Here is a 115,343-nt window from a genome sequence, read left to right as displayed (position 1 = left end):
CCGTTATCGATCAGGGTGGCTGCGTTGCCACTAGCCGGCAAACATCGCATTCCAACCCAGTATATTCTCAACATGAAGTGATTCATCATTGTGTCCCAAATATTCCTGCTAACGTACCCAGAACGGCAACATATGCCCTCAACAATGTATTGGTACCATATATTTTGTCCATCGGTGACGCAGGTGGTATTAAAGAGTGTCTTTGGGAAAATGTGGCCCTGAGAAACGGTACTTATTCTTACAAAAACAATATCACCAAGAAATCCTTGGCCAAAATGTTTGATATGCCCTACCGGGAAATTGAAATGCTTATTGCTTCACAAATCTAATGTAAAGTGACTTGTTGCTGTTATGTCTGAGCTGAATGAGTCCAATTATAAACGTATTGCGATCATTAACTGGATCCTGACCGTACCTATGATCGTACTTTTTGCCTGGCCATATTATCTGTGCGCAGGCTTACTTGGGATGGACATTATTTTGAGATATGCAGGTGCATTTCTCTTTTCAATCCCGTTTATGCTCACCATACTGCATGGCCATGTTACAATGGCGCTGGGTGCAGTTCATCGGCACCACTATTACAAATGGATGATAGATGATAAACCCTTAACTTTTGGGTTGCTCTTTCACCCCGTCTTTGTCAAAACACGTTTCAGGCTCATAGTTCTTCTCATAAGTTTACTGTTATTACCCATAGCCTATCTTCCGGGAATCTAGTTAAAATTGAATGTTTTTAAGGCCGTTTCAATTTAGACTTCAAAAAGAAACAAATCGTAAAGGTTGAAATCGAAAGGGCAACAAATAGTTAAAAACTGGTTCACCTCCAATGGTTGGGAAGTTTTTCCATTTCAGCAAAAGGTGTGGAACGATTTTCTTGAAGGTAAAAGTGGCTTATTGAATGCTCCAACCGGCAGTGGAAAGACTTTCGCCCTTTGGATGCCAAACCTAATCAAGTGGATCGATGAACACCCTGACGACTATCAGTCAAGATCGAATAATGGCCTTAAAGTACTCTGGATCACTCCCCTTAGAGCACTAGCCAAAGATATTCAAATAGCCCTGCAACGATCTGTGGATGAGATGGATATCCCATGGGAGGTCGGCAGAAGAACCGGGGATGTCTCTCAATCGGTAAAACAGAAGCAGAACCAAAAGATGCCGGAAGTGTTGATCACCACACCGGAAAGCATACACATACTCTTAGCTCAAAAGAAATATGAGCGTCACTTCAAACTTCTTGACGCTGTGATCGTAGATGAATGGCACGAACTTATAGGGTCAAAGCGCGGTATTCAAACCGAACTGGGACTGTCCCGTCTTCGCAGTATGCGACCGGAACTTTCAGTTTGGGGCATCTCTGCAACTATTGGTAATCTAAAGGAGGCTAGAGATGTTTTACTGGGGCCATTACAAAGTTCTGACTCAGTTATGATCAAAGCAAATGTTCAAAAGAACATTCAGGCTGAATCTATCCTGCCAGACGAAATGGAGAATTTTCCATGGCATGGACACCTTGGGCTTAAATTACTGCCCAAGATCTTACCCATCATTGACCGATCACGATCAACTCTTATTTTTACAAACACACGTGCCCAATCAGAAATATGGTTCCAGAACTTATTGGAAGCGCGTCCGGACCTAGCCGGAACCATAGCTATTCATCATGGCTCACTGGACAGAAAAGTTAGAAATTGGGTAGAAACCTCACTGCATGAAGGCATTTTGAAAGCTGTGGTCTGTACATCTAGTCTGGACCTTGGTGTAGACTTCAGTCCGGTTGAAACAGTTATTCAGATCGGCAGTCCCAAAGGTGTGGCTCGATTTATGCAGCGTGCCGGCCGGAGTGGCCACCAACCCGGCTCAACAAGCAGGATCTATTTTGTACCAACACATGCTCTTGAGCTGGTAGAGGCTGCTGCATTAAGGTCAGCTATCAATTCAGAAGAAATGGAAAGTAGAGCCCCTATCATCAAACCCTATGATGTACTTATACAATATTTGGTAACATTAGCTGTATCTGATGGCTTCTACCCTGATAAGGCCTATAATGAAATTAAAAAGACATTTGCGTATCAAACCCTTTCCTACAAGGAATGGGAAGCTATTCTTCAGTTTATTACAGTAGGTGGAAAATCACTGAGTCAATATAATGAGTACTCAAAAGTGGATATCGAAGAGGATGGTTTATATAAGGTTAATGATCGTAAAGTTGCACGCCGCCATCGAATGAGTATTGGAACCATTGCCAGTGATGCCATGCTTAGGGTTAAATATATGAGTGGAAAATCCCTGGGAGCAGTCGAAGAATGGTTCATAGCACAGCTGAATAGCGGTGATACATTTTGGTTCGCAGGGCGGAATTTAGAACTGATCAAGATCAGGGACATGACAGTATATGTAAAACGGGCAAAAGGGAAATCATCCAAAGTACCGGCCTATTTAGGTGGAAGAATGTCACTTTCCTCAAACATGACCAAAATCTTACGGAAGAAAATGCATCAGGCAGTTTCTGGTGACCACTCAGATATTGAACTCAAAACCCTTCATCCTTTATTTGATATCCAGAGTAAATGGTCAATATTACCCGATGAAGATCAGTTATTGATCGAAAAATCAACTTCACGTGAAGGTTGCCATGTATTCTTTTTTCCCTTTGAAGGACGGTATGTGCACGAGGGAATGTCAGCCCTGATAGCTCATCGAATCTCAACTACTATACCCATTACTTTTTCTATAGCTATGAATGACTACGGGTTTGAATTACTTTCGGATCAGGACATCCCTATTGAAGATGCTATTAAAAACGACCTTTTTTCCTCTGATAACCTGATTGAAGATATTATGGCTAGTATCAACAGTGCAGAATTGGCAAAGCGCAGGTTTCGTGAGATCTGTCAAATATCCGGGTTGGTATTCCAGGGGTTCCCCGGACAAACTAAAACAAATAAACACCTGCAAATGTCGAGTAGCCTATTTTTCGATGTATTTATGGAATATGAACCGGACCATATATTACTTCAACAGGCTTTTGATGAAGTGTTGACTCATCAACTTGATGAAATACGACTTCGTAAAGCCCTTAAAAAGATATCAGGCCAAAATATTGTATTAAAACAAACAGAACGGTTCACACCGTACGCCTTTCCAATAATGGTAGACAGGCTCAGGGAGAAGCTTAGTTCTGAAAAACTGATCGATAGGATCCAAAAAATGCAACAACAATTAGAAAAACACACTTGATGAAACTGAAAGGTAGCCTAGAGATTTCTGTAATGAATCAAGACCTGATACTTTTAACAGAAAAAGCATTGTATTGGAAAGACTCGGATATATTGATCGTTTCAGATATGCATTTGGGAAAGTCAGGTCATTTCAGAAAGCATGGTATTGCAGTTCCCGAGTCAATTAATACCTCTAATCTTCAAAATTTGGATAAATTGATCCAACAACTTGAACCTGTTAAGATCATTTTTCTTGGCGACCTCTTTCACAGTCAGTATAATGCTGAATTTGAAAGTTTTAAAAATTGGCGAAAGATTCATTCTGATATCGAGATGATCCTGACTATTGGTAATCATGATATCATTTCACGACACGAATTTGAAAAAATTGGGCTGGAATGTGTAAATACCTATACAATATCCCCTTTTATATTCATGCACGATAAACAAGGAAAAACTAATACTGATTTTCTCCCGGTTTCAGGGCACATTCATCCCGCAGTCAAATTAAGAACCAGAGGGCGTCAAAACATATTTACTCCATGTTATTATGTCGGGAACTCAAATATACTTCTTCCTGCTTTTGGCACATTTACCGGGACTTATCTAATAGAACCCGGGCAGAATGATCTGGTTTTTGCTATTGTTGATGGTGAAGTAGTTGATGTTTCCTCGCTCATATAACAAGAATGTATTATGCGTTACATTAGAATTTCTGCTGGTTTAATGGTTTTATGCACTATCATTTTGGTATTATTTCCTGATCTGTTACACGCACAAAACAGTACTTTTGACGCTCAAAACTACGCACAAAAATCTTTTGACCTCCAAAAAAAGGGTATGATTGTACTGGGAAGTTGGGCAACTTTGAACCTTATTTCGGGTTCAACCGGTTACTTTTTGAGCGAGAATGACAGCAAATATTTTCACCAAATGAATGCAGGTTGGAATATTATCAACCTTGGTATCGCGGGTTTTGCACTCTATAATCTGAGCCAGTCTGATGCTACTCTAATGACCTATCCGGATATCATTACTGATTTACAATCTCTCGATAAGATCTTGTTGTTTAATGCCGGTCTTGATCTTGGGTACTTGGCAGCCGGGGCCTGGCTTTGGGAAAGGGGTTTAAGAAAAAAGTCCAGCAGATTGGAAGGATATGGCAAATCACTGTTATTGCAGGGAGGGTTCCTTTTAGCCTTTGACTTGATCCTATATCTCATGCATTCTCCACTCACAAATGAGCTCATCAAGGATCCGGAACGCTTTCAGATCACCTCTAACGGTTTCAGAATTTACTTTTGATCATTGGTTTGATTTGCGCTTAAAGCAGTGATGCAAGCGACTTAATATCCGATGTTTCTTGGTTCTGACATTTGCGTTTGAAATATCAAATTCCTCGACCGCATCGTCCGTACTTGCGTCAGGGCGGTCCATAAAGTACTCAATAAACTCCCTGGACTTCTTTCTAAGCTCACCAAGACACTCTTCTAATATTCTTTGCCTTTCTTTGTCCAGGAGGTTCTGAAACTGCTCCTCAGGTTCGTAGATCTCATTAAAGGACTCTTCATCATAATCAAATTTATGCTCTCTCTTTACATAACGAATATATTCGTGCCTGCACGATTTGATGAGGTAACTGAATATGTATTTATTGTTTTTGATATTATTTCTACGGATCTGCTCAAATACATCAAGAAAAGCTTGCTGAACACATTCTTTGGCAGCATTCTCTTCGGCACTCATAACCACTTGCAGATAGTCCTCCAGCCTTGGTATAACTTCAGATAGAAGTTCACCTGCCTTAGCTTCATTTCCCTTTTGAAGCGCTTCAACCAATTCTGAATAATCGACTCTTTGTTGTGCCAAATTTACCAACTAGTAATTTTAAAATTCTTACAACGTTTTCATTCACTTAATTATAACAGGATCCTAAGATCTTCTTCTGTTAAAATCTAAGAAAATGAATTCACCTCCAATAATAACTGATTTTTTTTGAATTATTAATCCATTTTAATCTTTTAGTGGCAGCTATAAATATTAAAAATTAGATTAAGCCTGTAACAACAGGTATGGTTATCACTCATGTACTGCAGGAATCATATGTTTAAAAGCAAAAATGCAGATAATTAAAAATTTGTAACAAAGTGTATTAACCTTACTCTTGTACTTGACCAATAATTTACATGTAACTCAAATATAAAATCCTACTACCATGAAATCACTTAAATCAACCATCGCCCTGTTATCCATCGTCGCCCTTTCATTCGGATGCGCGTCCGTAACCGATGCCTCGCTGACCGAAGAACTGGCCAAGCAGCCCGAAACCATCACCAATGCCCCTGACAACAGCGTATTCTCCGGCGGCGCTGACGTGAAACCGATCGTGGAAAAACCTGACTGGTAATCATCTAACACCCTATTTACACTCTTTTAACCAACAAAATCCTACTACCATGAAATCACTTAAATCAACCATCGCCCTGTTATCCATCGTCGCCCTTTCATTTGGATGCGCGTCCGTGACCGACGCCTCGCTGACCGAAGAACTGGCCAAGCAGCCCGAAACCATCACCAATGCCACTGACAACAGCGTATTCTCCGGCGGCGCTGACGTGAAACCGATCGTGGAAAAACCTGACTGGTAGTGTATTTAGTGTTACATTTGATAAAGATTCCTAAACACTTTACACATTGATTACATTATACATTTTAATTCTCTTGACAGGTTTATATCCAGATTCTTCATCGATTCAGGATAAGACAATTAGTCAAATTGAAATATCTGTTGAAGAAATAATTAATGGAACTAATATAGATTGGAATCTGTGGGCTATTAATGAAATAGCAACTATCAGTTGCCAACATTTTAATCTCGTTAAAGAGAAAAGTCAAAACCTTCCTGAAGAATACAATTTTTTAATCAGTCATAATTGTTCCCCTTCATCAATTGACAAACTTAGTAATTTACATGTTGACTATTCGTCAAATCAAGTTAAGGACGCATTCAATAGTTTCATTAATGAAAAACAAAAAATAACTCAACAGTTACTGAGCTTTGAAGACAATTTTATCATCCATTATAAACTTCATGTAGAACCTAGTGGCGAAATAGATTACAATTTTGAAGAAAATTATGAAAAAGCCGCACTTGAACATTGGGTAAGAGTATTAAGAAATGATAATTTAGAAAATGATTTAAAACTATCCATTATAACTTCCTTGGTTATTAGGCTCAGTTTTAAGCATGATAGATATGATTTAATAGAAGAATTTGACAAATTATTTCTTTCCTTAAAGAAACTTCCTTACACAATAGATCATTTAAGACTCTTGGGTGCTTTAGATTATACTTACTACAGGTACAGTAAGTTTTCAAGTTCTCTTGATTTACTCCGAAACTATTCAATTCCACTAGCGGAGTATTTAAATGAAAATAGTATACTTAATTCCCTCAAAAACAGACAAGGTGCCTATCTCATTGCTTTGGGTAAGTATGAGCACTCTAAAAATGTTTATGAGCAAATTTATAATGATTCATTATCTATTTCTCAACAATATACTCTCTATACAAATTTAGGCATTAGTTATTTTAAATTGGGAGAATCAAATAAATACTTATCGTTACAACTAAGAGCATTAGATAACGAAATTGAAAATCCTGAAAGTAAACTTACAATATACCGAAACTTAATGAGCTACTATACATCTATAAAAGATGTAAGCTCGGTAATGTATTATTTCGAACTCGCAAAGGCATTAGTTAGAGAAATCGGTGATAAAACTGAAATGGCCTACATAGATTTCTATCTAGCGTCTTTTTATTGGAATACCTTAAAAGATCATGATCAAGCCTTAAGATTCATTACTTCTGCTGAAGATGAGCTGGATGTGAATAGCGATTATGATATGTACATCGACCTATTACTTGAAAAAGGATATATACTAAATGAAATAGATTTAATTGACGAAGCTAAAATAGTATTTGAGGAAACCAAAGAATTAGCCCTTCAGAAATCAGATACCCCAAATTACATAGATGCCTTAGTTAATCTGACAGAAATTCATCTCAAAAACAATGAGATGGAGAAGGCAAATACTAATCTTAGTGAGATCAGCCTTTACCCCAGAGATGACCTGGACTTTGAACTTTTAGTTAAATTTTTCACTGTTAAAGCTGATTATCTTTCGAGAAGCAATAATAACAGACAAGCTATAGAAGATATTCAACCTGTGATCACTCAGGTTATAGACCGTGCCAAGAACAATACCGATTCACAACAAGGTTACTGGACCATTGAAGATGAATATCTGGACGCTTTTCAACTGGCACTTAAATTATATCTGGAAGAAAATGAATTGCAAAATGCGTTAACGGTCCTGGAACAATTCAAAACCATCAATGATGCCTCCCTCTATAATAGTCCCCTGGTAAAAGCAAACAAATTGACGGAAGAAGACCTGGCTGAAGAAAAATTGTTATCAGACAGGCTGCAAAGTCTTAGAAATAAATATTTGAATGCTTCTGATGCTGAACGATTTGAGATCAAACGACAAATGGACCAGGTTTCAGCTCAAAGAGAACAAATATTGTCTAAGGTTGAACTCGACAAAGAAAACACTCTTCCATCCCTGTGGAAATTACAGCGATCAATAGGCCCTACAGAATTAGTACTTCATTTTACTGAGATCGGAAACCTGCTGTATGTTTCTCAGGTCACAATGAATGATATAAAAATTAAGAGTTTGCCATTTGAATCAGGAGATAAAGAACGATTTAATAAAATTGCTGATGATCTCGCTTCCGGTTTTACAAACCTGGAAGATCTTTATGAACTATATAATCTCCTTGATCTTGAGATTCCTGAACAAACAGAACTTATTACCGTAATACCCGACAATTATTTATACAGGATCCCATTGGAAGTACTTCCAACCCGATCACCGGATTCACCGGTCAGTTTCGGTAGTACTCATTATATGTTAGAAGATTTTCACTTCCGGTACTTCACCTCTTTGAAAGAATTTGATAGCAACAGACGAGCTTCACAAAACGATCTTGCAAATGATTTTGCAGCCTTTTCGATTTCTAATTTTGAGGATTTCACGATCAATGACCTCCCGTCTCTTCCTTATGCTACTGTAGAAAGCAATAACATTGAAAATGCTCTTACTTCACTGGATCGAAAAGAGGTTTATAATGGGAATGCTGCAACTAAAGAAGCTTTTAAACGCTCAGTAGAGAACTCGAGATTGGTCCATGTAGCAACTCACAGTGAAGTATCCGAGCAAAACCCGTTGTTTTCAACTATCTACCTTAAGAATCCTGAAGCGAGTTCGGACCTTGATTCCGAACAGGCTTTGTATGCTTATGAATTGTTCGATACTCCATTGAACAGTGAGTTCATTATGTTGAATTCATGCAGTTCCGGTTCCGGAAATTATATACAGGGAAGTGGAATTATGGGTATTAGTAGGGCTTTGAGATATGCCGGGGCCAAAAGCCTCGCCTTAAATTTGTGGTCTGTCAATGATAAGATTGCTTCGGAGTTTGCCACCGATTTGTACTCCTATTTAAATGAAGGTCACACAAAGAGTGAATCGATCCGAATGGCAAAATTAAATCAATTAAGATCTGCCAATGCGAATCCTCATTTTTGGGGCGCATATATGATGATCGGCAACCCGTCACCTATCACTCAGAAAAAGGACGGATTTTTATTAATAGTCTCTCTTCTCGCACTCTCAACGGTTCTTTTGGGATATACCGCTTATCAAAAAAGCAGCCCCTAATAATTTCAAAGGCTGCCTTTCTTCAATTAGTTAAAGGTCTAATTGCAATAATAAAGTAAACTGGATACTAAATGAGGTAATGAAAGTGCTTTACTTTATCGTCCGGCTGATGTCAAGGCATCTACGTAGGTTTTCGCTACACGGCTGTAAGCACCATTCAAGGCATAAGCATTTTTGAAGGCTTCTTCAGCTTCTTCTAATTGATCCATTTGAAAGTAGGAATTACCCAGGAACCAATAGCCCTTTTCAAGAGTGAGCACATCGATCTGTTTTTGTGTAATTACTGTTTCAAAGCTTTCAATAGACTCCTGATACTGCCCGTTATTATACTGTATCGACCCGAGACTTAAGGCAAGCTCCGCCTTTAGCTGTGAATCGTCAGTGGTCTTCATCTCATTTTGAAGTAACGCGATGGCCTCATTTACTTCCCCATCGGTAGCTAGTTTAATAGCCTCTCTGATTACTTCACTTTTAACTGTTTCTGATATCCCATCCGCATTACGAACAATATCCAGGCCAATTTGGTCAATAGGCATTACAGCCAGATTACTGGTGGTATTATAATTCATTACACCGATAACGCCTGCAATAATGATAACTGCAGCTGCAGCAGCATAACGCATTACCTTAGGCAATGAATAAATTTTTGCGGTTGGTTGGGCTTGTTTTTTCTTATCAATAACTGCTTTAAGATTAGCTACACTTTTCATGTAATCCAGATAATATTCATCCTGAATTAATTCAGCCCATAGCTCGTCTGTTTCGTCTGCATTTAGCTTTCCATTTATGTACAGATCAATTTGCCTCTCCAGCTCTTTATTTACTTTACTTTCGATCATTTGCTTAATTATGATTTAGATTACTAACTGTCGTTTTATTCTTCATACATAACGCCCCGAAACTGCTGGCGTTTTGTTACCTCATGAGTACTACCCTCCTCATATCTGAGACAAGAGTATTGAACTCTCCATTTGTTACACTTTTGTTTCATTTTTTTGAAAAAAAGTTTTTCCGTCTTCTTTTCTTATTATAAAGAGTGTTCAGGTAGTACCAATGTTACACACATTTTCATCTAAATTTGCCCAATTAATTGATTCTAATCATCCATTTGAATGCCATATTGTAAAACATTTCTGCCGCATCTGATCGTACTCCTACTTGTTTCATGTGATAACAAGACTCAAGTATCCGGAAACATTGATTATCTGGGGGATTCTCACCTCATAGTAAAGAAGATCCCGGTTCATTATAAATATGCGCCTGTAACACAGGATACTTTAAGTGTAAATGAAAATGGTTCATTTGAGTACTCAACACCTGTTGACTCTACAGATTTAAGATTATTATTGATCGGTGATACCCAATACCCTGTTTACCTAACTTCAGGAAATAGAATTGAACTGGATATCGAAAGATCGGGTTTTCCCCAGAATGTTAAAGTGAATGGGTATGAAGAGGCCTGGCACAAACGATATGATGATTACCTTGCTTCCATTTCTGACTTAGAAAAGAGAATCCCTGTTGAGGAGGAAAAGATCAAAGTAGGTACACCAAATGACCTCCTCGAACTCAGTAGAAAGAAATACAAACTTGCTGAACAGTTTTTAGGACAAACACCTCTGCATGACTATTATCTAAAAGCCATTGGTGAATATTTGGTCTTTAGCATACGAGCCGTAGAGTATAATCAACGACATTTTGAGGACTATGACGCAGATTCAGCCAGAACTAAGGTCTTTATCGAAGCAGATTCCCTAAACTTTTTCACTCTTGAATCTCTTAAAGCACAACGTGCCGGTATCCGTGATTTTGCTCATTATTATGCCCGTACATTTGGGATCTATGACAGTGTGAAAACTGCTTACGGAATGGAGCTTTCTGAGTACGATATCAAACGAGTAGCTTATAAGGAACTAAACGCAAAACGTATTCAGGTTCTGGATCATATGAAAAGCCGGGGTGCTCTGGCACACGCCAAAATGTACCTCATCGCAGAAAGAATTGGAGAACAAGGCCCCGAAATAGCACGACCAAGCTATGAAAATTACCTTAAGGAGTTCTCTGATTATCCAAAATACACGGAATTCCTGCAGTATTTTTTTAACGAAATCAGATCAGTCTCTCCCGGGCAACCGGCCGTTCCCTTTGATTTGCCTGATATGAATGGCCATATCCACACGATGGAAGATTATCGCGGTAAATTTGTATTGCTGGATTTCTGGGCAGGTTGGTGTCAACCCTGCCTCGATGAGTTTTCGGATATGAAAGATCTATATCAAGAATATTCCCGAAATGAACTGGAGATCATAGGTATATCGAATGAGGTTGACAGCCTCACTTGGGTTCAAGATGTGAATCGACTCGAACTCCCTTGGATACAACTGTACAGTGGAGATGGTTTTCAGGAAGAAACCTTCAAAGCATATAAAGGGGGTGGAATTCCATTTTATATACTGGTTGATCCGGATGGAAAAATTGCCCGTTATAACGATATTCGGCCTTCCTTTAATTTTACTAAAGTGCTTGATAGCTTGCTTAATGAACATCAAAACCAACTAAACCAATGACACGAATAACACTTTTCTTCGTTTTGCTATCCTTTTTCTGGGGATGCCAACAAACCGAGTCTAAGCCTGAAACTGAAGACATTTTTGATGCACAACGGCTTGGTCAGATGATAATGGTTGGTTTTCGTGGCACTGAATTGTCAAAAGATAGCACTATCTATAAAGATCTCTCTGAACGCAATATCTCCGGTGTGGTATTGTTTGATCGCGACGTTATCACAGGTGATAGAAGCCGAAATATTGAAGACCCAACTCAGCTGATGCACTTAAGTAATGATATCATTGCCGCTACACCTAATTCCCCATTTATCGCTGTTGACCAGGAAGGTGGTTTGGTAAGCCGGCTCAAAGAAAGCAAGGGATTTCCAAGATCAGTTTCAGCTGAGTATTTAGGGAATCTGGATAATGAAGACTCCACCCGTTACTATGCCAGCATCATGGCTCAGGAATTTATGGTTGTGCGAACAAATACCAACTTTGCACCGGTTGTGGATGTGAATACAAATCCTGAAAACCCAGTGATCGGCAAACTGGAGCGTAGTTATTCTTCCGATCCTGAGAAAGTAGCAGAACATGCCGGGTATACCATTGATGAATATTCAAAAGAAGGAATTCTAACTGTACTAAAGCATTTTCCGGGGCATGGGAGCTCGACAACCGACAGTCATCAGGGGTTTACGGATGTCACAAATACATGGGATCCGAAAGAACTAATTCCTTATAAAAAACTTTTTGCCGAAAAAGATATTCGGGCTGTCATGACCGCCCATATTTTCAATGCCAATATTGACTCAGTGTGGCCGGCTACCCTATCTGAAAAAACCATAAATGGACTGCTTCGGGACTCACTGGGATTCGAAGGCGTGGTTTTTTCTGACGATATGCAGATGGATGCTATTCGCGACGAATTCGGGTTGGAAACGGCCATTCAGCAAGCCATTAACGCTGGCGTGGATGTTCTTATCTTTGGTAATAACCTACACTATGAGCCTGACATTGCTGATAGAGCCATTGGGATCATTCAACAATTAGTACGGGAAGGAAAAATTGAAAAAGAAACCATAGAAAAGTCTCTGGCCCGTATAGATTCACTGAAAATAGAAGTGATCGACGAGTTATGTAGCTGTATGGATTTTTTAAATGAATAAGCACGAGATCCTTTCAAAAACTGAATCCTTTGTACGCCAACAACTGGAAGGTGAAGGCTCCGGCCATGATTGGTGGCACGTTCACCGGGTCAGAAATACGGCATTGAAGCTTGGAGCAGATGAAACTGCAGACCTTTTTATAGTAGAGCTCGCTGCCCTGCTCCACGATATCGCCGATCATAAATTCCATGATGGAAATGAAGACATAGGTCCGGCTACTGCACAAAATTGGCTTGAAAAATTAGAGGTGCCCAGCCCCATTATAAATCATGTCTGTGAGATCATACGGGATATCTCCTTTAAGGGAGCCGAAGTGGATACCCCCATGATAACCATCGAAGGCAAGGTAGTGCAAGATGCCGACCGGCTTGATGCTTTGGGAGCCATAGGCATAGCACGAGCTTTCGCTTATGGCGGATACAAAGAACGGGAGCTCTATAATCCCGATGTCAAACCGGATTCCCATCAATCTTTTGAAGACTACAAAAAGAGCTCCGGTCCAACTATCAATCATTTTTATGAAAAACTCTTTCTGCTAAAAGACCGAATGAATACAGAATCAGGCAAAAGGCTTGCAGAAGAACGGCACAAGTATATGGATGATTTTGTCGCTCGATTTCTCAGCGAATGGGAAGGCACTTCGAATATGACCTCATAAGCTTGTGCAGTTATCGCTCCGACGCAAAGCATGCGGAGCGAGGGTAAATTGTTTGAACTTCCTCTTTACAGCAGCAAATCCGTTTTTGAATTATTTTAGATGAATGATTCGGCGGGTTACTCTTTGAAGTATTTTATTAGAATAAAACTCGCTCAGCATGCTTTGCGTCGGAGTGAAAGAAATGATGATTTATGAATGTTGAATTTTAAATGATGGAATTGATCTAATTCAAAATTTAAAATTCAACATTTCTAATTTCCCTGATACGCTTCCCCTTCCAATATCCATTCCGGCTCACCTTTTCCTTTCAAGTAGTAATCAAAATACTCCTTCATGCGGATGGCATAATCCAGTTTGTTGGGAAATTTTTGAAGATGATGGGGTTCATCATGATACTGCAGAAATACCACATCCTTGTTATAGCGACGCATAGCGAGGTAAAGTTCAATACTTTGTTCCCAGGGAACAGCACCGTCAGCATCACCGTGCATGATCAGCATGGGGGTATTGATCCTGTCAGCGTAGAAAACGGGTGAGTTTTCTATGTATAAATGTGGAGCTTCAACAAGAGTTTTGCCTATTCGACTTTGAGTTTTTTCATATTGGAACTGTCGGGCTAACCCGGAATCCCAACGAATACCACTGTATGCACTTGTCATGTTACTAACCGGAGCTCCTGAAACAGCTGCATCAAAAATATCCGTTTGTGTAACCATATGAGCTGTTTGATAACCACTCCATGAATGCCCGTGCAAGCCAAGTTTATCCTCATCCGCAATTCCCATTTCAACCAGCTTTTGAATTCCCGGTACCAGGCTTTTGGTTGCAGATAGCCCCGGCCGTCCAATTTCGAACCTTATATCCGGCAAAAACACTACATAGTCATCACTAACATACTGTGCAAAAACAGGCCGGTGGTTAGTCTTCGGTTCATTGAAATCATGCAAGCGATCCGTGAAGAATCGATAGTAGTATGTCATGATCGGATATCGCTTGTTGGGATCATAATTATCAGGTTTTATCACCACACCTTGTGTGTAAATTCCGTCAAGACTTAGCCAGTCAATGAGTTCGGCACTTCCCCAGTTCCACTTTTCTTTTAGATCCATATGGAGCTTGGTCAACTGATCTTTCTGGGAAAACTTCCAGTTATTGGCCACCCAGATATTCGGAAATTCGTCATATGCTTCCCGTTTGAAGAGAACCGTCGAAGCATCATCAGCTTTTTTAACGAATGTGAATTTTTTATCCTCTTCCAGCAATCGGTTCACACCGGAGCGATTAGCCCTGGCTGAATAGAAACCAAAATTCTTATTCAGATCGTGGTACGACGTCAACAACAATTCTTCGCTGTTTTTAAAAGCTTCATTTCTTTCTTTATTGATACTCTCGATCCGAAAGATCCGGTTATCTTTTCTTCCCTCTCCGTCCGTAATATTTCTGACATTTTCGCTTGAGGCCTCAAATCGCCAGATATCAAATTTATCATAGATCATGACCGCCCGATCATTTTCGATCCAACCCGCAATTCCATACCCCGGAACTGCGGATGGGTAATCATGATCCTCGTTATAGAAAGGCACCTCCAGGTCTTTGGTAAGATTTGTGGTATTACCTGATACAGTGTTGATAAGGAACCAGTTCTTGTCCTCGTAATAAGCCGCATAAGTTCCCTGTGGCGAAAGGTTTACCCAACCACCAAAATGTTCAAGAAATTGAGTTCTATCTCCGGTGCCTGGATCCACAAAATAGTAATCCCGATAGCTTCCGTCCCAGGTTCTCTCGCGCATATATGGCTCATCATTGCTTCCTATCAGTACCTTCGGGTTGTGATCGATATTGACGTCAGGCATATCCTTATCTGCAAGCTGAACCCACTTATTACTACCTAAATGATAAACAGCTGTATAGAGGTGGTTTTTCCGTGATTCCCACGTTTTCTTCTCATGGGTTTTGATCTGAGGATCTTCACCATGCCAGATATCCAAGCCCCGGTCTTCCACAATGTCAGAAATATCATAAACATCCACATCTTCAGTGTCTTCGCTGTTGTTATCAGTATCCAGTTCAACCATCTTTGCATCCATCACCCCATAGTAAAGGCGTTTACCATCGTGAGTGAAGGTTAACCGGTTATTGGATCTCAATACGAATCCTTCTTTTGTCTGTTCAGAACCGAGCAGGGTTTTTAATTCATTATTATCAATATTCCAGATATGCAGTGAAGCGTCACTTTCCACATAGGAGGTATCAAAAGTAGCTTTTGTGAATGCCAGCTTTTTTAGGTCATGATCCCAGGTCAAATTCGCGTAGTACCCACTTTCTTGCGAATCGATCTGTTTTGACTGCTCGGTTTTCAGGTCAAAAGCATAGAGACCATTCCGCGATTCACTGGTATCCACAACGGTATAAGCCAAGTGTGTAGATAAACTATCGAAAGCCATTTCATCAACAAAGGAAAGCTCGAATTCTTCACCGGAGGATAAGTTTCTCAATCGTAAAGTTTTACCGAGCTTTTTGTTTTTTGATTTTAGGTCGGCTACTTCTTTGTTCTGCATATGATGAATTGCCAGCCACTTCCCGTTCTCCGAAAAGTTAAATGTGCTTACACTATCATAAGAAATGATCTCTCCGTTATCTGTTGATAGCAGTGATAATCCCTGTTGTGGTTTCTCTTTTTGATCTTTTAGCTGTTCTTTTAGCAGAACTTTTTTGAATGCAGCAACCCAATTACCTTTGGTAGTGATTTTTGGAGATGCACCTAAATCTATAGTGTAAGTATTTTTCCCGTCGGTACTTTTGACCTCTACCCGGCCATCGCCCCTGTCGGGCCAAACTTCGTAAGCCACCCATTTCCCATTACCGGAAAGTTGAATGGAGCCGATATCCTCAAATTTCATAACATCTTCGAAACTCAGAACTCCTTGAGCCGTACTCAGTGATGTAAACAGAAATGTGATAGTCAGAATTAATAAAGATCGGATTTTCAGAGATTGCATAGGGAGAAATTTTAGTTTTGTGAATGATGGTAAGAAAAAGTATTTAATTGTTATATGAAACGGTTAATAATCTGTTTAGAATCTTTTTACCCCTCAAATATTCAGATATGAAAAATTCAGGCTATACCTACGATTATTTTTTGAAGGCATTTGAAGATGCCAAGATCACATCTTCATCTCTGATCACAAGCACAGACGCTCACATATTAAAGCAAAAGCCTAATGAAGATTCATGGTCGATGGTCGAGATCCTGAATCATCTGGTACAAGCTGGTAATGAGTATCTGCCACAGATCAATAAGGTTCTTGAAAAAAATGACGATAAATTGGCCAAGGGTAGCGGCCCATTTTCACCTGGTATAGTTTTCCGTTGGTTTATTGGACAAGTTAGCCCTGAAAATCCTCGCAAACTACCTACGGTTCCTTCTTTTGAACCAAACGAAGTTTCAGATCTGAGTATCGATAAAACACTATCAGATTTTATCAAGCTTCAGGGTTCATTCATTCACATCATCAAGAGGGCTAAGCTTGAAGGGCTTGATCTGGATCGGATCAAAGCCAGAAACCCCATTCTCAAGTTCATTCCGATGTCGTTAACAGCCTGTTTTGGTGTGGCTGAAGCTCATCAACGGCGACATTTTGAACAGATGAAAAAGCTGAGGAATACTTTATCTTAAACAGTAGAATAGAATGATACCGGTATTTAAGTATCTAATCTCTGTTAAACTTACGACGATGTTCCGGATACTCATCATATGGAAATAGAAACAAGCCATAGGGTTCATTTCCTTTTTTCCCTACATCTTGATGGTGGCGCTGATGAGCTCTTCGGATCAGTTTCATAAGTTTGTTATCACTGTTAAAGGGCACAAATCGTTTGTGGGCAAAGAGGTCGTGAATGATGAAGTAAAGTATACCATATACAGCGACTCCGCCTCCAATTCCAAAATGAGGAGTAGTAAACATGGTGTTTGCTCCCTTAACCATCAACCAGATGGAGAGGGTTGCAAAAATGAAAGAGAACACATCATTCAGCTCAAACAATCCATGATCGGGTTTATGATGAGATTCATGGATCTTCCATAGTAATCCATGGAATAACCAGCGATGTACACAATATGAAACGATCTCCATACCGACGAATCCCAGCATTATAAAACCTGTCAAATACAAGAAATCCATTTAGGTTACATTTACATTAATTCCAGTTCTGAAGCAGCCTCTTTTCCGAGCTGCATTCCTAAAGCAACGCCCATACCACTTAGTCCGGCCACCACAACCACATCCTTAGAAATTGCATTAAGTATAGGACTTTTTGTTGGTGTGAACCCCATTATGCCCGACCATTCTGCATCAATTTCCCATCCGGCAGGAAGCTTCAAAACATTGTTGGCAAATTCCATAAGGTGATCTTTTATCTTTGAATTCGCACCAAACTTCATCGTTGTTTCCACATCAATGTCTAAACTTCGTGCGCCTCCCAGTAGAAATCGATCATCACCGACCCCCCTGAAATAATAATATCCGGCATCAAAATGATAGGTCCCTGTCCACTTCAGATCCTTGATTGGTTTAGTAACGAAAACAAAACCCCTTCCTGGTTTGATCTCAACATCCGGCAAAAGATTCGAAGTAAATGAATTAGTGGCAATTACCAACTTCTCAGATTGTAATTCAATTCCATTATCAAGTGTTATGTTCTTATGCTCAGATTCAAGCTTTTTGACATTTACCTGCCACCTGAATTCAACGCCAAGATCCAGGTTTTTGCGATACAGGGTGCGCATCATCTTTCCCGGATGTAAACACCCCTCGTGATTAATACTGATCGCTTTAAAACCATTGTGAGTGGTCGCCTTATAGACATCAGATACCCCAGCAGCCTCATTCAACCATTTGTTAAAAACTGGTAATTGTTGAACCGCTTTACTGTAAATACCCTCATTCGTGAATATTTCATAAGCACCCGGCTCACGATATTCGATATTCTCATCCCCTAACGTTGCCCTCAGTAACTTCAGCCCATTAAACCGTTTTCGGATGCGGTCTATGATCTTTGACTCTTCCTCGATCTTCACATCAGCCATGTGTTCCGTTGGTGATCCAAAACATGCAAAGCCCGCATTTCTTGTACTCGCCCCAATGGGAAAAAATCCACGATCAATAACCAACACCTGCGCTTCTGGATGGTCTTTTTTATAAAAGTGAGCCGCTGACTGTCCCGTCAATCCTGCGCCAATAACGATCAGATCATATTTCTGATCATACAGTTCACCTTCCCAATACGAACGTTCTGCTTGTATCATTCTTCAATTATTTTATTCAAAAACCAAACTGGCCATAAGAGGAGTTGCCGTTTCAAAGAATCGGTCATCCACATTGTATTTTGGATGATGCCATGGATATTCTGAATCAGCTTCCTTGCTGGCACTACCCACAAAAAAGAAAGCTCCCGGAAACTCCTTCTGATAAAATGCGAAATCCTCCCCTGCCATTACCGGTTTCCTTAGTTCGATCACTTTTTCATTCCCTAAAATTTTTCTCGAAGACTTTAAAACCAGTTCGGCCTCCTTCTCTGAATTTATCACTGCCGGATATCCTCTGTTGAATTCGAATCTGTAGTCACCTCCGGCTTCTTTGGTGATCCCTTTGAGTATCGCCTCAAGACGTTCGACCACAAGGTTTGCAGTATCTGGAGACAGTGTTCGGGCAGTACCCCAAAGTTTTACTTTTTCCGGAATAATGTTATGAGCAGAACCACCTTCAATCTTACCAATAGTTACAACAACCGGTTCCGTCGGATCCACATTTCTGCTTGAAATCGTTTGCACTGCGTTGATATATTGGGAGGCTAAAACGATCGGGTCAATGGCTTCATGAGCCCTTGCGGCATGCCCTCCTTTTCCGATGATCTCTACTTCAAATTCTGAAGTTGAAGCCATTAAAGCTCCGGCTTTGGTAGCAACGGTGCCAGCAGGATGCATTGGTGAAGTGTGAATGCCATAAATTGCATCCACTCCATACTCTTGTAAAAAACCGGTTTCCATAAGAAGCTTTCCCCCACCGGGAAGTTTTTCCTCACCGGGTTGAAAAATCAGTAACACAGTACCTTTGACCTCATCTCTGAGATCCGCCAGAATTCTTGAAACCGTCAGTAAATTTGCCGTGTGAGCATCATGTCCGCAACAATGTGCTACACCTGCATCCATTGAAAAGAACTCCTGTTTTGCATCGCCCTCTTCAAGAATAGGCAAAGCATCAATATCTGCTCTGAGTGCTATAACCCTATCGGATTCAATTCCCCCGCGAAGGATGCCGATACAACCTGTTTCAAGAGGTTTTTCATAAGGTATCTCAAGTTCTTCTAAACTGGACTGTATAAATTCAGTCGTTTTAAATTCCTTAAAAGAAAGTTCCGGATGTTGGTGCAAGTATCGACGCGTTTCTACCGTCTTTGGATAGTATTTCTTTGCAAGTTCTGCAATACGGGAATGCATATAAGTTTTATTGATTTATATATTCAAAGATAATAAGAATAATAAAAGAGCGAACGTAACTTTATGTGATGTTGGTCGTAGCATAATGTGTTAAACTAATAATCTATCTATGAAAACTACATCCTGGGAAATTATTTTAGCCGGCTTTTTATTTGTGGGCATTTCGATCTTTCTTATCGAACATAATTCTGACAGCTCAGCCAGCAACCAAAACAATTATGACTCTGACTCCCTTGAGATCAAGTTAAATGAGGAAAATATTCATGTTTTCAGGTTACAAAGCTTAGAAAAACTTGAAGATCTCAAAAACCTGGAGAACCTTGAAAATCTGAATAACCTCCAGAATTTAGAAAACCTTAAGAACCTGAAAAACCTTCTTCCCATGGAGATCCGTGCTGAATTTGAGAGGGAAATAGATGAAGTCATCAAAGAAATGGATCAGGAGAGCCTGGAAGTTAATATTGATGTACAGAGTAAGACCTTGACCGTAGACCCCGCATCTATCAATACCAAACAGGGCTGGACAGTTAAAAGTCCTGGAGTATATCTGTATTCACGATCGTTCGACACTGCCAAAAATAACAAGACAAGCCTGGTTCTCCCCTTTGGTTCGGTTGAAATTGAAGGTAACCAGGAAGGTAGAAAAAACCTGATCATCGAAGCGTCCGGCAATATTTCCACACTTAATGATCTTCGATCCAAGTTAGCAGCAGAATCTAGTGTAAGCGATGAAAATGCTTCTTTTAGATTGATAAACAAAGGGGATGAGGCAAAAGATCAGAATATACAGATACAGAGTAAATTGCTGGTACCTAGAGAAATGCAACTTGATATTCACACAAAGGCCGGACATATCACTTCAGGTAATATACAGGGTACTCAGAATTATCTAACAAATGGCGGACATATTACCCTGAATAACATCTCCGGTACTATTGATGCTAAAACCGGAGGAGGCCATATCCAGATCAGGGAGTCAGAAGGACAGGTTACCCTGAATTCTAAAGGTGGTAACATCAGGGTTCAGGAAATGAAGGGGAGCTTAAATTTACAATCAGGTGGTGGAAGTCTACAGGTCATTGATCATAGTGGAGGAGTTAAAGCCACAACAAATGGCGGAAACATTGAACTGCGAACATCATCTTTGAGTGGACCAATCGATGCGCAAACCGGGGCCGGTTCTATAACGATCTGGATCTCAAAAGATTCAAACATTGAATTTAGACTGAATGGCAGTAATGTGGAGATCGACACCGAATTTAATTATGACGGTACCATTCAAAACGGCAGTGCCTCCGGAACCATTGGTAACGGAGAATATAAAGTATCGGCAAAAACCAATTACGGAACGATTTCTTTAAAAGCCATCAAATAGTCTTTTTGTTATCTTTGATTTAACCGTCCAGAATAAACTATCTTAATCAGGAATCAAGAGTTTCTGATAATTAAAGATGACCAAACGCATTCATACCACTAAAGACGGTTCCTCTACTCTATACTCGGATAAATTCGATCAATATTACCATAATCCCAATGGTGCCGCATCAGAAAGCCATTATGTTTTCTTTGAGCGATCAGGTTTATTCAATTCACTGGATGGCACTGATGCTCTCACTGTATTTGAAATTGGTTTCGGGACCGGTTTGAATTTTCTTTTACTTGCTGATCATATAAAACGGAATAGGATCGATACGCAGGTTAAATTCTATTCCATTGAAGCCTTTCCCATCAACAGACAAACAGCTTCAAAGATCAATTTTGGTGCTCATATTCAAGATCCTGTAATAGCCAGTTCTCTTCCTGATATCTTCGATTCGATAACCCCGGGAATGAATAGGATCAAACCTTTTAAAGATCTCAACATTGAATTGTACCTATTTTACGGATTCTTCGATGACTTCAAAAGTAATGGTCTTGTTGTTGATTTTATTTTTCATGACGCTTTCTCCCCGGACGTAAACGAAGAGCTTTGGACTGACACTACCTTTAATAAACTGGCAGAACATTCACATGAGAAAACGGTTCTTACAACCTATTGTGCTGCATCTAAAGCCAGAGCAGCCATGTGTACGGCCGGATGGTTTGTTGCAAAAGCAAGAGGAGCTCTGGGTAAAAGAGAAATGACAATTGCTTCAAGATCAGAAGAAAGGCTAAGCGAATTTAAGAGATTGAATGAAAACAGGCTTACAGAACGATACCTGAAAGGAGACTTTGATTAGTCAATTCTCACAAACTCTTGGATCAATGATCTGATCTCATCAATGCCATCCCTGGAGCTAGATGAATAAGGAAGTATAGGTACTTCAATATTCATTTCCTTCATGATACGGCGAACCTTTGCCTTAGACTGATTGACCTTATTTTTTGACAATTTATCTGCTTTTGAAAGGACCACGGCAAAGGGTTTTTCATTCATTCCCATCCAGTAAAAAAAATCTTCATCAAGCTGGCTTGGGTCGTGACGTACATCAACAACATGCAGGATCAGCTTCAGGGATTCACGATCCATAAGGTAATCCCGAATATTCTTACCCCATCGCTCCCGTTCCTTCTTGGGAACCTTTGCGTATCCATATCCCGGCAGGTCTACAAAATAACAGACATCTCCGACCTGATAGTAATTCATCTGCTGGGTCTTGCCTGGGACGTTCGATGTTCTTGCTATGTTCTTTTTATTTAATAGAGCGTTGATCAGTGATGACTTACCCACATTAGATCTTCCCGCAAAACAAACTTCAGGCAACCCCGCCGGCGGGCATTCTTCTAATTTGGTAGCACTGGTGATGAATTTCGCCTGGTTGTTGAACATCAGATAAGTTCGTTTGCCTCTTTTTCAACTCCAAAATTAACGGGAACAGGATAATTACCGGTAAAACAAGCCGTACAATAATCATGGTCGGATGGATTCGCTTCTTTTACTGCATTTACCAATCCTTCTGCCGATAAATACCGAAGGCTGTCAACCCCGATCTCTTTAGCCATTTTCTCAATATCCCTGTCGAATTTATTCGCTATGAGCTCGTCGGGACTTGGAAAATCCATACCATAGTAACATGGACTAATAATGGGTGGAGAGCTAACAAGAAAATGCACCTCAGAAGGATTGCACTCCCTGATCATATCCACCAGATACCGTGAGGTGGTTCCCCGTACTATAGAATCATCCACTATGATGACCGGCCGGCCTTCAATAACCCCACGAACCGGGTTGAACTTAGTTCTTACCTTTTGCTCCCTGGATTTTTGGCCGGGGGAAATAAAGGTTCTTCCAACATAATGATTTCGGATCAGCCCCATGTCATAACGACAATCATAACCTAATTTCTGGCTTTCAGATGCATAACCGAGAGCCGCTGTATTACTTGAATCGGGAACCGAGAAAACGACGGGTTGTTTCCCAGACTTGTCATTTTTCACAACTTCATCCAACGGATGTTCAGAGGCTAATTTCTTTCCGAGGTTCCTTCTTATCTTATCCACCATCTCACCAAAGATCATACTATCGGGGCGGGAAAAATACACGTATTCAAATATGCACTGACTGGTACTTGTCCCTTTTGAAGGAGGAATGAAAAACGATTTGGGTTCGCCTGTTTCATGGGCTTCTTTATCGATAACCACAACCTCACCCGGTTTTACATCTCTAACATACTCAGCATTATTGATATCGAATGCGCAGGTCTCACTGGCTACGCAAAATGATCCATCTACCTTTCCAAGGGCAAGTGGGCGAAACCCATTCGGGTCACGAACAGCGATCAATTTATCATCAGTAAGAATAACAAGGCAATAGGCTCCCTCGATCTGACGCAATGCATCCATGATCTGATCCATTTGGTCCTCATACAGGCTGTGTGAGATTAGGTGGAGTATCAGCTCAGTATCAGATGTACTTTGAAATAACACCCCTTCCTTTCTGAATCGCTCCCGGATCTGTTTTGCATTAGACAGATTCCCATTATGCCCGATCGCAAGATTTCCATTACGATAGTGAACACGGAATGGTTGAATATTTGCAGGATTTTTGGATGAGCCTGAAGTAGAATAGCGATTATGCCCAATTGAATTATTTCCTTTCAGGATCTTATTAAATACCTTAGACTTGTTAAAGACATTCAAAACAAGACCAAAGTCTTTAAAGGCAGGCATAACAGATCTTTCTTTTTCTTCATCATAATAAGATGTTACAATGCCTGCTGATTCCTGCCCCCTGTGTTGAAGGGCGTGCAACCCATAATAGGTATGTACGGCTGCGTCAGGATGATTATAGATACCATAAATTCCACAATATTCGCGAGGTTTATCGCTCATATCCAATGCTCCAAAAATAATGAGGGTTAATGACTACAAAGATAACAAATGATAGGACTATTCGGGAATCGGATCAGGAACAAGTTTTCTACAGGTTATTAACACCTTACAATTTAATCAGGCTTTCGGGATCTCTACATAAAATTCAGTCCCCTTGCCAACTTCACTTTCAAACCAAATGTGGCCATTCATTCGCTCTATAAATTCTTTGCTTAGGCTTAGCCCAAAACCGGTACCTTTCTCCTTTTGAGTACCCTCTCTGGTCCAGTTCTTGTTTTCAAAGATCTTTTGGCGAGCATTTTCAGGAATACCAATTCCTGTATCCTTTACCTTAATAAGAATATGATCTTGCTTCTCATTCGCAGAAACCGTGATCTTATCACCCGGTTCAGAAAATTTAATCGCATTGGATATCAGGTTTCTGATTACAAGCGAGAGGGCATTATAATCTGCTTTCACATCGGATACATCATTCACTTCAGAGATCAGATCAACTTTCTTTTTATCAGCTATGAATTTTTGAGAGTAGATCACATCCTTTGTCAGATCAGATAATTGAATTGGTTTTAAATTAACCTCAACACCTGAAAGCTGTTCTTTAGCCCAGGCTAAAAGGTCTTCCATCACATTCGAGTTTTCCTGCAGGGAAGCCTCCAGCTCCGGTACCATCTCCTGGATCTCATCCTGAGAAAGAAAACCCTCTTTGATAAGACTCAGCATACCCTGCATAGACATTAGGGGAGACCTAAGATCATGTGATATAATTGCAAACAACTTATCCTTTGATCGGTTAAGGTCTTCCAGCTCTTCCTTTTGCTTTTTAAGCTGATCATAGATCTTCTCTTTTTCACTGGAAGATCTTTTCATTTGGTAAAGAAGAAAGGAGATCAGAATAATGATCAGTATGCCTGCAATAATTATAATTAGTTGATTACGCAGTTGTTGTTCCTGACTTGCCTGTTTCTCTTGTAAAAGAGTATTGATCTCATTTTGTCTTTCCAGCTCAAGAAAATTCTCTGCATTAACAAGTTCCCTGTCCTTTTCAACTTCACTCAAACTATCAGATAAGGCAGAATAGATCAAAAGTTGATCATATGCCTTTTCGTAACTGTCGTTTTTTGCATAAGCTTCATGCAATGCCTGGGCCACTTCCATTTTAAGGTTTGTGTTATAAGAACTTTGAGTCACAGATTCTGCTTTTTTCAGGTATTCAATTGCTTCCTCAAATCTGCCTTGCTCACCATACATTTTGCCTATCACAAAATTATTGTAATAAATACCTTCGTTGATTCCCTCCTCTTCTGATAACTGTAACGATCGGAATAACAGTTCTTCAGCCTCATTATACCGTTCCATTTTTGCTAATGTCGCGCCTCTATTATGCATAATAATAGGTGAGGGCACGCCCGGTCTTATTGCTGAAATAACTTCCTGAGCACGGTCATAGTTGGCAAGTGCAGCTTCATATTCCCCGATATTGCCAAAAGTATTCGCAAGGTTTAGGTGAGCCCTATAAATATCCATTTGTGAATTACGCTCTCTGGCAAGTTCGAGTGAGCTTTCGAGATAGTATCTCGATTTTTCATATTCTTCGTTGTTACTGTATGCCATCCCTAAATTATTATAGGCAACGGCCAATAGAGCACTATCCTGCACCGTCCGTGCATAATCGATTGATTCCAAATAGTTTTTCAGAGCTTTATCAACTTGCCCCATATCGCCGTAGATCACGGCAAGATTGTGTAGTAATCTGGCTCTGAGTCTGTCTGCTTCTGACTCAGGTAAACGATCCAGGTATTGCATTGCTGTATTAAATTGTTCAGCTGCCTTAATGGGGTTTTCCTGCTTACTATATATTGTCCCCAGGATGTTGTAGAGTTGAGCGACTTGTGACGTACTGGAAAATCTATCCAAGGCGTTACCCACGAGATCATATGCCTGTTCCAGCATTTGCTGATCGATCAAAATATCTGCCCGATAAGTCAGAGCCCTGGCAATCCCTTCGTCATCACTTTTTGACTGATATATTTGCTCAGCTTCTTCTGCCATTTGCAAGGCAAGTGGGTAATCACCTGCATTTGAAGCCTCTTTACTCATTTTCAGATACTGCTCAGCCTCAAGCGAATCAGATTGAAATGAGGCAATATCCACCCCTGCATTAAGACTAATGGGATGAATTAATAAAATAAAAGCAAAAACAAAAAACAGACTACTAACCTGTCTGAAAGTTGGATAAAACAATTCAGCTACTCTAATGAAAATGAATTCCTTTAATCTAAAAAAAGCCCTTCAATGAATGAAGGGCTTTTTAACAAAATATTATTGAATGGTTACACTAAGGTAGCATCCAACTTGATATCAACTCCGGTTAGTGCTTTAGACACCGGACATCCTTTCTTAGCGGCTTCAGCGATCTCCTGAAATTTGTCGTTCTCTATATTGGGAACGTCACCTTTAGTGATCAGTTTGATCGTAGTAATAGCTCCTTTTCCACCATCTATAGTTACTTCTGCATGAGTTTCTACGGAATTCGGGGTGAACCCGGCTTTGTCCAGTTCATTGGAGAAAGCCATGGAAAAACAGCCGGCATGTGCAGCACCTATTAATTCTTCAGGGTTTGAGCCTGATTTATCTTCAAAACGCGTGGCAAAACTAAATTTACCTTCATAGGAACCACTTTCAAGTTTCATGGTTCCACTTCCTGATTTCAAGTCTCCTTTCCAAACAGCATCTGCTTTCTTAGTTGGCATATTTTTCCAAATTAAATTTATGGTTTGCATTCAATGTAAAATAACATTGAAGAGATATTTTACATTCCTTCATTATTGTAATTAATATAACAAGGAAATATTTATTAATTGCTTTATGATTGATCGGATGGGGCTATACTGCATTGAGTTTTACCCCTCATATTCGAAACCAACACAGGCAGATCCAAAAAAGCAGAAACCCAAAATGACTCTTTAATAATATCCATTTTATACATAAATCCTGAATACTAAAAAAGCAGTCAAGTTTTACCTGATTAATTGCAGAGTAAGACTAAAAGCGAGATGGGAAAGAAAATAAACCTCAGAAATACTGAAATGCACAATATTTAGCTATGGACTTTTTCAGTGTTTCTCAGCATAATCTCAGTAGAGAGTAACAAAAAGATCAACTTTTATGGCCCTAACTGAAATTACTGAAAACAAAAAAGGCCTCTGAAGTTAATCAGAAGCCTTTAGCTTGAGCGGGAAACGAGATTCGAACTCGCGACCCCAACCTTGGCAAGGTTGTGCTCTACCACTGAGCTATTCCCGCTTAATCCTATATAATTCCTTTTTGAAGGAGCCACAAATATAAGGGCTATTTTTGATACTATTCAACTCTTTTTTCGAAATATCTTTTCATTTTTTCGATCCACATTCAGATCATATTGAGATCTCCTTCACAGAACCAAGAAGCCGACCTAAGAATTTGTTCCCATATACTTTCTGAATGTGTCCCATATCTGCAATGATCACCAGTAATTCCTTACTTCGGGAGAATGCCACGTTCAACAGACGGGGTACCGAAAGGCCATTCTTCTTTTCATCGAAGGGCCTGACCGAATAATGTCGTAACCCTCCATTTTGCCATTCACCACTCATCACTGTATCAAAGATAATAACAGGTTTCTCCCTCCCCTGAAATGTATGAATGGTCCCAACTTCAATATCCCGAAAGCCTTTTTCCCAAAGATGATTTCTAACCTTGTAAACACTGTTCCTAAAAGGAACAATGATCCCAATATTTTCAGGAGCATGATTTTTTGTAAGCCGTTTCACACTTTCCTCAATAAGTCGCATATGTACCTCATTGATCGGCTTGAATCCTTTTTCCTCAGACTCCTGCTCCAAAACCGGATTGTATTTTGCCGTATCTATCAACGCAACTGAGGCTGATTCACCATTATCAAGATCTCTTCCATCTGCAGGTTTTCCTGATTTTAATCTTCCCTCATAAAAGACCGAACTTATTACACCGGCAAGGTCATTTTTCATTCGATATTGTATATCAAAAAAGCTGGTGAAGTCCGGATTAAAATCATGCCAGTTAAATAGATCTTCTGTAGATTCTGATCTTGATACATATGTAAAGATATCCTGCTCTAAAAACTCCCTGGATTCCCTATGGTCTGTTATCGCAATAGGTGGCAGCTGCATGGGGTCACCGGCTACAATAAGATGCTCTTTACTCTTACCCGCCATCAACAACATGAATGGTATACCTGCCATCGACCCCTCATCTACTACCACCGCATCATAACTGATATTGTAGAATAATTCTGATGTGCACACTTTGGCAAGCGTTGTAGCAACCAATTTTTTCTTTTTCAGTTCATAGCGTTCATTCAAGTTTAGGAGCCGATCAATTTCGATCTCGACCGCTTCCTTTCCTCCGTACTCATCCATTTTATTAGCAGCCAACTGACATTCAAGGTCCAGTTTTTCAGGAACTTTTTCACCGTTCCTCATAAGATCATCCACGGTTTCCTGAAGTTTTTCATACTTACTCAAAAGATTTGAGAGTTGTACTGCATCAGATTTCCGACCATCAAGTTTCACTTTGACCTGATGTTCAAACAAAATGTCTTCAAGGCGGGCGTCATCCAATGCGGCTTCACCAAAGCGAGTCGTATTCTGTAGATCGTAACCCGGATCGATCTCATACAAAGCATCGATCACACTCAATAAACCCACATCTACCGCACGATTTGTATTTGACACAAATAGTACCCTCTTGTTTTGGTTCAGGAGGTTGGCCACGATATACCCAAGAGTCGCCGTTTTTCCTGTTCCCGGTGGCCCCCAAACATAGAGAATATTATTCTTTAACGACTTCTCAATAGCATCCTTTTGTGCCTCATTTCTCAGATCATCAACCTGTATCTTAACAGAATCCCTATGTGTTTTAAAATGCCCCGTTGGTTCAAGCAGAGCCTTGAGTTGTGGAACTTCTTCTGCCTTATCCTGCAGTTTAAATAAGTGCTCTTCCATTTTTTTGAGAACAAAATCATTTTCCCACTCCAGGAATACTTCATCGATCTTACTCCCTACATTTTCAGGAAATTCAAGCCTCACTTTTTTATCCTTGAATTCAACAACATGAACTTTGTATTCTTTAGAATCTACTTTGGCTCTAATTTCCTCAGCAAAACGAAGTCCGCGGTTCTGCGACTCAAACGTATAGATGAATTCACCGGATATTTTTTCCAATTCACCGGTAAAAAGCACATCCGTGGATGGCGTCTCTCTGACTGCTAATATCTCTTTTTCAATGGCATCAATTGCCTGCTGAATAACTTTCTTAATCAAGTATTGTAAATTTTTAGGTATAGAATTTAAAATTTATTGGTCCCACAATTCCGCTCTGATCATTTCTGAGCTTTTTTCTGATAAAAGGTAATCAAGTCTGAGCCGGTTTTTTTGCGGTACTTTTTGCTCGACCAATCTTGTACTATCCGAAGTATATAAGATCAGGTCTGATTCACGGACAAACAAGGGAAGTGATTTTCCATAGATAGTACCGGCAACAAATGAGCCCTCAAAATGAACCGATCTCTTTAATTCTTCGATGATTTTTGGGATCGTTTCTTCAGATCCTGTCACCAATCCGATCGTATCTATTGCCGCTCTATCAACCATAGACAACAGGATGTCCGGATCGTAATCATAAACAATAGGTATCACCAAAAGACTTTCCCGAAGGCTTCGGAAGTGACTCATCAGGTGAATGGGAACAAACAGTGCATCGTATTTTGCTGCTTTTTCATATTCACTCACACTTATTACCTCACTCTTCACACCCACCTGCTTTTTAATAGCATCCGAGAGCATCCGTGCAAGCTCATGATTTTCCCCTACACTTGCAGAGGTTTGAATACGATCGGGCCATTCCATAAATCCAAGTTGTTCCTGAAACAGCAGTTCGATCTCAGACTCATCCAAACCATAGCCCACCAATTCTTCAACTAAAGCCTGAACCTTCTCTCCTCCAACTTCCAGTCTGGCTGATTTATCCAGCAGTGGAGTTTGATTCTTAACGGTGAAACCTCGTCCCTGCTCACCCAGTATCAGGCCTTCGTCTTCAAGGATATGATACGCTTTCCGAACGGTATGAAAACTTGCTTCCAGCTGTTGCCCCAATTCCCTCGTGGATGGTAACACCTCTCCCACCTGAAACTGCTTGGTGGCGATCATAAGTCGAATTCGGTCTGCGATATGTTTAGCTGAGGTTTTCAATTATGAACCGTAATAATCATCAATGATCTGTAAATAGGCTTTAACTGTTCTTTCCAACCCCCAGTATAATGACTTACTGATCAACGCATGCCCTATACTGACCTCATTAAGAACCGGGATCGTTTCAAGCAGATCCGGAAGATTATCTAGGTTCAATCCATGGCCGGCATTCACTTTGATCCCAAGATCATTGGCCATATTGGCTGCCTTACGTAATCTTGTGAGTTCATGTTGTTTTTTGGAAGCGTCTGCATTGGCGAATGTACCCGTGTGTAATTCAATGGCATCAATTCCTAACTTGTGTGCCAACTCAATATCTCTGGGATTTGGATCCAGAAATAAACTGATCTCAATGCTGGTTTCTCTAAGTTTTGGGAACACACGTTCTTTGAAGTCATCAAAAACAACTTCCATATCCAAACCGCCCTCTGTGGTCAATTCCTCCCGGCCTTCTGGGACCAAAGTACATAAATCAGGATCAACCTCAGTGCAGATCTCGAGCATTTCATCAGTAGCAGCCATTTCAAAATCTAGTTTCCCGCGCACATGCTCTTTTAGTCTGTATACATCCTCATCACGAATATGCCTTCGATCTCCACGAAGGTGAAATACAATGCCTGCTGCTCCGGCCTCCTCACAGATCCCTGCAGCTTCGATTGGGTCAGGATAGCCTTCTCCACGTGCATTCCTCAGCGTAGCAACGTGATCAATGTTGACAAGTAACTTCATTTAAATATCGGCTTTTTTTATTTTAAACTATATCATCAAAAGTAAGCATATCCGTTTATATTTACAGATAATGAAACATGACGGCTTAAAGATCATATCCCTGTTCCTATTGTCATCGCTGTTATTTGCTATAACAGCATGTGGAACGGTTAAACGGGGTTCCTACCAAAAGAAAGAACCTGTCGACCCGCCGGCTAAGGCATCTGAACCGGTATCCCATGAAACAACGATCATTGCCAGTACCGGGGCAACCGAGTTGATACGTGAGCGACAGGATATACTTCAACTCGCCTACAATGATTGGAAGGGTATTCCCTACATTCTTGGTGGAACCGGATATAATGGCATCGATTGTTCGGCATTTATGCAGGTTGTCTATGAAGATTATTTTTCCGTGATCCTACCGAGAACTACTTTAGAGCAACTTGAATTTGGTGCGCCGGTCTCTAAACGAAGTATTACCCCCGGAGATATGGTATTTTTTAAAACCGGGAGGCGCACATATCATGTTGGTATAATGGTAAATTCCACTGAATTCCTGCACGCATCAACATCAGAGGGGGTAACAATTTCTGAGCTTACCCACCCATATTGGGATTCTTCATTTTTGGCTTTCCGAAGGGTATTGAACGAGAAAACTACCGATTCTTGAAAATTTGGTACATCATCTTTTCGTACTCACCACTCAGAGTTATATCTCTCCTCTTCATCATTGCTTTCATGGCATCAACCGCTTTACCAAAATCGTATTCCCCGAAATCTGCTGAACCAACCCAGGAAAAGGAAGGAATATATTTCGGAGGGAAACCATTCATGAAGATATTTGAACTCACACCACAGATCGTTCCGGTATTCAACATTGAATTTATCGCCGTTTTTGAATGATCTCCCATAACAGTTCCTAAAAATTGCTGTTCGGTTTCAAGCTCCTTTCCACTCTCCCAGTCTGTTAATCTAACGGTACTGTAGTTGTTCTTGAGATTCGAAGTATTCGTATCGGCTCCCAAATTCACCCATTGTCCGAATATTGAGTTACCGGTAAAGCCATCGTGAGCCTTATTGGAGTATGAATGAAAGATACAATTTGAAACCTCACCACCAACTTTACACACAGGCCCAATTGTCGTTGCCCCGTAGATACGGCTACCCATTTTAACCGTTGCTCCTGCCCCGATAACCACAGGTCCTTTTAGAATACTTCCAGATTCTATATATGCCTCTTTTAGGATCACGACCGGTCCTTCTTCAGCAAAGATATGAGAACCGGGCTCTAAAACTACATCATCTCCAATGAAAGTATTTCGGGGATGATGTATACCTGAGTAATAATTATCATCAGAAGCCTGAACAGATTGCAAACCTGTCAATGGAAGATCTTTAGAAATTTCATAAGAATTCAATGACAGCAGGTCCCAAATGTGTTCCAGGTGAATTGATTCTGAGAGGTCTTTAATGTTTAATCCTTCTGCAGAAAAGTGATTCTGATCAAACATGGTTATGGACTTTTCAGCCGAAATAGAAGCGGCTACAGTAGCTCCCTTGAAATCAATGCATTCCCCTATTTCAAGCTCGTAAATCACCTTTAGAAGTTCTTCAGAAGGAAGAAAGCGGGAATTGATCCATAATACCGGTTTATCGTTGTCGATCTCATTTCTTCTGAAAACACCTGAGAGCCTGTCTCTCAGTATTCGGTTATATCGGTTCAATCTCAGTGTAAGCAACCATTTTTGTCTGATCGTATATATTCCAAGGCGAAGATCATCGACGGGTCGTGTCAATGTAAGTGGATGAAAATTTTTACTTTTTTCATCTTCGAAGAAACAGATCTGAACATCTAACTGTGTAGACATAATTTCAAAAAATCGTAATCGTTATTCAGTTTAATAGCTCTTATATTTACGCATTATCGCAAACAAATAAAATTATTTAAGAAGTATATCATATGTGCGGAATAGTTGGGTACGTTGGCGAAAAACAAGCCAGCAAAGTTATTATTGATGGACTCAAGAGACTTGAATACAGAGGATACGATTCAGCCGGAGTTGCTATTTTAAACGGCTCCCTGAACATTACAAAGGGAAAAGGAAAAGTATCGAATCTTGAAAAATTAGTCGGAGAGAATGAAAAAGGCACTATAGGTATTGGGCATACCCGGTGGGCTACCCATGGTGAACCTAATGATATCAATTCACACCCTCATACTGTAGAGAGCGGAAAGTTGGCTTTGGTCCACAATGGGATCATTGAAAATTATAGTACACTCAAGAAAAAATTAATCAGTGAGGGCTATAGCTTTTATTCTGATACTGATACGGAAGTTTTAGCAAAGCTGATCGAGAGCTTCCTGAAGAAAGACTCAAATTCGCTAAAAAAGGCTGTGCAGTTTGCTTTGCACCAGGTTCATGGAACCTATGGTATTGCAGTGGTTCATTCCGATTTTCCTGATCAGATCATTGTGGCAAGAAAGGGTTCACCTCTCTTGCTTGGTGTTGGTGATGGTGAAATGCTTATCGCGTCCGATGCTTCAGCTGTGGCAGCCTATACCGATAAAGTGGTATACCTGGATGATGGGGAGATCGCAGTTATTACTAAAGATAATTTCACTGTTGAAACAGCCGACAACATTGAACTCACGAAAGAGATCCATGAATTGTCATTAAGTCTTGAAGAAATTGAAAAAGGCGGTTATGATCATTTTATGCTCAAAGAAATCTTTGAGCAGCCCCGCGCTCTTGCCGACTGTCTGCGTGGACGAATAGATACTGATAAAGGTACCATTACCTTGGGTGGTATTGAAGAGATCATGGATAAACTCGTGGATGCTAAACGATTGATCATCGCTGCCTGTGGAACCAGCTGGCATTCCGGACTGGTAGGTGAATATCTTTTTGAATATTTGGCCAAAGTGCCGGTGGAAGTTGAATATGCCTCTGAATTCCGGTACAAAGAACCCCTTGTGGGACCCGGGGACGTCATGATAGTTATCTCTCAAAGTGGAGAAACAGCAGATACTCTTGCTGCTCTAAGAGAAGCCAAAGAAAGAGGAGCAACTGTCATCGGAGTGGTCAATGTTGTGGGTTCAACCATAGCAAGGGAAACAGAAGCAGGAGTGTACATTCATGCCGGTCCGGAGATCGGAGTTGCCTCAACCAAAGCATTTACTGGCCAGGTCACTGTACTTACCATGATGGCGATCAAATTAGGCTTGGCAAAAGGGACTCTGAAAAAGCCTGAAGCCAAAAAGCTTATCGGTGAGTTGGCAAAGATACCGGCTAAAGTTCAGGAGATCCTTGATGACACGGATGAGATAAGAAATATATCGAACCTATTCTCATATGCTCCCAACTTCCTTTACCTTGGAAGGTCTTACAGTTTCCCGGTTGCATTGGAAGGCGCTCTTAAACTTAAGGAGATCTCATATATCCATGCTGAAGGTTATCCGGCTGCTGAAATGAAACATGGACCAATTGCCCTGATCGATGAAATGATGCCGGTTGTAGTTATCGCCGCCACGCAACATACAAATGATAAAATGATCAGCAATATCGAGGAAGTTAAAGCTCGCAAAGGCCGCATCATTGCGATCACTACCCCTGATAATGATGAAGTGGTTGATCTTGCTGAGTTCAAAACGATCGTTCCGGAAACCATGGATGTCTTGACTCCGCTTTTAACTGTAATTCCTTTACAGCTTCTCTCCTATTATGTTGCTGTGAACAGGGGAGCTAATGTGGACCAGCCAAGAAACCTTGCTAAAAGTGTAACAGTAGAATAATTCACAATTCTATGTGAATAATTATCAGACCTGAAGAGCTGTAATTGTAATTTTCCCCTAAGAGATCAGGTAACACCTAAAATTTTATTAAAATTTCTTAATAAATAGGTGTGGATAACTTGACTTTAATGTGGATAATTCGTTCTATTCGGCTCATCACAGAATAGTTACACCCACATAGTAATGAGAAACTGGAAGGCAATAATTTTTAAAGTAGTCGTTTTGGTACTGGTGAGTATCGTGATCTTTACCGGTTGAACCTGATTTACGTATAATTTTTATCTGAACAAGACGGAATTGCTACACCCGATTTTCAGATTTCTATAGTTACATCCTTTTATTCTGCTTATCTTTCTTACCTGTTTTAATCTGTAATTAATAATTCAATTTGAAATGGGGAAAATCGACTTAAGTTATCTTGAAAACATGAGTGGCGGGGACAACACCATGATCATTGAAATGATCGAGTTATTCCTGAAAGAAACCCCCATACACCTTGAGAACTTGAAAACAGCCAACGATAACCAGGAATGGAGTAAAGTGGCCACAGAAGCTCATAAGGTTAAACCAATAATGTTATATGTAGGCCTGTCTGATCTTAATTTAGTATGTAAAAAATTGGAAGATAACGCCAAGGGCGATCAGGACGTTAATGTAAGCAATGAACTTATCTTACAACTTTTTGAAGGATATGAAGAAGTGAATGGGGATCTTGAAATGAAAGTCAAAGAGTTAAGATGATACCATTTGAATATGGTCAATATCATCAACCGAATACACCTCTCCTTCTTCTTTAAACCCCAGATCGTTATAGTAATTGATGAGGGCGGCCTGAGCCTCGATCCTGATCTTTTCACCTTTGCAGAGTTCTATTCCTTTTCTGATCAACTTCTGCCCAAGCCCGGTTCCACGATAAGATGGCTCCACGACTATCCTTCCTAAACTTGCCTCATCATATTTTACACCGGGATCAAAAATTCTAAGATATGCCGCAAGGATGTCTTCATCATAGATAAGAAGATGGCCTGCTTTGTCATCATAACCATCGATATCTTCATAAAAACAGTGTTGCTCGATGATGAAGATCTGCTGGCGTAACCTGAAGAGGTCTTCCAATTCTTTGTTTAAAAGGTCATCATATGTTTTATACACTGTTCTCATGAGCTAGTGAAACTAATTTAGGTAATATCCCGTAAATAAAAGCGAATTTTAACTAATAGAAAAAATATGATCTGGGCTTGGTTATTAAATAGTATTTCGGTTTATGCAACGGCTTCTCTTCTAGAGGGTGTGGAAATTAAGAATTTCTGGAGTGCTGTATTTGTTGCTGCATTATTAGCAATAGTCAATGTGTTCATCAAACCCATATTGATCATACTCAGCCTTCCCATTACTATATTGACATTTGGACTTTTCGTTTGGGTGATAAATGCCCTTTTGATCATGCTGGTGGATCAGATGGTAACAGGTTTCAAGGTTCGAAGTTTTAGCTGGGCTCTCATATTTGGCCTGGTAATGTCTGTGATAAGTTGGTTCTTGTTCAAAATTTTCGGTTGATCGAACAAGGTCTATGAGTATTTCTAAACACAAAAAAGGCTGCCTTTAAAGCAGCCTTTTTACTTACACGATCTCATTCTGACAACCTAAATGTTGTCGCAAACAGCCTGAGTAAAGGTTGATGTCGTACCCTCACCTCCAATGTCTGGCGTACAATAGACCTTTTTCTCCACAAGTGTTTTGTAGATGGCTTTTCGGATATTCTCAGCCACAGCTTTCTGATCGATGTGTTCCAACATCATTAAAGACGAGAACAATAACGCTAATGGATTTGCAACATTCTTACCAACAATATCAGGAGCTGAACCATGGACCGCCTCAAACATCGCTGCATCGTCTCCAATGTTTGCTGCTCCTGTCACTCCAAGTCCACCAACCAGACCGGAAGCCAGATCTGATAGAATGTCCCCAAATAAATTGGTGGTCACAACCACATCAAACTGACGCGGCCGCATTACCATTTGCATAGCCATATTATCCACAATGAGATCTTCAAACTCGATCTCCGGATAATCTTTTGCCACCTTTTTGCCAACTTCCAAAAATAATCCCGTTGTCAATTTCAGAATATTCGCCTTATGAACCAGTGTAACCTTTTTTCGCTCATGTTGCTTAGCGTACTCGAATGCAGCTTTGATGATCTTATGACTTGCCTCTTCTGTTACAACAGCAATAGCTTCGGAATGTCTTTTATTCTCACCTTCTTCTATCCATTGTTCTTTACCAATATAAAGACCCTGAGTATTTTCCCTGAATAGGACCATATCAACGTCTCTGAATGGTGAGTCAATGCTTGGAAGGGTATGTGCAGGACGGATATTACTATACAAATTGAATTGCTGCCTCAATGCCACGTTTACCGACCTGAAACCTGAACCTACCGGTGTTGTAAGAGGACCTTTAAGAGCAATACGGTGTTCCTCAATTGCCTCTATAGTCTCTTCAGGAAGTGGGGTACCCAACTCCTCATAAGCTGACAAACCGGCTTTAGCATCCACCCATTTAATGTCGGCTCCTGCTTTATCAAGAATAGTGGTTACTGAGTTCGTAATTTCTGGTCCGATTCCATCTCCGGGAATCAATACAACATTTTTCATTTATTCTATTTTTTCTTCAAAATTTCAATACCAAATATATCGAAATTAATATCCAAATGTGATGGCTTTAACCATTGCGGGGCATTCTTTTTAAACTTTTAAAAGTAGTGCGATCCTATACTTAATTCATCAATTCGGAATGAATTAACAGCCAATGGAATTATAATTTAAAAAACCTATGAAGCGATCTCTAATATGGTTCAGAAACGACCTTAGAATTCATGATAACGAGGCTCTTTTGAAAGCCAGCCAGGCTGAAGAAATTCTGCCGGTTTATTGTTTTGACCCAAGACACTTTAATAAAACATCGTTTGGTTTACCCAAGACCGGTTCACACCGAGTAAAATTTTTAAGAGAGTCTGTAGTTAACCTAAAAAGTAATCTTCAAAAGCTGGGAGGCGATCTTTTTATTCAATTAGGTAAGCCTGAAGAAATCATTCCGAAACTCGTTGATAAGTATTCCATAGATCTTGTATTCACTTCTAAAGAGATCACAAAGGAGGAGATCGAAGTTGAAGAGGCCTTAAAAGATCAGTTGGGCAAAAAATTATCATTTGTATGGCAAAGCACCCTCTTTCATATAAATGATATACCATTTTCTAAAGACGAAATTCCAGGCGTATTCACACAGTATCGCAAAAAAACTGAAAAAGATTCAAAGATCAGAAATGAACTACCAAAGCCTGAAAAGATAAAACTGCCTGAAGGAGATACTAAATCCGAAATTCCATCAATAAGTGCCCTCTTTCCTGCTAATATGAAATCTGGGTCAGATAGTCGAAGTGTTCTTGATTTCAGAGGTGGCGAGGATGCTGCTATAAAAAGATTGAAGGATTACTTCTGGGAAGGAGATCATTTGAAAAGGTATAAATTCACCAGAAACGGTCTCTTGGGGTCTGATTATTCCTCAAAGTTCTCGCCCTGGCTTGCCAATGGTTCCCTCTCCCCACGCAAGATCTATTGGGAAGTAAAAGAGTATGAAGAAAAAAGGGAAAAGAACGTGTCCACTTACTGGCTGATCTTTGAATTGATCTGGAGAGATTTTTTCCGTTTTTCGGCATGGAAACATGGAGACAAGATCTTTTGGCAATCAGGTATACAGGCGAAACCCAGAGATTGGGACCTGGATGAGAATAAATTTCGCAAGTGGGCTGAAGGTAATACAGGAATTCCTTTTATTGATGCTAATATGAGGGAATTAAATAAAACAGGGTTTATGAGTAATCGTGGGCGTCAGAATGTTGCAAGTTTTCTGGCACAGAACCTCAATCTTGATTGGAGAATGGGTGCTGAGTACTTCGAATCAAAATTATTGGATTATGACCCATGCAGCAATTATGGTAACTGGGCCTATAATACGACTGTGGGTCATGACCCAAGGAACAGGTATTTCAATATTGTAAAACAATCCGAAAAGTATGATGGTGATGGTGACTTTATTCGAACCTGGGTTCCTGAATTAAAGCATGTGCCAAAAGAATTTATACATGAACCTCATAAAATGAGTAGTGAACAACAAGAATTGTTTAACGTACTAATCGGGAAAAACTACCCAAAACCTATGATCAACCTGGAAGAGAGTTATGAAGAAATCAGAGCAAGAAATTAGAAATAGGATCCTGACCTTTACCAAGAAAAGAGGGCCGGAAAAATCAGTTTGTCCATCTGAAGTGACAAGAGATCTTTTTATGGATGTCTGGAGAGATCATCTTGATGATGTCAAAGGCGTGGCAAAGAAAATGCAAAACGAAAAAATGATACGTATCACTCAAGATGGAAAAGATATATCCATAGATAAAGCTAAAGGCCCAATACGATTATCACTTTATGACAAGGATGAGTGACCTTACCTATAGAAAGCCACATCTGCCTGAAAAGATCTGCCCTGTTTGTAATCGAACTTTCACATGGAGGAAAAAATGGAAAAGGGAATGGGACCATGTCACATATTGCAGTGAGCGGTGCCGTAGAAATAAGTGATCAGATCCGATTCCATAAAAATTCAGGTACACACTTTGCTACCCATGCAAGCAGCCTCCAGCGTTTAGTCACATAGAAGACGTTCTTTTTCTTTTCTATTCCCGCGATCATTTGAGCCGCCGCTTTACCGACATCAGCCACCCAGAACATCCCTTTTGCCCGTTCCGTCATTTCCGTTAGGATGTATCCTGCCCTAATTTCTGTTAATGTAATATCAGGTTTTACTCTCCTGGCTTTCTGCCGAAATCCGGTCATGTAATTTGAAATGAAGTGCTTTGAAGCCGTATAAGCAGCAGCCCTGTGGTGAGCCAGCAACGCAGCCATTGATGACATACCAACAACCTGGCCACCCCCATTTTCTTTAAAATAATCGAATGCAAAATGGCAACCATGTGCAAACGCGAGTGCATTTACTTCGATAAGTTTTGATTCTGCTCTCCAGGGAGGCATCATCTGAATTCTGCCCATACCCGCGTTAAGGATCATAATATCCATACCACCCATTTCTTCGATGAGTTCAGTATACATTTTCTCAGCCTTATCATGCTCAGTCACATCAAGTGTTCTGACATACGCCAGTTCTCCTATCTCATCCTTAAGTTCCTTCAGTCTTTCTGTTCGCCTGCCTAACAAACCGACTTTATTACCCCGAGCGGCATACTGAAGTGCAAGTTCTCGCCCGATCCCTGAGGTTGCCCCTGTTATTATGATCTTTTTCATGATGCGTTCAAATAAAAAAGGGCTTCATTGGTGAAGCCCTGAAATCGTTTAGTTTGCCGGTTGCAATGCAGGGATCCTGGATTTTGCATATTCAAAGGCTCCAAACATTACACCTGCATACACCAGATCTCCGGCAACAGTGTAATGAAAGAATGGGATACCGGCCGTATAGCTCATTATCAACCCTTCAATTGTCTGTGGATACATCGGATTGCCCAGCCATGCACCAAAATTAGTGACAAGGAAGAAGATAACAGATGCTGCAAGACTTCCGCCAATAATTGACTTCATATTTACTTTCTTGAAAATAAAGATACCTGCCAATACGATAAGTGCAATTGAACCATACATCCAATAGAAACCCGGAGTAAATAAAGTAAAGCCTCCATAGAATGAGGAGTACAGTATGTTATTTACCAAAAGGTCACTGATAAAGAATGCCAATAAAGGCAGCAAGAAAGCCAACTTTCTGTTTGTGAAATATGCAGCTCCAAATATGGCCATAGCTCCCATAGGTGCAAAATTATATGGATGCGGGAAAACCCGTGAGAGTGCTGCTATTAAAATAAATCCGGATAAAACTAGTATGCGTTTCTTATTCATTGCTCTGATTAGGCTTGATGTGAATCCCTAAAATAAAAAAAGCATCGCCTCAAATGAAACGATGCTTTGGTAAAATTCCGAAATAACCGATTTATTTATCGGCATTCAGTTCTAAGTTCAGATCAACGGTCACTTCATCGCCGATTACAGCGTCTGAGGCCCAATCACCTGTACCTACAGTATAATCAGTTCTGTCTACAACAGTTGAAGCCTGAATACCTGCCACAAGCTTACCTTCCTGCATTGGGTTATCCATCACACCCAACAGAGTGAAAGGCAATGCTACCTCTTTAGTTACGTCTTTGATCGTCAGCTTACCATTTGCAACAAATTCATTGTCACCGGTTTTTTCAATATTATCACTCTTAAAAGTGATGTGTGGCCATTTTTCAGCGTTAAAGAAATCAGCTGTTTTCAGGTGTCCATCCCTTCTCTCATTCTCAGTATCAATACTGTTAACCATGATCTTAACATCGATCATGCTTTCTTCCAGATTCTGTGGATCAAAATTCACAGTGGCCTCATAGTCTTTGAATTCACCATTAACCGGTGTAAAGAAGTGCGTGACTTTAAAATTGATCGCACTGTGTGCTTTATCTATGGTCCAACTGGTGGCTGCAATTTTTACCATTGCAAGAGATGAAACGGCAAAAATAGTTACCGCAAGTAATGTTGTAATTTTATTAAGTGTCTTCATTTTAATATTTAGTTTGGATTTTTCTTTATCAGATGTAAGCCAAACACATTGAATCGATCTATCATTTCATTTAATATTAAATTAATTGTTTGGTCTTATGCCTTACAGAGATCTCCTGAGATCACTTTCTTACCATTTTTTTGTTTTATCATGTAAAACCCTAAAAAGATGAGAACATTTTGGGATCAGTTTAGTTTGCATTAGTATAGAGAAGCATGTTAGTTTACATAAAAGAATCATTTATTTAATAAATCACACACATGAAGAATTTTTTGAAATACGGTATTACGTTAATATTTGGAGCATTATTTATTTCGGCATCCGCTTTTGCTCAACAACAAATGACCCCTCCACAACCTGAACCTTTGAGTCCTGAAGAAGTAACGGATGAGCAACTTGTCATGCTTTCCGAAATAACTAAAGCAGGTCAGGGAATTCAGGAGGAAGCACAGAAAAAAATGCAGGCTGCGATTGAAGAAACGAGCATGGAATATTCCCGTTTTGAGGAGATCATGATGTCTCAGCAAAATCCTCAGATGGCCGGACAGCTGAATCTGTCAGAAGAAGAGCAACAAACCATTCAACAGGTCCAGCCTCAATTGATGCAGATCAATCAGCAAGCCCAACAGCAATACATGCAGGTTATTCAGGAAGCTGGTATGGATCTTCAGACCTTCCAACAGGTTGCACAAGCAGTACAAGCACATCCTGAAGTTCAACAACGTTTTGAAGCCATTAACAGTGAAGGCGAAGAAGACAACGAAAATTAATCTCCTTGAGACCTCCTTTTAGCACTAACCCGATGTTCACCATCGGGTTTTTTTATGTCTGAACTTTTTTACTGACCCATTTTGACCCTTTCAGGAGAAACCTCCAGGGTAACTTTGCATCTTCTCCTGCATAATCAACCCCCACCCTTGTATCTGATACGATCTGATTTTCCATGATCTCAATTTTTCTATCTTCGATCCAGATCTCGTCACCCTTCAGGTCATTTTGATCATGTTCCGTTTTAATTCCCAACGCCTGGGATAATTTTCCAGGACCATTACTAATCGAAGCATCAATGGTATCACGATTCCGCCTTTCCCGCATCTCTTCAAGACCACTCTTAGGTTCTATAGCCCTGATAAGTATGGCATCTGCCTTTCCCTCCTTATTTGTTACCACATTAAACAAATGATGAATGCCATAACAAAGGTAAACATAAGCCTTGCCCGGCGGACCATAGAGTGTTTCAGTTCTTGCAGTTCTGACATCCGGATAAGCATGACAAGCCCGGTCAGTTCGACCATTATAAGCCTCAGTTTCCACGATCATTCCAGCCGTTTGAACTCCGCCAATATTTGTACATAAAAACTTTCCGATCAGGTCGCGGCTGATACGCACTACATCATCCCGCTCATAAAACGTTCGTGGCAATTTATTAGACATCAGGAAATGGCGGTATATGGGTTTTCTTCTATTGATGGTTTATTGAGCATGAATACATCTTTATATGCCCTGCCTACAATAGCGCTGATAACAAACAGCAAAGCCGTGTAAAAAGTCCATATTGAAAGAATGATCAAAACAGCATATCCCTGATAAAAATAACGGTACGTGGAAAAAGCGTATTCCAGATACATACTGACCCCATACTTTGCGATCTCAAACAATAAAGTGTAGGTCAAAGCTGCGATCAAAGCTACTTTTGGCTTGATCTTACGCTCACTGACGAATCTGAAGATCACATACATCAGTAAAAATGCCAGTGCGATCGGTAAAAAAACGTTTAAAAAATCATAGATCCAGGGCAATTCTATGGTTATTTCTGTAAACGGAACGTTGATCTGACTCAAATTGAAAAGTGAGATCGTTGATACGGCCAAACTGAATACCAGAAATAATACCCCGATCAGACTAAACCCAAAGAAATTATATATCACATCCATGATAGGGTGTTTTCTCTCCTTGATATCAAATGTATCAAAGAGTACATGCTTAAGGCTGTGCAGTAAGCCCTGGGTAAAGAACAGGAGTACCACAATACCTACGATACCAAATATTTGGCGAGCACCAACAAGCGGTTCGATCAGGGTCTCGATTGTAATAGCCCCCCGAAATACATCTTCACTCTGAGTTTCGTAAGTAAAGCTTGGGAAGAATTCCCTTCCGTACCTAACTATCTCATTAAATGCCTCTTCGGCAGATAAATAATACCCGATAATAGAGATTAGGATCAGAACAAATGGTACCGCACAAATAAACAGATTAAATGTGATAGCTGAAGCATTAAAAAAAATATCTTTTTTTGTAGCCAGCTTTAATACCCGCTTGCCAAATTCCTTTTGTTTTTGCAAATCCTTCCATTAATTGGTTAACGGTTAAAATTCGCAGGATAGTCAATCAATTACAAGCAACATTTATACCTTAGTTTTTCAGTCAATTCATTGGTAAGTTCCACATTCCATAATCAGCAATCTATCAGCCTAAAAGACCTATTTCGAGTGCATGAGTGCTAAAAAAAAGCAAACTCCGCTTATGCGGCAATATTTTCAGATCAAAGACGAACATCCGGGTACCATTTTGTTATTTCGGGTGGGCGACTTCTATGAGACCTTTGCCAACGATGCTCAATTGATCAGTAAGGAGCTCGGCATCACTCTAACTAAAAGAAACAATGGTGGGGATCAGACTCCCCTTGCCGGGTTTCCGTATCACGCCCTTGATAATTACCTCCCCAAACTGGTAAAAAAAGGCTACAAAGTTGCAGTTTGTGAACAGACCGAAGATCCTGAACAGGCTAAAAAGGCGGGTCGAAAAATTGTAACGCGAGAGGTCACTGAGATCACCACACCCGGGGTTACCCTTTCTGAGAAACTGTTGGACCACAAGCGGAATAATTATATCGCCTCCCTTCACTGGGAAGGTTCAACCATTGGTGTCTCATTTTCAGACATCTCAACAGGGGAATTCGCCCTGAGCCATATCAGAGAAGAGAATCTCGATAATTTATTGGCTGCCATTCAGCCTTCAGAGATCCTGGTTCAACAGAAGAAGAAGAACAAGCTGGACGATGCGCTCAATCATCATAATATTACTTATATAGAAGATTGGGTGTATGATGGAGATTATGGGTACGACCTGTTAACAGATCATTTTGAAACCCATTCACTGAAAGGGTTTGGGGTTGAAGATCTCGAGATCGCCCATGTTGCAGCCGGTGCTCTCATGCATTATATGCAGGAAACCCAAAAGGCCTATTTACGTCACTTGCGCAGACTGTATGCTTATGAAAGCAATGAATTCATGAGCCTGGATGCAGCAACAAAACGAAATTTAGAGCTGACCGCCAGTATTCAGGAAGGTGGTACTGAAGGTACACTCATCTCCATTCTTGATGATACCTGTACAGCTATGGGAGGCCGGTTGCTCAGACGATGGATCATGCGTCCCCTTAAACGACTCAAGCCCATACAACAGCGACTCGATTCTGTTGAAACGTTGTATGAGAATAACGAGATCAGAAATACTCTGAGAGAAGAACTGGAGCAGATCGGAGACATGGAGCGGCTTATCTCACGCATTTGTGTGGGGCGCACCAATGCCCGCGATGTCGTTCAGCTGAAATTATCCCTGTCTCAGATCCCAAGACTTAAAAGTCAGATCGCCTCTATTGATGATCCGCTGCTTCAGGACATATCAGGGCGATTGAAATTACTGATCGAGGTTCAGGAAAGGATCAACACGGCTCTTAAGGATGATCCCCCCGCCAGTGTGCGTGATGGAGGCATGATCGAAGAAGGATTTAACGATGAACTGGATGAATTGCGGGATATTGCCAAGAATGGTAAGAAGTACATTGCCCAGATCAAGGATGAACTTGCCAAAGAACATAATATCTCATCCCTAAAGATCGGTTATAACAAAGTGTTCGGTTACTACATTGAAGTGACCAATACCCACAAAGATAAGGTGCCCGATACCTTTATTCGCAAGCAAACCCTTGTAAATTCTGAGCGATATATCACCCCTGAGTTGAAAGAGGTTGAAGAAAAAGTTCTTTCAGCAGAAGAGCGCAGTAAAACGCTGGAATACGAGCTTTTTGAAGAGATCCGGCTTTATGTTTCTGACTTTGCGGATGAAATTCAGCAAGTATCACATGCTGTAGCAGAATTGGATTGTTTACAGGGTTTTGCTGAGGTGGCATTCAGAAACAATTATGCCAAACCGCAAGTTGGTGACCATGAGGAAGTGGATATCAAGAAAGGACGGCATCCGGTCGTTGAGAGGTCTCTGCCGATGGGTGAACCGTTCATTCCGAATGATATCAAACTTGATACAGAGAACGAGCAGATCCTGATCATTACCGGACCGAACATGGCCGGTAAAAGTATCATCTTGCGGCAAACCGGACTGATCGTACTGCTTGCTCAGGTTGGAAGTTTTGTTCCGGCAAAATCTGCCAATATCGGCCTGGTTGATAAGATCTTTACTCGTGTGGGAGCCTCCGATAACCTGGCAGCCGGCGAAAGTACCTTTCTGGTTGAAATGAATGAGGCAGCCAATATCCTGAACAATGCCACTCCTAGATCACTGATACTGCTGGATGAGGTAGGTCGCGGAACTTCCACTTTTGACGGTTTGAGTATTGCCTGGTCACTGGCCGAATATCTACATAATCATGCTCCGGTTGCGGCAAAGACCTTGTTTGCCACACATTATCACGAACTGAATGAACTCGAACAAATGTACGACCGGATCAGGAATTATAATGTTCAGGTCAAAGAACATGACGGCAAAGTGGTATTCTTACGCAAACTCATCAAGGGTGGAGCCGATCACAGCTATGGTATTCAGGTAGCCGATATGGCCGGGCTACCACAAGTGGTCATTGAGCGTGCCAAGGAGATCCTGAAAAACCTGGAGAGTCACAGCCTGGATATCACTAATAAAAACGGATCAATAGAAAAAGAAGCTTCCTTCAAAAAAGAGGCGTCCAAAAATTTATCTGAGAAAGTTGAAAAACAGCCTGAAACTTCTCAAATGACGATGTTTCAAACACATGTGGATCCCAGAATTGAAACCGTATTGAATAAACTGGAAGCCACCGACCCGAATCGCATGACTCCAATTGAAGCTTTAATGATGATCACGGAATTGAAGAAACTCGTGGATTAGATGGTGTTGTGGTGTTACAGTGTTACGGATCTTAAAGTCATCCGTAACACTGTAACACCGTCGCCACTTTAACACTAATAACTCTGAGTTCTAAATATAAGATATGCCCGAAACCAAACCACACAAATCCGGATACGTTGCCATCATAGGGAAACCCAATGCGGGTAAATCAACCCTGATGAATTACATACTGGGTGCCAAGATCTCTATCACTACCCATAAAGCCCAAACGACCCGGCACCAGATCGTTGGCATCTATTCCGATGAGGATACACAGATTGTTTTCCTGGATACCCCCGGGGTGATCTCACCGAAATATGAGCTTCAAAAAGCCATGATGAAAACCGTGGAACGCGCACGTTCGGATGCAGATGTCATTCTTTTCATTCATGACCCAATGGATAAACATCCTACTGATGATGTGATCGAACTGATCAGGTCCATCAACAAGCCGATCTATTTAGTGGTCAATAAAATGGATGTGGCCAATGAAGAGAAAGCCCGAAAATCAGCTGAGGAGATCCAGGAAAAATTAAAGATTCGATCTACCCATTTTGTTTCGGCCACGGCGGGAACCGGCGTAAAGGAACTGATGGAAGACATTCGTGCCAGCCTGCTACCCGGACCTCCCTTCTATCCAAAAGAAGACCTCAGTGAGCACCCGGTTCGATTTTTTGTTTCAGAGTTAGTACGTGAGCAGATCTTTCTTCAGTTTCATCAGGAGATTCCCTACTCCTGTACAGTTGAAGTGGTTTCTTATGATGCAGAACCTGACATCGACCGGATACATGCTGATATCATCGTGAATCAAAAATCCCAGAAAGGCATGCTGATCGGCAAAGGTGGCTCAGCCATCAAAGAACTGGGTATTGAAGCCCGTAAATCGATCGAGGAATTTATTGGCAAGCAGGTTTATCTGGAGCTGCATGTGAAAGTCCGGGAAAAATGGAGAGAGAAGGAGGGTTGGGTTCGGAACCTGGGATATGGGAAATAGATCATGATTTTAACGCTCAATAAAACCCTCAATGCTATTTCACTCTTCTAACATTGCAGGACCCGATCTGACTTGAAAATTCAGTCAAATCAAACACATCCACCACAATAAATTTTTAATTTGCACCAACCAAAATCTTACCATAGCTTTTAAGCGTGAAATTAATAAGTCAAAATATCACCAGCTCTTGTTCTATGATGTGTTGCATGTATATGTGCATGACACAGACATAAGGGCATTGGTATAAACCGAGGATCGTTAACAAGCCCTTTTGAATGTAACACAGAAGGGCTTTTTTAGTGACTTTAATTTTCAACGTTCTTTAAACATACTGTTGCATTCTCATTACGAAAGGTGGAGGGATCAGGTCCTGTGAAGCCTTGGCAACCGTTTCCCGCTCATAAACATTTATGTGCGGGGGAAAAGGTGCCACATCCTGTTCCGCACATAACTTGTTATGTGCAGGGAAAAGATGAGTTCGATAAGACCCGGTTTTTGTAAGAAAAGCCTCTTTCGGATTCATCTCTGAAAGAGGCTTTTTTTGTTAGTTCAAATTAAGTCTCGCAGAGGAGGATCATCAGTTTTGAAGATTCAAAACAAACAACTAACACTTACTCAAACAACCAATTATCATGAGCAACGAAAAAGATACACGAGACTTCAAATTCGAAACCCTGCAGCTTCACGCCGGTCAGGAACCTGATTCAGAAACAGGTTCCCGCGCAGTACCAATTTATCAAACCACGTCCTACAATTTTGACAGTACCGAACACGCCGCCAACCTTTTTGCCTTGAGGGAATTCGGGAACATCTACACCAGGATCATGAATCCCACCACTGATGTTTTTGAAAAAAGACTGGCTGCCCTGGAAGGTGGAACGGCAGCAGTGGCAACAGCATCCGGGCAGGCTGCTCAGTTTCTGGCTATTACGAACTTAGCCAACGCCGGAGACAATATCGTTTCCACTCAATTCCTTTACGGTGGCACCTACAATCAGTTCAAGAATTCCCTTCCCCGGCTTGGGATCAATGTCCACTTTGCTGAAGAAGAAACCGTAGAGGCGTACGCCAAACACATCGATGAGAACACCAAGGCGATCTATGTGGAGTCGATCGGCAATCCTCGAGGAAACATCGCTGATTTTGAAGGGCTTTCAACTCTCGCCAAAGAACACGGAATTCCTTTAGTCGTTGATAACACCTTTGGCGCCGGCGGAGCATTGGTTCAACCCTTAAAACACGGAGCTAATATTGTTACTGCCTCAGCCACCAAATGGATCGGTGGCCACGGCACCTCCATCGGAGGGGTGATCGTGGATGGCGGTAACTTCAACTGGGGGAATGGAAAATTTCCAGGACTCAGTGAGCCCTCTCCTTCTTACCACGGATTAAACTTTTGGGAAGTATTTGGGGAAGACGGTCCGTTTGGGAATATTGCCTTCGCTATTCGGGCACGGGTTGAAGGCCTGCGTGACTTCGGCCCATCCCAATCACCGTTCAACAGTTTCCTCTTGCTACAAGGACTAGAAACACTGTCGCTAAGAGTAGAGCGCCATAATGAAAACGCCCGAAAACTTGCGAACTGGCTCAAGGATCATGAAGCTGTGGAGTGGATCAACTATACCGGACTGCCTGAACATGAGTATCACGAAAGGGCAAAAAAATATCTGAGAAACGGGCAGTTTGGGTCTGTTTTCACTTTTGGTGTAAAAGGAGGCTATGATGCTGCACGCGAGTTCATTGAGAATACAAAGTTATCAAGTCATGTGGCAAACATTGGGGATGCCAAAACGCTTGTCATCCATCCGGCCTCAACCACGCACCAGCAGCTCAATGAGGTTGAACAGAAAGCCAGTGGCGTAAAGGGTGACCTTATTCGTGTATCGGTTGGTATCGAACATATCGATGATATCATTGAAGATTTCAAAAAGGCCTTTGCCAAACTGCAGGTAACCGCATAATTCTACCATTGTACTCCATTGCGGATGTGGTGGAAATCCATGTCCGCTTTTATCAAACAAACCTCAGGAGAACCTGCGAGCGTCCAACGGTCCTCGCAGCGTTCGGCTTTAAATTTATTACCTATACACGCAACGCTCGCAGGTCCTATCGGACGCTTCGAGGTTGCTCACTTACAGAATAAATATGAACAAAGGAATAGCAGTCACAACATTACAGAAAAACTGGACTACAGAATCAGGTCATATTTTCTCTTCAGTAGATATTGCATGGAAAAGCTGGGGAACACTCAATGAAAAACGAGACAATGTGATCCTTATCTGCCATGCCTTAACCGGACATGCTTCGGCTGACGAATGGTTTGGCGGTTTATTTGATCAAGACGGTATCCTCGACCCTGAAGAGCATTTTATTCTTTGCGTCAATGTTCCGGGAAGTTGTTATGGTTCCACCGGTCCCACTTCCATCAACCCTAATACAGGTGCTCCCTGGCAGGCAGATTTCCCTCCCATCACCATCCGGGATATCGTCACATTTCATCAACTCTTGTTTGATGAATGGAATATTCAGGGTATTGAGCTGGTGTTAGGAGGATCCATGGGAGGTATGACAGCCCTTGAGTTTACCCTTATGGATGACAGGGTTAGATCAGCCGCTCTTTTTGTAATGGGGAAAGCTCATTCTCCATGGGCTATTGGTATCAGTGAGGCACAACGGATGGCCATCCGGGCTGATCGAAAATGGAAGCATGGTTATTACGATCCCAAAGATCCTCCCACCAAAGGGATCGAGGCTGCCAGAGCAATGGCTATGATCACCTATCGTACCCCTGAAAACTATGAGGAAAAATTCTCGCGCAGGGTCCATCCTGAGAAACAGATCTATCAGGTAGAATCTTATCTGCAATATCAGGGAAAGAAGCTGGCAAAACGATTTGATGCCAATACCTATGTCATTTTATCTCAGGCTATGGATTCACATGATGTTTCCAGAGATCGGGGAACCTTTAAGGAGGTTCTTGGCAACCTAAAGATACCTGTTTTAGTGGTCGGCTTTGACAGTGATCAGCTTTATCCCATTCATGAACAGAAAGAGCTGGCCGATCTATTGCCGAACAGCACCCTTGCTGAATTAAGCTCACCCTACGGGCATGATGCCTTTCTTATAGAATTCAAACAGCTAAACGCACAATTAAAACCCTTTTTTCGCTCACTCAAAAAATCTCATTCATCATGACACTTGCATTAAAACAAACACACCCTGAAACAAAACCGAACAAGAAAAAGCTTTCCATATTTCTGGCCGGAATCGGCGCAGTAGGCGGAACCCTGCTTGAACAGATCTGGAATTTAGAACATCCCAGATATGATCTCGAGATCGTAGGATTTTGCAATAGCCGATTCACTTGCTGGGAACCGGATGCAGAACAACTCAATGACCCAACAAATATCTGTTGCGGAGCAAACACGGACTGGAACTCTATCCCCAAAAAGATACTGGACAAAGCCGACCACGACCTGGTGTTTGTGGATGCCACCGGGAGTGAACATGTCGCCCGGGTTTACCATGACCTTCTGCAACATGGTATTCATATAGCCACACCCAGTAAACTGGCAAACACCTTTGAACAGGAATACTTTGATACACTCGTGAAGACCTGTAGCGATCATAATTCGCAATACCGGTACGAGACAGCTGTTGGTGCCGGCCTTCCTGTAGTAAGCACCATCAAAACCCTGCTTAACAGCGGGGATGAGATCACAAAAATAGCAGGGGTCGTTTCAGGAACCATGACCTATTTATTTAATCAACTGGAGGCGGGAGTATCTTTCAGTCAGTCGGTTCAAAATGCTAAAACTAACGGCTACTCGGAGCCTGATCCACGCGATGACCTTTCAGGAGAGGACGTTGCGCGCAAGTTTCTCATTCTTGCCCGAATAAGTGGCTATGAATTTGAAAGAGAACAGATCCGGGTTGATTCGCTGGTTCCTGAAAAACTGGTATCTCTGACAACCGATGAATTTCTTCAGAAATTGCCTGATTATGATTCCCATTGGAAAAGCAGAAATGCACAGGCCTTGGTCAACAATAAGAAGTTACGATATGTGGGAGAATTCACCCCGGATGGCATTTCTGTCGGCGTCAGTGAAGTGAAGTCGGATTCTCCCCTATCCCATTTAAAAGGCACCGACAACCTGATACAGATCTATACGCGCAGATATAGCAACTCACCTATTGTGATACAGGGACCGGGCGCCGGAAAAGAGGTTACAGCCGCAGGCGTATTGGGTGACATCATTGATATAGGAGGGTTGGTTTAGGGGGAATTCAAAATGAAAAATTCAAAATTCAAAATTCAAAATTCAGGATAGCAGGTTTTTGGATTGAGGTCCAAATTTATTCAAGGGTTTTTGTTTGCCCGTTCGTTGGGATACAATATTTTGTGATCCTACCTTATCATGGGCATCATTATCCTTGTCAATAATAATTATTCCATGGACATGATTTGGCATCACAATAAATTCACCCAATTTAACAAACGGGAAATGATCCGGTATCTCCAGCCAGCAGGTTTGCGCAATTAACCCAATTTTGGACAACTGCATATTGGCATCTGGATTTGAATCGATCTTATCCTCCGAATTTAACCGTAGTGACGCAAGATTTTGCGTCTCTACGGTGTCTAAATGATCATCAATATTCAAACCAACAACCTCACCAAAAAAACACACTCGTTGATCTGCACATATCGTTACAAAATAAACGCCATTCCATCCATAATCCCACGACCTCAAACGAACAGTTTCTGACCTATATTTTTTATATCTCTTCTTTTGCATATCTGTTTCATTGGTACGACCTTCTTTCAAAATAACAGATTTCCCAAAAACCACAATTCAATGCGATACTTGATCCTTGTTCTAACCGCTGTCCTATCGCTCCAAACTGCGCAATCTCAGGAGAGGCAACGTGCCAGAGATCTTGGTATTAAAACGGGAATATTGATGCCCGGCCCCCTGAATGCCATCACGGATGTTGAAGGGGTTAAGGTTGGGCACCGCACGATCATTGAAGGTGACAATATCCGAACCGGTGTAACCATGATCTTGCCACATGATGGAGACCTCTTCAGGTCTCGCGTACCGGCAGCAGTTTACGTGGGTAATGGGTTTGGGAAGGCTTTGGGATTCACTCAGGTTCAGGAACTGGGTGAGATCGAAACACCCATTGGGCTGACCAACACACTGAGTATTCATACGGTAGCTAATGGCATTTCCGACTACATACTGCGTCAACCCGGTAATGAAAATGTCCGTTCTGTCAATCCGGTAGTAGGAGAAACCAATGATGGTTGGTTAAATGACATCCGCGGAAGACATGTGACCATGAACCATGTTTTTAAAGCTATAGATAATGCCCAAACAGGTCCGGTTGAAGAAGGAAGCGTGGGAGCCGGGACCGGAACCTCAGCCCTGGGTTTTAAAGGAGGGATCGGCACCGCATCCCGAATAATCCCTGAAAAACTGGGAGGCTATACTGTCGGTGTTTTAGTACAATCCAACTTTGGTGGCGTGTTAACCATAGATGGAGCTCCGGTCGGGGAGGAACTTAACAATCACTACCTCTCCAGCGAAGTCCCCTATGATGTGGACGGTTCGATCATGATCGTGATCGCAACGGATGCCCCTCTCCTTTCCCGAAATCTTGAACGACTGGCCAAACGGGCTTTTATGGGAGTTGCGCGGGTAGGTGGATTTGCTTCCAACGGAAGCGGGGATTATGTGATCGCATTTTCTACCAGCGATGAGGTTCGTATCAAAACCGAACGATCCGGTTCAACCCAAAATTATACGGAGCTGAATAACTCTGATACAACCCCGCTATTCCTTGCAGCCATTGAGGCTACCGAAGAAGCTATTTTAAATTCTTTATTAATGGCCACCACTGTGACAGGTGATCGTGGACATACCCAAAAAGCTCTTCCCATTGATCAGGTTCTCGGCATTATGAAGAAGTATGATCTACTTGAAAATTAACCGGTAAAAACTCGCAGAAATTGATCAAAATTCTAGCACAGGTTTAACCTTATCAGTGATATTGTATTTGTGAATCAAATATCCTACCACTCTCTCCCACTATTCATTCTTACCTGTCAAACAACCTGACCTGAGTCTAAAAATCAGCCTTCTTTTGATAAAGAAAGCCTCTTTACACTTTTCAGTAATAAATTTTCATCCTCTGCTCAATCCATTCTGAACCTATTTAAAAGAATTAATGGAAAGGTCTTGACACATTGTGGCTCTTTAGGGTACATTGTGGGGTGAAGTGGGAGATAGTGGGGACTTATCTCTGTACAGTTATTTAGCAATCATAAACACGCGGGATATCGTGCCAAGTTTCAAAGGACAATACGAGCATAGTATAGATGCCAAAGGGCGAGTGGCCTTTCCTGCGAAATTACGCAAATCCCTCAATCCTGCTGCACAAGAACGCTTCACCGTGGTACGCGGACAAGAACCCTGCCTTTATCTATATCCCGAAGACGAATGGGAGAATGTCGAAGCTAAGCTGTCCCGCATCAATAACTTCACAAAGAAAGGCCGTTTAGCTAAGAGAAACTTTCTCCGCTATGCTGAAGATGTATCACTAGACAAACAAAATCGTGTAGCTCTTCCCTCAGATCTAATGGAATATGCTTCCATTGATGGTAAAGCCGTATTTCTGGGAATGGGTGAATATATAGAGGTATGGGATCCGGATAAACTGGAGGAAATTGATTCAGCCCTGGATGATGATGCCTTTGAAGAAATTTTTGAACAGGTAATGGGTAATGAACCGGAAAATGATGGTGCATGATATGACCTCATATATAGAACATATACCGGTACTGCTTCACGAATCAGTTGATTCCCTCATTACTGATAAGGATGGTATATATATAGACGGCACCTTAGGTGGTGGCGGCCATTCTAAAGAAATACTAAACAAGCTTGGTGAAAACGGACGGCTATACGGCATCGACCAGGATGACGAAGCTCTTGAAGCAGCATCAAAAAATATTGGCGATGACCCCCGTTTTATCCCCATAAAAGGCAATTTTGGCTATCTGACAACTATCCTACCTCCCCATACCCACAGTCAGATAGCCGGAATCCTTTTGGATCTTGGCGTATCAACCCATCAGATCAAGGAACCGGAACGCGGCTTCAGCTTTCAGGAAGACGGTCCGCTTGATATGCGCATGGGTAACCTATCCGGTGTTTCTGCTTATCAGGTAGTTAATGAATACGATTACGAAAAACTACGTGATATCATTTTTCACTATGGAGAAGAAAAACAAAGCAGAAAGATCGCAAGAGCAATTATTGAATCTCGCCCAATTGAGACAACCGGTGAGTTACAAAAGGTGGTCTCTTCAGTTGTCAACAAAAGATATGAAGTAAAGTCCCTGGCACGTGTTTTTCAGGGCATTCGAATTGAAGTTAACCGGGAACTGGAAATGCTCGAAAATGTATTGGAGCAATCTCTTGAGATATTAAAACCCGGTGGTAGAATTGTCGCTATCTCCTACCATTCATTGGAAGACCGAATTGTTAAGCGTTTTTTTAAAGCAGGCAATTTTAAAGGAAAGGTTGAAAAGGATTTCTATGGGAATCCCATCTCACCGATCAAACCTGTCACAAAGCAGGTTATTACTCCTTCCAAGGAAGAAATTGAACACAATTCAGCATCCCGAAGTGCTAAACTCAGGGTTGCAGAAAAGGTTGAGGGGTAATCATTATGATGGTACAATCGCCACTTAAGAAACATGACATAAGACCTAACCTTCGCAAGGTTGAAACTCCGGCAGGAAACGGTCAGGCCGGCTCAAAACCAAATGGTAAACAGCCCGGTTTTAAGAAGGTTAAAAGCAAGGTCAGTATTCCAAAGATCAAACCATGGAAGATCATTCTTGGAAGTATCATCATTGGGATCCTCGGATTTGCTTACCTGACACATGTATTTGCGACACAAAGGCTTCTTGAGGAAGTTCAGTTTATGGAAGCCGAATACAACAGATCCCGGGCTCAGTTTGACGACCTCAAATTACGCTACGACCGCATGGTTGGTCCGGCTGACATCTATGATAAGGCAGAATCCCAGGGATTTATCAACGGTGGTCCGGCAGATAAAGTCATTGTCATAAAGGAGTAGGCTCACATGGATGAACGCACTGCCATATTGAGCCGAATGTTTATCATTTTAGGATTTGTACTCCTCATACCCTGTGCTTTAGGCTTTCAGCTTATTCGCGTGAATTATCTGGAAGGAGAGGAACTGCGTGCCCTTTGGAGCAAACAAGCGATCGATCAGATCCCCATCCCCGCGCAGCGTGGCAATATATATGATGCTAATGGCACATTACTGGCAACCAATGCCGTGGATTACAGGCTCGCTTACGACCCAAAAGTTCCTTTCAAGGGAGGAATCGGTGTACCCAAAGATCTTGAAAACAAACTGATACAAAAACTCGCGTCTTTAACCGGTAAAAGTGCTGCACATTACAGAAATAAGATCAATAGTGCCCCACCACAATCCCGTTACATAGTTCTTGAAGACAATCTATCTGTTATCATTAAGGATGAGATAAAAGCCCTTGATATAAAGGGAGTCATCCTAGAAGAAAATTATCGAAGAAAATACACCTTTGGTCCCCTGGCATCACACGTTCTTGGCTTTGTAAACCACAAGACAAACGGTCGTATCGGCCTTGAAGCTTATTATAATGAGGAATTAAAAGGCGAAGATGGGGTCCGTCAGGTTCGCCGTGATCCCTTCAACCGTATTTTTGAGTACGTGGGCGCCCCCAAAAAATTACCCCGTGACGGGTATTCACTACACACTACTATAGATGCCTACATCCAGGCCATTCTTGAGGATGAGTTAAAAGCCGGTGTGGAAAAGCATTTGGCGAATTATGGTACAGGGATCATAATGGATCCAAGAACCGGAGCCATCAAGGCCATGGCTAATTACCCAACCTATGACCCAAACTTCCCGGCCAGCTCCGACGATGAGAATCGCCGCAATTTTGCGATCAGTGACATGATCGAGCCCGGGTCAACCTTCAAACTGGTGACAGCTGTGGCCGCTGTTGAACAAGGCGTTGTGAGTTTTGATGAGGTATTTGAAACCCCTGAAAATGGCGAAGTGGTCATTCACGACCTCATTTTGAGAGATCACGACCCACTTGGAGACTTGACCTTTGAGGAAGTCATTCAGAAATCTTCAAACGTTGCCACTGCTGAGATCGCCATGCGAATGAAACCCGAGGTATTCTATCAATATGCCAGAAATATGGGATTCGGCACTGAGACTAATGTTGACCTTATTGGTGAAGTACAAGGGAGTTTGGCTAAACCCTATGAGTGGAGTTTGGTCACCCTCCCATGGATGTCACACGGATATGAGATACAGACCACCTCACTACAAATTGCTCAGGCCTATGCTGCATTTGCAAACAATGGCATGATGATGAGACCTTACCTGGTTGAAAAAATTGAAGATAAAAACGGAAATGTGGTTATGAACCATGAACCCGTTGAAATACGTAGAATTGCAAAAAGATCTACTCTTGAAAAGTTGATGCCAATATTTGAAAGTGTAGTGGCTGATTCGGGTACAGGAGATCTTGCACAGGTTGAGGGGCTCAGAATTGCCGGCAAGACCGGGACTGCCAAAAAAGTAGTTAATGGTCGCTATACCAATAATTACAGAGGGTCATTTGTGGGTTTTTTCCCGGCTGATGATCCACAATATGTTGCTTTTATTCTATTAGATGAACCAAGAACCAGTGGATACGGTGGGTTTACTGCAGCTCCAATTTTCAAGAATATCGCACTTCGTATAGCCGGCCTGGACAATAACATTCAGCGAACAATGAAAACCAGCCAGGATGAGAGTCCAGTTGCTGTACGTACTCCTTATTTAAAAGGGTTGACAAACGAAGAGGCCGAGATCCTGCTGGAGGAACTTAATATTCAGTACGAATTAAGTGGAAAAACCGGATATGTGGCACATCAGATGCCGGAAGCAGGAACTGAACTCCGAGCCGGAGATAAAATTTCTATCACCTTGTCAGAAACATTTAATGAATCTGACGGTGAGACTGTTAAAGAGGGCTACGCTGAGATCCCTGATCTCAGAGGCATGAATATGAGAAAAGCCACAAATCTACTGACCGATTTGGGTCTAAAGACAGAGATCATTGGATCAGGTACCGTTTTCGCACAATACCCGAGAACTGGTGAATGGCTTAGAAAAGGATATACCGTCACTTTGCGCGGAAAAGCGAAGTCACTTGAAACCCTAACTGACGTAAGTAAACGATAGTTGACACTAGAAAGACTCATAGAAATTTGTAACCCATTGCACGTAACCAATGCTAATTATGGCGTTGAGTTAGAATCACTTGTACTCGATTCACGTGAAGCTGAAGACCATTCCGTCTTTATTGCTGTGAGAGGTACAAAGGTCGACGGGCATATGTTCATTGAAGATGCCATTGAACGTGGTGCTTCGGTTGTGATCTGTGAGGAGTCATTTTATTCACATGACGATGTCTGTGTGATCGAGGTTGAGAACACCAAGAAATTAGCGGGTGTCATTGCTCAGGAATTTGCTGGTAATCGTGCAGAGAAACTTCAAATAATCGGTATTACCGGAACCAACGGGAAAACCACTACTGCAACTCTTGTGTATCAGGTGCTTCGGGCATGTGATAGAAAAGCATCCCTGCTTGGTACCGTTAGTAAACGGATATTAGATGATGAATTCGACAGCAAACTAACCACCTCAGACCCTATTGAACTTGCTGAAGATTTGCAAAAAATGGTTGAGGCTGGTTCAGAGTACCTGGTCATGGAAGTTTCATCTCATGCCCTGGATCAATACAGGGTTGCCGGTATACCTTTTAAAGTAGCCGCATTTACAAATCTGAGTCATGATCATTTGGACTATCATGAAACCATTGATGAATATGCAAAAGCCAAGCGCAGGCTGTTCGATACGCTAAGTGAAGGATCATTTGCAGTTGTAAATATCGATGACAAGTTCGGGGATTTTATGCTTGAGAGTTGTAAAGCCAAAAAGATCACCCTGAGTTTTAAAAATGACACTGCTTATATCCTTGAGAATACAGCGAGTGGCATATCCATCATTATTGACGGTGAAAAAATTGAAAGTCCATTGGTAGGAAAATTTAATGCCTATAATCTTGGAGAAGCATACTATATATGCAAAGCTTTAGGAATTGATACCAAAAAGATCGTTAAAGCTCTTTCAAAAGCTAAAGGGGCACCCGGCAGAATGGAAACCGTAACAGGTTCCGGAGAACAGCACCCACTCGTTATTGTGGATTATGCACATACACCAGATGCTCTGCAGAATGTTCTGTCTACTTTGTCTGCCGTGAAAGACGCTTCCCAAAAACTTACGGTTGTTTTCGGAGCCGGTGGGGACAGAGATTCTTCCAAACGCCCTGAAATGGCCAAAGTATCTGAGCTTTTTGCTGATAAGGTTATCGTAACAAGTGATAATCCCAGATCTGAAAATCCGGATGTGATCATTGCTGATATCATCGCAGGGTTTGATAAGCTTGATAAAGTATCAAGCTTAACCAACCGCAAGGAAGCCATTGAAAGAGCTATTCTGGAAGCCGAAGTTGATGAGATCATACTTATTGCCGGAAAGGGACATGAAGATTATCAGGAAATAAACGGCCAGCGTCATCATTTTGATGATCGTGAGATCGCGGCAGAACTTCTGCAACTAAAAGTTGAGGGAGGTAAATAATGCTGCACGAACTGTTCACATGGCTTGATACTGTATATGATGTGCCCGGAACTGGTGCGATCGCATTTATCTCTACCCGCACGGCCCTGGCAGCCATCACTTCACTTCTTATCAGTTTGTTCATTGGTAAAAAGATCATAGGCTGGCTCAGTAAACTACAGCTTAAAGAAGTTATTCGTGACGATATCGGCCTTGACCACCACCTTGCAAAAGGTTCAACCCCTACCATGGGTGGTGTGATCATTATTCTGGCGATCGTCATCCCGACCATACTCTGGGCACGAATGGACAGTATATATAGCTGGCTGATCGTATTTGTGACTCTGACACTAGGGGCCGTAGGTTTTATTGATGATTACATTAAAGTAGTTAAGAAAGATAAAAGTGGCCTTGCGGGCTGGTTCAAGATCGCTGGACAGGTATTTGTGGGTATCGTTGTTGGTGCTACCCTTTATTTTTATCCTGATTTTGAATCATTCAACTCATTATCGACGGTTCCATTCCTGAAGAACGTCAATATCGATTATGCCTTCTTTGGTGATACCATTGGCTGGATCATTTACCTGACAGTGGCTGTATTTATTATTACTGCTGTAAGCAATGCCACGAATCTCACAGACGGACTCGATGGACTTGCTGCCGGAACATCTGCTATTTGTGGGATTGTGTTTGCCATTTTTGCTTATGTATCCGGTCGAGTTGATTTTTCCGGTTTCCTCGACATCATGTACTTACCGGGCGCAGGCGAACTCACTATTTTTACAGCCTCCCTGATCGGAGCCTGCATTGGGTTCCTTTGGTATAACACCAATCCTGCTTCAGTATTTATGGGAGATACCGGTTCCCTGGCACTTGGTGGCGCATTTGGGGCCCTCGGCCTGATGCTTCATAAGGAATTATTACTGCCGTTCATTTGTGGGATCTTCTTCTTTGAGACCCTTTCGGTCATTATACAGACTACCTATTTCAAGTATACAAAACGAAAATATGGTGAAGGAAAACGGGTTTTTTTGATGACTCCGATACATCACCACTATGAGAAAAAAGGATGGCCTGAGCAAAAGATCGTAGTACGTTTTTGGATCATAACCATATTACTGGGAATTCTAAGTCTGTTAACCCTCAAGATCCGATGAGAGACGTTAAAGGAAAACATATCGTCGTGATCGGTGCTGCCAAAAGCGGTATTGCTGTGGCTCTTCTGCTTAAGCGGAAGGATGCTGAGGTATTTGTATCTGATCATGGAAGGATCAATGAGGATTTTAGATCAAAACTTGAATCAGCTGATATTGCCTTTGAGGAAAACGGACACACTGAAGATGCTAAGAAGGCTGAATTTGCCATCGTTAGTCCCGGTGTGCCTACTGAATCCCCTATTGTTCAATATTATCTGAACAATGGAATGGCAGTTTATTCTGAAATTGAAATCGCGAGTTGGTTCACAGATGCCAGAATTGTGGCTGTGACCGGAAGTAATGGAAAGACAACCGTGGCAAACTGGCTGGATCATTTATGGAAGACCGCCAAACGAAACCACCAGCTATCAGGAAATATTGGAGTTGCATTTTCTGATGTTGTCGAATCAGGATCAGGAGATCATTTATTAGAGGTCAGCAGTTTTCAACTGGATCATATCTCCACATTCAAACCTAATGTGAGTTTGCTACTTAACATTACCCCTGATCATCTAAATCGCTACAATAATAATTTTGATGCCTATGCGGCAGCTAAATTCAGGATCACTGAAAATCAGGCGGAAGAGGATCATTTCATCTTTAATTATGATGATCCAGTCATCCAGAAACATGTTGAAACTTTAAAGCAAAACCGAACTACTCCTCAATTGTGGGCTTTTTCACATAAAAATGAGGTCCCGGAAGGAGCCTTTGTTCGAAACGATCATATCATCTTCAAATTCAACAATAAAGAAGAATCACTTATGCCAGTAGAAGATATCGGACTACGAGGTCAACACAACCTGAGCAACGGTTTAGCAACCGCACTTGCAGCGCGGGCAGCCGAGATAAAAAATGACGCGATCAGGGAAAGTCTTCGATCCTTTACCGGGGTTGAACATCGCCTGGAACTGGTTCGCAAGGTGGATGGTGTGAAGTATATCAACGACAGTAAGGCAACCAATGTAAATGCCGTATGGTTTGCCCTGGATAGCTTTCATGTTCCCTTAACCTTAATACTTGGTGGGCGCGATAAAGGCAACGATTATTCGGAGCTAATTCCTCAGATCAAGGAAAAGGTACACACCATTATTGCCATCGGTGAATCGAAAGATAGAATTGAGGAGCAACTTGGTAATGTTGCTCCAAACTTTATCCGGGTTGAAACCATGGGTGGCGCAGTCAGGGCAGCTTACAAGGGAGCCAAAAAAGGTGAAGTCGTACTGCTAAGCCCCGCATGTGCCTCCTTCGACATGTTTGACAGTTACGAACACCGCGGCAAGATCTTCAAAGACGAAGTAAACAAACTTTAAAGCAGAATATTGATCTATACATCGCCACATAGCAATATATCCAATGTCATCGGAACTACGGCAGAGGATATTGATACACCCAAGCAGGGAAGCGACCGCTACCTGTTGATGGCCGTTGTCATACTCATGACCTTCGGAATGCTGGCAGTGTATTCATCCATTGCTTTTTTTGCAGAGACTAAATCAACTACTGCAGGTCAACTGATATTAGGCCACCTGATCAAACTTGGTATTGCCTTCTTTGTAATGCTGATCGTATCAAAAGTCAATTACCACACGATAGCCAAATTCAGCCGAATTGGTATGGTAGTGAGTTTATTCCTGTTAGTTGCGGTTCTTGCTTTCGGTACCGAACAGTTTGGGGCCAAACGCTGGTTGAATCTGGGTGGGTTCTCGTTTCAGCCATCTATGGTAGCGTCGGTTGCATTGCTGATCCACGTTTCAGTTTTACTGAATGAAAAACAAGAATATATCAAAGACTTTCAAAAGGCCTTTTTACCTATACTGTTCTGGATCGTATTGACCTGCGGACTGATCGGCCTTGAAGATTTTAGCAGTGCCGGAATTCTGCTGGCTATTTGCTTATTGGTCATGTTTGTGGGACGAATCAGTGTGATTCAGATCGGAACTCTTATAGCGATCGGAATTCTTGGTGGTATTTTACTTTTAAGCCAATCAACGAACCGTCAGGATCGTATTGAACAGTATATTACGCAGATCAAGGATATACCCAGTGAGCAGATCGTTCAGGGAAGTGGCTATCAGGCCCAGCAGGCTCATATTGCCATTGCGAAGGGTGAATTATTGGGAGTTGGTATCGGAAAGAGCTCCCAGCGTGACTTCCTCCCTGCTCCATATAATGATTTTATTTTTGCCATCATAGCTGAAGAATATGGTTTAGTTGGAGCTATGGCTCTGATATTCATTTTCACACTGATCCTAATACGGGGCGTGGTATTCATTGCTCGAAATGCAGAAGACCACCTTGGATCACTGCTGGCAGTTGCCTGTACTATGATGATCGTGCTATATGGTTTTGTAAATGCCGGAGTGGCCAGTGGAATCCTGCCTGTTACCGGTTTACCTATGCCATTCGTCAGTTATGGAGGTACCAGTATGGTATTTGCCGGCATCATGGTCGGTATTTTGCTGAATATCTCGAAACATAACCGGGATCGGAGGACCTTGTACTATGGATAATCCTAAGATCTTATTAGCTGCGGGAGGAACCGGCGGGCACGTTTATCCCGCCATAGCCATTGCCGATGCTTTGAAAGATGAAAACCCCGATACAGAGATCCTCTTTGTGGGAACCAAAGACCATATGGAATGGAAAGCTGTGCCAAATGCCGGTTATGATATTCGAAATGTTTGGATCAGTGGTTTTCACAGAAGGATAACGCTAAAAAATCTCGTTTTTCCACTAAAACTTATTACAAGCTTATTTCAAAGTCTGCGCATTCTATCGGCTTATAAACCTCAAGTGGTCGTTTCCTGTGGCGGATATGTTGCCGGCCCCGTTGGATGGGTTGCGGGTAAAATGGGCATTCCAATTGTGATACAGGAACAAAACAGTTTCCCGGGAGTCACGAACCGGTTACTGGCGAAATCTGCAACAAAGATCTTTACCGCTTTCAAGGAGGCCGACAAGCATTTACCGGCTGATAAAACTCATGTGAGTGGCAATCCAACCAGAGCGTCATTGAATGAAGCTGACAGATCATCCGCTTTGAATTCTTTCGGTTTCGATAGTCACAAACCCGTTCTGTTAGTGATGGGCGGAAGTGGTGGTGCCAAAACCATCAATGATGCCATGAAAGCCAATATTGAGGCTTTACATGATGAGGTTGGACTCCAGATCATTTGGCAATGTGGCCAGCGATATTACGATACCCTGTCGACTGATGTGGATACGAAAAAATTGAAAAACCTGAGACTGACTGCTTATCTCGATAATATGGCTGAAGCTTATGCAGCGGCTGACCTCGTGATCAGCAGAGCCGGGGCAAGTTCTTGTTCTGAACTCATGCTAACCGGAAAACCGAGTATTCTTGTACCCTCTCCTAATGTTGCAGGAGATCACCAAACCCAGAATGCCAAAGCTATGGCGGATGCAGGTGCATCACTACTATTGGAGGACGAAAAAATGAAAGAAACCGTAACAGAACTGGTGGAACAACTGATCCGTGATCAACAAAACTTAAAGAGAATGAATCAGGCAGCCTTAAAACTGGCCAAGCCTGATGCAGCTAAGCTGATCGCTAAAGAAATACTTGAAATCGCAACTTCGAAATTATAGAACGTTAGTGGAAAAAAGAATCGAAACACAACCCGTATTTGGTAAAACCAAGCATATCCACATGGTGGGTATAGGTGGTATTGGTATGAGCGGTATGGCTGAGATCTTACTTCAGCGGGGTTATATAGTTTCGGGTTCTGATGGTGCCGTAACTGACACAACGAAACGATTGAAGGAACTTGGCGCCACGGTGCATAAAGGACACAAGGCGGAATATATTGAAGGGGCAGATGTAGTGGTTTATACCAGTGCTGTGAAAGCCGATGAGAATGTTGAGACCCTAGCCGCTATGGAAAAACGGATCCCAACCATCAAGCGGGCAGAAATGCTTGCTGAGCTGATGAAAATGAAATTTGGTATCGGTGTAGCCGGAACACACGGTAAAACTACAACCACAACTATGGTAGGTCATGTGACACAAGATGGCAACTATGATCCAACCATAATAGTGGGCGGTAAAGTACACAGTTTTGATAAGACGAATGCCGTTGTTGGGAAAGGAGACCTCATTGTAGTTGAGGCCGATGAATTTGACCGAACATTCCTCCGGCTAAATCCTTCCCTGGCCATTATTACAAATATCGAAGCCGAGCATCTGGATATCTACGATGACCTGGACGACGTGAAACAGGCTTTTATAGATTATGCCAACAAGGTCCCATTTTATGGAGCAGTTATTGTATGCCTTGATGATCCCAATGTGCGCAGCATTCTTCCACAACTTGAAAAACGAGTCATTACGTACGGATTGAATCCACAGGCTCAGCTTCGGGCAGTTGATATTCGTGCAGATGCCTTTACCAGTACGTTTACTGTGATGCGTGAAGGTGAGAAACTTGGCGTGGTGACCTTGAAAGCCCCCGGTGAGCATAATGTAAAAAATGCCCTTGCAGCTATTGCTACCGGTTTGGAGCTGAACATTGATTTCAAACTGATCAAAAAAGGCATAGAGCATTTTGAAGGTGTATTCAGAAGATTTCAACTCAAATACGACAATGGTTGTATGGTGATCGATGATTATGCCCACCACCCTACCGAGGTTCAGGCAACCCTTCAGGCTGCTCATAAAGGTTGGCCTGACAGACGTGTGGTGGCAGTATTCCAGCCTCACCTCTATTCAAGGACCCAGGAATTATACAAAGAATTCGGATTGTCTTTCTTCGATGCTGAAATGCTGATCGTGACTGACGTATATCCTTCGCGTGAAAAACCGATCGAAGGTGTAACAGGGAAACTTATCTCTGACACAGCTGAGCAATACGGACATAAGAATGTCAAATATGTTGAGAGTAAGGAAGACATCACGAAAACCCTGAAAGAGGTGGCCCGAGAAGGTGACATCATTATTACCATGGGAGCCGGTGACATCTATCGATTTGGCGAAGACTTTATTGAAGCACTGAGATCAGGATCATTCAAACCAAAAACAACGAAGTAATTGGTAAAAAAGGAATCAAATAGAACCCTTTTACCCTGGATCACCGGAATTATGATGGTGATCGCAGTGGCGGTACTGGCTGCCGTCTATTGGAATCGGAACGTAACCGTGCAGGAGCTGGATTTCAACGAGCTCGCTTTTACGGAGAGTGAAGAAGTTGAAGCTGCCGCAGCAGTCCCCTTCGGTATTCAGCCCGACAGTCTTGATATTCAGGCAGTAGCCGACCGAGTACAGAAGTTGAATTACGTCCGATCTGTCACCTCTTACATTGAGCCAAGTGGTGACCTTAGGCTCACAATCTCAGAACGCGAGCCTATCGCCATGCTGATAGATGGGGCAAATAGATCGTATGTAGACGCTGAGGGTGTCATATTACCCATACTGGAGGATAAAACACGAGACGTTCCCCTACTCTATGGATACTCTGTAAATGCAAATGACACTTTATCGGATGAGCCATTTTTGCAGGTAAGGGATTTTTTAATGAAAGCTAAGATCAATGAATTTGGATGGACCACAATAAGTGAAGTGGCTTTCGACCCTACTGATGGCGTGGTTGCTTTGAGCCAGGAAAATGGTGTGAAGCTGATCTTTGGCCGCAATGATTTTGAAATGAAACTTGAGAACTGGAAGGCATTTTACAAACAGGTAGTTCGAACCAAGGGAATACAAACGATGCAACAAGTCGATCTGCGATTCTCAAATCAGGTGGTGACCCGTGAAATATAGCTTTGAAAATTTACTTTTTACTAAAACACGAAGGAGAGCAAAGGCAAAACCGGTGAACTCATCTCCAAGACAGGATCGAGATAATGAACTCGAGGATGAGGCCGTGCAATTGATCAACGCCTTAATGAGTTCTCCCTATCCTGTTGAAAACGACGAAATATCAGGGTTTTACTCTGAGGTAAGGCAGCAAAGTGAACAGGGTGTCGGGTCAGCTTCTGAATGGTTCGACCAAATTACATCCAACAAATAAATAAAGAACATTAGCAATCAATAAATACAGCGGATCATCATGGAAGAACAGGAAAACATAATGGTAGGTCTCGATATCGGGACCACAAAAATTTGCGCAATCGTAGCATCTATTGATGAACAAGAACGGATCAATATCCTTGGTGTGGGTAAAGCACAAAGCGACGGGCTGAACCGGGGTGTGGTTGTCAATATTGACAAAACCGTGAATGCCATTAAAGATGCCATAGCTCAGGCAGAACTGGCTTCCGGTATTCAGGTTCAATCTGTGAATGTCGGTATTGCCGGAGACCACATCAGAAGCATGCGAAGTAAAGGTGTGATCACCATTAATAACAAAGACAATGAGATCACGGCCAAGGATGTGGAGCGCCTGTTGGAAGATTGCCAGCGTATTATGCTCCCAACCGATCAGCAGATCCTGCATGTGATCCCACAGGAGTTTGTGGTTGACGGTCAAGATGGCATCAGCGACCCAGTTGGCATGAGTGGAATGCGCATGGAAGCCGAAGTTCATATCATTACCGGATTGGTTTCCGCTGCTAAGAATATGTACCGCTGTGTTGAAAGGGCAGGCTATCAGGTCGCTGACCTGATCCTCGAACCGCTGGCTTCCTCCTACTCTGTATTGGATGAAGAGGAGAAAGAAGCCGGGGTGGTTCTGGTCGATATAGGAGGCGGAACTACAGACCTCGCCATCTTTCAGGATAATACGATCCGACACACAGCCGTAGTTGCCATAGCAGGACAAAAAGTGACCGACGATATTCGTCTTGGGCTCAGTGTTCTGGATGACCAGGCTGAAACCCTTAAACGCAAGCATGGTGAATGCTATGCAGATCTAATAGAAGAAGATGAGGTGATCACCGTACCGGGAATAGCCGGACGACCTCCAAAAGAGATCACAAAGAGTATACTTGCCAAGATCATACAGGCCCGTATGGAAGAGATCCTGGAGATCGTCGGTATTGAGATCAAACGAAGTGGATATGCAGATGCAATGAGTGCCGGTGTGGTTATCACCGGTGGAGGTTCACTGATCAAGAATATCTGCCCGCTAGCAAACGAAATTTTAGGCCTTGATGCCAAAGTGGGTATACCGCTTGGTATCACAGGCGGACTTAAGGAAGAGGTGAACAGCCCGATCTACGCTACCGGTGTAGGTCTGGTTATGCACGCTCTTCGATCGGGAACCGCCAACAATCAGGCAATGATCCCGGATTCAACCAAAGGAACCAATGTAGAACAAGTGATGCAGAAGATCACTGAACGAATGAAGAGTTGGTTCAAAGAACTTTAGAAGTATAAATAAGAAGCAATCATCTACAACAATAACAATCCAGTAAAAAACAACAACTCAAAAGGAGTTAACATCATGGCTAACAATACACGTTTCTTTTTCGACGAGCAGAGCCAGGAAAACGCCAAGATCAAGGTGATCGGCGTAGGCGGCGGTGGCGGTAACGCCATTAACAATATGATAAACATGGGGCTTGAAAGCGTGGAGTACATTGCCCTTAATACAGATGCTCAGGCTCTTAAAAACAGCATGGCAGATATCAAGATCCAGGTGGGTTCAGCCCTGACCAACGGACTTGGTGCAGGTGCCAGACCTGAGATCGGTCGTGAGGCGGTTGAAGAAAACCGACACGAGATCGAAGAATCCATTGAAAATGCCGACATGGTCTTTGTGACCGCCGGTATGGGTGGCGGAACCGGAACCGGAGGAGCTCCTGTGGTAGCAGGTATAGCCAAACGCCGTGGCATACTGACAGTAGGTATTATTACTACCCCATTTGAATGTGAGGGCAAGGTTCGCAAGAAATATGCCCTTGAAGGTATCACTGAACTGAAGAAAAACTGTGATACGGTCATCGTGATCCCCAATGAGCGTCTGCTTGATATCGCAGATGAAAATACTTCACTGATGGAAGCTTTCGCCATGGCCAACGAGGTACTTTATAATGCAACACGTGGTATCAGCGACCTCATTCTAATGCCAGGCCTTATCAATCTTGACTTTGCTGACGTTCGAACAACCATGAGCGATGGTGGAGCTGCTATTATGGGCTCTGCCACAGCTGAAGGCCCAGACAGAGCTGAAAAAGCAGCCCGTGCTGCCATCAACTCTCCGCTATTAGACGGTGTCAGTATCCGCGGTGCCCGTAATGTTCTGGTTAACATCTCAGCCGGTTCTAACCTCGGTATGCGCGAAACCACCACAGCAACCAATATCATTCATGAAGAAGCCGGAGAAAATGCCGAGATCATTCTCGGTACGGTACTGGATGAGAATTTCGGGGATGAGATAAGGGTAACTGTTATTTCCACCGGATTTGAACTTTCCGAAGATCGGTCAACCGCAAAAGTGGCAAATAATTCCAAAGACAGCATGCTGAATAAGGCTGCTCAAAATGCACAAACCAATATTCAGAAACGCTCAGAAGAATCTGATGTCCCAAAACGTTTTCAGCGAGGTACCGGTGATTATTATAAGGGTGAAAACAACCTGAAAAAACTGGATACGCCCTCTTACCTGCGACGTGATATTAACGTCAGACGAAAAGAGGAAGAAAATGTTGAAACTCCTGAACAGGATGAGCAACAAAATTCAGATGCTCAGGACAATATAGCTCCATTCCAAAGCAGAACGGAGCGCATTCGAAAGGATGACACCGACCAGCCTGCTTTCCTCCGAAAGATAATGGACTGATTGAGTAGATGATTATACCGGTTCATTCGCGGTACCACGGGAGTGGTGTCTCTGTGAACCACCTTTTTTACTGGATATAGCTTAATTCAAGCTATAGATTGCTAACAACAGGAAAGGCTCCTTGATAGGGAGCCTTTCCTTTTTTTGCCCAATAGTTTTCAGGTTTATTATAAAACTGACAGGTTTCCATTATAAACTACAATTGGATATCCCTTTGGAAAATGATCCGGCATATGGCAGGGAGCATTTGATGAGCCATAAAGACGATATTGTAATCGATCTGCTTCTGCTTTATTACCTTCCCCGTTATCCTGCACTGAGAACAGGAAACAACCCCGACTTACATTTCCATTCAGTATATCTCCGCCGAAAAAAAGCTCATTGGAAGATCTCCCCATTTCAACCCAGGTTACGGATCCTGTAAAACCAACTCCCTCATAATCGTTGATACCTGAAAAGGTGACAGAACCTTTGGCTTCTTTTTTCATTTGTGCATCAAATTGTACAAAAAAATCCCGTGCAGGACGATTATCCCCATGTGTACTATCATCATGTCCATCATCCGAATGCCCATCATCTGAATGACCATCGTCACCATGATCATCGCCGGTATCTTCATGCCCCTTACATCCACCTTCTTCGTAATCCACAGGTTCTTCATGTCCATCTTCACACCCTTGCCATAAGGCCCTGAACTCACCTGTAGCCTTCATTCCAGCCCAAGGGCTTTTGCTCATCATCTGGCTAATGAAGGGATCCTCATTAGTTTCGGAGTTGATACTATTTACAGGGGTATCACAGCCGTATAAAGCAATAATTGAAGTGAACAAAATCAAACTTATTCTATTTAGTAGTCTCATTTTAACACCTTTATTTAAGTTACCTGCCGGCCACTTAATTAAAAGTGGGCAGCAGGTATTAATGGTTAATATTTTTGAGTAATGATCTGAACTGTTCTCTTCATTAGATTGGCACTTCATACTCGTGAATGTACTCTATTACCCGTCTAGAATCGTCAGCTGCCGTGGTATAAACTGACACTCCCCCTACCTCATTATATGACTGGCCTTCAAATACAGTCTGAAAAATATTGACAGATTGACGCTCATATATACCAGGGGCGATCTCAACCAAAACATCTACATAAATTTCACCATAGGTGGCTTCCCTATCGTAGGAGAAGTTTAGACCGGTAAAATCTATGTATTCCAGGTCGTTTTGAACGATCGTGCCTTCCAGCCGCATGATTACGTGCGAGTACATAATTTTATCTATTGACAAAGGTATACTCTTATCTGTTGCTCCAGCAAGGAATCCTCTGGCTAAAAACAGATCAGATGCATCCGGCTCAGTATCCCCGTCAAACATTGATTCAAGACCATTCTCAATGACAATGGCCCCTTTTAAGTTTACACTTAAACTTCCATTATTCAGCAGTTCACGATAAACAGCCAGGTTTTCTATAGGTGCATCGACTGTTTTCTCTTCTCCGCTAATATTTATAACAAGTCGCCCGGAAGCATCTGTTTTGAGAGTATCTGCTTGTACTAATAGACCCAAAACTTCATCAAGACCCCTCTCTAATGTTTTGTTTGGAGAACGGACATTATTCAGACGTCCAAGTTCTACTTCAATTGCAGCTTCTTCATCTAATGGATGGCACTCTTCATCCAATGGAAGTGGAATACCAAATCCATCAACTGGTTGCACACATCCATTCTCGTTTAAAATAGGGACACCATTAACATCCCGGTATAGTACGTAAAGGTCACCGTAAAGATCTCCCTTTTTACCTCCACCGGAGCCTTTGCCACCACCTGAGCCCTTACCTCCACCGTTTCCTTTATCTTTGCCATAACCCCCATTTGAACCATTTCCATTCCCATTGCCTTTAACATTCACTGCGCTCTCGCTTCCACTGGCATCAACCATATCCGTTACTTTTGCCATCTGTGAGGATTCAAAATCAGCTGATGGATCTGCAGATGTGATATCCATCGGTTTATCACAGGACGCAAATAAGAATAGGGCACCAATTAAAGCGTATAAATTCAACTTTAAGTATTTCATCTTATGCCTCTTTGTACTTTAGTTTACATTTCATTTAATGTAGGTATCAGGTTTTACCCCATTTACCCCGACCTTAATTTCTAACATCATGATTAAAATAATTGTACAGTATCATCCTGTAATTGATACAGGTTATAACTATCAGTTTTGTAAGATTTTGGAGCCTAAGTTTGCAGGTCAATAGAGGAGCTTTCAGTATTTTGTAACTGCTGCATTATTCGATCAGGCAATTTATATCGACATAGATCAGTTCAAGCTAACTTTTAATCCAGAAAGGACTTTACCCTTTGTTTTGTACTTGTCAGCCTATTTCATCCTATTTGTAGGAAAGACTCCTACACAAACAATGTATGATGAATTACACGTCTATCAGTAAATCACACTGAATCGCTTAAAGTATTTATTAGTAACCTTTGTCTGAACATTTATCACTTAAACTCCAATAAATATTCTTTTAGGAGACCATCATGAAAAAAACACTTAACATGATCAGTACTTTTGTCATGTTACTTTTGCTGTCTGCAACTATCATGGCCCAACAAACCGGGCAGCAGCAGCAACAGCAGCAACAACAGATCATGCAACAAAATCAACAAATGATGCAGCGGGTAAATCAACTTCAGGAACGTACTCATACTATGAACCAGGAGATGAATCGTAAGATGCAACAAACTCAAAACGAACAGTTGCAAAATCAATATCGGCACATGTATCGCTTTGGAGAACAATTAGGATTAACAATTGGTAATATGAAAAATGCAACTGAGCAATGTAATCTAATGCTTCAAGACCGGGATATGACCCGTGATCGCGATATGCAACGCGATATGGATCGACTACGTCAGCGACTCCATGATATGACCGGGGATGCAGAAGAAGCTATTCAAGCGATGGATCGTATTCGACTCCGTCTGCAAGATAAAGATCAGCAAAGCCAGTAAATTCAATAAATTGCAACCCAAAGAACTCTTACTAAAGATGCTTTTTTGGTATTACTAATAAATACAGTTGCATATTCGGAGTAATTACTTAAACAGACTTGTAATGGTATTCGGTTGCGTGAGGAGTTAAAAAGATTCTAAATCGGGGATCAATAACACGCAACCGATTCCTATTATTACATTCATACACTATTTACTCACCAGAGACTAGCGTTTTCCTCATCTCAAAAAATGAAAGACTGATATCTGCCGGGCAATTATGAAGCCTGACTCACTGCCAGCTATAGGATTGACCAGATCAGCCGACCGGCCATGGCTATGGCAAGCACTCCAAATCCCCATTGCAACCACTTGCGGTTAATTTTATGATTCAGGTAAGCGCCTCCGAACCCCCCTAACAAACCGCCAACAGACAATGGAAAAGCAGCTCCGAAATCAACATAACCGATGTTGAAATCCGTGATTCCGGAAACAGCTCCCGGTTCAAAGGCAAGCTGAAGCCAGCCGGTGGTAACCATGATGATCATACCCAAGTGTGAGACACTTACAGCTTTCCGAAAGGGTTGCTTGTAGAACAGATTCATGATCGGTACCATCACGCCTCCTCCTCCAACTCCGGCCAGGGAGGCCACAAAACCTCCAATACCACCGGTAACAAGAGAACTGTCAATATTCATATCTGCGTAAGTCCTTTCTATCTCACTTGAAGTATCACGCCCCCTCCTGAACATCATCCATGAAACATAGATAAGCATTAACGAGAAAAAGATCACAAATTCGGTTTCTTTATAATAAGGGGAGGTTAACACCTGCTTTCCGACATAGATACCGATCGCTCCCATCACCCCAAGCAACAGTCCCTCCCTTAAAAACACATTCTTTTGGATATACTGCCTTACCAGGCTGCCTGAGGCCGCTATGAACGTACAAAATAATGCGGATGCAATAGTCCAGATCACAGGATCCTCTACTCCGGCTCCGCTAAATAGAACATACAAAACCGGGGTGAATATGATCCCGCCTCCAATTCCCAGGAGTCCGGCAAGTACCCCGGCTCCAAGTCCAATGATGAGTAAAACAATGATCTCACCCAAGGTCAATCTCCCCTGTTAGGTAAGTGACGGCATGACCAAGTATTTCAACCCTATCTCCCTTCATGCGGCAAATAAGGTCTCCACCTCGTTGTGAGATCTGCCGAGCTATAAGCTCATTTTTACCCAGTTTTTCACTCCAGTAAGGGGCACTTTTAGTGTGAGCCGAACCGGTAACCGGATCCTCATCCACTCCTGATTGTGGAGCAAAGAATCGGGATACAAAATCCACCTTATTCCCTTTGGCTGTTACGATCACGCCGCGTGCAGGTATTTCCCTCAGCATTTTCATATCGGGTTGTATATTTGCCACCTCCTGTTCAGATTTCAGGACGATCATGTAGTCATCTGTTTTGTAAACCTCCGAAATCGGTTGTATCCCCAATGACCTGAACAATACATCAGGTGCTTCAACTTTCGGCATACTGACAGCCGGAAAATTCATTCGAAGCAGGTCCTGTTCCCTTCCTACCGTTAATACCCCGCTCTTGGTTTTAAAGACGATCTCAGGTTCTTCATATCCAAGTTGCGAAAAAAGCACATGTGCAGTAGCCAGGGTTGCGTGTCCGCACAGATCAACTTCTGTAGTGGGTGTAAACCACCTCAATCGATAGCTCTCTCCTTCTTTCGTAAAAAAAGCCGTCTCTGAGAGATTATTTTCCGCAGCTATTTTCTGCATTTGTTCATCCGTCAACCATTCATCCAAAGGGACCACAGCCGCAGGATTTCCTGAAAATAATGAGTCTGTAAATGCATCAACCTGAAATATGGAAAGCTTCATAAAATTAAATACGCTTGTTTCTCTTCCGTTTCACAAACAAAGTACTGTCATTTTTCATAGATGTAAAAGCTTTGTTTTGTAAATCTTTATCACTTAAAACACCAATAAGGTTAACATCTAAATAGCAATTCGATTGGTATTTCCGGTCAATGGATATGTATCTTTGCGGAAATTCAGACCTATTCATCAAACAAAATCCTATGAGAACTATAATTACTATTGGTCTGCTCTTCTTTGCAACTGAATTGTCATTTGGACAGATCAAAGCTGAGCTGGACTCAATTGATGTGACCGCATCACGTATCACAACTACCATTTCAGAAAGCGGAAAGAATGTCTCTGTCATTACTCAGGCAGATATTCAGGAAATGCCGGTTCAATCGGTAGATGATCTGCTACGAAGCCTTCCGGGAGTCAATATTAACGGTCGTGCTGGCTTTGGCGTGCAGGCCGATGTAGGCGTGCGGGGAAGCACCTTTTCACAGGTGATGTTTCTTCTTGATAACACTCCTCTTAACGACCCTTTGACTGCACATTTCAATACAAATATTCCGGTTGCCCTGTCCGAGATCGCACAAATAGAGTTGATCCGGGGGCCCGCAAGTACCTCTTATGGAGCCGATGCCGTTGGCGGCGTGGTACATATCAAAACAAAAACATATATGATGAAGGAGATCGAAGCTGCCGAAAAGCTTCAAACACGCACCAACTTTGATGTCTCTGCAGGTGAAAATGCCCTTCGTATCATCGATGCCACTGCGGGTGTAGCCAAAAAGAATATTCGGTTCAGCACATCCTTCCGCAGTGCATACTCTGACGGAGAACAATATCAGAACCCGGGATTTGAACAAGGTGTGTCATCTGAAGAGAATTACAACTCCTATTTCGACATGATGAACCTATCGGCGGCCCTGGCAGTTAACCTTGGCAGCAACTGGAACTGGTATGTCCGCTCAGGTATCGAAAACCGTGATTTCAATGCCCGTTATTTCTATACTCGAAGTATCTATGATGAATCAGTTGAAAGCATTGACAGCCGATGGGCTCTATCGGCTCTAACCTATGAAAACGGCAATCACCGGTCGGAGATCAATGCATCATACCGCCAGGTTGAAGATATTTTTGATTTCAATGCTGCCATTGCCCCGGCTAATGTCCATGAAACAGACCTTATATTTTTAAATGCTTCTCACCAATATGAACTAGACTCCGGTCAGCTTTCCTCGTTATCGGGATCTCTGAATTTTATGCGCTTCATGATCGGTGGTCAGGTTCTGAATAAACAGATCGTGAGTACAGATCGGGGTGACCATGAAAACACCTCATGGGGAGTTTACGGTATCCATAATATGAGTTTTGAATCCGGCCTGAGTATGACCTCAAGCCTCAGATTGCAGTTCAATCCTATCAGTGACCTTTCCTTTCTTCCACAGATCAGTGCTGCATACGATGCGGGGCCCGTTGTTGTACGAACTTCCATTGGCCGGGCTATCCGTGAGGGGGATTTCACTGAACGATATATATCATCCGAAATTCCGGATCTGACCCCCGGCAGAAATATTGGTAATCCTGACCTTCTGCCTGAAGAATCAACCACTTTTGACCTCGGTCTGGATATCACGCCAACTAACAACCTGCTTATATCTCCAACCTTTTTCTATCGTTCCTCCAGTAATCTCATCGATTATGCTCTCACTAACGCTTCTTCGATCAGTAACGCCGATAACCTCATATCGGGTGAAGATTACTTTTATGCCTCCAATATCTCGGAAAGTGATGTGATCGGATTGGAGTTTATTTCTGCACTGACCAGCAAACTGACCTCAAATAGCAACCTGAGAACTGAAGCCGGTTACACCTACATCAAGACCGAAAGTGATGGTAATACGGTGTCCCGCTATATTGCCAACCATCCATCCCATCAGGTGAGCCTGAACTTTTCCTTGAATGCTGGAGATATATCCATTCAGACTGTGTCAAAATATAACGTACGATCTGAGCAATCGGATGCCCTAATAAATGCTGATGTTCCTGAAGAATATTTTGTAACCGATCTGAGGGTGGCTTATAAGCCTCTTGATGGGCGAATACAGTTATATTCACAGGTTCTCAATCTGACTGACACACAATATCAGGAGATCCTTGGTGCCCCCCTTCCCGGTCGCTGGATACTAGGTGGAGTTAAGTACAGTTTATAAAACCTCCCCCCCTAATAATTTATTTTAAACCACTTATAATAAGACTCGTTCCCAAGCTCCGGCTTGGGAACGACAATGGTGAAGCTCCTGCTTCAAAAAAAGACCATATCAACCTCCAAAAACCGTCACTGGGATCAATCCTTCTTTACCCCTATAATTTCTTGCTGATGAATATCTCCAATGAACCGGGTCATCAACATATCCTCTTTTAACAGGATTAAAGTGAATGTAATCAAGCTTTTGAGCCATTATTTTATAATTGAATAATTGCATGGGATGAAAACCTTCCTGCCAAACCTGATATTTACTTTCGATTTTATGTTTCAGTTTAGCTCTCATCAAAAAATGTAAGGTTTTGTATTTCCTATTCTCATTCAGATACTGAATAATTTGATGTGCTGTAAATGCCTTAAAGTTCTTGATATGCTTTGAAAGTTCCTCTGCCCTAGCAATTAAATGTATATGATTCTCCATTATCACATAGGCATTTAATTCAACCTCCCGATCAGTTTGAAGAAAGTTTAAACCTTTCAGGACACGATCTACAATTATCGGATCTTTGAATAGAGGAATTCCGTCAACAATGCTACTTGTGAGAAAATATGGATAGTGTTCCTGGTGAATTTTGTATCTGCTTCTTCCCAAGACTTTTTTCACAGTAAGAGCAGTAATAAATTTACTCCTTACATTAGAATTTGAAGCAGGAGCTTCTAAGGGGCGTTCTCCAAGCAGGAGCTTGGGAACGATTCCAGGATAACCCCGATCTCGCTCTTACACTCTGCGTTGGAGCGAACAGTGCACCTCCAAAGCCTGCTTGGGAACGAGTGCTGCTACCTTTATCTTTAGGGGTTAGCAATTTCAGTCCAAAACTCATTAATGAAGATATACCCCGATTCCCTTTTAGATAAACTTGGTTTTGAGCAAATTCGGATAGCTGCTCTGAATCTTACTCAGTCTGTTCGTTCAGAAGAACTTCTCGAATCTTTACGGCCTACCTCCGATCCTAAACGGGTAGAACTGCTAACCGGGCAGACAGCCGAAATGTTGCAGATTCTCGAAGACCCTGATCCTTTTCCATTGGGTGAGGTTCCCGAGATACGAGACTACCTCTCAGCTTCCAAAGCTGAGGGAAGCCTCATCCCCCTTCCGGCCTTTGTTGATATCCTTAAGATCTGTTCCGTTACCCGCAGGGTTAAAAGTTTTATCAGGCAAAGAGACAAAGAATATCCGGAGCTTGGTAAGGTTTCGGAAGGTCTTATCCCGATGAAGGATCTCGAAAAAAGCATAAAAGAAAAGGTCACAGACCATGGTGAACTCAGGGATGATGCCAGTCCTGAACTTCAATCCATTCGAAGAAAATTAAACAAGAGAAAAAGTGATCTGCGTGGTACCATAAACCGGGCCATGAGCAAAGCAGCTAAAGATGGCATGACCTCTGATGAAGGCGCCACAATACGTAATGGCCGGATGGTGATCCCAATTCAGGCTGAGTTCAAAAGAAAAGTACAGGGTTTTGTGCATGATGTTTCTTCAAGCGGGCAAACGGTTTACATCGAGCCGGTTGAAGCCCTGAACATGAATAATGAGATCCGACAGTTTGAAGCTGAAGAACAACGGGAGATCGAACGGATCCTCCGGGAACTGACCAATCATGTCCGAAAGAGCAGAGATTATATTGATCAAAACACCCTGTTCCTTGCCAAAATCGATGTGATCGCAGCGAAGGCCAAGCTCACCAAAAAGCTTGAAGGTCAAATTCCCATTCTGGCCAAAAAGAATTACCTGAGTGTAAAGGAAGCCTATAACCCGATCTTACGGCTCAAGAACCTCAACGTCCGTAAAAAAGAAGACCGGGAAACCATCATTCCTTTATTTTTGAAGATGGAAGAGGATGAACGCTGCCTTATGATCACCGGTCCAAATGCGGGCGGTAAATCTGTTGCCATGAAAACAGTTGGGCTGTTATCACTTATGATTCAGTCAGGTTTTGGAGTACCGGCCGACCCAACTTCTGAGCTTCCTATCTTCAACGGAATATTTGTAGATATGGGGGATGACCAATCCATTGAAGATGACCTGAGTACCTTTTCATCACGACTTCAATGGATGCGGGAAACCATAAAGCATTTTGAGGCCGGTAGTCTGGTGCTGATCGATGAAGCGGCAGCCGGTACCGACCCTGAGGAAGGTGGAGCCCTCTTCCAGTCGTTTATTGAACGTATGCTTGAGCAGGACTGCAAAGTCATTGTAACTACTCACCATGGGTCACTTAAAGTATTTGCACACGAGCACCCGATGGCGGTAAACGGATCCATGGAGTTCGATCAGGCAACACTTTCTCCCACATACCGGTTCAAGAAAGGAATACCCGGAAGCAGTTACGCTTTTGAGATCGCCCAGCGCATGAAGCTTGACGATAATGTACTTAAACGAGCGAGGGTATTGCTGGGGGAGGCTAAGAATAGGATGGAATCGCTTATTACTGAATTGGAAACCAAATCCCAGCAAGCTGCTGAGTTAAAGGATAAATACACCTCCCTTCAGGCCAAGGCAGAATCAGAACGGAAAAAATTTGAAAATAAGATTCAAGCTATTGAAAAAGATAAGGAAAAGATCCGCGAGAAGGCTCTGAAGGAAGCCAAATCCATCATGGATTCTGCCAATCAACGGGTAGAACAGGCGGTACAGCGCATCGTTGAGCAGAATAAGGCGGACAAGGAAGAGATCAAAGAGATCCGTAAGGAAGTGGATCAGGAAAAGAAAGATATTGATCGGTCACTTCAGGAAATTGAAGAAAAAAAAGAAGAACGGGAACAGGTCACCGAAGACCCACCTAAAACTGGAGACCATGTTCGGTTCAAAGATGGCCATACAACGGGAGAGTTGGTTGAGATCAATGGGAAAAACGCAGTGGTTCAGGCCGGGGGGCTCAGACTTAAGACCAAGTATAAGAACCTGGTGAAAGTGGAGCAGCCTAAAAAGAAAAAGAGGTCAAAGGCCCGTTCATCGGTCATTGTGGGTGATAGTGAACTTACCAAAGGTCTCGTAAAACCGTCCCTTGAAGTACGTGGAATGAGAACCGAGGATGCCTTACATGAAGTCACTCAATACATTGACCGCGCAGTATTCAGAAATATGAATCAGGTTGAGATCATTCATGGTAAAGGAGATGGCATACTGAGAAGCCAGATCCAATCTTATTTAAACACCCGTAATGATGTAAAACGTGTGGAAACGGCTCCTATTGAAAGAGGTGGCGCCGGGGTTACAATCGTAGAGTTGAAATAGGGTTAGTTTTATGGTGTAGGTATTATTTTTTAGATAACCTGATCTGCTTCGGCACCAAGGTCTCACCCAAAGACAAGGAACTTGAGGTTCCGGCAGGCATTCCGAACGGGACGTTCGGAATGAGAATAACCTGTATCCCTCCGGAGGGACAGAAAAATCAGTTCACTGATTTTTCAGGGAGGGGAGTCAAAATTGTGCAAAACAAAAATGAGCTGTAGCTTTCACCACAACCCATTTTTAATCTTTCATTTTGAATTTTTAATTCTTAATCCGCTTCCGCCCAGGCTTCCGCATCTTCCACAACCTCAGCAAATTCAATGGATTCCCCATTTTTGCTCATGGTTGCCTCGAAATGAACCGGGCCTTCCTCATCCCTACTGATCAGCAATGAAGCCAGTTTATTGGTGATATTCTGCTGTATCACACGCTTCAGCGGACGGGCTCCATAAACCGGATCGTATCCTCGTACTGCCAGCCAGTCTTTCACATTGTCCGGAATATCCAGCTTCACATGGCTCTTGGCTAGCATTTCGTGAACGCGTCTCATTTGAATATCCACAATAGCCCGGATGTGCTCTTGCCCCAGTGGATGGAACACGATCGTGTCGTCCACACGATTCAGGAACTCAGGCCGGATCGTCTGCTTGAGCTGTTCGATCAGCTTGTTCTGAAGCTCATCATACTTTTCATCAGACATTTTACCACCCGATTTCTCGATCTCATTGGAGATCAGGTGTGAACCGATATTGGAAGTCATGATGATGATGGTGTTCTTGAAGTCCACCGTTACGCCTTTGTTGTCTGTCAGGCGACCTTCATCCAGCACCTGAAGCAGAATATTGAATACATCCGGGTGGGCTTTCTCGATCTCATCCAGAAGGATAACCGAGTAAGGATGCCGGCGAGCGGCTTCCGTTAACTGACCCCCTTCATCATATCCCACATAGCCCGGAGGAGCACCAACCAGACGGCTGACACTGTGTTTCTCCATGTACTCACTCATATCAATGCGGATCATGGCATTTTCATCATTAAAGAGAAAATCTGCCAGTGAACGAGCCAGCTCAGTCTTACCCACACCGGTTGAACCGAGAAAGAAGAACGAACCAATCGGTTTCTGTTCGTCCTGAAGTCCGGCCCGCGATCTACGAACCGCATTCGATACCGCCTCGATGGCTTTGTCCTGCCCGATCACTCGTTTATGCAGCACCTCTTCCAGGTGAAGTAATTTCTTACGCTCACTTTGCAGCATCTTGCGCACCGGAATACCTGTCCACCGGGATACGATGTCCGCTATATCCTCGGCATCCACTTCCTCTTTCAGAAGGGACTGATCTTCCTGCATTTCATCCAGTTTGGTTTGAGCGTTTTCCAGCTCATCTTCCAGCTTGGTGATGGTTCCGTATCTCAATTCAGCTACTTTCTCATAATTACCTTGACGCTCGGCCTTGTCCGCTTCGTTTCGGGCATCATCAATGGCCTGCTTGGTATCACGCACCTTTTGGATGAGCTCACGCTCCTGTTCCCACTGAACACGCATGGTTTTGCGCTGCTCTTCAAGGTCGGCCAGCTCCTTCTCGATGCCCTTCATCTTGGACTGATCCTTTTCCCGTTTCAAAGCCTCACGCTCGATCTCCAGCTGGCGGATCTGTCGCTCTATGGCGTCCAATTCCTCCGGCAGAGAATCAATTTGTAATCGTAACCGTGAAGCTGCCTCATCGATCAGGTCAATGGCTTTGTCCGGCAGGAACCGATCAGCAATGTAGCGATGTGAAAGCTCTGCTGCTGCAACCACAGCCGCATCTGTAATGCGAACCCCGTGGTGTACTTCATATCGCTCCTGTAATCCTCTTAGGATAGAAACGGTATCTTCTACACTTGGTTCACCCACCAACACGGTTTGAAGTCGGCGTTCGAGAGCCTTGTCTTTTTCAATGTATTTTCGATATTCATCCAGTGTGGTAGCACCGATGGCATGGAGTTCTCCCCGTGCCAGTGCCGGCTTCAGGATATTGGCTGCATCCATGGCGCCTTCCGTAGCTCCGGCTCCAACCAGGGTATGAATTTCATCAATAAAGAGGATCACTTCCCCATCAGAATCATTTACGTCCTTGACCACGGCTTTGAGTCGTTCTTCAAACTCACCGCGGAATTTGGTACCGGCAACCAGTGAACCCATATCAAGAGCTACAATGCGCTTTGATTTAAGTCCTTCAGGTACATCACCGCGTACTATTCGCAGGGCCATACCTTCAGCAATGGCGGTCTTACCCACACCGGGTTCACCGATCAGAACGGGATTATTCTTGGTACGCCGCGTAAGGATCTGCATCACACGCCTGATCTCCTGGTCACGGCCAATAACGGGATCCAGTTTATTCTTTTCGGCCAGTTCGTTCAGGTCACGACCATACTTTTTCAGGGCCCCATACCGGCTTTCGGCATTGGGATCATCCACGCTCTGGTTACCCCGAACATCCTGAAGCACTTTCAGGATATTTTCCTTGGTCACATTCTGATCATTCAACAGGCTGGCGATCTCACCTTTGATACTCGCCATACCGATCAGTACATGCTCCGAGCTGATATACACATCACCCAATTTTGTACCTTCCTTTTGGGCTATATCAAACAGCTCTTTACTGGTGTTCGATAAATATTGGCCCGAAACGGATGCGCCTTGTACTTTTGGCAGGCGTTCCAGAATGGAATCCACTACATTTTTAATGGCCGATGGATTAGCCCCAAGCTTACCCAATAATGTGTTAACTATGCTATCCTGATCACTCAGAAAAGCTTTTAAAATATGAGCCGGTTCAACAGCCTGATTGTTCCCGCTTTGTGCGAGCTCCAGTGCTTTTTGAACGGCCTCCTGTGCTTTAAGCGTAAATTTGTTCAAGTTCATATTATGATCTCCATTTTTCTCTTGTTTCTGATCTTAATATGACCAAAATCGTGCCTATACCCGGATATTGACATAATTTCAGTAATTACTTAAAAAACCCATTGTTGAACTGCCTGAAAGCGAAGATAGGATCATGAATTTGACAAAATGGGTCATATCTTTATGTAAATCATAGACATAAAAAAACCCTGAGCTGTATCAGAACTCAGGGTTTGGGTTTTTCGGGGTACAAAATCTTTAATTTCTTCGCCTGAAAGATAAAAACATTAAAAGAAAGATTCCTAGTAATTATTCGTAAATACTCTTTCGATCAATAGAGTTTCTCAATCAGTTAGATAGAAACCATGGTCCGTATCAGGGACCATGGTCTTGGTTTTGGGGTACAAAATCTTCTATAATTCAAAAGCAACAAATTGCTCGATATCGTTCCTTAGAACCGTAAGTAGCAGTACTTCGTCTCCTCCTTCTATAGCAACTTCAACTTCTTCATAGAATTCAGTAGTACTTGTTACCGCATTTCGTTTGACACGGGTAATCACATCTCCCCGGCGTAAACCCCTCTCGTAGGCTACACTTCCTTCATTGATATTCCGGACTACCACCCCTTCTGTGTCAGAATCAAGCTGTAGCTGTTCTTTGATGGAAGCACTCAATTCTGTAACAGAAAATCCAAGACTTTCTTCCATAGATTCACCTTGCTCCGGATTTAAAGTTGCAACCTCTTCACGTGGACGCTCACCCAGAGTCACAGTTAATTCCATTTTTTCACTGTCACGAATTATACCTAATACTACTTGATCGCCGGGAATCTTAGAAGCAATTGCAGTCCTAAATGCACTCCAGTTTTGGACTTGTTCACCATCCATGGTAACAATAACATCTTGTGGCTGCAATCCGGCATCATCTGCAGGACCACCTTCTTCAACGCGTCCTACTATCACACCACGTACACCACCGTCAAGACCCAGAGCTTGTGCCATAATCTGATCGACTTCTCCAGCCATGAACATTCCTAGGTAACCGCGGCTAACTTCTCCATCATCAATCAAGTCATTCATGATTCGTTCCGCCAAGTTGATAGGAATTGCAAAACCAATTCCATCATTTCCACCTGAACGAGAAGCTATAGCAGAGTTAATTCCAACAAGTTGCCCGTTAACATCTATTAAGGCACCGCCTGAGTTTCCTGGATTAATAGCAGCATCTGTTTGAATAAAATTTTCATATCCAACCCATTGCTCTTCTGCATTTTGAATGAGGCCAATATTTCTTCCACGGGCACTTACAATACCAAAAGAAACGGTATGTGCAAGAGCTTCTTGCAATGGACTTCCGATCGCAAGCACTAACGATCCTACTTTCAAGTTGTCACTATTACCCATAACAATAGCCGGTAAATTATCTACATCCACCTTTAAAACGGCAATATCTGTCTGTGGGTCTGCCCCCACCAATTCGGCATTAACTTCATTACCGTTGAACATTCTAACTGTGATCTCATCTGAATCAGCTATTACGTGATTATTGGTTAGTATGTATCCCTCTTCAGATACGATCACCCCTGAACCTAATCCACGCTGAGTCCTCTCACGTGTTTCCCCCTGGTCTCCCGGGTTCCCAAAGAACTGCGAAAATGGGTTGACCACTCTTACTTCCTGAGTTCTTTTTGTTGTGATCGTAACTACGGATGGGTTTGTCTTTTCTGCTATATCAACAATAGCATCATTAAAATCTTTAAGGCTGCTAACCGATCTGTTTTCAGCTGATTCTATCTTGTCATTTTCAGCAGTCGGAAATGTCACAGAACCGGAATCTGTAGCGAGATTGAATCCAAGTAAAACTAAAATGGCCGCAGCCACTCCAAATATATTCCTTACAGTCGTATTCATGATTTGTAATTAAAAAGTTAGTCTGTTTTGATTTACGGTATTACAACGCATGAAAGCTTTAAAATTGTGCGTAGCCTCAAACGCCTTGTAAAAATCACAAAAAAACCGGAGCTCTTTTCACAGAACCCCGGTCCTCTTAACCAATCAGATCAAGCTTATGAGATCTTGATCTGCTTCTTAACCTTTTCTTCGCTCTTCTTAATATTGATGTTCAAGACACCATTTTCATATCTGGCATCAATGCTGTCTTCATCGATGCTATCGGGCAGTTGAAAAGAACGACTGAATGAGCCGTAACTTGATTCTACCCTATGGTAGTTTTTACCTGTTTCCTCATTTTCGAACTTACGCTCACCACTGATGGTTAAACGGCCGTTCTCGAGGTCAACATTAATATCATCTTTCTTCATGCCTGGAAGCGAGACTTCTACCTGAAAGTCGTTCTCAGACTCAGATATATCTACGGTTGGCATGAAGGAATCTTTTCGATAATTCAGTGAATCGTTAAAGAATTCATCCAGAATATCGCTGAAATTTCTTGAGTGAACATCAAGATTTGGTCGTGAATATTTGATAAGTGCCATGATTGCCTCTCTTTTTTTGTTTGTTGTTCACCCATAGTAATGCAATGGGAATGCCAACCAACCAAGAGTTAATCTAAACTGACAGACGGACAACACGAATATGATGAAATTTCATACCGGTTACTTTTTTGGGATAAGTTGTCATATCAGTTTGTTCAGGTATGACAGGATCGTGTCAGTTTTGGCAGAATTTTAACTGAATGTCAGACTATCTGATCAGCTCCGGCTGTTCTTCCACTCTCTTGCTACCAGAAATGCCATTTCAAGGCTTTGCTCGTAATTGAGACGGGGATCACAAAAAGTCTCATAGTTTCGATTCAACTCATTTTCCTCAAGTCCCTTGGCTCCACCTACACATTCCGTGACATTATCACCGGTAAGTTCAAGATGTACTCCACCCAGGTAACTGCCCTCTGAGCGATGTATTGCAAAGGCGGACCGCAGCTCGCTGATGATATCATCAAAATTTCGTGTTTTGATACCGCCATCAGTGCTGAAGGTATTTCCGTGCATGGGATCCGAACTCCATACTACCGGGAAGCCTTCCCTGCGAACGGCCTGTATCAATTCCGGTAATTCTCTTTCAATGACATCCTTACCAAACCTAGTTATCAGTACGATCTTCCCTTTCTCATGGGTAGGGTTCAGTGTTTCGATAAGTTTCAGGGTCTCATCTATCTCGAAAGGAGGCCCGATCTTAATACCCACCGGATTATTTATTCCTCTGAAATATTCCACATGGGCACCGTCCAGATCACGGGTTCTGTTTCCGATCCAAACCATATGGGCACTTAGGTTAAAGTGTCCGGGCTTTCGTGGAACCGGTCGGGTTTGAGCCGAATCATAGTACAGGTTCAAAGCCTCATGAGAAGTGTAAAAATCCACTTTCTGCAGGGTAGTAAAGGTATCAGGTGCGATAGCCTCCACAAACTTGACCGCTTTGGTGATAGAAGATACCATATCCTCATATTCAGCATAATATTCGTTATTACGCATAAAGTCGAGTTCCCACTGTTCCGGATGGTGGAGGTCGGCAAACCCTTCGTCCGAGAGAGCTCTTAAAAAATTCAGTGTTAAACCGGCCTTATGATATCCTTCGATCAATCTTTGAGGATCAGGCGTTCTGATCCCTGATTCCGATTCAAAGCCATTGATAAGGTCACCCCGGTAATTATGGATCTCTTTGCCGTTCACCGTTTCAAAATCATTGGACCGTGGTTTGGCATACTGTCCTGCAATTCGGCCTACTCTCAGAACAGGGATTCCCATTTCATGTATTAAAATAAAGCTCATCTGCAATAACACCTTCACCATATTAACGATCTTGGGCGCCTTGGTTGCGTCAAAACTTTCGGCACAATCGCCGCCTTGCAGTAAGAATCCATTTCCATCAGAAATATTAGCGAGCTTATTTTTCAACGCATCTATTTCCCAGGAAGTGACCAATGGCGGAAGGTCCTTCAGCATCTCATAACTTTGCTCAAGTTCTTTTTGATCCGGATAATCCGGCAGTTGTTTGACAGGCTTATCCTTCCATGAAGTGGGTGACCAATTTTTGCGTATAACTTCTGGCATAAATCTTCTTATTTTAAATGATGTTTAAAACTATTGGTTTTTACGGCTTAATGCTCATTTTTCTTAAACATTAAGACTATCAATCGTATATTCGAGGGAATTACAAAAAACACACTATGTTAGAGACAAAACCACGCATTCTGGTTGTTGACGATCATCCTGCTCTTGTAACGCTTACAAGGCACAAATTAATTCAAAAAGGGTACGAAGTCTTAACAGCTCAAAATGGTGAAGACGCCCTTGAACTTGCAAGAACTGAATATCCTGACCTTATTCTGAGTGATGTTGAGATGCCTGTCATGGATGGATTTGAACTCTGTGAACGCATTAAAAAAGACTCCCGCCTCAATAAGATCCCGTTGATACTGGTTACCTCTATGGTCACCACCGATTACATTATGCGTGGTATAGAGGCCGGTGCCGACAATTATCTTACCAAACCGTATGATGATGAGACCCTCTATTCAAAGATCGAGGAATTACTTCAAAATCCTCCACCACCTGTAAGTGAGGTGAGTACCGTTGAAGTAAACATTGAAGGAAAGACCTATAATGTACTGGCCGATTACTCTCATCTCGTAAACCTTCTGATATCTACCTACAAAAACACCCTCGCTCAGAACAATCAACTCAGTGAGATGCAGAGCGGGTTGAATGCAGCCAATAAAGAACTTGAGATCACCAAGCAGGAACATGAGGAACTGATCCATAATATTTTCCCGGAAAAGATCGCTGAAAACCTCTTGGCTTATGGTACCGTAAATCCGGAACGATATGAAGACTCTACGATCATGTTCACGGACTTTGTGGGTTTTACAAAGGTAGTTCCCGACCTGTCAGCGGATCAGCTGATCGAAAGCCTGTCTTTTTATTTTGATAAATTTGATGATTTCACGGCTCAACACAATATGATCAAGATCAAAACCATTGGAGATAGCTACATGGCAGCTGGTGGTTTGCCTGACCGTAATGCAACTCATCCTGTGGATTCAATCCTGGCCGCACTAAAGATCGTTGACTTTGTTCGGTCATTTGGTGAAAAGAGCCTATCGGAAACCCCCTACCTTCCTATCAGAATCGGTATACATACCGGTAAAGCTGTTGTTGGCGTGATCGGTAAAAAACGGTTTGCCTACGACATGTGGGGAGAAACCGTGAATCTGGCGGCAAGGCTGGAACAACATTCTGATGAAAATCAGATCAACATATCTGAAACTACCTATCAGCGTGTGAAAGATTTCTTCGAGTGCGAACCCCGTGGCGAGATCGAGACCAAATACACCGGAAAGGTCCCGATGTATTTTGTGAAGCGGATCAAACCTGACTATTCTGAAGATGATGAGGGAATGTTCCCAAATCGTCTTTTTGTGAGGGAATACAACAGTATATCGCGGCAGCATCAGTCATAGAATACAGGCATAGTCATTTCTTGGTGCCGGCCTGATATCTGTTAAGGTGATAGGCTTCAAGTGTTGAAGTCGTGCCAATTATTGGTTTCCCGCCTGCGCGGGAATGACCATAACAGCCACTTTTCCTGATCTTAGATCTCGTTCCTTTCTCGAACTCGTATTCAATTTGTGAATCAGACTTTTCTTTGAAGGAATGAAGGCATTCGGTCAGCTGTTTTTGTATTTTGTAAAGTTCTGAATCTCAAAAACAAACATTCCCTTGCAGCATAACATTGTAGTACGCGGAGCACGCGAACACAACCTCAAAAATATAGATATTGATATCCCACGTGACGAACTGGTTGTCATAACCGGCCTATCCGGTTCGGGAAAATCCTCCCTCGCTTTTGACACTATCTATGCCGAAGGTCAACGCCGTTTTCTCGAATCCCTTTCAGCATACGCACGTCAGTTTCTCGGGATGATGGAGAGACCCGCAGTAGATTTTATTGACGGTCTGTCACCTGTTATCTCCATTGATCAGAAGACCACTAACCGAAACCCGCGTTCTACGGTAGGGACAGTCACTGAGATCTATGATTTTCTTCGTCTTTTATATGCCCGTGTCGGAACTCCGTATTCCTATAAGACCGGCAATAAAATGGAAAAACAATCAGCTGATCAGGTTGTTGCTAATGTTCTGGATATGCCTGAAGGGACCAAGGCATACTGCCTGGCTCCTGTTGTTCGCGGGCGGAAAGGACATTATCGTGAACTTTTTGAGCAAACGATCAAACAAGGGTTTGTAAGTGCCCGCATTGACGGTGAGTTCCATGACCTTGAAAAAGACATGAAACTGGACCGCTATAAAACCCACAATATTGAGATCGTGGTGGATCGGTTCGTTATCTCACAAAAAAGTGAAAAGCGTATTGCCGAAAGCATTCGACTGGCACTAGAGATGGCTGATGGGAATGTGATTCTCGCCATGAAGGATGGGGATGAATTTAAGGATAAGCTTTATTCACAGAACCTATTCGATCCCGATAGTGGACTTGCTTATGAAGATCCGGCTCCCAACCTATTTTCTTTCAATTCACCATACGGTAACTGTAAAACATGTGAAGGTCTTGGTTATACCTATGATGTGAGCTGGGAATTACTGGTCCCTAATGAGGATCAAAGTATGGCTGAGGGTGGTATCCGTTTTCTTGGTGCTCCACGAGACATTTTTGTATTCAAGCAGCTGAAGGCCATTTTAAAAACCTTTGAACTCGACTTTGATACACCGATCAAAGACTACCCTGAAGAGTTGAAAGATCTTTTGATGAATGGCAGCGGTGATGAGAAGTTCTCGGTCAGTTATGATTTCAAAGATAACTCTGTTACTTATAAGCATAAATTTGAAGGACTGCGAAATACCATTACCGATCAGTATCACAACAGTAAGTCTAACAAGCAGCGAGATAAGGCCAAAGCCTTTATGGATAAGGTGACTTGCCCTGATTGTGAGGGAGGCCGACTTAACAAGGAAGCTCTTTCCTATAAAATTGATGGTTATAACATTCACGACCTGGTACAAATGGATATTCAGGAACTTCGTGATACCTTATACGGGATAAGCCTGACCGAACGGCAGCAGATCATTGGGAATCAGGTATTGAAAGAGGTCCGTGACCGGTTAGACTTTCTGCTTAATGTTGGGCTGAACTATTTAAGCCTGGACCGTGAAGCTCAAACACTCAGTGGCGGTGAAGCACAACGAATACGCCTGGCCACTCAGATCGGTACCCAGTTGGTTGGGGTACTTTACATTCTCGATGAGCCAAGTATTGGACTTCATCAGCGAGATAACATCAAACTCATTCGGTCACTTGAAACCCTCAGGGATCTCGGAAATTCAGTTCTTGTGGTTGAACACGATCGGGAAACTATTGAGCATGCTGATTTTGTGGTGGATCTGGGCCCCGGGGCCGGCGTAAATGGTGGCCATATTGTCACTTCCGGAAAACCCAACGAACTTGACCCTAATTCAGATACAGCAAAATTTTTGAACGATGAGGAAGTCATTGCCATCCCCGATGAAAGGCGGAGCGGTCATGATAAATCGATAAGGATAACGAACGCTCGTGGGCATAATTTGAAAAATCAGGAACTTGAGGTTCCACTTGGCAAGTTCATCTGTGTGACCGGTGTGAGTGGAAGTGGCAAAAGCTCACTTATCAATCAAACTCTGGTTCCGATCCTTTCTAATCACTTTTACAAGTCAAAGACCGTTCCCCTGCCCTACGACTCCATAGAAGGAATGGATAATGTTGACAAGATCATATCCATCGATCAAAGCCCGATAGGAAGAACGCCACGTTCCAACCCTGGCACTTATACCAAGGTGTTTGATCATATTCGGCGTTTATTTGCAGAGCTTCCGGAATCCAAGATCCGGGGATACGATCAGGGACGATTTTCTTTTAATGTGAAAGGTGGACGTTGTGAAGAGTGTAATGGTGACGGTGTTCGCAAGATCGAGATGAATTTTCTGCCTGATGTATATGTAACCTGTGAAACCTGCAATGGTAAGCGCTATAACCGAGAGACCCTGGAGATCTATTATAAGGGCAAAAATATCTCGGATGTACTAAAAATGCCTATCAGTGAAGCCGCAGAATTCTTTGATGCACAACCGGCTATCAGTCGTATCCTGGGAACCATGGTTGACGTCGGGCTTGGTTATCTGACTTTGGGCCAATCATCCACTACTCTATCAGGTGGAGAAGCACAGCGTATCAAATTAGCCCGGGAACTCTCAAAGGTTGGAACCGGAGACACCCTTTATGTCATGGACGAACCAACCACCGGGCTCCATTTTCAGGATGTACGCATGCTGGTAGATGTCATTCAACGACTTGTCAATAAAGGAAACACTGTGATGGTGATCGAACACAACCTGGATCTGATCAAAGCAGCCGACTGGATCATAGATATGGGGCCGGAAGGTGGACGTGGTGGCGGCGAGATCATAGCCACCGGCACACCAGAAGACGTCTCCCAATTGGATAATTCTTATACCGGTCGATTCCTAAAAGAGGAATTTGAGAGATTGACCAAGGTACCCACTTAGGTAATTTTTCTTATTTCCTATTCATAATGGATCTATAGTTGTTTATATTTTAGGTCTGAATGAAATTTTTCCGGAGACATATCATCCAATCGTATGGTGCTGCGCTGCTGCTGGCGGGTATTATTATTTATTTCCTGAAACCGGCCGGAGTTCATGAAACGCACGATGCCTTTGCACTATGGCTGCAGTCAAACCTGAAAAACAACATCAATTCCGGAGTTGTTGACGAGATCAGAGACCTTTCATCCTCTCAGGAGGGGTTTGAATCAGTTGTTCGCCAGGCCTCTGTTCTTGTAAAAACTCATGCTGAAGATTTTGAACTGCCGGTTCCGAATGATACACAGGATGAAAACGATGTTTATCAGCTGCTTATACAGGAATGGAATTCCTACCAGAATTCCTCATCCGGAATGGCCAAGGCTGTTATTGTAAAACAGGCTCAGACCTATTCCCTGATACCTGCTGATGGATTTTCACCTAAAGGAAAACTATCCGGCACACTCACGATAAGTGAACAAAAGGATGGGGTTCACGAAGCAAACCTTGATTCAGACCCTTTATTCAGTTATCACTTAGCTCCATTTACGAGTGGAACAGCCATTAACGCACCCTAGCCTCTAAAAAGCTTTTCCATCATTTTCTAAACGGGATCTTCTGATGTGATTCCGTAGCAGTATGGATCATTTATATACAGATCCGATCATTTTCAATACATCTAAATCAAACAAATTACCTAACAAATCATATTACCATGCAAGGAAACGGATTTAAAATTGGTACGATAGTGGCTTTTTTGGCCCTTACCATCTATTACCTGTACCCAACGGTGCAATATCAACTTGAGCAAAACTATATTGAGGACCTGAGTCCTTCTGAAGCTGCTCAATACACAGAGGAAAACGCAGAAAAACTTGAGAACCTGCGATCGAACATTTTGTCCCTTGGGCTTGACCTTCAGGGTGGAATGCACGTCACCCTGGAAGTGGGTGTTCCACAACTGATAAGAGAACTGGCCGGCGAAAATGCCGATCAGCTTTTAAACGACGTTATTGATGTTGCCGATCAGCGCGCTCTTGAAAACAACAGTGATTTCATTGATGAAATGGTCGCTGAATTTGAATCAAGAGATCCTGATGCACGCCTGAGTCGTTATTATCGTAATGACGCGATGGATATCACCCGCCGATCTACTAATGAAGAGATCGCTACTTTTTTGAAGACACAGCGTCAATCTGCCCTTGATCGCGCAGTAGAGATCATCAGAACCCGGGTCGACCGTTACGGTGTAACTGAGCCTTCTATTGTGAAGCAGGGACAAAATCGTATCGTAGTTGAGCTGCCCGGTGTTGAAGACAAAGAACGGGTACGTAATCTTCTTAAAGGAACAGCTCGTCTTGAATTTCGTCTGGCAGCCGATGCGGAAGAATTTCGTTCTTTTGTGAATCAAACCTATGAGTATTACGATTCATTTGAACAGACAAGCGACACTGCAGATACCGTCGTTAATAACCAATTCAATCCGCTGGACGAAGTATTAGTTCCTGCTCAAAACCCTTACCTATTTGGCTACGCCACACCTGACGACACTTCCAGAGTGATGGACCTGCTAAGAACGGAAGAAGTTCAACGCATGATGCCACGTAATACCACAGTAATGTGGAGTGCAAATCCACTGCCCGGACAAGCCGGTGAAGAACTTTATCAACTGATAGGTGTAAGAACTCAGATCGAACTGACAGGTGATGTCATTGAAGCGGCCAGTGTTCAATTCGATCCTGCTACCAACGTACCGGAAGTATCCATGAGCATGAACAGTGAAGGTGCCCGAAAATGGGGACGTATCACCGGTGCTAACATAGGGAAGCCTGTTGCCATCGTATTGGATGGATTTGTTTTCTCATACCCTAACGTTCAAACCAAGATCTCCAACGGTCGTTCCTCTATAACCGGATTAGACGGTATTGGAGAAGCAGAGGATCTTGTTAACATTCTGCTTTCCGGTGCCCTGCCTGCTCCGCTTGATATTTTGGAGGAACGCACAGTTGGTGCAACACTGGGTGCTGAGTCAATTCAAGCCGGTTTGAATTCTATCCTTGTTGGATTGGGTATCGTAGCTATTTTCATGATCGTGTATTACAGAACCGGTGGCGGAATTGCTGACCTGGCTCTGTTACTCAACATCATCTTCATACTCGGTATTCTTGCGGCTTTTAAAGCCACGCTGACCCTGCCGGGAATTGCGGGTATCGTACTGACCATTGGTATGGCAGTAGATGCCAATGTGCTGATCTTTGACCGAATACGTGAAGAGCAACGCACCGGAAAAACCATCAAAGCATCGATCGAAGCCGGTTATGCAAATGCAATGAGTGCCATTGTTGATGCTAACGTAACCACCTTCTTTGTCGCTATCATCCTGTTCAGTTTTGGAGTGGGACCTATCAAAGGTTTCGCCGTTACGCTGATGGCTGGTATTGTGGCTTCACTCTTCAGTGCCATCGTGATCACCCGTGTTGTGGTTGATTACCTGACACAAACCAAGAAGAATGCAGTAAGCTTCGGTTGATCTTCAAAAAGAAATTTAAAACGACTAAAAGACTAATATTATGAGATGGTTTGAAACACCAAGTATTGATTTTAACGGAAAGCGCAAGATAGCTTATATCCTGTCTGCCGTGCTTTTCATCGCCTCCTTAGGGGCAATTTTAACTAAAGGCCTCCAATACGGAATTGACTTCCGCGGAGGTAAAGAATTCGTTCTCGATTTTGAGGACCCGATCAGTGTGGTTGAGCTGCGTTCAGATCTTTCTGAGCCGCTCGGCAGTACCCCGGAATTGAAACTCTTCGGTTCCGACAGTGAGATCCTGATAAGAACCGATAATGAACAAGAGATCGCAGAAGTTCAGCAGATCATTTCCTCAACGGTCAGGGAGTTTCATCCCGATAACCCTTTCACCGTTGTCAAAACTGATGTTATCAGTCCACGATTTGCGGAAGACCTGAAATGGGGAGCTCTTCAGGCTGTGATCTATGCCATTGTGATCATCTTCATCTACATCCTGATCCGTTTCCGAAACTGGACCTTCTCGGCCGGTGCGGTTGCGGCTCTGGTACATGATGTGGTGATCGTACTGGGTATCTTCACCATTTTAGGTGACCTTGTCCCCTTCAGTTTACAGATCGATCAGGCGTTGATAGCTGCATTCCTGACCATTGTAGGGTACTCACTGAACGATACCGTGGTTGTATTTGACCGTATCCGTGAGAATTCCAATGTCCATAAAGGCATGGATTTCATGCCCATGGTCAACAAGAGTTTGAACGACACGCTTAGCCGAACTGTAATAACTTCTTTAACCACCTTGTTTGTGGTGCTTGTGCTGTTTATTTTCGGCGGAGAAGTGTTGAAAGGGTTTTCTTTTGCACTGTTAATCGGAATTGTTTTGGGTACTTACAGCTCACTGTTTGTAGCCAGTTCTTTAGTGGTTGAATTAGAACAACGCACAAAAAAATCTTAAAATCTTAAAACAACAGGTAATTCTATGAGCTTTAATACATCAGAACGCTACAACAGCGTTGTTATCGAATTTAAGGGAAACGTTATGGGTGGCCCTGATGCAGTTAGTCTTAATGAAAAACTGCACGAACTCATCGATGCCGGTAAGACCAATGTTGTAGTTGATCTTGGTAAAGTTAAATTCATGAATTCATCCGGTCTGGGAATGCTTATTGGCGGACTTACCACCATGCGCAAAGCCGGTGGTGATCTTAGGATCGCCAACGCTACCGACAAGATCGAAAGCCTGTTGGTCGTCACTAAATTGATCACGGTCTTCAAACACTATAAGTCAGTTGAAGAAGCCGCCGAATCATTTGACGATTAATATTTGATTTAATTCTATAACTGATAAGGGGTGTTTTGCACCCCTTTTTTATTGATTTACTTATGAGTACAAGAGTTGTAATTGGTGCCCAATGGGGCGATGAAGGTAAAGGCAAGATCGTTGATCTTCTCAGTTCTGAATCAGACTTTGTGGTTCGTTTTCAGGGAGGGGCCAACGCAGGCCATACCCTGAAGTTCGATGACAAAAAAGTTGTTCTTCACCTCATCCCATCCGGTATTTTTAACGGTGATGCCGATTGTGTGATCGGCAACGGTGTGGTCATTGACCCTGTCGCCCTGGTTGAAGAGATCAAAGGTGTTCAGGAGATGGGTTTCAGTCTGGAAGGCCGGTTTTTCATCAGTCAAACTGCCCATGTGATCCTACCCTACCATAAGCTGCTGGATCAGCTGAAGGAGAAGCGAAGAGGCGGAGATGCCATTGGAACCACCGGCCGAGGTATAGGCCCTGCCTATGTCAGTAAAGTGTCGCGAATCGGAATCAGAATGATCGACCTGTTGGACCGTGAGACCCTTCGATCCAAGATCGACCAGAACCTGACAGACATTAACTTTGCTCTTGAGAACCTCTATAAGGAACCGCTGCTTAGCACTGAGGACCTTATGAATGAACTCGAGGATGCCATCCAAACCCTTGAGCCTTTTATCTGCAATACGACCAACCTGTTGCATGAAGGCATCAATGAAAGAAAAAATATCCTGTTGGAAGGAGCTCAGGGTACGCTTCTGGATGTAGATCACGGGACCTATCCGTATGTCACTTCTTCTTCTCCCACCTCGGGCGGAGCGTGCATAGGTTCAGGTATACCCCCAACCGCACTTGATAAGGTAATGGGCATTACGAAAGCCTATTGCACACGTGTAGGTAACGGCCCCTTCCCTACCGAGTTACTCGGTGAAACCGGGGAAGAATTACGCAAAAAAGGAGCTGAATTCGGTGCCACAACCGGTCGCCCGCGTCGCTGTGGATGGCTTGATCTGGTAGCCCTTAAATATGTGGTTCAGATCAATGGTATGAATGAACTGACGCTCACCAAGATGGATGTGATGGATGGTTTCGAGGAGATCAAAGTATGTACTTCATATAAGATCGATGGAAAAGAGACCAAAGTATTTCCATTGTCACTGGATGAGATAGAAAAAGTAGAACCTGTTTATACCACACTTCCGGGATGGAAGAATTCGATAGAAGGGATTACTGACTGGAATAAACTGCCATCTACCGCACAATCTTATATTCGGTTTGTTGAGGATTATCTTGGCGTAAAATTCACCATCATTTCCACCGGCCCCAAGAGAAACGAAACGATAAGACTTTAGTCAGAGAAACAGACCTATAAACCTGTTTCAAAATAATTGCAAAGCTCACAGATCTGTAAACAGACTGTGAGCTTTTATTTTATCAGTCACCAGCATAAGTGAGAAGCTCTTCATAAGCCTCTTCACATTGTTCAAGCAAGTCTTCAAGGTGCTCAGGAATCGGATCAGTAGATGCTTTATACGCCTTAAATCCGGTTGAGCGATGTACATTATGGTACCAGTGCTTCGCCCATACTCCGTCTTCCTTTCGGGGGCCGGCCGGCCATTTCAGCATGGCTTCGTCAAAAGGAATGCCCAGGGTCCCGCAAAGTTCTCTCAATCTGGATTGAGGATATTGCAGGATATCCTTGGAATCTACGATCACCGGTTTTTTGCCAATGGATTTCAGGTATTTCACCAACTCTAAGTGCTTTTCATATCCCACATCCTGCATGGTTGGGTTTTTGACTTGTTTGGAATATGAGATCAGCATTTCTTTTGGCGGACGGGTCAGTATCACATTGGTTGTCTTTTCCATAAAATCCCAGTCCAGGTTCACCAGATGGTGAGTCATATTTTTAAAAAAAGCGATGGGAGTATCATAATCTCCCAATATGATCTCATCTACTACTTTCTGACCGTCATTCTCCTGACTCTCAATTACTTCCTTCGCCCCGGGATGATAATCCTTGGCATCGGTATTTACCAAATAATGAGCGTACAAGGGTTCATCAACCACCGTTGTATCCTCTCTTTGTGCGAAAGCATACATTAACGCAGTCGAAATATTACGCGGACCGCTCCACAAACAAATTCTTTTTGTCTTTAGCATGTATTCTATTTTACTTTTTGATTACTTACGACCTTAAAACTAACAGTTTCAGGTTCATATTAAATTCTAGCTGTTCAAACCTTTTGGCTATCCGCAGCTCTTGCTAATTCCTGTTCATACAATTTCTGAAGTTTCGATACCATTTTTCCGGGTACCGATCCGGATATCACACGACCGTCAATTGTTGTAACCGGTGTTAATCCACCAAAACTGCCGGTCACAAATGCTTCATCTGCTCCATATACATCGAACAGTGAAAAATTCTTCTCTTTGCATTCGATACCATGTTTTTTGCAGATCTCAATAACCTTTCCACGGGTGATCCCATTCATACAATACTGACCGGTTGAGGTCCATACCTCATCACCCTTCACCATAAAGAAATTTGTGGCATTACAGGTTGAAACAAAGCCATTGACATCAAGCATCAAGGCTTCATCTGCTCCGGCCTCTATGGCCTGAATAAGAGCCTGTACCTCATGTAACTTACTGTGGCAATTCAGCCGTGGATCCAAATAATCCGGCGACCCACGTCTTATCGTGCTCGTAAATAAGGTAACCCCCCTATCTCTGCTTTCAGGATCTGCTTTTTTATATTCTGCAATTATGACCAGGTTAGGTCCAGTAACCGTAAGTCTGGGATCCTGGGATGGCGTTTTCTTGATCCCTCTGGTAAACATCAACCTGACATGAACACCATCGGTCATTTCATTGGCATTTAGTGTTTTCCGGATTGCCATTCTTATCTGGTCACGATCCATCTTCAGATCCATGCCTATCGTTTTGGCTCCCTGAAATAACCGGTCCAAATGATCATCTAAAAATATAAGAACACCATTATGAAGCCTGAATCCTTCCCATACTCCATCACCCACCAGATAACCACTGTCAAATACAGATATCTTGGCTTCCGGACGAGGTTTTAACTCTCCGTTTATATAGATGAGGACATTTTCATTCCTTGGATCATCTACAGCATTATGTGTTCCGTGTGCCATTTAATTTTTAGGATGAACATACATAAAAGAGAAGAATAACTCACCTTATCACACTTATAGGTAAACTATTGAACCTAATTGGTATATGAAGAAAGCCTTTGAAAAATTATGTTCAGGAGGTCTAAAATGTTCTAAAATAAAAAAGTCTCTCCAGCAAAGCCAAAGAGACCATTGTTTTGTGTGATAAACACACCCCGAAAAACCGGAAGGTTAACAAGATGAACAAACCAGGGTTACCGGTTTTGTTCAATCTTAAAGTATCACAAATCGGTGTTAATACCACCTCTGAGTGTGCTCAATTAATGAACCGGTTCTGAACCGGGAATTTTTCTGCTTTTAAAGAGTACAGAGCTATTCTTAAAAAACAGACTATTTGCGAACCTATTCTTCAAACACCAAGGCATCCGGTTCGGCACCCAGTTCTTTCAGATATTTCATAATAGAATCGTTGAATGGACCCGGTCCGCACACGTAAAATGGCTGATCAAAATCATCGATCCTGGACGCCAGAAAATCCTTATCAATGAATCCATCAAGATAGATGTGATCATCAGTAGGCTCATCAGTAATTGCGTTAATGAAATTATCGCCTAGCATATCGCTGAATTCTTCTTTCAGGATAATGTCTTTATCGGTCTTATTTGAAAAGATAAGTTTATTATTTCCGATCGCTCCTTTCTTATGAAGGTCTCTGAAAATAGCAATGAATGGAGTTATACCTGCACCTCCAGCTAAAAAAGTACCTTCACCTTTATACTGAATAGTTCCCCATGGGTCTTCAATTAGCAATGAATCCCCCGCCTTCAGTTTACCGATCTGTTCGGTCACTCCATCATGATCAGGGTAGATCTTGATCACAAACTCAAGATGTTCACCCTCGTTCAAAGAGGTAAAGGTAAATGGACGTTTTTCTTCCCTCCATCCTTCTTTATTAATGGCTACCTCTGTTGCCTGACCGGGTTCAAATTCATATCCCTTCGGTTTTTCGAAGGTCAGTTTTTTTACGTCATGAGTTACGGATTCGGTTTCAAGTATTTTAACGGTATGTGCCATAATATTCTATGCTTTTGAGATTCAGTAGTAACTACAAAATTGAACCCTAAAGCATTCATTATGGCTTTTAACCTTCACCCATGAAACGTTTCAAGTTTTTAAACGCCTGCTTCTGAACCTTCTTTTGAAGAAAGGAGGTCCATCCCATTATCAGGCCGGGAAGTCCCAGAGCCTGTCGGCTCCATCTCCAGAAATCGAACGAATCGACTTGTCCTATGATCAATCCGCTTTTAAATTTAAACTGGGCATTGATATGGTTATGTACCATTCGTCCTGTTTGGGAAAACAGGTATTTCGCATTCAGTCGGGCTTCACCCTCTTCTGAATCAGCCCGAACATCATCATAATGTAACTCAAATTCTTTGGCTCTTTTGCAAAGCATGGTCCACATACCTGCAATTTCCTCTTTGGAATTCAATTCAAATACGGGATCCTTGAAGGTGGCTTCCGGATGATAGCATTGGATCATCCCTTTATGGTCCAGAGCTTGTAAGGCTGAGTACAACTTATGGATGATCTCCTCATTTTTATTCATTTTCAATATCCCTCAACCAATTAGATATTAAACCCGTCATAACCACGATCAAAGAACCTACCAGGGTATATAGAGGCCACGCTATAGCTAGTCCATTTCCCGGCAGTATATTTTGAATGGGTCCCTGAACCATGAACAGCAAGGCGATCAAGCCCGTAAAGAACCCGATCATTGCATCTCTTTTATCAGGTTTGTCAAACAGCATTCCCAACAAAAAGGCACCCAATAAACCACCATAAGTATAGGAAGCAATACCCAGTCCCAATTCGACGATCGCGGGTCTTTCTCCTCCCTGAAGCTGAAGGAAAGCAAAGAATACGGCTGAAAATGACAGGATCACCCCCCACACCAATGTGATCTTTCTGGAGATGGCCAGGTCCTCTGCATCGGTGTTTGATTTACCAAAATAGGGTTTATAGATATCATAGGTAGTTGAGGATGCCAATGAGTTCAGCGACGAACTGAGACTGCTCATTGCAGCCGCAAATAGAGCCGCTACGATCAGTCCTGATACACCAACGGGAAGCTGTTCTACAATAAACTTGGCAAAGATCTCATCGGTTGTTGCCAGCCCAAGAGCATCTGCCGAAACCCCTTCATAGAACATAAATAGCAGTAATCCTATCCCAAGAAACAGCCCAAACTGTAGCATAGCCACGATACCACTCCAGATCATGGCTTTTTGCCCCGACCTCAAACTTCCGGTAGCCAAAACCCTCTGTACCAACAAGTGATCTGTTCCATGCGAAGCCAATGAGAAAACGGCTCCACCAATAATAGCTGTGATCAAAGTGTAGGGCTGCCGGATGAATTCCTCAAAACTCATTTCGAATCCAAGGTCTATGATCTTTAATTTCTCAACGGGTAAGGAAAACCCTTGCGGCATATTATTCCAAAGCACGAATATGGCGATGAATGCACCGCCTATGTAAACAAGCATCTGCACAAAGTCCATCCAAACCACTGCCTTGATCCCCCCAAAGAACGTGTACATGAGTGTGATCCCTGTTATCACCGCTATAGAAATGATGTAAAGCTGAAGATCACCCATTCCGGTAAAGGCACCTCCAAGTCTAAGGATGATGGCCAATGGAATAGCTGTAGCAAATAAGCGAACCCCATCCGCCAGCAATCGCGTGATCATAAAGGTGGTACTCGCCGCATTTCTCATGCCGGCACCAAACCGCCGTTCCAGAAAGGTATAAGCTGTTAACAATTCCCCCTCAAAATATTTTGGAAGAAAGAACAGGGCAACACCAATTCGTCCGATCACATATCCCACCGTGATCTGCAGAAAGGTCAGATTGCCCCCATAAGCTACTGCCGGTATACTGATGAAGGTCAACGTACTGGTTTCTGTAGCCACGATGGAAAACAATACCGCCCACCAGGGCATCCCTTCCCCACCCAAAAAATAATCTTTGTTAGAGGTCTGCTTACCGGAAGTCCGCAACCCAAGAAAGGCTACACCAACCAGATAAACCACAATAACGATGTAATCAATGATTGAAAATTCCATGCTTAGTAAAGGTATCCAGCTGGTTCAGTTCGCATACCGTCCGGATCAGTGACCACTGCATCAAACCCTTTTCTGATACTGAATCCGCCATATGCCCCATCTATATTCAGGGCAATGTAGGCCACCTGAACGCCCTCTTTGTTGCTGGGATCCCTCTCGATGATCCGCTCAACGGCTATTTTACAGGCCTCACCCGGAGAGTGACCGGCCCGCATCATTTCTACCACCAGGTGACTTCCTGCTGTTTTGATCACTTCCTCTCCCAGCCCTGTTGCCACTGCCCCTCCAATTTTTGGATCGATAAAAAGTCCTGACCCTATGATCGGGGAATCTCCTACCCTGCCGTGCATCTTCCAGGCCGCTCCACTTGTGGTACAGGCCCCTGAAATTCTACCTTGCTCGTCCAGAGCCAGCATACCAATGGTATCATGATTTTCAATATTAATGGCAGGTGGAGTATAATCTCCGCTTTCAAGCCATTTTTCCCACGCTGCTTTGGATTCCGGCGTTAGCAGGTCTTCCTCTACAAACCCCTGTGAAAGAGCAAATTGTTTCGCGCCGGGACCAACCAGCATAGCATGTGGGCTATCAGTCATGATCATTCGGGCCACAGATACCGGATGTTTTATATTTTCCAGACAGGCTACCGATCCGCAGTTTCCGGACTCGTCCATCACACAGGCATCCAGGGTGACTTTTCCATCACGGTCAGGTCTGCCGCCATAGCCAACGGTACTGTTATCGGGATTGGCTTCTTCAACTTTCACTCCTTCTTCTACTGCATCAAGGGCATATCCGCCTTTTGACAGAATATCCCAGGCAGCCTGATTTGCATTGGTTGCAGTTCTCCAGGTTGAGACCACCACCGGTTTTTTACCTGAGTAGGTTTTGGTTGAAGTGAAGCTTCCAAATCCCAGTGGAAGTATACCTGCCAACGAGGTTTTTAAAAATTGTTTTCGATCGAACATTCCTGATATCATTTAATTAACTCGATAGCAGGTAGATAAGTTATTCAGAGGTCAGAATCACATCTCTTTCAGGAATTTCACAAAATTTTCAACGGCTTTACCCCGATGGGATATCAAGTTTTTGGTTGTACCGTCTAATTCTGCGAATGTGAGATCATAGCCTTCCGGCATGAATATAGGATCATATCCAAAACCTTCAGTCCCTCTTTGTTCTTCAATGATCTTCCCATTGCAGATCCCTTCAAATGTAAACTCCTCATCTCCATCGACCAAAGCGACAATGGTTCTGAATCGGGCTTTTCGGTTTTTCTTACCCTTCAACTCATCCAGCAACTTGAGTACATTGTCTTCATATGTGGCGTTTGGACCGGCAAATCTAGCGGAATAAACGCCGGGTTTCCCATTAAGGGACTCCACTTCCAGTCCGGTGTCATCAGATAGGGCCGGAAGCCCTGTTTGTTTTGCCACATACCTGGCCTTTTTAAGGGCATTTCCTTTTAAGGTTGGACGATCTTCTACGACCTCTTCAAGGTTTGGGTAATCTTTGGTTGACAAAACTTCAATACCCAAGGGACTCAGCAGTTGCTGCATTTCCACGATCTTGTGCTCGTTTCTTGAGGCAATGACTAATTCTGTAACTTTCATGATTCCTTTCTTGGAAAGAATTTGTAATACATATTGATCCCGCTGCCCAGTGTTAGAAGGCCGTTCAAGGCTGTGAAAACCGGATCTTCTGTGAGTATGGAATAGATCATCAACAATAAACTGGATGTAAAATACATGATCACGAAGGCCAGATTGATCTGTGTGCTGCCCCGCTTAATGGTATCTATGGTTTGTGGTATCCAGGCAGCGACCAATATTCCAAATCCTGCCCAACCCATTAATTCAATTCCTGACATTCTGTATTATTTTAATTCGTGAAGTATTTCCTGAACCTCATGCCATTTGAGCCTTGGTCCATATTGAGAAACGATCCTGGAGCCTGCCAAACTGGCTAGTTTTCCGGAATTTGCAAATCCGAGGTCGTTTGTAATTCCATAAAGAAAAGCCCCTGCAAACATATCTCCGGCACCATTTGTATCTACAGCTTTAACATCATAGGGTTCGATATCAATAAAAGTATCTCCATCAAAGATCATCGCCCCATTCTTACCCTGAGTGATCACGAAACGTTTGGCTTCTTGTTTCAGGGCTTCCCTCGCTTCCGCTAAGTTGTCTTTCCCTGTAAAGGTCTTTGCTTCCTGTTCGTTGCAAAATAAAAGATCAACGGAAGCCCCGATCACTTCCCTGAATTGTGAATTAAAGGCGTGTGAAATTGAGGGATCTGAAAGTGTAATGGCCGTTTTGACCCCGTTTTCTTCTGCTACTTTCTTTGTGTATTTCATGGCTTCCAATCCCCCTTCAGAGGCGACCAGATATCCCTCCAGGTACACATACTCGGAGTCTTTTATAGCTCTGTCGTCCACTTCATTCACAGAAAGGCCCGAAGAAATTCCAAGAAAGGTATTCATGGTTCTGTCAGCATCTTCAGTGATCATGACCAGACATTTTCCGGTGATCCCCTCTTCCCTTTCCTGCCTTTCAAAATTGGTTGGTATGCCTGCATCCTCCATATCCTTCAGGTATATATCACCAAAATCATCCTTTGCTACTTTACAGGAGTAGAAGGATTTACCTCCAAACTGGTTGACTGCTATCATGGTATTGGCTGCAGAACCTCCGGATTTTTTTATGGCATCATTGTGATCAATGGCCTTAATAAGCCGGTGTTGAGTATCCTCATCAACCAGGGTCATCAATCCTTTTTGAACTTTATGTTCTTCTAAAAAATCGGGAGTCACTTTAAATTCAAGGTCAACGAGGGCATTTCCAATACCGTACACATTGTACTTTTTCTTCATATATGATCAGTCAGTATTACATGATAGGGTTGTAAAAATTAGATGGTAAAAATACGCACATGATGTCAGCTTTGAAAACCCTCACCCAATAAAAAAAGCCTTCCCGGCTAACCGGAAAGGCTTTATAAATATTTGTGTACTAGTCTATCAGTTCACAATGATTGGATCCGGATTTCCGTCAGGATCACCATTCACATTACCATCGGTGCCGGCATTACCCAGCAACAGAACACCTGCAGCATGCGGTGAGGCCATGGAAGTTCCACTTATGGTGTTATATCCACCACCTTTCCAGGTTGAAGTAACACTCACACCGGGTGCGGCATAATCAACCGGAGGGTTTCCGTAATTCGAAAAGCTTGCCCAGTTGTCATTACTATCCATCGCAGAGATCGTATAAATATTTGATCCATTCACTCGTGCAGGAGATGAGTTATTTGCATCGGTGCTTTCATTACCTGCCGCCAAAACAAACTTCACACCATTAGAAGACGCAGCAAGCACGGCATCATCAAGTGCCTGAGAAGTTGGGCCACCCAAACTCATATTGGCCACATCGCCATTGGATCCGTTAGCTCCAACATGATCAACACCGGCGATCACACCAGAATAAGATCCGCTTCCACGACTATCCAGTACTTTCACAGGGATTACTGTAGCACCGGCTGCAACACCGATCACACCCTGGTTATTATCAACCGCTGCAATCGTTCCAGCTACGTGTGTTCCGTGACCGTTACCATCATCAAGACTTTTGCCGTCACGGCCGGATGTAAATGCATTATAGCCTCTTGAAGCGTCAACATTCAGATCAGGATGGTCTAGATCGATGCCTGAATCAATAACCCAAGCCACGTTACTGCCGGTGTATGTAGCACCACCGTTTACACGTGTGATCCCATAGGGAGTTTCCTGAGATGAACTTCCACCTCCATCTCCTCCGCCATCACCATCACATGGACCTCCGTTTGGAGTACCACAAGGAGGAGCAAAAGTGTAAACTCTATCTTTTTCTATGTAATCTACATTTTCATTCTCTTTTAGTATTTCCAATTGAGCATCACTTAACTGGGCAGTAAAACCTGCGATCACATTATTATACTTATGTACGATCTTCTCAGGTGCGATCTTTGCCTCAGCTACAAGCTTGCTGCGAACCTCTTCTACCTGCCGCACATCTCCCAACTTGAATTTACCTGAATCAGAACCTTTCATGACCACTATATATTGACCATCAATGACCTGATCGATCGATTGATCATTTGTTTCTGCAACCTCAGTTACATTTTGACATCCAACAACTGCAAACATTAGTACCAATGCCCCTGCAGTTATTTTTCTTAGTATACTATTCTGCATATTTGATTAACCTTATTTTGGTTATTGTTCTATTTATACCCAATGAATGAGTAATTACAACTTAATGTTGAATATGCAGTACATTATGATTTGACCTACATCACTGAAATATGGGAGGCAGGCTGTACTGCATGCACATCCGACATCATACATTAAACAGTTATAATTTTCCAATTTGTTACAAATTAACTTTCACAAGTATTTACAAAAGCGTTTAAAAGACCATCTTCCAGGACGTAGATCCCAGGAAAAGATGGCTCCAAATCCTCTCAATGGGGAAAATTCTGTCAGGCATTATGAACCCGCTCATGATGATTTTAGAAATAGCAGTGTTCTCGTTCCGTTGATCGCCTGGAAAAATGAACTTGAAATTTTACTGACTTTAAGAACGCAGGACATTAATCATGGGGGTCAGTTAAGCTTTCCCGGAGGAGGAAAAGAGGGAGATGAAACCATTTTTGAGACAGCACTTCGCGAATCACAGGAAGAGATCGGATTACACAAGGAAGGAGTCAATATTGCCGGAACTTTAACCTCACTTTATGTCGGGCATTCTGACAATATGGTAACACCGGTAGTTGCTTTTCTAAATGAGGAACAAAACTTCACTCCGAACCCAAATGAGGTGGAAGAGATCATTTCTGTACCTTTGAATAAACTTTTAGAAGAGAAAAACCTGATCTATGAAGAATGGAATCTTAGAGGTACTCCCTACCGTGTACCCTTCTGGAATATACATCGTGTTCCACTTTGGGGGGCTACTGCTATGATGATGAGTGAACTTGTTGAGTTATATCAGGATTTCCTTAGAGAAAAGAGTAACTAAACATTTTTTAATAGCCCTCATCCAATACTGTCTTTTTGAATCCCTATCTTCAGGTTCATCAATCAGAGAACACATGTCATTACTATTAATTGCTAAAAACCGGGATTTCACTTCTTTAAAGGATGCGATCCTTGAACTTGATCCAAACATAGATGTTGAGGTCTGGCCAAGAGTTGATAAGAAGGAACGGGTGACTTTTGCTGTTTGCTGGAACCATCCTGATAAAGTGTTATCTAACTATCCGAATTTAAGGGCCGTGTCTTCACTTGGTGCCGGGGTCAACCACTTACTGGACGATGAAAGCCTGTCTGACGGTATACCCATTGCACGATTGATCACAGAATCACTTCAAACTCAAATGGGTGATTATGTTCTAAATGCAATTACTAATTACAGGCTTCACATCAACCAATATTACAAGCAAAAACGAACAGGAGAATGGAAACCCTATACTAATATTCCCAAGACATCAATCCCGGTTGGCATCATGGGATTGGGAGAAATGGGATCCTCTGTTGCAACATTGTTGGTACAACAAGGATATAACGTCAACGGCTGGTCGCGCAGTGAGAAAGAAATTGAAGGAGTTACTTCATTTGCCGGCAATGATCAATTGGATGAGTTCCTGGGAAAAACCAAGGTATTGGTGAACCTCCTTCCTCTCACTGAAGAAACAGAAGGCATTCTGGATCTTGATATTTTCAAAAAACTAAAGAAACCGGGGTATCTGATCAATGTAGGAAGAGGGAGTCATTTGGTTGAAGAAGACCTGATCTATGCCTTTGACATGAATTACCTTGAAGGAGCTTGCTTGGATGTGTTCGAGGAAGAACCCCTTCCAAAGAATCATACGTTCTGGAATCGTGATCAGATCATGGTAACGCCACATATTGCAGCTATTACGCCGGCTGAAGAAGCGGCGAGGGTGATCGTTGAGAACTATAAACGGGCTTTGTCTGGTATGGAGCTGATGTTTGAGGTAGACAGGGAAAAGGGGTATTAATTTGAATATCGAATATTGAATATTGAACAAGGAATTTTGAAGTGTGTGTGGGAGGGGGCTGTTAGCTGAAGAGCCTGATGAGTTGATATCCGAGCCAGACGAAAACTAAACCAAATATTACCTGTATTCCGAGATTGGCAAGGCTCATCAGGAGTTTTCCGTTTTCGAAGAGGAGGAAGGTTTCGTGAGAGAAGGTAGAGAACGTGGTAAATCCGCCGAGTATGCCAACAAATATGAACAGCCGGAATTCAGGATTTCCCCAAGATCTGAGTTCAAACAGCCCGGCTAAGAATCCTATCAGTAAACAACCTATCAGATTGGCCGCTATCGTACCGTAGGGGAATTTTGAATCTGGGGCCTGGGAGATGGCAAATACTGAGATCAAATAACGAAAAACGGCTCCAATGAAACCACCGGAGCCGACTGCAAGAATTTTGATCAGATCAACATTCATGTTCAAATTTCGATCTTATGAACCCATCCAAAGGTATCTTCCCTTCTTCCGTATTGGATGCCGGTGATCTCATCAAAACATTTCTGGGCAAATTCACCGGGTTTTTTACGATCCAACTCAATGTTTTTGCCCTGGTGGTGAATTAGGCCTACAGGTGAAACAACAGCGGCTGTTCCGGAACCAAAGACCTCTTTCAGATCTCCATTTTCGTAGGCTTCGAATAGCTCATCAATGGAAATACGTCTTTCTTCCACATTCAATCCCCATTCTTTGGCCAAAGACAAAACAGACCGTCGGGTTACACCGGGCAGGATCGATCCCGTCAGTGCCGGTGAGACCAATGTATCACCGATCAGAAAATGGATATTCATGGTACCTACTTCTTCAATATACTTATGTTCTTTGGCATCCAGCCATAACACTTGTGTATATCCATCCGCTTTAGCCTTTTTAGCCGGAAGAAAACTGCCGGCATAATTTCCTGCAGCCTTAGCTTCTCCGGTACCCCCCTCAACTGCACGAACAAATTCATCTGTTGTTGTCAGTGAAACGGGATTAAAACCTTCCGAATAATATGCTCCTACCGGGGATGTGATGATCTGATAGGTAAATTTATCTGATGAACGGGCTGCAAGCAGATCATCCGAAGCAAATATGAATGGCCGTATATAGAGTGCCGTACCCGCTTTCTTTGGTATCCATTGTCGATCCAACCTGATCAGTGTTTCCAGTGCTTCTATGAAGGTCTCGTATTCCGTTTCGGGAATGCACATTCTTCTGCAGGAATTATTGAAGCGCTGATGATGAACATCCGGCCTGAAGATATGCACGGTATTTTCGTCTACATAGAACGCTTTCATGCCTTCAAAAACGGCCTGACCATAATGTAAGACATTGGTTGCCGGAGTGATCTGAAAAGGGGCATAGGGTTTTATGAGTGGTTCCCCCCATTTTCCATCCGCAAATACCATTTCAAACATGTGATCTGAGAATTTTCGTCCAAAAACGAGATTATCAAAATCAACTTCGTTGATACGGCTATTAGTAACTGGCTGTACGGTAATTCGGGTATTCTCTATTGTCTCGTTCATCATGATATTAAAATAACACCTTTCGAAATAAATTACAGTTTTGGGTCTGTTAATTAATGTTTAGCCATACGTTAACCCGTACTCTGCATGGCCGCAGCTATTCCGTTTATATTTAGGAACAGCACCTCAGTCAATTCTTCTTTCTGGGACTGAGTTTCAGCTTTTCTCCATCTCTTCAGCAACTCTGCCTGTATAAAGTTCATCGGATAAGTGAATGGATTCCGGAATAATATAGAATTCTGTATCACTTTATTGTGATCCAAAATATGATCAAAACCAGTCACTTTTGTAACATATTTTTCGGCTTCACTGAATTTACGAATTAATTTATCGTGAAATTTTGAGGGTTTAAAATTATACAAATCCGAAGTTGGCAGATGGGTTCTGGCCATTTCTCTTTGTGAATTATTCAGAACGGTACTGAAAAAGGTCCACTCCTTATGCCATTTTTGTAATGTCTTCATCCCATCATCATGGTTTCCGATCACGGATTCAATTCCCTCAGCTATGCCATACCATCCGGGGGTATTGTACCGTACCTGTGTCCAGGCAAATACCCAGGGAATAGCCCGAAGCGTATCAAAGGTCATATCATCTGAAGAACCCCTCGATACCGGCCTGGAAGCGATCGGCAGTTTACCAATATGCTCAATGGGTGTGATCGCTGAGTACCAGTCCCAGAATTCCGGGTCATCTATCAGTTCACGATATGCTTTCATGGAAGTTTCAGCAATTTCCTCAATAATGGCCCTTTCATTTTCCTTTCCTGAAAGATAACCGGTGGCTTCATCATGCTGAGCCATTGTAACCGTGGCCATGGCATTCACGATCTGCTCGAGATGCCGGTGTGTGATTGATGGCAACATATAGCGGAATGAGATCACCTCTCCCTGCTCCGTGAACCGGATCCGCCCGTTATTAGCAACGGCCGGCATAGCTACAATAGCCTGATTGGATTGTCCTCCACCGCGTCCCACCGTTCCGCCACGACCATGAAATAACCTGAAATCAACATTATATTTTCGGCACACTGAACCCAATTCATATTGAGCTTTATCAAGTGCCCAGTTTGCCATCCAGTACCCCCCGTCTTTGTTACTGTCAGAATATCCAAGCATGATCTCCTGAAAATTATCACGAGATGCCAGGTACTCAGAAAACAGCTCGTGTTTGTACATTTGCTCCATAAGTCCTGCACTTTTCTCAAGATCCTCAATGGTCTCAAATAGTGGTACCACATCAAGTTGGCTGTCCACTTTTCCTTTTTTATAACTCCAAAGGCCATTCTCTTTTGCGATCAGCATAACCTCCAGCATGTCACTTATTCCGTGTGTCATGCTGATGATATAACTTCCAAATATTTCAGGATTCAATGCCAGCATGTCCCGTATTTCTTCAAATACATTCATTACCTTTGCGGAAACCTCTGACCTGTCACTTTTAACAGGGCTGAGTGGTCTCGGGTTTTTCAGCTCCGTGACCAACGTTTCGATCTTCTCCTCTTCATCAAGATCACTGTAATCATTCAGAACATTTGCCTGAGCCAATAACTCTTCAACTGTCTCTTCATGTAAGCTGCTGTGCTGACGGATATCCAGAGAGCTCAGATGAAACCCAAAAGTTTTAGCCCTTATGATCAGATCCTGCAATTTTCCCTGTTCTGAAAGTCCGGACAATCCATTTTTCACCAGGCTTTCTTTTATGACCTCAAGATCTTTAATAAAATCTTGTTGTGTGTAGGTTTGAGCCGATTGAATGATTTCCTGCTTATCGGCTGAAAGCTTATTGATCAGAAAACGGACCTTATGCATCATATGAGTGACCTTTCGACGATACATTTCATGCTTATATCGTCTCTCATACCGTTCTGTTAGCGGAAAATCCTTTTCATCCTTTTTGACAGAATCTTCCAGCTCTTTGGAAACCTTTGCCTGCTTATCCGAAACGCTCAAATATCGGCGCAATTCATTCAACTCATCCAGATACAGGTTCAGTACGGTTTTACGCTGTTCGATCACCGTCTGCCAGGTCACATTGGAGGTTACATTTGGATTACCGTCGCGGTCGCTGCCTATCCATGAGCGATATTTAAGTACGATCGGTACTTCCGGCCTTTTATTGTAATAGGTATCGAAGGCCTGACGAATATCACGATACAGAACCGGAATAGAGTCCCATATTGAATGTGTAAAGTAGAAAAGGCCATTCTCAACTTCATCTTCAACGGTCAACCTTTCAGACCGGACCTCATCTGTCAGTAGCAACAGATTCAATTGGTTAAGGATCTCACGGTGCAGATCTATCTTTTCATCCGGAGTGATATCTGAATCTCCCAGTCTTGAGATCATGGAAGCCAGTTCCTGCTGTTTCAGTAAAACACTACGCCGACGGGCCTCAGTGGGATGAGCCGTGATGGTAGGCTGTATATCCATCTGCTTAAAAACATTCAGGGCTTCTTCATATGTATACCCTCTTTCCTTCATGTTGTGAACCGATTCAGCTATACTTTCTTTCCGGGGTGATACCGGTGTTTCCTCAAACTCTCGCCTCCGGTTCACCCTGCTTATCTCATGTTGCTCCAGTGAATTAACCAGGTGAAAGAAAGTGGTATACATCTGAAGGATCTCCTTGATCTCACCGATCGAGAGGCCTTCCATTTCATTTTCCAGTTTCTCCAATAGCTTTTCATTCCCCTGATCCAAAGCTTGTGCACTTTCTATAGGCAACCGTCCAAGGGTTTTAACCAGTTCCTCTCCATGTTTCTCAACTGTCAGTTCTTCCAGTATTTCGGTTAGCTTGATGACACGTTTCGTTAGACTTTGACTGATTCCGCTTTTTTCAGCAAGATCTTTTACAGTTTCTTTCCAATTCATGAATTACTTGTTTTATATTGAGTGTGTGAGAGAGTTTTATAAGGTAGAAATAATTGAACTCTTATATAATTACGGCAAGGTCAATTCTTTACATTAATTACATAAAATGAGCATAAAACGTTGCGCATGGGTTGAAGGTCAATTTCCTGAGTACATTGAATACCACGATAAAGAATGGGGTGTTCCGGTCTATGACGATCACGTCCATTTTGAATTTTTGACCCTTGAGGGAGCACAAGCCGGATTAAGCTGGTCCACTATCCTTAAACGGAGAGATGGTTACCGAAAAGCATTTAAAAATTTTGCCCCTGAAAAAGTTGCCCGTTTTGATGAGGCCAAAGTTCAGGAATTGAAACAGAATGCAGATATCATCCGTCATGAACTTAAGATCCGGTCTGCCGTCTCAAATGCCCGCCATTTTATGGAAATACAAAACGAATTTGGCAGTTTTAATAAATATGTTTGGCAGTTTGTAGGAGGTGAACCGATCGTGAACCATTGGGATTCAATGAAACAAATACCGGCCAATACCAAAGAATCTGATGCTTTAAGCAAAGACCTCAAAAAGCGCGGTTTCAAGTTTGTAGGCAGTACCATCATATACGCCTACATGCAGGCTTGTGGACTGGTAATGGATCACACTACAAATTGTTTCCGGTATCAAGAACTTTTGAATATCGAATAATGAACAAGGAATAATGAATTTCGAAATTCATTATTCTTTATTCTCCTCCAGCCATTCCTCTATCAGGTCATCCACATATTTGACAACGAAATCTTTGCTTTCGAGCAGTGCTGAAGCAGCCGCAGCCCTTGCTCCTGATTGACAGGATACCATCACCGGTTTATCTTCAGGCACTTCATCCATTCTCTCAAGTAAACGAGTATGAGAAATATTAATGGACCCGGGAATGTGGCCTTCCTCAAATTCGGAGGATGTTCTTACATCCAATAGATACGCAGCCTCTTTGTTCAAATAATGTTCTGCTGCATCAAAATTGATCGTCTCCGTAGAAAATAATTCACCACCATCCTCCTCAAATTTCTTAAGCTGTTTCGGTGTGGCATAACCAAAAACCTTATCAAGACCTATTCGAATCAGGTCTGTTACTGCTTCCTCAACATTGTCTTCCTCTATGATCAGGAATATCTTTTCATTTTCCAGAATGTAAGAACCTGCTACTGTATTGAAAGCTTTATTAAGCGGTGATAGTAACGAACCCTGAATATGGCCACTCATAAATTCAGCCCGCTCACGGGTATCGAGTATCACCGCTTGTGTCATTCGAACCTCCCCTATCATCTGTGCCACCGTCATATTACCGGGCTGAGGAAGACCTCCAAGAACCTTAGGTCCTTTCCTGTTATCGCGTTTCATTCGCGCAAAATACAGTGGCGGTTCGGGTTGACCCTGTAAAATATAATCCACAAAATTCTGTTCTGATGTGGCAGCACGCAGTGAATCATTAAACCTTTGTTCATATCCTATTGTAGATTCCGGAATAGCCCCTAGCGCTTTTCCACATGCACTACCGGCTCCATGTCCCGGCCATACCTGCCAATATTCCGGCATATCCATAAAGGTCTGGAGGGAACGATACAATTCACGTGCTGAATCTTCCATGACTCCTTCCATACCGGCAGCGGTCTCAAGCAGATCCGGTCGGCCTACATCCCCTACAAATACAAAATCACCCGACAGTATCCCCATCGGTTCCTCAGCAACCGCACCATCCGTTACCAGGTAGCTGATATGTTCCGGAGTATGTCCCGGGGTGTGTTTTACAGTAAATTTGATATTACCGATCGTAAATTCATCACCCTCTTTAAGTAACCGATGGGTGTAATCACTCCCTGTGACCCACTCATATTTCCAGTCAGCATCACCTTCATCCGATACATATACTTTTATTCCTTTTTCAGCGAACTCACGCATTCCTGTCAGGTAATCGGCATGGATATGAGTCTCTGCAGCAGCAACGATCTCCAACCCTTCTTTTTCTGCAATATCCAGGTACCGCTGGATATCCCGCATAGGATCTACGATGATCGCTTCGCCAGAAGCCTGACAACCGATCAAATAAGCATATTGAGCTAGTTTTTCTTCAAAAATTTGCTGAAAAAACATGAATGAGATAGTATTAATTTCCGTTAGTTAAGCTGTATGAAAATACCACATTAAACATCCATCAAAAACTGAAATGAAAGATTTTTGGAACGAGCGCTACGCTGAAACTGAATTCGTTTATGGAACCGAACCAAACCGGTTCTTCAAAGAACAACTTGACAAGCTTGAACCGGGCAGGATCCTTCTTCCCGCAGATGGTGAAGGAAGAAATTCAGTGTACGCGGCAACTCAGGGCTGGGAGGTCGTTGCGGTGGATTACAGTCACTCCGGCCGGAAAAAGGCCTTAAAACTGGCTGATGAAAAAGATGTGGAAATCACTTACGACATTGCAGATTTATCGGAATATGATTTCAAAGTGAACCGATTCGATGCTACCGCCTTTATTTACGTGCATCTACCCCGTTCTATCATCAAGGATGTTTACTCCAACATCATTAAAAGCCTGAAGCCGGGTGCACCGATCATTGTTGAAGTGTATTCAGTCCAACAACTTGGCCGTGAATCAGGCGGACCAAAGGATGAACGGGTACTGTATACTGAGGAAAAATTAAGGGGGCTGTTATCTGGTACTGATATTGAATGGATGGAGGAAATGGAGATCGACCTAAAAGAAGGAAAATACCATGTGGGTAAAGCGATGGTGATTCGAGCAATGGCTTTCGCGAATTAGGAATGAGTGCTTTTCATTAATGAATATGTAGAAGACGGTCATTCCTGCGCTGGCAGGAATCTAAATGTCATATTTTTATCAGTAATTCTTTCATCAGGTAAAGCCGGATCTTCCGGATTGTACCTAATTGGTAATGCTAATGACCACCCATCATAAAGAGTCCGCGGTAGATCAGGATAAGTCCTAAAATAATGGTAGCCCAGGGTAGAAATTTCTGGATCTTTCTTCGCATCTCCACACTTAAGAAGCCGGGGCTTAAGGCAACGGTGAACATAGCCGGCATGGTTCCAAAACCAAACCCGGTCATAAAGATCATACTTGAAGTGGTACTTCCGGTATTTAAAGCTGCTGCAATAGCCATATAGACAAATCCACATGGAAGAAGTCCGTTTAACAAACCGATTCCGAATAGAGCAGAGACTGAGTTCTTTTTCATTAAAGCTTTAAAAGGCTTCACGATCGCTCCCATCCTGTTTGATGGAAAGGCCTGCCAGCTGTTCAGTTTGTTTCTGACTTTTGGGATCAAAACTGCAGCTATAATTAAAACACCCGTCAGAACGGATAGCCATTTCTGAAAGCCTACCAATCCGGCCAGTTTTCCGAAAAAGCCCACTA

At 42.5% G+C, this 115,343-nt stretch carries 102 protein-coding genes, 1 tRNA gene and 1 riboswitch (2 of these 104 only partly in view); of the genes, 56 read left to right on the top strand and 47 right to left on the bottom strand.

The window, feature by feature from the left end; all coding sequences use genetic code 11:
- The 5 genes from AC13FX_RS06605 to AC13FX_RS06585 form a co-directional block, all read left to right on the top strand.
- A protein-coding gene (locus tag AC13FX_RS06605; RefSeq protein WP_482879754.1) for an alanine dehydrogenase crosses the window boundary here: on the top strand, positions 1–329 show its final stretch. It extends 886 nt beyond the left edge of the window; the window shows 329 of its 1,215 coding nt (coding positions 887–1,215); the start codon falls outside the window, past its left edge; its stop codon occupies positions 327–329.
- Positions 330–351: 22 nt separating this feature from the next.
- Positions 352–720, top strand: a complete 369-nt coding sequence (locus AC13FX_RS06600) for a hypothetical protein (protein WP_482879753.1) — start codon at positions 352–354, stop codon at positions 718–720.
- 63 nt (positions 721–783) lie between these two features.
- Positions 784–3,243 carry a ligase-associated DNA damage response DEXH box helicase gene (locus tag AC13FX_RS06595; protein WP_482879752.1) on the top strand — a complete coding sequence of 820 codons (2,460 nt, stop codon included), beginning with the start codon at positions 784–786 and terminating at the stop codon, positions 3,241–3,243.
- Positions 3,243–3,908, top strand: coding sequence for a ligase-associated DNA damage response endonuclease PdeM (gene pdeM, locus AC13FX_RS06590; protein WP_482879751.1), 666 nt, complete (start codon positions 3,243–3,245; stop codon positions 3,906–3,908). Before AC13FX_RS06595 ends, pdeM begins: the two co-directional genes overlap by 1 nt.
- Positions 3,909–3,920: 12 nt before the next feature.
- The gene (locus AC13FX_RS06585) at positions 3,921–4,529 is read left to right on the top strand and encodes a DUF6992 family protein (protein ID WP_482879750.1); all 609 of its coding nucleotides are present in this window, start codon (positions 3,921–3,923) and stop codon (positions 4,527–4,529) included.
- Here AC13FX_RS06585 and AC13FX_RS06580 read toward each other — a convergent pair whose 3' ends face one another.
- A complete protein-coding gene (locus AC13FX_RS06580) occupies positions 4,530–5,093 on the bottom strand; it encodes an RNA polymerase sigma factor (RefSeq protein ID WP_482879749.1) in 564 nt (187 codons plus the stop codon).
- 346 nt (positions 5,094–5,439) lie between these two features.
- Here AC13FX_RS06580 and AC13FX_RS06575 point away from each other — a divergent pair, with 346 nt between their 5' ends.
- The 3 genes from AC13FX_RS06575 (at position 5,440) to AC13FX_RS06565 (ending at position 9,017) form a co-directional block, all read left to right on the top strand.
- Complete coding sequence (locus tag AC13FX_RS06575) at positions 5,440–5,631, top strand: hypothetical protein (RefSeq protein ID WP_482879748.1); 192 nt, start codon at positions 5,440–5,442, stop codon at positions 5,629–5,631.
- A 49-nt stretch (positions 5,632–5,680) separates the two neighbouring features.
- The gene (locus AC13FX_RS06570) at positions 5,681–5,872 is read left to right on the top strand and encodes a hypothetical protein (RefSeq protein ID WP_482879747.1); all 192 of its coding nucleotides are present in this window, start codon (positions 5,681–5,683) and stop codon (positions 5,870–5,872) included.
- 1,045 nt (positions 5,873–6,917) lie between these two features.
- The gene (locus AC13FX_RS06565; protein ID WP_482879746.1) at positions 6,918–9,017 is read left to right on the top strand and encodes a CHAT domain-containing protein; all 2,100 of its coding nucleotides are present in this window, start codon (positions 6,918–6,920) and stop codon (positions 9,015–9,017) included.
- A gap of 95 nt (positions 9,018–9,112) precedes the next feature.
- Here AC13FX_RS06565 and AC13FX_RS06560 read toward each other — a convergent pair whose 3' ends face one another.
- Positions 9,113–9,856 carry a tetratricopeptide repeat protein gene (locus tag AC13FX_RS06560; RefSeq protein ID WP_482879745.1) on the bottom strand — a complete coding sequence of 248 codons (744 nt, stop codon included), beginning with the start codon at positions 9,854–9,856 and terminating at the stop codon, positions 9,113–9,115.
- 273 nt (positions 9,857–10,129) lie between these two features.
- Here AC13FX_RS06560 and AC13FX_RS06555 point away from each other — a divergent pair, with 273 nt between their 5' ends.
- From AC13FX_RS06555 to AC13FX_RS06545, 3 genes are read left to right on the top strand one after another with little or no spacing between them, the layout of a single operon-like run.
- The gene (locus AC13FX_RS06555) at positions 10,130–11,584 is read left to right on the top strand and encodes a redoxin domain-containing protein (RefSeq protein WP_482879744.1); all 1,455 of its coding nucleotides are present in this window, start codon (positions 10,130–10,132) and stop codon (positions 11,582–11,584) included.
- Positions 11,581–12,732, top strand: a complete 1,152-nt coding sequence (locus AC13FX_RS06550) for a glycoside hydrolase family 3 protein (RefSeq protein ID WP_482879743.1) — start codon at positions 11,581–11,583, stop codon at positions 12,730–12,732. Before AC13FX_RS06555 ends, AC13FX_RS06550 begins: the two co-directional genes overlap by 4 nt.
- Positions 12,725–13,390, top strand: coding sequence for an HD domain-containing protein (locus AC13FX_RS06545; RefSeq protein ID WP_482879742.1), 666 nt, complete (start codon positions 12,725–12,727; stop codon positions 13,388–13,390). Before AC13FX_RS06550 ends, AC13FX_RS06545 begins: the two co-directional genes overlap by 8 nt.
- A gap of 251 nt (positions 13,391–13,641) precedes the next feature.
- Here AC13FX_RS06545 and AC13FX_RS06540 read toward each other — a convergent pair whose 3' ends face one another.
- Positions 13,642–16,389 carry an alpha/beta hydrolase family protein gene (locus AC13FX_RS06540; protein WP_482879741.1) on the bottom strand — a complete coding sequence of 916 codons (2,748 nt, stop codon included), beginning with the start codon at positions 16,387–16,389 and terminating at the stop codon, positions 13,642–13,644.
- 107 nt (positions 16,390–16,496) lie between these two features.
- Here AC13FX_RS06540 and AC13FX_RS06535 point away from each other — a divergent pair, with 107 nt between their 5' ends.
- Positions 16,497–17,066: a DinB family protein gene (locus AC13FX_RS06535; protein ID WP_482879740.1), complete on the top strand. Its 570-nt coding sequence runs from the start codon at positions 16,497–16,499 to the stop codon at positions 17,064–17,066.
- Positions 17,067–17,100: 34 nt separating this feature from the next.
- Here AC13FX_RS06535 and AC13FX_RS06530 read toward each other — a convergent pair whose 3' ends face one another.
- Genes AC13FX_RS06530 through AC13FX_RS06520 form a run of 3 tightly spaced genes read right to left on the bottom strand, consistent with a single transcriptional unit; the run spans position 17,101 to position 19,886 of the window.
- Positions 17,101–17,541 carry a sterol desaturase family protein gene (locus tag AC13FX_RS06530; RefSeq protein WP_482879739.1) on the bottom strand — a complete coding sequence of 147 codons (441 nt, stop codon included), beginning with the start codon at positions 17,539–17,541 and terminating at the stop codon, positions 17,101–17,103.
- A gap of 41 nt (positions 17,542–17,582) precedes the next feature.
- A complete protein-coding gene (locus AC13FX_RS06525) occupies positions 17,583–18,695 on the bottom strand; it encodes an NAD(P)/FAD-dependent oxidoreductase (protein WP_482879738.1) in 1,113 nt (370 codons plus the stop codon).
- 12 nt (positions 18,696–18,707) lie between these two features.
- On the bottom strand, positions 18,708–19,886 hold the full coding sequence (locus AC13FX_RS06520) for a M20 metallopeptidase family protein (RefSeq protein ID WP_482879737.1): 1,179 nt from the start codon (positions 19,884–19,886) through the stop codon (positions 18,708–18,710).
- Between the two features lie 109 nt (positions 19,887–19,995).
- Here AC13FX_RS06520 and AC13FX_RS06515 point away from each other — a divergent pair, with 109 nt between their 5' ends.
- Positions 19,996–21,261 carry a DUF4097 family beta strand repeat-containing protein gene (locus AC13FX_RS06515; RefSeq protein WP_482879736.1) on the top strand — a complete coding sequence of 422 codons (1,266 nt, stop codon included), beginning with the start codon at positions 19,996–19,998 and terminating at the stop codon, positions 21,259–21,261.
- A 76-nt stretch (positions 21,262–21,337) separates the two neighbouring features.
- Complete coding sequence (gene mnmC2 / locus AC13FX_RS06510) at positions 21,338–22,105, top strand: tRNA (5-methylaminomethyl-2-thiouridine)(34)-methyltransferase MnmC2 (protein ID WP_482879735.1); 768 nt, start codon at positions 21,338–21,340, stop codon at positions 22,103–22,105.
- On the opposite strand, the gene yihA is transcribed toward mnmC2, so the two are convergent.
- From yihA to AC13FX_RS06470, 8 genes are all read right to left on the bottom strand, one after another.
- Positions 22,102–22,695 carry a ribosome biogenesis GTP-binding protein YihA/YsxC gene (yihA, locus tag AC13FX_RS06505; RefSeq protein ID WP_482879734.1) on the bottom strand — a complete coding sequence of 198 codons (594 nt, stop codon included), beginning with the start codon at positions 22,693–22,695 and terminating at the stop codon, positions 22,102–22,104. The genes mnmC2 and yihA overlap by 4 nt on opposite strands.
- A complete protein-coding gene (gene purF, locus AC13FX_RS06500; RefSeq protein ID WP_482879733.1) occupies positions 22,695–24,197 on the bottom strand; it encodes an amidophosphoribosyltransferase in 1,503 nt (500 codons plus the stop codon). Before purF ends, yihA begins: the two co-directional genes overlap by 1 nt.
- Positions 24,198–24,314: 117 nt before the next feature.
- Entirely contained in the window at positions 24,315–26,438 is a 2,124-nt protein-coding gene (locus tag AC13FX_RS06495; protein WP_482879732.1) for an ATP-binding protein, read from the bottom strand.
- An 89-nt stretch (positions 26,439–26,527) separates the two neighbouring features.
- Positions 26,528–26,947: an OsmC family protein gene (locus tag AC13FX_RS06490; RefSeq protein WP_482879731.1), complete on the bottom strand. Its 420-nt coding sequence runs from the start codon at positions 26,945–26,947 to the stop codon at positions 26,528–26,530.
- 481 nt (positions 26,948–27,428) lie between these two features.
- Positions 27,429–27,500 (bottom strand) — tRNA-Gly (locus AC13FX_RS06485).
- Positions 27,501–27,610: 110 nt separating this feature from the next.
- A complete protein-coding gene (locus tag AC13FX_RS06480; RefSeq protein WP_482879730.1) occupies positions 27,611–29,536 on the bottom strand; it encodes a DEAD/DEAH box helicase in 1,926 nt (641 codons plus the stop codon).
- A gap of 33 nt (positions 29,537–29,569) precedes the next feature.
- Positions 29,570–30,463 (bottom strand): GntR family transcriptional regulator, encoded by an 894-nt coding sequence (locus AC13FX_RS06475; RefSeq protein ID WP_482879728.1) that lies wholly within the window; start codon positions 30,461–30,463, stop codon positions 29,570–29,572.
- Positions 30,464–31,192 carry a pyridoxine 5'-phosphate synthase gene (locus AC13FX_RS06470; RefSeq protein ID WP_482879726.1) on the bottom strand — a complete coding sequence of 243 codons (729 nt, stop codon included), beginning with the start codon at positions 31,190–31,192 and terminating at the stop codon, positions 30,464–30,466.
- A gap of 70 nt (positions 31,193–31,262) precedes the next feature.
- Between AC13FX_RS06470 and AC13FX_RS06465 the strand changes: the two genes are divergently transcribed.
- Positions 31,263–31,844, top strand: a complete 582-nt coding sequence (locus AC13FX_RS06465) for an NlpC/P60 family protein (RefSeq protein WP_482879724.1) — start codon at positions 31,263–31,265, stop codon at positions 31,842–31,844.
- Here the strand turns inward: AC13FX_RS06465 and AC13FX_RS06460 are convergent.
- The gene (locus tag AC13FX_RS06460) at positions 31,831–33,042 is read right to left on the bottom strand and encodes a putative sugar nucleotidyl transferase (protein ID WP_482879723.1); all 1,212 of its coding nucleotides are present in this window, start codon (positions 33,040–33,042) and stop codon (positions 31,831–31,833) included. The two genes, AC13FX_RS06465 and AC13FX_RS06460, sit on opposite strands and share 14 nt — an antisense overlap.
- 92 nt (positions 33,043–33,134) lie before the next feature.
- Here AC13FX_RS06460 and glmS point away from each other — a divergent pair, with 92 nt between their 5' ends.
- Both glmS and AC13FX_RS06450 read left to right on the top strand, forming a co-directional pair.
- A complete protein-coding gene (gene glmS / locus AC13FX_RS06455) occupies positions 33,135–34,967 on the top strand; it encodes a glutamine--fructose-6-phosphate transaminase (isomerizing) (protein WP_482879721.1) in 1,833 nt (610 codons plus the stop codon).
- Positions 34,968–35,360: 393 nt separating this feature from the next.
- A complete protein-coding gene (locus tag AC13FX_RS06450; RefSeq protein WP_482879719.1) occupies positions 35,361–35,708 on the top strand; it encodes an Hpt domain-containing protein in 348 nt (115 codons plus the stop codon).
- On the opposite strand, the gene AC13FX_RS06445 is transcribed toward AC13FX_RS06450, so the two are convergent.
- Positions 35,700–36,128, bottom strand: a complete 429-nt coding sequence (locus AC13FX_RS06445; RefSeq protein WP_482879718.1) for a GNAT family N-acetyltransferase — start codon at positions 36,126–36,128, stop codon at positions 35,700–35,702. The two genes, AC13FX_RS06450 and AC13FX_RS06445, sit on opposite strands and share 9 nt — an antisense overlap.
- Before the next feature lie 66 nt (positions 36,129–36,194).
- On the opposite strand from AC13FX_RS06445, the gene AC13FX_RS06440 reads away from it, so the two are divergent.
- Positions 36,195–36,524 carry a phage holin family protein gene (locus AC13FX_RS06440; RefSeq protein ID WP_482879716.1) on the top strand — a complete coding sequence of 110 codons (330 nt, stop codon included), beginning with the start codon at positions 36,195–36,197 and terminating at the stop codon, positions 36,522–36,524.
- A gap of 86 nt (positions 36,525–36,610) precedes the next feature.
- On the opposite strand, the gene AC13FX_RS06435 is transcribed toward AC13FX_RS06440, so the two are convergent.
- Complete coding sequence (locus AC13FX_RS06435) at positions 36,611–37,621, bottom strand: isocitrate/isopropylmalate dehydrogenase family protein (protein ID WP_482879715.1); 1,011 nt, start codon at positions 37,619–37,621, stop codon at positions 36,611–36,613.
- A 178-nt stretch (positions 37,622–37,799) separates the two neighbouring features.
- Between AC13FX_RS06435 and AC13FX_RS06430 the strand changes: the two genes are divergently transcribed.
- From AC13FX_RS06430 to AC13FX_RS06420, 3 genes are read left to right on the top strand one after another with little or no spacing between them, the layout of a single operon-like run.
- Positions 37,800–39,230 carry a DASH family cryptochrome gene (locus AC13FX_RS06430; RefSeq protein ID WP_482879713.1) on the top strand — a complete coding sequence of 477 codons (1,431 nt, stop codon included), beginning with the start codon at positions 37,800–37,802 and terminating at the stop codon, positions 39,228–39,230.
- Positions 39,205–39,465, top strand: coding sequence for a DUF3253 domain-containing protein (locus AC13FX_RS06425; protein ID WP_482879712.1), 261 nt, complete (start codon positions 39,205–39,207; stop codon positions 39,463–39,465). The genes AC13FX_RS06430 and AC13FX_RS06425 overlap by 26 nt, the downstream gene beginning before the upstream one ends.
- Positions 39,458–39,601, top strand: coding sequence for a DUF2256 domain-containing protein (locus AC13FX_RS06420; RefSeq protein ID WP_482879711.1), 144 nt, complete (start codon positions 39,458–39,460; stop codon positions 39,599–39,601). The genes AC13FX_RS06425 and AC13FX_RS06420 overlap by 8 nt, the downstream gene beginning before the upstream one ends.
- On the opposite strand, the gene AC13FX_RS06415 is transcribed toward AC13FX_RS06420, so the two are convergent.
- The 3 genes from AC13FX_RS06415 to AC13FX_RS06405 form a co-directional block, all read right to left on the bottom strand.
- Positions 39,602–40,321 carry an SDR family NAD(P)-dependent oxidoreductase gene (locus AC13FX_RS06415; RefSeq protein ID WP_482879710.1) on the bottom strand — a complete coding sequence of 240 codons (720 nt, stop codon included), beginning with the start codon at positions 40,319–40,321 and terminating at the stop codon, positions 39,602–39,604.
- Between the two features lie 48 nt (positions 40,322–40,369).
- Positions 40,370–40,924 carry a DUF6580 family putative transport protein gene (locus tag AC13FX_RS06410; protein ID WP_482879709.1) on the bottom strand — a complete coding sequence of 185 codons (555 nt, stop codon included), beginning with the start codon at positions 40,922–40,924 and terminating at the stop codon, positions 40,370–40,372.
- Between the two features lie 91 nt (positions 40,925–41,015).
- Positions 41,016–41,621 (bottom strand): YceI family protein, encoded by a 606-nt coding sequence (locus tag AC13FX_RS06405; RefSeq protein WP_482879708.1) that lies wholly within the window; start codon positions 41,619–41,621, stop codon positions 41,016–41,018.
- Positions 41,622–41,881: 260 nt separating this feature from the next.
- On the opposite strand from AC13FX_RS06405, the gene AC13FX_RS06400 reads away from it, so the two are divergent.
- Entirely contained in the window at positions 41,882–42,391 is a 510-nt protein-coding gene (locus AC13FX_RS06400; protein ID WP_482879706.1) for a DUF4168 domain-containing protein, read from the top strand.
- Positions 42,392–42,443: 52 nt separating this feature from the next.
- On the opposite strand, the gene AC13FX_RS06395 is transcribed toward AC13FX_RS06400, so the two are convergent.
- Both AC13FX_RS06395 and AC13FX_RS06390 read right to left on the bottom strand, forming a co-directional pair.
- Entirely contained in the window at positions 42,444–43,055 is a 612-nt protein-coding gene (locus AC13FX_RS06395) for a DNA-3-methyladenine glycosylase (RefSeq protein WP_482879705.1), read from the bottom strand.
- The gene (locus tag AC13FX_RS06390; RefSeq protein ID WP_482879704.1) at positions 43,055–43,963 is read right to left on the bottom strand and encodes a YihY/virulence factor BrkB family protein; all 909 of its coding nucleotides are present in this window, start codon (positions 43,961–43,963) and stop codon (positions 43,055–43,057) included. The genes AC13FX_RS06395 and AC13FX_RS06390 overlap by 1 nt, the downstream gene beginning before the upstream one ends.
- 151 nt (positions 43,964–44,114) lie before the next feature.
- Between AC13FX_RS06390 and mutS the strand changes: the two genes are divergently transcribed.
- The 5 genes from mutS (at position 44,115) to AC13FX_RS06365 (ending at position 52,058) form a co-directional block, all read left to right on the top strand.
- Entirely contained in the window at positions 44,115–46,784 is a 2,670-nt protein-coding gene (gene mutS / locus AC13FX_RS06385) for a DNA mismatch repair protein MutS (protein WP_482879702.1), read from the top strand.
- Positions 46,785–46,887: 103 nt separating this feature from the next.
- Complete coding sequence (gene era / locus AC13FX_RS06380) at positions 46,888–47,778, top strand: GTPase Era (protein WP_482879701.1); 891 nt, start codon at positions 46,888–46,890, stop codon at positions 47,776–47,778.
- Between the two features lie 339 nt (positions 47,779–48,117).
- A riboswitch (SAM riboswitch) is annotated at positions 48,118–48,257 on the top strand.
- Between the two features lie 153 nt (positions 48,258–48,410).
- Entirely contained in the window at positions 48,411–49,739 is a 1,329-nt protein-coding gene (locus tag AC13FX_RS06375; protein ID WP_482879700.1) for an O-acetylhomoserine aminocarboxypropyltransferase/cysteine synthase family protein, read from the top strand.
- Positions 49,740–49,923: 184 nt separating this feature from the next.
- The gene (metX, locus tag AC13FX_RS06370) at positions 49,924–50,973 is read left to right on the top strand and encodes a homoserine O-acetyltransferase MetX (protein ID WP_482879698.1); all 1,050 of its coding nucleotides are present in this window, start codon (positions 49,924–49,926) and stop codon (positions 50,971–50,973) included.
- On the top strand, positions 50,970–52,058 hold the full coding sequence (locus AC13FX_RS06365) for a homoserine dehydrogenase family protein (RefSeq protein ID WP_482879697.1): 1,089 nt from the start codon (positions 50,970–50,972) through the stop codon (positions 52,056–52,058). The genes metX and AC13FX_RS06365 overlap by 4 nt, the downstream gene beginning before the upstream one ends.
- Positions 52,059–52,100: 42 nt before the next feature.
- Here the strand turns inward: AC13FX_RS06365 and AC13FX_RS06360 are convergent, their stop codons facing one another.
- A complete protein-coding gene (locus AC13FX_RS06360; RefSeq protein WP_482879696.1) occupies positions 52,101–52,577 on the bottom strand; it encodes a hypothetical protein in 477 nt (158 codons plus the stop codon).
- Between the two features lie 60 nt (positions 52,578–52,637).
- On the opposite strand from AC13FX_RS06360, the gene AC13FX_RS06355 reads away from it, so the two are divergent.
- From AC13FX_RS06355 to ftsZ, 15 genes are all read left to right on the top strand, one after another.
- On the top strand, positions 52,638–53,774 hold the full coding sequence (locus AC13FX_RS06355) for a DmpA family aminopeptidase (protein ID WP_482879695.1): 1,137 nt from the start codon (positions 52,638–52,640) through the stop codon (positions 53,772–53,774).
- 352 nt (positions 53,775–54,126) lie between these two features.
- Entirely contained in the window at positions 54,127–54,594 is a 468-nt protein-coding gene (gene mraZ, locus AC13FX_RS06350; RefSeq protein WP_482879693.1) for a division/cell wall cluster transcriptional repressor MraZ, read from the top strand.
- Positions 54,584–55,513 (top strand): 16S rRNA (cytosine(1402)-N(4))-methyltransferase RsmH, encoded by a 930-nt coding sequence (gene rsmH, locus AC13FX_RS06345; protein ID WP_482880150.1) that lies wholly within the window; start codon positions 54,584–54,586, stop codon positions 55,511–55,513. The genes mraZ and rsmH overlap by 11 nt, the downstream gene beginning before the upstream one ends.
- 5 nt (positions 55,514–55,518) lie before the next feature.
- Entirely contained in the window at positions 55,519–55,932 is a 414-nt protein-coding gene (locus AC13FX_RS06340; protein WP_482879692.1) for a hypothetical protein, read from the top strand.
- Between the two features lie 6 nt (positions 55,933–55,938).
- Positions 55,939–58,110 carry a penicillin-binding transpeptidase domain-containing protein gene (locus AC13FX_RS06335; RefSeq protein ID WP_482879691.1) on the top strand — a complete coding sequence of 724 codons (2,172 nt, stop codon included), beginning with the start codon at positions 55,939–55,941 and terminating at the stop codon, positions 58,108–58,110.
- The gene (locus AC13FX_RS06330) at positions 58,111–59,571 is read left to right on the top strand and encodes a UDP-N-acetylmuramoyl-L-alanyl-D-glutamate--2,6-diaminopimelate ligase (protein WP_482879690.1); all 1,461 of its coding nucleotides are present in this window, start codon (positions 58,111–58,113) and stop codon (positions 59,569–59,571) included. It abuts the gene before it with no gap.
- On the top strand, positions 59,571–60,707 hold the full coding sequence (gene mraY, locus AC13FX_RS06325; RefSeq protein ID WP_482879689.1) for a phospho-N-acetylmuramoyl-pentapeptide-transferase: 1,137 nt from the start codon (positions 59,571–59,573) through the stop codon (positions 60,705–60,707). The genes AC13FX_RS06330 and mraY overlap by 1 nt, the downstream gene beginning before the upstream one ends.
- Positions 60,704–62,059 carry a UDP-N-acetylmuramoyl-L-alanine--D-glutamate ligase gene (gene murD, locus AC13FX_RS06320; protein WP_482879688.1) on the top strand — a complete coding sequence of 452 codons (1,356 nt, stop codon included), beginning with the start codon at positions 60,704–60,706 and terminating at the stop codon, positions 62,057–62,059. Before mraY ends, murD begins: the two co-directional genes overlap by 4 nt.
- Before the next feature lie 9 nt (positions 62,060–62,068).
- The gene (locus tag AC13FX_RS06315; RefSeq protein ID WP_482879687.1) at positions 62,069–63,259 is read left to right on the top strand and encodes an FtsW/RodA/SpoVE family cell cycle protein; all 1,191 of its coding nucleotides are present in this window, start codon (positions 62,069–62,071) and stop codon (positions 63,257–63,259) included.
- Positions 63,252–64,358: an undecaprenyldiphospho-muramoylpentapeptide beta-N-acetylglucosaminyltransferase gene (murG, locus tag AC13FX_RS06310; RefSeq protein ID WP_482879685.1), complete on the top strand. Its 1,107-nt coding sequence runs from the start codon at positions 63,252–63,254 to the stop codon at positions 64,356–64,358. Before AC13FX_RS06315 ends, murG begins: the two co-directional genes overlap by 8 nt.
- Positions 64,359–64,419: 61 nt before the next feature.
- Positions 64,420–65,796 (top strand): UDP-N-acetylmuramate--L-alanine ligase, encoded by a 1,377-nt coding sequence (gene murC / locus AC13FX_RS06305; RefSeq protein WP_482880149.1) that lies wholly within the window; start codon positions 64,420–64,422, stop codon positions 65,794–65,796.
- On the top strand, positions 65,797–66,525 hold the full coding sequence (locus AC13FX_RS06300; protein WP_482879683.1) for a cell division protein FtsQ/DivIB: 729 nt from the start codon (positions 65,797–65,799) through the stop codon (positions 66,523–66,525). It begins immediately after the preceding gene.
- Positions 66,526–66,577: 52 nt separating this feature from the next.
- Complete coding sequence (locus AC13FX_RS06295; protein WP_482879681.1) at positions 66,578–66,775, top strand: hypothetical protein; 198 nt, start codon at positions 66,578–66,580, stop codon at positions 66,773–66,775.
- Positions 66,776–66,814: 39 nt separating this feature from the next.
- On the top strand, positions 66,815–68,074 hold the full coding sequence (gene ftsA, locus AC13FX_RS06290; protein ID WP_482879679.1) for a cell division protein FtsA: 1,260 nt from the start codon (positions 66,815–66,817) through the stop codon (positions 68,072–68,074).
- A 75-nt stretch (positions 68,075–68,149) separates the two neighbouring features.
- The gene (gene ftsZ, locus AC13FX_RS06285) at positions 68,150–69,487 is read left to right on the top strand and encodes a cell division protein FtsZ (RefSeq protein ID WP_482879678.1); all 1,338 of its coding nucleotides are present in this window, start codon (positions 68,150–68,152) and stop codon (positions 69,485–69,487) included.
- A 167-nt stretch (positions 69,488–69,654) separates the two neighbouring features.
- Here ftsZ and AC13FX_RS06280 read toward each other — a convergent pair whose 3' ends face one another.
- Together AC13FX_RS06280 and AC13FX_RS06275 are read right to left on the bottom strand one after the other, a co-directional pair.
- Positions 69,655–70,200 (bottom strand): hypothetical protein, encoded by a 546-nt coding sequence (locus AC13FX_RS06280; RefSeq protein WP_482879677.1) that lies wholly within the window; start codon positions 70,198–70,200, stop codon positions 69,655–69,657.
- 250 nt (positions 70,201–70,450) lie between these two features.
- A complete protein-coding gene (locus AC13FX_RS06275) occupies positions 70,451–71,557 on the bottom strand; it encodes a hypothetical protein (RefSeq protein ID WP_482879676.1) in 1,107 nt (368 codons plus the stop codon).
- A gap of 467 nt (positions 71,558–72,024) precedes the next feature.
- On the opposite strand from AC13FX_RS06275, the gene AC13FX_RS06270 reads away from it, so the two are divergent.
- Positions 72,025–72,498, top strand: coding sequence for a hypothetical protein (locus AC13FX_RS06270; protein ID WP_482879674.1), 474 nt, complete (start codon positions 72,025–72,027; stop codon positions 72,496–72,498).
- Between the two features lie 281 nt (positions 72,499–72,779).
- On the opposite strand, the gene AC13FX_RS06265 is transcribed toward AC13FX_RS06270, so the two are convergent.
- On the bottom strand, positions 72,780–73,592 hold the full coding sequence (locus AC13FX_RS06265) for a sulfite exporter TauE/SafE family protein (protein ID WP_482879673.1): 813 nt from the start codon (positions 73,590–73,592) through the stop codon (positions 72,780–72,782).
- Positions 73,585–74,370: a PhzF family phenazine biosynthesis protein gene (locus AC13FX_RS06260; protein WP_482879672.1), complete on the bottom strand. Its 786-nt coding sequence runs from the start codon at positions 74,368–74,370 to the stop codon at positions 73,585–73,587. Before AC13FX_RS06260 ends, AC13FX_RS06265 begins: the two co-directional genes overlap by 8 nt.
- A 200-nt stretch (positions 74,371–74,570) precedes the next feature.
- Here AC13FX_RS06260 and AC13FX_RS06255 point away from each other — a divergent pair, with 200 nt between their 5' ends.
- The gene (locus tag AC13FX_RS06255; protein ID WP_482879671.1) at positions 74,571–76,568 is read left to right on the top strand and encodes a TonB-dependent receptor plug domain-containing protein; all 1,998 of its coding nucleotides are present in this window, start codon (positions 74,571–74,573) and stop codon (positions 76,566–76,568) included.
- Positions 76,569–76,676: 108 nt separating this feature from the next.
- On the opposite strand, the gene AC13FX_RS06250 is transcribed toward AC13FX_RS06255, so the two are convergent.
- Positions 76,677–77,225 (bottom strand): REP-associated tyrosine transposase, encoded by a 549-nt coding sequence (locus AC13FX_RS06250; protein ID WP_482879670.1) that lies wholly within the window; start codon positions 77,223–77,225, stop codon positions 76,677–76,679.
- A 219-nt stretch (positions 77,226–77,444) separates the two neighbouring features.
- Here AC13FX_RS06250 and AC13FX_RS06245 point away from each other — a divergent pair, with 219 nt between their 5' ends.
- Positions 77,445–79,856 (top strand): endonuclease MutS2, encoded by a 2,412-nt coding sequence (locus AC13FX_RS06245; RefSeq protein ID WP_482879668.1) that lies wholly within the window; start codon positions 77,445–77,447, stop codon positions 79,854–79,856.
- Between the two features lie 265 nt (positions 79,857–80,121).
- Here AC13FX_RS06245 and clpB read toward each other — a convergent pair whose 3' ends face one another.
- The 4 genes from clpB to AC13FX_RS06225 form a co-directional block, all read right to left on the bottom strand.
- On the bottom strand, positions 80,122–82,761 hold the full coding sequence (clpB, locus tag AC13FX_RS06240) for an ATP-dependent chaperone ClpB (RefSeq protein ID WP_482879667.1): 2,640 nt from the start codon (positions 82,759–82,761) through the stop codon (positions 80,122–80,124).
- Between the two features lie 392 nt (positions 82,762–83,153).
- Positions 83,154–84,650: a Do family serine endopeptidase gene (locus tag AC13FX_RS06235; protein WP_482879666.1), complete on the bottom strand. Its 1,497-nt coding sequence runs from the start codon at positions 84,648–84,650 to the stop codon at positions 83,154–83,156.
- A gap of 155 nt (positions 84,651–84,805) precedes the next feature.
- Positions 84,806–85,234, bottom strand: a complete 429-nt coding sequence (locus AC13FX_RS06230) for an Hsp20/alpha crystallin family protein (RefSeq protein WP_482879665.1) — start codon at positions 85,232–85,234, stop codon at positions 84,806–84,808.
- Between the two features lie 216 nt (positions 85,235–85,450).
- Complete coding sequence (locus AC13FX_RS06225; RefSeq protein WP_482879664.1) at positions 85,451–86,809, bottom strand: class II 3-deoxy-7-phosphoheptulonate synthase; 1,359 nt, start codon at positions 86,807–86,809, stop codon at positions 85,451–85,453.
- A gap of 116 nt (positions 86,810–86,925) precedes the next feature.
- Between AC13FX_RS06225 and AC13FX_RS06220 the strand changes: the two genes are divergently transcribed.
- The 7 genes from AC13FX_RS06220 to AC13FX_RS06190 all read left to right on the top strand — a co-directional run bounded on the left by AC13FX_RS06220 (position 86,926) and on the right by AC13FX_RS06190 (position 96,536).
- The gene (locus AC13FX_RS06220) at positions 86,926–88,218 is read left to right on the top strand and encodes an adenylate/guanylate cyclase domain-containing protein (RefSeq protein ID WP_482879663.1); all 1,293 of its coding nucleotides are present in this window, start codon (positions 86,926–86,928) and stop codon (positions 88,216–88,218) included.
- Between the two features lie 259 nt (positions 88,219–88,477).
- Positions 88,478–91,315: an excinuclease ABC subunit UvrA gene (uvrA, locus tag AC13FX_RS06215; protein WP_482879662.1), complete on the top strand. Its 2,838-nt coding sequence runs from the start codon at positions 88,478–88,480 to the stop codon at positions 91,313–91,315.
- 59 nt (positions 91,316–91,374) lie between these two features.
- Positions 91,375–91,929 carry a hypothetical protein gene (locus tag AC13FX_RS06210; RefSeq protein ID WP_482879661.1) on the top strand — a complete coding sequence of 185 codons (555 nt, stop codon included), beginning with the start codon at positions 91,375–91,377 and terminating at the stop codon, positions 91,927–91,929.
- A gap of 137 nt (positions 91,930–92,066) precedes the next feature.
- Positions 92,067–93,881, top strand: coding sequence for a protein translocase subunit SecD (gene secD, locus AC13FX_RS06205; protein ID WP_482879660.1), 1,815 nt, complete (start codon positions 92,067–92,069; stop codon positions 93,879–93,881).
- Positions 93,882–93,921: 40 nt separating this feature from the next.
- A complete protein-coding gene (secF, locus tag AC13FX_RS06200; RefSeq protein WP_482879659.1) occupies positions 93,922–94,833 on the top strand; it encodes a protein translocase subunit SecF in 912 nt (303 codons plus the stop codon).
- Positions 94,834–94,857: 24 nt separating this feature from the next.
- Positions 94,858–95,199 (top strand): STAS domain-containing protein, encoded by a 342-nt coding sequence (locus tag AC13FX_RS06195; protein WP_103665393.1) that lies wholly within the window; start codon positions 94,858–94,860, stop codon positions 95,197–95,199.
- 62 nt (positions 95,200–95,261) lie between these two features.
- Entirely contained in the window at positions 95,262–96,536 is a 1,275-nt protein-coding gene (locus AC13FX_RS06190) for an adenylosuccinate synthase (RefSeq protein ID WP_482879657.1), read from the top strand.
- Between the two features lie 82 nt (positions 96,537–96,618).
- Here the strand turns inward: AC13FX_RS06190 and AC13FX_RS06185 are convergent, their stop codons facing one another.
- The 10 genes from AC13FX_RS06185 to AC13FX_RS06140 all read right to left on the bottom strand — a co-directional run bounded on the left by AC13FX_RS06185 (position 96,619) and on the right by AC13FX_RS06140 (position 105,683).
- Complete coding sequence (locus AC13FX_RS06185; RefSeq protein WP_482879655.1) at positions 96,619–97,347, bottom strand: sulfotransferase-like domain-containing protein; 729 nt, start codon at positions 97,345–97,347, stop codon at positions 96,619–96,621.
- A 74-nt stretch (positions 97,348–97,421) separates the two neighbouring features.
- A complete protein-coding gene (locus AC13FX_RS06180) occupies positions 97,422–98,345 on the bottom strand; it encodes an aminotransferase class IV (RefSeq protein ID WP_482879654.1) in 924 nt (307 codons plus the stop codon).
- 381 nt (positions 98,346–98,726) lie between these two features.
- Entirely contained in the window at positions 98,727–99,398 is a 672-nt protein-coding gene (locus AC13FX_RS06175) for an FAD-binding oxidoreductase (RefSeq protein ID WP_482879652.1), read from the bottom strand.
- 67 nt (positions 99,399–99,465) lie between these two features.
- Positions 99,466–99,933 carry a nuclear transport factor 2 family protein gene (locus AC13FX_RS06170; RefSeq protein ID WP_482879651.1) on the bottom strand — a complete coding sequence of 156 codons (468 nt, stop codon included), beginning with the start codon at positions 99,931–99,933 and terminating at the stop codon, positions 99,466–99,468.
- Positions 99,926–101,452, bottom strand: coding sequence for a sodium:solute symporter (locus AC13FX_RS06165; RefSeq protein WP_482879650.1), 1,527 nt, complete (start codon positions 101,450–101,452; stop codon positions 99,926–99,928). The genes AC13FX_RS06170 and AC13FX_RS06165 overlap by 8 nt, the downstream gene beginning before the upstream one ends.
- Before the next feature lie 2 nt (positions 101,453–101,454).
- Positions 101,455–102,420, bottom strand: a complete 966-nt coding sequence (locus tag AC13FX_RS06160; protein WP_482879649.1) for a glycosylasparaginase — start codon at positions 102,418–102,420, stop codon at positions 101,455–101,457.
- A 57-nt stretch (positions 102,421–102,477) separates the two neighbouring features.
- Complete coding sequence (gene rdgB, locus AC13FX_RS06155; RefSeq protein ID WP_482879647.1) at positions 102,478–103,065, bottom strand: RdgB/HAM1 family non-canonical purine NTP pyrophosphatase; 588 nt, start codon at positions 103,063–103,065, stop codon at positions 102,478–102,480.
- Positions 103,062–103,322, bottom strand: coding sequence for a PQ-loop repeat-containing protein (locus AC13FX_RS06150; protein WP_482879645.1), 261 nt, complete (start codon positions 103,320–103,322; stop codon positions 103,062–103,064). Before AC13FX_RS06150 ends, rdgB begins: the two co-directional genes overlap by 4 nt.
- 6 nt (positions 103,323–103,328) lie before the next feature.
- Positions 103,329–104,324 (bottom strand): adenosine kinase, encoded by a 996-nt coding sequence (locus AC13FX_RS06145; RefSeq protein WP_482879643.1) that lies wholly within the window; start codon positions 104,322–104,324, stop codon positions 103,329–103,331.
- Positions 104,325–104,471: 147 nt separating this feature from the next.
- Entirely contained in the window at positions 104,472–105,683 is a 1,212-nt protein-coding gene (locus AC13FX_RS06140; protein WP_482879642.1) for a S8 family peptidase, read from the bottom strand.
- Between the two features lie 253 nt (positions 105,684–105,936).
- Between AC13FX_RS06140 and AC13FX_RS06135 the strand changes: the two genes are divergently transcribed.
- Complete coding sequence (locus tag AC13FX_RS06135; RefSeq protein ID WP_482879641.1) at positions 105,937–106,509, top strand: NUDIX hydrolase; 573 nt, start codon at positions 105,937–105,939, stop codon at positions 106,507–106,509.
- Between the two features lie 73 nt (positions 106,510–106,582).
- The gene (locus AC13FX_RS06130) at positions 106,583–107,512 is read left to right on the top strand and encodes a 2-hydroxyacid dehydrogenase (RefSeq protein ID WP_482879640.1); all 930 of its coding nucleotides are present in this window, start codon (positions 106,583–106,585) and stop codon (positions 107,510–107,512) included.
- Between the two features lie 61 nt (positions 107,513–107,573).
- Here the strand turns inward: AC13FX_RS06130 and crcB are convergent, their stop codons facing one another.
- From crcB to ppc, 3 genes are all read right to left on the bottom strand, one after another.
- Positions 107,574–107,966: a fluoride efflux transporter CrcB gene (crcB, locus tag AC13FX_RS06125; protein ID WP_482879639.1), complete on the bottom strand. Its 393-nt coding sequence runs from the start codon at positions 107,964–107,966 to the stop codon at positions 107,574–107,576.
- Between the two features lie 2 nt (positions 107,967–107,968).
- Positions 107,969–109,060: a branched-chain amino acid aminotransferase gene (locus AC13FX_RS06120; RefSeq protein ID WP_482879637.1), complete on the bottom strand. Its 1,092-nt coding sequence runs from the start codon at positions 109,058–109,060 to the stop codon at positions 107,969–107,971.
- A gap of 68 nt (positions 109,061–109,128) precedes the next feature.
- On the bottom strand, positions 109,129–111,930 hold the full coding sequence (ppc, locus tag AC13FX_RS06115; RefSeq protein WP_482879636.1) for a phosphoenolpyruvate carboxylase: 2,802 nt from the start codon (positions 111,928–111,930) through the stop codon (positions 109,129–109,131).
- 106 nt (positions 111,931–112,036) lie between these two features.
- Here ppc and AC13FX_RS06110 point away from each other — a divergent pair, with 106 nt between their 5' ends.
- Positions 112,037–112,615: a DNA-3-methyladenine glycosylase I gene (locus AC13FX_RS06110; protein ID WP_482879635.1), complete on the top strand. Its 579-nt coding sequence runs from the start codon at positions 112,037–112,039 to the stop codon at positions 112,613–112,615.
- A 30-nt stretch (positions 112,616–112,645) separates the two neighbouring features.
- On the opposite strand, the gene AC13FX_RS06105 is transcribed toward AC13FX_RS06110, so the two are convergent.
- Positions 112,646–114,058: a rhodanese-like domain-containing protein gene (locus AC13FX_RS06105; RefSeq protein WP_482879634.1), complete on the bottom strand. Its 1,413-nt coding sequence runs from the start codon at positions 114,056–114,058 to the stop codon at positions 112,646–112,648.
- Between the two features lie 73 nt (positions 114,059–114,131).
- Between AC13FX_RS06105 and AC13FX_RS06100 the strand changes: the two genes are divergently transcribed.
- The gene (locus AC13FX_RS06100) at positions 114,132–114,728 is read left to right on the top strand and encodes a class I SAM-dependent methyltransferase (RefSeq protein WP_482879633.1); all 597 of its coding nucleotides are present in this window, start codon (positions 114,132–114,134) and stop codon (positions 114,726–114,728) included.
- Between the two features lie 136 nt (positions 114,729–114,864).
- Here AC13FX_RS06100 and AC13FX_RS06095 read toward each other — a convergent pair whose 3' ends face one another.
- A protein-coding gene (locus AC13FX_RS06095) for a sulfite exporter TauE/SafE family protein (RefSeq protein ID WP_482879632.1) crosses the window boundary here: on the bottom strand, positions 114,865–115,343 show its 3' portion. Its footprint extends 184 nt past the window's final position; 479 of the gene's 663 nt are visible here — the last part of the coding sequence; the start codon falls outside the window, past its right edge; it ends in the stop codon at positions 114,865–114,867.

It is taken from the genome of Gracilimonas sp. B-17 (assembly GCF_056857935.1).
This window is presented reverse-complemented; position numbering and strand designations above follow the sequence as displayed.

Coding starts and splice junctions, on each gene's coding strand:
- AC13FX_RS06600 (WP_482879753.1), top strand. CDS start 352: ATGTCTGAGCTGAATGAGTCCAATTATAAACGTATTGCGATCATTAAC.
- pdeM (WP_482879751.1), top strand. CDS start 3,243: ATGAAACTGAAAGGTAGCCTAGAGATTTCTGTAATGAATCAAGACCTG.
- AC13FX_RS06585 (WP_482879750.1), top strand. CDS start 3,921: ATGCGTTACATTAGAATTTCTGCTGGTTTAATGGTTTTATGCACTATC.
- AC13FX_RS06575 (WP_482879748.1), top strand. CDS start 5,440: ATGAAATCACTTAAATCAACCATCGCCCTGTTATCCATCGTCGCCCTT.
- AC13FX_RS06570 (WP_482879747.1), top strand. CDS start 5,681: ATGAAATCACTTAAATCAACCATCGCCCTGTTATCCATCGTCGCCCTT.
- AC13FX_RS06565 (WP_482879746.1), top strand. CDS start 6,918: ATGAGCTACTATACATCTATAAAAGATGTAAGCTCGGTAATGTATTAT.
- AC13FX_RS06560 (WP_482879745.1), bottom strand. CDS start 9,856: ATGATCGAAAGTAAAGTAAATAAAGAGCTGGAGAGGCAAATTGATCTG.
- AC13FX_RS06555 (WP_482879744.1), top strand. CDS start 10,130: ATGCCATATTGTAAAACATTTCTGCCGCATCTGATCGTACTCCTACTT.
- AC13FX_RS06550 (WP_482879743.1), top strand. CDS start 11,581: ATGACACGAATAACACTTTTCTTCGTTTTGCTATCCTTTTTCTGGGGA.
- AC13FX_RS06545 (WP_482879742.1), top strand. CDS start 12,725: ATGAATAAGCACGAGATCCTTTCAAAAACTGAATCCTTTGTACGCCAA.
- AC13FX_RS06540 (WP_482879741.1), bottom strand. CDS start 16,389: ATGCAATCTCTGAAAATCCGATCTTTATTAATTCTGACTATCACATTT.
- AC13FX_RS06535 (WP_482879740.1), top strand. CDS start 16,497: ATGAAAAATTCAGGCTATACCTACGATTATTTTTTGAAGGCATTTGAA.
- AC13FX_RS06530 (WP_482879739.1), bottom strand. CDS start 17,541: ATGCTGGGATTCGTCGGTATGGAGATCGTTTCATATTGTGTACATCGC.
- AC13FX_RS06525 (WP_482879738.1), bottom strand. CDS start 18,695: ATGATACAAGCAGAACGTTCGTATTGGGAAGGTGAACTGTATGATCAG.
- AC13FX_RS06520 (WP_482879737.1), bottom strand. CDS start 19,886: ATGCATTCCCGTATTGCAGAACTTGCAAAGAAATACTATCCAAAGACG.
- AC13FX_RS06515 (WP_482879736.1), top strand. CDS start 19,996: ATGAAAACTACATCCTGGGAAATTATTTTAGCCGGCTTTTTATTTGTG.
- mnmC2 (WP_482879735.1), top strand. CDS start 21,338: ATGACCAAACGCATTCATACCACTAAAGACGGTTCCTCTACTCTATAC.
- yihA (WP_482879734.1), bottom strand. CDS start 22,695: ATGTTCAACAACCAGGCGAAATTCATCACCAGTGCTACCAAATTAGAA.
- purF (WP_482879733.1), bottom strand. CDS start 24,197: ATGAGCGATAAACCTCGCGAATATTGTGGAATTTATGGTATCTATAAT.
- AC13FX_RS06490 (WP_482879731.1), bottom strand. CDS start 26,947: ATGCCAACTAAGAAAGCAGATGCTGTTTGGAAAGGAGACTTGAAATCA.
- AC13FX_RS06470 (WP_482879726.1), bottom strand. CDS start 31,192: ATGAAGTTACTTGTCAACATTGATCACGTTGCTACGCTGAGGAATGCA.
- AC13FX_RS06465 (WP_482879724.1), top strand. CDS start 31,263: ATGAAACATGACGGCTTAAAGATCATATCCCTGTTCCTATTGTCATCG.
- AC13FX_RS06460 (WP_482879723.1), bottom strand. CDS start 33,042: ATGTCTACACAGTTAGATGTTCAGATCTGTTTCTTCGAAGATGAAAAA.
- glmS (WP_482879721.1), top strand. CDS start 33,135: ATGTGCGGAATAGTTGGGTACGTTGGCGAAAAACAAGCCAGCAAAGTT.
- AC13FX_RS06450 (WP_482879719.1), top strand. CDS start 35,361: ATGGGGAAAATCGACTTAAGTTATCTTGAAAACATGAGTGGCGGGGAC.
- AC13FX_RS06445 (WP_482879718.1), bottom strand. CDS start 36,128: ATGAGAACAGTGTATAAAACATATGATGACCTTTTAAACAAAGAATTG.
- AC13FX_RS06440 (WP_482879716.1), top strand. CDS start 36,195: ATGATCTGGGCTTGGTTATTAAATAGTATTTCGGTTTATGCAACGGCT.
- AC13FX_RS06435 (WP_482879715.1), bottom strand. CDS start 37,621: ATGAAAAATGTTGTATTGATTCCCGGAGATGGAATCGGACCAGAAATT.
- AC13FX_RS06430 (WP_482879713.1), top strand. CDS start 37,800: ATGAAGCGATCTCTAATATGGTTCAGAAACGACCTTAGAATTCATGAT.
- AC13FX_RS06425 (WP_482879712.1), top strand. CDS start 39,205: ATGAAGAAATCAGAGCAAGAAATTAGAAATAGGATCCTGACCTTTACC.
- AC13FX_RS06420 (WP_482879711.1), top strand. CDS start 39,458: ATGAGTGACCTTACCTATAGAAAGCCACATCTGCCTGAAAAGATCTGC.
- AC13FX_RS06415 (WP_482879710.1), bottom strand. CDS start 40,321: ATGAAAAAGATCATAATAACAGGGGCAACCTCAGGGATCGGGCGAGAA.
- AC13FX_RS06410 (WP_482879709.1), bottom strand. CDS start 40,924: ATGAATAAGAAACGCATACTAGTTTTATCCGGATTTATTTTAATAGCA.
- AC13FX_RS06405 (WP_482879708.1), bottom strand. CDS start 41,621: ATGAAGACACTTAATAAAATTACAACATTACTTGCGGTAACTATTTTT.
- AC13FX_RS06400 (WP_482879706.1), top strand. CDS start 41,882: ATGAAGAATTTTTTGAAATACGGTATTACGTTAATATTTGGAGCATTA.
- AC13FX_RS06395 (WP_482879705.1), bottom strand. CDS start 43,055: ATGTCTAATAAATTGCCACGAACGTTTTATGAGCGGGATGATGTAGTG.
- mutS (WP_482879702.1), top strand. CDS start 44,115: ATGAGTGCTAAAAAAAAGCAAACTCCGCTTATGCGGCAATATTTTCAG.
- era (WP_482879701.1), top strand. CDS start 46,888: ATGCCCGAAACCAAACCACACAAATCCGGATACGTTGCCATCATAGGG.
- AC13FX_RS06375 (WP_482879700.1), top strand. CDS start 48,411: ATGAGCAACGAAAAAGATACACGAGACTTCAAATTCGAAACCCTGCAG.
- metX (WP_482879698.1), top strand. CDS start 49,924: ATGAACAAAGGAATAGCAGTCACAACATTACAGAAAAACTGGACTACA.
- AC13FX_RS06365 (WP_482879697.1), top strand. CDS start 50,970: ATGACACTTGCATTAAAACAAACACACCCTGAAACAAAACCGAACAAG.
- AC13FX_RS06360 (WP_482879696.1), bottom strand. CDS start 52,577: ATGCAAAAGAAGAGATATAAAAAATATAGGTCAGAAACTGTTCGTTTG.
- AC13FX_RS06355 (WP_482879695.1), top strand. CDS start 52,638: ATGCGATACTTGATCCTTGTTCTAACCGCTGTCCTATCGCTCCAAACT.
- rsmH (WP_482880150.1), top strand. CDS start 54,584: ATGGTGCATGATATGACCTCATATATAGAACATATACCGGTACTGCTT.
- AC13FX_RS06340 (WP_482879692.1), top strand. CDS start 55,519: ATGATGGTACAATCGCCACTTAAGAAACATGACATAAGACCTAACCTT.
- AC13FX_RS06335 (WP_482879691.1), top strand. CDS start 55,939: ATGGATGAACGCACTGCCATATTGAGCCGAATGTTTATCATTTTAGGA.
- mraY (WP_482879689.1), top strand. CDS start 59,571: ATGCTGCACGAACTGTTCACATGGCTTGATACTGTATATGATGTGCCC.
- murD (WP_482879688.1), top strand. CDS start 60,704: ATGAGAGACGTTAAAGGAAAACATATCGTCGTGATCGGTGCTGCCAAA.
- murG (WP_482879685.1), top strand. CDS start 63,252: ATGGATAATCCTAAGATCTTATTAGCTGCGGGAGGAACCGGCGGGCAC.
- murC (WP_482880149.1), top strand. CDS start 64,420: ATGGTGGGTATAGGTGGTATTGGTATGAGCGGTATGGCTGAGATCTTA.
- ftsA (WP_482879679.1), top strand. CDS start 66,815: ATGGAAGAACAGGAAAACATAATGGTAGGTCTCGATATCGGGACCACA.
- ftsZ (WP_482879678.1), top strand. CDS start 68,150: ATGGCTAACAATACACGTTTCTTTTTCGACGAGCAGAGCCAGGAAAAC.
- AC13FX_RS06280 (WP_482879677.1), bottom strand. CDS start 70,200: ATGAAGGCTACAGGTGAGTTCAGGGCCTTATGGCAAGGGTGTGAAGAT.
- AC13FX_RS06275 (WP_482879676.1), bottom strand. CDS start 71,557: ATGAAATACTTAAAGTTGAATTTATACGCTTTAATTGGTGCCCTATTC.
- AC13FX_RS06270 (WP_482879674.1), top strand. CDS start 72,025: ATGAAAAAAACACTTAACATGATCAGTACTTTTGTCATGTTACTTTTG.
- AC13FX_RS06260 (WP_482879672.1), bottom strand. CDS start 74,370: ATGAAGCTTTCCATATTTCAGGTTGATGCATTTACAGACTCATTATTT.
- AC13FX_RS06255 (WP_482879671.1), top strand. CDS start 74,571: ATGAGAACTATAATTACTATTGGTCTGCTCTTCTTTGCAACTGAATTG.
- AC13FX_RS06245 (WP_482879668.1), top strand. CDS start 77,445: ATGAAGATATACCCCGATTCCCTTTTAGATAAACTTGGTTTTGAGCAA.
- clpB (WP_482879667.1), bottom strand. CDS start 82,761: ATGAACTTGAACAAATTTACGCTTAAAGCACAGGAGGCCGTTCAAAAA.
- AC13FX_RS06235 (WP_482879666.1), bottom strand. CDS start 84,650: ATGAATACGACTGTAAGGAATATATTTGGAGTGGCTGCGGCCATTTTA.
- AC13FX_RS06230 (WP_482879665.1), bottom strand. CDS start 85,234: ATGGCACTTATCAAATATTCACGACCAAATCTTGATGTTCACTCAAGA.
- AC13FX_RS06225 (WP_482879664.1), bottom strand. CDS start 86,809: ATGCCAGAAGTTATACGCAAAAATTGGTCACCCACTTCATGGAAGGAT.
- AC13FX_RS06220 (WP_482879663.1), top strand. CDS start 86,926: ATGTTAGAGACAAAACCACGCATTCTGGTTGTTGACGATCATCCTGCT.
- AC13FX_RS06210 (WP_482879661.1), top strand. CDS start 91,375: ATGAAATTTTTCCGGAGACATATCATCCAATCGTATGGTGCTGCGCTG.
- secD (WP_482879660.1), top strand. CDS start 92,067: ATGCAAGGAAACGGATTTAAAATTGGTACGATAGTGGCTTTTTTGGCC.
- secF (WP_482879659.1), top strand. CDS start 93,922: ATGAGATGGTTTGAAACACCAAGTATTGATTTTAACGGAAAGCGCAAG.
- AC13FX_RS06195 (WP_103665393.1), top strand. CDS start 94,858: ATGAGCTTTAATACATCAGAACGCTACAACAGCGTTGTTATCGAATTT.
- AC13FX_RS06190 (WP_482879657.1), top strand. CDS start 95,262: ATGAGTACAAGAGTTGTAATTGGTGCCCAATGGGGCGATGAAGGTAAA.
- AC13FX_RS06185 (WP_482879655.1), bottom strand. CDS start 97,347: ATGCTAAAGACAAAAAGAATTTGTTTGTGGAGCGGTCCGCGTAATATT.
- AC13FX_RS06180 (WP_482879654.1), bottom strand. CDS start 98,345: ATGGCACACGGAACACATAATGCTGTAGATGATCCAAGGAATGAAAAT.
- AC13FX_RS06175 (WP_482879652.1), bottom strand. CDS start 99,398: ATGGCACATACCGTTAAAATACTTGAAACCGAATCCGTAACTCATGAC.
- AC13FX_RS06170 (WP_482879651.1), bottom strand. CDS start 99,933: ATGAATAAAAATGAGGAGATCATCCATAAGTTGTACTCAGCCTTACAA.
- AC13FX_RS06165 (WP_482879650.1), bottom strand. CDS start 101,452: ATGGAATTTTCAATCATTGATTACATCGTTATTGTGGTTTATCTGGTT.
- AC13FX_RS06160 (WP_482879649.1), bottom strand. CDS start 102,420: ATGTTCGATCGAAAACAATTTTTAAAAACCTCGTTGGCAGGTATACTT.
- rdgB (WP_482879647.1), bottom strand. CDS start 103,065: ATGAAAGTTACAGAATTAGTCATTGCCTCAAGAAACGAGCACAAGATC.
- AC13FX_RS06150 (WP_482879645.1), bottom strand. CDS start 103,322: ATGTCAGGAATTGAATTAATGGGTTGGGCAGGATTTGGAATATTGGTC.
- AC13FX_RS06145 (WP_482879643.1), bottom strand. CDS start 104,324: ATGAAGAAAAAGTACAATGTGTACGGTATTGGAAATGCCCTCGTTGAC.
- AC13FX_RS06140 (WP_482879642.1), bottom strand. CDS start 105,683: ATGCAGAATAGTATACTAAGAAAAATAACTGCAGGGGCATTGGTACTA.
- AC13FX_RS06135 (WP_482879641.1), top strand. CDS start 105,937: ATGGCTCCAAATCCTCTCAATGGGGAAAATTCTGTCAGGCATTATGAA.
- AC13FX_RS06130 (WP_482879640.1), top strand. CDS start 106,583: ATGTCATTACTATTAATTGCTAAAAACCGGGATTTCACTTCTTTAAAG.
- crcB (WP_482879639.1), bottom strand. CDS start 107,966: ATGAATGTTGATCTGATCAAAATTCTTGCAGTCGGCTCCGGTGGTTTC.
- AC13FX_RS06120 (WP_482879637.1), bottom strand. CDS start 109,060: ATGATGAACGAGACAATAGAGAATACCCGAATTACCGTACAGCCAGTT.
- ppc (WP_482879636.1), bottom strand. CDS start 111,930: ATGAATTGGAAAGAAACTGTAAAAGATCTTGCTGAAAAAAGCGGAATC.
- AC13FX_RS06110 (WP_482879635.1), top strand. CDS start 112,037: ATGAGCATAAAACGTTGCGCATGGGTTGAAGGTCAATTTCCTGAGTAC.
- AC13FX_RS06105 (WP_482879634.1), bottom strand. CDS start 114,058: ATGTTTTTTCAGCAAATTTTTGAAGAAAAACTAGCTCAATATGCTTAT.
- AC13FX_RS06100 (WP_482879633.1), top strand. CDS start 114,132: ATGAAAGATTTTTGGAACGAGCGCTACGCTGAAACTGAATTCGTTTAT.